This window comes from Lentzea cavernae (genome assembly GCF_014653695.1).
GTDB classification, from domain to species: domain Bacteria; phylum Actinomycetota; class Actinomycetes; order Mycobacteriales; family Pseudonocardiaceae; genus Lentzea; species Lentzea cavernae.
Genome location: NZ_BNAR01000026.1, coordinates 1 through 104,574 on the forward strand (window position 1 = coordinate 1; position 104,574 = coordinate 104,574).

General features: G+C 68.8%; 105 protein-coding genes, 1 tRNA gene and 1 other annotated feature. Of the genes, 47 read left to right on the forward strand and 59 right to left on the reverse strand.

Translation table 11 applies throughout. The features are described from left to right. Positions 1-127 precede the first annotated feature (127 nt). Positions 128-1,246 carry an acyl-CoA dehydrogenase family protein gene (locus IE307_RS43365; RefSeq protein WP_191305336.1) on the reverse strand — a complete coding sequence of 373 codons (1,119 nt, stop codon included), beginning with the start codon at positions 1,244-1,246 and terminating at the stop codon, positions 128-130. Positions 1,247-1,274: 28 nt separating this feature from the next. Further along, positions 1,275-1,697, reverse strand: coding sequence for a nuclear transport factor 2 family protein (locus tag IE307_RS43370; protein ID WP_229905613.1), 423 nt, complete (start codon positions 1,695-1,697; stop codon positions 1,275-1,277). 158 nt (positions 1,698-1,855) lie between these two features. Between IE307_RS43370 and IE307_RS43375 the strand changes: the two genes are divergently transcribed. After that, positions 1,856-2,341 carry an SRPBCC domain-containing protein gene (locus tag IE307_RS43375; RefSeq protein WP_191305337.1) on the forward strand — a complete coding sequence of 162 codons (486 nt, stop codon included), beginning with the start codon at positions 1,856-1,858 and terminating at the stop codon, positions 2,339-2,341. A gap of 65 nt (positions 2,342-2,406) precedes the next feature. Here IE307_RS43375 and ilvN read toward each other — a convergent pair whose 3' ends face one another. From ilvN to IE307_RS43390, 3 genes are read right to left on the reverse strand one after another with little or no spacing between them, the layout of a single operon-like run. Continuing rightward, positions 2,407-2,673 (reverse strand): acetolactate synthase small subunit, encoded by a 267-nt coding sequence (ilvN, locus tag IE307_RS43380; RefSeq protein ID WP_191305338.1) that lies wholly within the window; start codon positions 2,671-2,673, stop codon positions 2,407-2,409. Position 2,674: 1 nt separating this feature from the next. After that, a complete protein-coding gene (locus tag IE307_RS43385; RefSeq protein ID WP_229905614.1) occupies positions 2,675-4,390 on the reverse strand; it encodes an acetolactate synthase large subunit in 1,716 nt (571 codons plus the stop codon). A gap of 40 nt (positions 4,391-4,430) precedes the next feature. Then, positions 4,431-5,246, reverse strand: a complete 816-nt coding sequence (locus IE307_RS43390; protein WP_191305339.1) for an AfsR/SARP family transcriptional regulator — start codon at positions 5,244-5,246, stop codon at positions 4,431-4,433. 349 nt (positions 5,247-5,595) lie between these two features. Here IE307_RS43390 and IE307_RS43395 point away from each other — a divergent pair, with 349 nt between their 5' ends. Continuing rightward, positions 5,596-6,627 (forward strand): sensor histidine kinase, encoded by a 1,032-nt coding sequence (locus tag IE307_RS43395; RefSeq protein WP_191305340.1) that lies wholly within the window; start codon positions 5,596-5,598, stop codon positions 6,625-6,627. 4 nt (positions 6,628-6,631) lie between these two features. Here the strand turns inward: IE307_RS43395 and IE307_RS43400 are convergent, their stop codons facing one another. The 3 genes from IE307_RS43400 to IE307_RS43410 form a co-directional block, all read right to left on the reverse strand. Further along, positions 6,632-7,237 (reverse strand): response regulator transcription factor, encoded by a 606-nt coding sequence (locus tag IE307_RS43400; RefSeq protein ID WP_191305341.1) that lies wholly within the window; start codon positions 7,235-7,237, stop codon positions 6,632-6,634. 278 nt (positions 7,238-7,515) lie between these two features. Continuing rightward, positions 7,516-8,196 carry an SDR family NAD(P)-dependent oxidoreductase gene (locus tag IE307_RS43405; RefSeq protein ID WP_191305342.1) on the reverse strand — a complete coding sequence of 227 codons (681 nt, stop codon included), beginning with the start codon at positions 8,194-8,196 and terminating at the stop codon, positions 7,516-7,518. 66 nt (positions 8,197-8,262) lie between these two features. Then, the gene (locus tag IE307_RS43410) at positions 8,263-8,853 is read right to left on the reverse strand and encodes a TetR/AcrR family transcriptional regulator (RefSeq protein WP_191305343.1); all 591 of its coding nucleotides are present in this window, start codon (positions 8,851-8,853) and stop codon (positions 8,263-8,265) included. Between the two features lie 89 nt (positions 8,854-8,942). On the opposite strand from IE307_RS43410, the gene IE307_RS43415 reads away from it, so the two are divergent. The 3 genes from IE307_RS43415 (at position 8,943) to lipA (ending at position 11,215) form a co-directional block, all read left to right on the forward strand. Then, complete coding sequence (locus IE307_RS43415) at positions 8,943-9,251, forward strand: hypothetical protein (protein ID WP_191305344.1); 309 nt, start codon at positions 8,943-8,945, stop codon at positions 9,249-9,251. Further along, on the forward strand, positions 9,248-10,138 hold the full coding sequence (locus IE307_RS43420) for an oxidoreductase (protein WP_191305345.1): 891 nt from the start codon (positions 9,248-9,250) through the stop codon (positions 10,136-10,138). Before IE307_RS43415 ends, IE307_RS43420 begins: the two co-directional genes overlap by 4 nt. After that, positions 9,883-9,934, reverse strand: a sequence feature (sul1 is cis-regulatory element that is thought to sense ions involved in sulfur or methionine metabolism; They are found in Alphaproteobacteria). It overlaps the preceding gene by 52 nt. A 75-nt stretch (positions 10,139-10,213) precedes the next feature. Then, positions 10,214-11,215, forward strand: coding sequence for a lipoyl synthase (lipA, locus tag IE307_RS43425; RefSeq protein ID WP_191305346.1), 1,002 nt, complete (start codon positions 10,214-10,216; stop codon positions 11,213-11,215). Between the two features lie 114 nt (positions 11,216-11,329). On the opposite strand, the gene IE307_RS43430 is transcribed toward lipA, so the two are convergent. Genes IE307_RS43430 through IE307_RS43470 form a run of 9 tightly spaced genes read right to left on the reverse strand, consistent with a single transcriptional unit; the run spans position 11,330 to position 15,217 of the window. Continuing rightward, the gene (locus IE307_RS43430) at positions 11,330-11,869 is read right to left on the reverse strand and encodes an alkaline shock response membrane anchor protein AmaP (RefSeq protein WP_191305347.1); all 540 of its coding nucleotides are present in this window, start codon (positions 11,867-11,869) and stop codon (positions 11,330-11,332) included. Beyond that, positions 11,866-12,384 (reverse strand): DUF6286 domain-containing protein, encoded by a 519-nt coding sequence (locus tag IE307_RS43435; protein WP_191305348.1) that lies wholly within the window; start codon positions 12,382-12,384, stop codon positions 11,866-11,868. Before IE307_RS43435 ends, IE307_RS43430 begins: the two co-directional genes overlap by 4 nt. Further along, positions 12,381-12,791 (reverse strand): Asp23/Gls24 family envelope stress response protein, encoded by a 411-nt coding sequence (locus tag IE307_RS43440; RefSeq protein ID WP_229905615.1) that lies wholly within the window; start codon positions 12,789-12,791, stop codon positions 12,381-12,383. Before IE307_RS43440 ends, IE307_RS43435 begins: the two co-directional genes overlap by 4 nt. Before the next feature lies 1 nt (position 12,792). Further along, positions 12,793-12,969 (reverse strand): hypothetical protein, encoded by a 177-nt coding sequence (locus tag IE307_RS43445; protein ID WP_093600157.1) that lies wholly within the window; start codon positions 12,967-12,969, stop codon positions 12,793-12,795. Positions 12,970-12,980: 11 nt separating this feature from the next. After that, positions 12,981-13,424, reverse strand: a complete 444-nt coding sequence (locus IE307_RS43450; protein ID WP_089922429.1) for an Asp23/Gls24 family envelope stress response protein — start codon at positions 13,422-13,424, stop codon at positions 12,981-12,983. 57 nt (positions 13,425-13,481) lie between these two features. Beyond that, on the reverse strand, positions 13,482-13,772 hold the full coding sequence (locus tag IE307_RS43455; protein ID WP_229905616.1) for a hypothetical protein: 291 nt from the start codon (positions 13,770-13,772) through the stop codon (positions 13,482-13,484). A gap of 2 nt (positions 13,773-13,774) precedes the next feature. Further along, positions 13,775-14,122 (reverse strand): Asp23/Gls24 family envelope stress response protein, encoded by a 348-nt coding sequence (locus tag IE307_RS43460; protein ID WP_191305350.1) that lies wholly within the window; start codon positions 14,120-14,122, stop codon positions 13,775-13,777. A 4-nt stretch (positions 14,123-14,126) separates the two neighbouring features. Continuing rightward, the gene (locus IE307_RS43465; RefSeq protein ID WP_191305351.1) at positions 14,127-14,669 is read right to left on the reverse strand and encodes an Asp23/Gls24 family envelope stress response protein; all 543 of its coding nucleotides are present in this window, start codon (positions 14,667-14,669) and stop codon (positions 14,127-14,129) included. After that, positions 14,660-15,217, reverse strand: coding sequence for an RNA polymerase sigma factor (locus tag IE307_RS43470; protein ID WP_191305352.1), 558 nt, complete (start codon positions 15,215-15,217; stop codon positions 14,660-14,662). Before IE307_RS43470 ends, IE307_RS43465 begins: the two co-directional genes overlap by 10 nt. Before the next feature lie 187 nt (positions 15,218-15,404). On the opposite strand from IE307_RS43470, the gene IE307_RS43475 reads away from it, so the two are divergent. Beyond that, positions 15,405-15,611 (forward strand): CsbD family protein, encoded by a 207-nt coding sequence (locus IE307_RS43475; RefSeq protein ID WP_191305353.1) that lies wholly within the window; start codon positions 15,405-15,407, stop codon positions 15,609-15,611. A gap of 31 nt (positions 15,612-15,642) precedes the next feature. Here the strand turns inward: IE307_RS43475 and IE307_RS43480 are convergent, their stop codons facing one another. The 5 genes from IE307_RS43480 to IE307_RS43500 all read right to left on the reverse strand — a co-directional run bounded on the left by IE307_RS43480 (position 15,643) and on the right by IE307_RS43500 (position 19,169). Then, a complete protein-coding gene (locus IE307_RS43480) occupies positions 15,643-16,668 on the reverse strand; it encodes a saccharopine dehydrogenase family protein (RefSeq protein ID WP_191305354.1) in 1,026 nt (341 codons plus the stop codon). 10 nt (positions 16,669-16,678) lie between these two features. Then, complete coding sequence (locus tag IE307_RS43485) at positions 16,679-16,972, reverse strand: hypothetical protein (RefSeq protein WP_191305355.1); 294 nt, start codon at positions 16,970-16,972, stop codon at positions 16,679-16,681. A 99-nt stretch (positions 16,973-17,071) separates the two neighbouring features. Further along, the gene (locus IE307_RS43490; RefSeq protein WP_191305356.1) at positions 17,072-17,542 is read right to left on the reverse strand and encodes a GNAT family N-acetyltransferase; all 471 of its coding nucleotides are present in this window, start codon (positions 17,540-17,542) and stop codon (positions 17,072-17,074) included. A 12-nt stretch (positions 17,543-17,554) separates the two neighbouring features. Beyond that, positions 17,555-18,757, reverse strand: a complete 1,203-nt coding sequence (locus tag IE307_RS43495; RefSeq protein ID WP_191305357.1) for a cytochrome P450 — start codon at positions 18,755-18,757, stop codon at positions 17,555-17,557. 49 nt (positions 18,758-18,806) lie between these two features. Next, on the reverse strand, positions 18,807-19,169 hold the full coding sequence (locus tag IE307_RS43500) for a hypothetical protein (RefSeq protein ID WP_191305358.1): 363 nt from the start codon (positions 19,167-19,169) through the stop codon (positions 18,807-18,809). A gap of 95 nt (positions 19,170-19,264) precedes the next feature. Here IE307_RS43500 and IE307_RS43505 point away from each other — a divergent pair, with 95 nt between their 5' ends. The 4 genes from IE307_RS43505 to IE307_RS43520 all read left to right on the forward strand — a co-directional run bounded on the left by IE307_RS43505 (position 19,265) and on the right by IE307_RS43520 (position 22,143). Continuing rightward, positions 19,265-19,780 (forward strand): GNAT family N-acetyltransferase, encoded by a 516-nt coding sequence (locus IE307_RS43505; RefSeq protein WP_191305359.1) that lies wholly within the window; start codon positions 19,265-19,267, stop codon positions 19,778-19,780. An 8-nt stretch (positions 19,781-19,788) separates the two neighbouring features. Then, positions 19,789-20,259 carry a helix-turn-helix domain-containing protein gene (locus IE307_RS43510; protein WP_191305360.1) on the forward strand — a complete coding sequence of 157 codons (471 nt, stop codon included), beginning with the start codon at positions 19,789-19,791 and terminating at the stop codon, positions 20,257-20,259. Between the two features lie 78 nt (positions 20,260-20,337). Further along, positions 20,338-21,597 (forward strand): hypothetical protein, encoded by a 1,260-nt coding sequence (locus tag IE307_RS43515; protein WP_191305361.1) that lies wholly within the window; start codon positions 20,338-20,340, stop codon positions 21,595-21,597. 102 nt (positions 21,598-21,699) lie between these two features. Beyond that, positions 21,700-22,143 (forward strand): hypothetical protein, encoded by a 444-nt coding sequence (locus tag IE307_RS43520; protein ID WP_191305362.1) that lies wholly within the window; start codon positions 21,700-21,702, stop codon positions 22,141-22,143. A 635-nt stretch (positions 22,144-22,778) separates the two neighbouring features. Here IE307_RS43520 and IE307_RS43525 read toward each other — a convergent pair. The 4 genes from IE307_RS43525 to IE307_RS43540 form a co-directional block, all read right to left on the reverse strand. After that, a complete protein-coding gene (locus tag IE307_RS43525; RefSeq protein ID WP_191305363.1) occupies positions 22,779-23,444 on the reverse strand; it encodes a HEPN domain-containing protein in 666 nt (221 codons plus the stop codon). 275 nt (positions 23,445-23,719) lie between these two features. After that, positions 23,720-23,794: transfer RNA gene (locus tag IE307_RS43530), tRNA-Val, on the reverse strand. Between the two features lie 37 nt (positions 23,795-23,831). After that, a complete protein-coding gene (locus IE307_RS43535) occupies positions 23,832-24,290 on the reverse strand; it encodes a peroxiredoxin (protein WP_191305364.1) in 459 nt (152 codons plus the stop codon). 72 nt (positions 24,291-24,362) lie between these two features. Beyond that, complete coding sequence (locus tag IE307_RS43540) at positions 24,363-24,794, reverse strand: DUF3052 domain-containing protein (RefSeq protein WP_191305365.1); 432 nt, start codon at positions 24,792-24,794, stop codon at positions 24,363-24,365. A gap of 320 nt (positions 24,795-25,114) precedes the next feature. Between IE307_RS43540 and aceE the strand changes: the two genes are divergently transcribed. Continuing rightward, on the forward strand, positions 25,115-27,874 hold the full coding sequence (gene aceE / locus IE307_RS43545) for a pyruvate dehydrogenase (acetyl-transferring), homodimeric type (RefSeq protein ID WP_191305366.1): 2,760 nt from the start codon (positions 25,115-25,117) through the stop codon (positions 27,872-27,874). A 75-nt stretch (positions 27,875-27,949) separates the two neighbouring features. Here aceE and IE307_RS43550 read toward each other — a convergent pair whose 3' ends face one another. Then, positions 27,950-31,423 (reverse strand): toll/interleukin-1 receptor domain-containing protein, encoded by a 3,474-nt coding sequence (locus tag IE307_RS43550; protein ID WP_191305367.1) that lies wholly within the window; start codon positions 31,421-31,423, stop codon positions 27,950-27,952. Between the two features lie 69 nt (positions 31,424-31,492). Beyond that, positions 31,493-33,190, reverse strand: coding sequence for a protein kinase domain-containing protein (locus IE307_RS43555; protein ID WP_191305368.1), 1,698 nt, complete (start codon positions 33,188-33,190; stop codon positions 31,493-31,495). 250 nt (positions 33,191-33,440) lie between these two features. On the opposite strand from IE307_RS43555, the gene IE307_RS43560 reads away from it, so the two are divergent. Further along, positions 33,441-34,367, forward strand: coding sequence for a TIR domain-containing protein (locus IE307_RS43560; protein ID WP_268250486.1), 927 nt, complete (start codon positions 33,441-33,443; stop codon positions 34,365-34,367). A 10-nt stretch (positions 34,368-34,377) separates the two neighbouring features. Then, positions 34,378-35,658 (forward strand): helix-turn-helix domain-containing protein, encoded by a 1,281-nt coding sequence (locus IE307_RS43565; RefSeq protein ID WP_191305370.1) that lies wholly within the window; start codon positions 34,378-34,380, stop codon positions 35,656-35,658. Here IE307_RS43565 and IE307_RS43570 read toward each other — a convergent pair. Genes IE307_RS43570 through pnuC form a run of 3 tightly spaced genes read right to left on the reverse strand, consistent with a single transcriptional unit; the run spans position 35,643 to position 38,221 of the window. Then, positions 35,643-36,407: a GNAT family N-acetyltransferase gene (locus IE307_RS43570; RefSeq protein WP_229905617.1), complete on the reverse strand. Its 765-nt coding sequence runs from the start codon at positions 36,405-36,407 to the stop codon at positions 35,643-35,645. The two genes, IE307_RS43565 and IE307_RS43570, sit on opposite strands and share 16 nt — an antisense overlap. A 21-nt stretch (positions 36,408-36,428) precedes the next feature. Next, complete coding sequence (locus IE307_RS43575; protein ID WP_191305371.1) at positions 36,429-37,601, reverse strand: M14 family metallopeptidase; 1,173 nt, start codon at positions 37,599-37,601, stop codon at positions 36,429-36,431. Then, a complete protein-coding gene (gene pnuC / locus IE307_RS43580) occupies positions 37,598-38,221 on the reverse strand; it encodes a nicotinamide riboside transporter PnuC (protein WP_191305372.1) in 624 nt (207 codons plus the stop codon). Before pnuC ends, IE307_RS43575 begins: the two co-directional genes overlap by 4 nt. 54 nt (positions 38,222-38,275) lie before the next feature. On the opposite strand from pnuC, the gene IE307_RS43585 reads away from it, so the two are divergent. Together IE307_RS43585 and IE307_RS43590 are read left to right on the forward strand one after the other, a co-directional pair. Further along, positions 38,276-39,367 (forward strand): phytase, encoded by a 1,092-nt coding sequence (locus IE307_RS43585; protein WP_191305373.1) that lies wholly within the window; start codon positions 38,276-38,278, stop codon positions 39,365-39,367. Between the two features lie 9 nt (positions 39,368-39,376). Then, positions 39,377-40,417 (forward strand): winged helix DNA-binding domain-containing protein, encoded by a 1,041-nt coding sequence (locus IE307_RS43590; RefSeq protein ID WP_191305374.1) that lies wholly within the window; start codon positions 39,377-39,379, stop codon positions 40,415-40,417. Here the strand turns inward: IE307_RS43590 and rfbB are convergent. The 4 genes from rfbB to IE307_RS43610 form a co-directional block, all read right to left on the reverse strand. Continuing rightward, positions 40,407-41,381 (reverse strand): dTDP-glucose 4,6-dehydratase, encoded by a 975-nt coding sequence (gene rfbB, locus IE307_RS43595; protein WP_191305375.1) that lies wholly within the window; start codon positions 41,379-41,381, stop codon positions 40,407-40,409. The two genes, IE307_RS43590 and rfbB, sit on opposite strands and share 11 nt — an antisense overlap. Beyond that, positions 41,378-42,433: a glucose-1-phosphate thymidylyltransferase gene (locus IE307_RS43600; RefSeq protein ID WP_191305376.1), complete on the reverse strand. Its 1,056-nt coding sequence runs from the start codon at positions 42,431-42,433 to the stop codon at positions 41,378-41,380. The genes rfbB and IE307_RS43600 overlap by 4 nt, the downstream gene beginning before the upstream one ends. A 129-nt stretch (positions 42,434-42,562) precedes the next feature. Further along, positions 42,563-43,333 carry a mechanosensitive ion channel family protein gene (locus IE307_RS43605; protein ID WP_191305377.1) on the reverse strand — a complete coding sequence of 257 codons (771 nt, stop codon included), beginning with the start codon at positions 43,331-43,333 and terminating at the stop codon, positions 42,563-42,565. Between the two features lie 208 nt (positions 43,334-43,541). Beyond that, positions 43,542-45,065 carry an alpha/beta hydrolase gene (locus IE307_RS43610; RefSeq protein ID WP_191305378.1) on the reverse strand — a complete coding sequence of 508 codons (1,524 nt, stop codon included), beginning with the start codon at positions 45,063-45,065 and terminating at the stop codon, positions 43,542-43,544. Positions 45,066-45,220: 155 nt separating this feature from the next. On the opposite strand from IE307_RS43610, the gene IE307_RS43615 reads away from it, so the two are divergent. The 5 genes from IE307_RS43615 (at position 45,221) to IE307_RS43635 (ending at position 50,033) form a co-directional block, all read left to right on the forward strand. Then, positions 45,221-46,420 (forward strand): PucR family transcriptional regulator, encoded by a 1,200-nt coding sequence (locus tag IE307_RS43615; RefSeq protein ID WP_191305379.1) that lies wholly within the window; start codon positions 45,221-45,223, stop codon positions 46,418-46,420. Positions 46,421-46,614: 194 nt separating this feature from the next. Further along, positions 46,615-47,544 carry an ACP S-malonyltransferase gene (locus IE307_RS43620; protein WP_191305380.1) on the forward strand — a complete coding sequence of 310 codons (930 nt, stop codon included), beginning with the start codon at positions 46,615-46,617 and terminating at the stop codon, positions 47,542-47,544. Then, on the forward strand, positions 47,541-48,518 hold the full coding sequence (locus IE307_RS43625; protein ID WP_191305381.1) for a beta-ketoacyl-ACP synthase III: 978 nt from the start codon (positions 47,541-47,543) through the stop codon (positions 48,516-48,518). Before IE307_RS43620 ends, IE307_RS43625 begins: the two co-directional genes overlap by 4 nt. Before the next feature lie 46 nt (positions 48,519-48,564). Then, positions 48,565-48,801 (forward strand): acyl carrier protein, encoded by a 237-nt coding sequence (locus tag IE307_RS43630; protein ID WP_191305382.1) that lies wholly within the window; start codon positions 48,565-48,567, stop codon positions 48,799-48,801. After that, entirely contained in the window at positions 48,798-50,033 is a 1,236-nt protein-coding gene (locus IE307_RS43635) for a beta-ketoacyl-[acyl-carrier-protein] synthase family protein (protein ID WP_191305383.1), read from the forward strand. The genes IE307_RS43630 and IE307_RS43635 overlap by 4 nt, the downstream gene beginning before the upstream one ends. A 528-nt stretch (positions 50,034-50,561) precedes the next feature. On the opposite strand, the gene IE307_RS43640 is transcribed toward IE307_RS43635, so the two are convergent. Continuing rightward, positions 50,562-51,134 carry a hypothetical protein gene (locus tag IE307_RS43640; RefSeq protein WP_191305384.1) on the reverse strand — a complete coding sequence of 191 codons (573 nt, stop codon included), beginning with the start codon at positions 51,132-51,134 and terminating at the stop codon, positions 50,562-50,564. 602 nt (positions 51,135-51,736) lie between these two features. On the opposite strand from IE307_RS43640, the gene lanKC reads away from it, so the two are divergent. From lanKC to IE307_RS43660, 4 genes are all read left to right on the forward strand, one after another. Continuing rightward, positions 51,737-54,301 (forward strand): class III lanthionine synthetase LanKC, encoded by a 2,565-nt coding sequence (gene lanKC, locus IE307_RS43645; protein ID WP_191305385.1) that lies wholly within the window; start codon positions 51,737-51,739, stop codon positions 54,299-54,301. A gap of 28 nt (positions 54,302-54,329) precedes the next feature. Continuing rightward, positions 54,330-54,494, forward strand: coding sequence for a SapB/AmfS family lanthipeptide (locus IE307_RS43650; protein WP_090058697.1), 165 nt, complete (start codon positions 54,330-54,332; stop codon positions 54,492-54,494). Positions 54,495-54,637: 143 nt separating this feature from the next. Beyond that, positions 54,638-56,254 carry an ABC transporter ATP-binding protein gene (locus IE307_RS43655; RefSeq protein ID WP_191305386.1) on the forward strand — a complete coding sequence of 539 codons (1,617 nt, stop codon included), beginning with the start codon at positions 54,638-54,640 and terminating at the stop codon, positions 56,252-56,254. Then, complete coding sequence (locus IE307_RS43660; RefSeq protein ID WP_191305387.1) at positions 56,254-57,972, forward strand: ABC transporter ATP-binding protein; 1,719 nt, start codon at positions 56,254-56,256, stop codon at positions 57,970-57,972. The genes IE307_RS43655 and IE307_RS43660 overlap by 1 nt, the downstream gene beginning before the upstream one ends. Before the next feature lie 30 nt (positions 57,973-58,002). Here IE307_RS43660 and IE307_RS43665 read toward each other — a convergent pair whose 3' ends face one another. Both IE307_RS43665 and IE307_RS43670 read right to left on the reverse strand, forming a co-directional pair. Next, entirely contained in the window at positions 58,003-58,506 is a 504-nt protein-coding gene (locus IE307_RS43665) for a DUF3145 domain-containing protein (protein WP_191305388.1), read from the reverse strand. Positions 58,507-58,707: 201 nt separating this feature from the next. Next, the gene (locus IE307_RS43670; protein WP_191305389.1) at positions 58,708-60,048 is read right to left on the reverse strand and encodes a S8 family serine peptidase; all 1,341 of its coding nucleotides are present in this window, start codon (positions 60,046-60,048) and stop codon (positions 58,708-58,710) included. A gap of 444 nt (positions 60,049-60,492) precedes the next feature. Here IE307_RS43670 and IE307_RS43675 point away from each other — a divergent pair, with 444 nt between their 5' ends. The 4 genes from IE307_RS43675 to IE307_RS43690 are packed head-to-tail and all read left to right on the forward strand — an operon-like array spanning position 60,493 to position 63,616. Next, positions 60,493-61,422: a hypothetical protein gene (locus IE307_RS43675; protein ID WP_229905618.1), complete on the forward strand. Its 930-nt coding sequence runs from the start codon at positions 60,493-60,495 to the stop codon at positions 61,420-61,422. Positions 61,423-61,434: 12 nt separating this feature from the next. Then, the gene (locus IE307_RS43680) at positions 61,435-61,794 is read left to right on the forward strand and encodes a VOC family protein (RefSeq protein WP_191305390.1); all 360 of its coding nucleotides are present in this window, start codon (positions 61,435-61,437) and stop codon (positions 61,792-61,794) included. Positions 61,795-61,797: 3 nt separating this feature from the next. Then, positions 61,798-62,214, forward strand: a complete 417-nt coding sequence (locus IE307_RS43685; protein WP_191305391.1) for a DUF6892 domain-containing protein — start codon at positions 61,798-61,800, stop codon at positions 62,212-62,214. Positions 62,215-62,263: 49 nt separating this feature from the next. Further along, positions 62,264-63,616 (forward strand): dihydrolipoyl dehydrogenase family protein, encoded by a 1,353-nt coding sequence (locus tag IE307_RS43690; protein ID WP_191305392.1) that lies wholly within the window; start codon positions 62,264-62,266, stop codon positions 63,614-63,616. On the opposite strand, the gene IE307_RS43695 is transcribed toward IE307_RS43690, so the two are convergent. From IE307_RS43695 to IE307_RS43705, 3 genes are all read right to left on the reverse strand, one after another. After that, positions 63,604-64,221: a TetR/AcrR family transcriptional regulator gene (locus tag IE307_RS43695; protein WP_191305393.1), complete on the reverse strand. Its 618-nt coding sequence runs from the start codon at positions 64,219-64,221 to the stop codon at positions 63,604-63,606. The two genes, IE307_RS43690 and IE307_RS43695, sit on opposite strands and share 13 nt — an antisense overlap. A gap of 95 nt (positions 64,222-64,316) precedes the next feature. Beyond that, entirely contained in the window at positions 64,317-64,535 is a 219-nt protein-coding gene (locus IE307_RS43700; protein ID WP_191305394.1) for a DUF6343 family protein, read from the reverse strand. A 1-nt stretch (position 64,536) separates the two neighbouring features. Beyond that, positions 64,537-65,139: a hypothetical protein gene (locus tag IE307_RS43705; RefSeq protein WP_191305395.1), complete on the reverse strand. Its 603-nt coding sequence runs from the start codon at positions 65,137-65,139 to the stop codon at positions 64,537-64,539. Between the two features lie 137 nt (positions 65,140-65,276). Between IE307_RS43705 and IE307_RS43710 the strand changes: the two genes are divergently transcribed. The 3 genes from IE307_RS43710 (at position 65,277) to IE307_RS43720 (ending at position 70,594) form a co-directional block, all read left to right on the forward strand. Further along, positions 65,277-65,705 (forward strand): MarR family winged helix-turn-helix transcriptional regulator, encoded by a 429-nt coding sequence (locus tag IE307_RS43710; RefSeq protein ID WP_191305396.1) that lies wholly within the window; start codon positions 65,277-65,279, stop codon positions 65,703-65,705. A gap of 125 nt (positions 65,706-65,830) precedes the next feature. Beyond that, the gene (locus IE307_RS43715; RefSeq protein ID WP_191305427.1) at positions 65,831-68,062 is read left to right on the forward strand and encodes a HelD family protein; all 2,232 of its coding nucleotides are present in this window, start codon (positions 65,831-65,833) and stop codon (positions 68,060-68,062) included. A 15-nt stretch (positions 68,063-68,077) separates the two neighbouring features. Next, the gene (locus tag IE307_RS43720) at positions 68,078-70,594 is read left to right on the forward strand and encodes an NACHT domain-containing protein (RefSeq protein ID WP_191305397.1); all 2,517 of its coding nucleotides are present in this window, start codon (positions 68,078-68,080) and stop codon (positions 70,592-70,594) included. On the opposite strand, the gene crcB is transcribed toward IE307_RS43720, so the two are convergent. From crcB to IE307_RS43735, 3 genes are read right to left on the reverse strand one after another with little or no spacing between them, the layout of a single operon-like run. Continuing rightward, on the reverse strand, positions 70,539-70,877 hold the full coding sequence (crcB, locus tag IE307_RS43725; protein WP_191305398.1) for a fluoride efflux transporter CrcB: 339 nt from the start codon (positions 70,875-70,877) through the stop codon (positions 70,539-70,541). The two genes, IE307_RS43720 and crcB, sit on opposite strands and share 56 nt — an antisense overlap. Next, positions 70,874-71,155, reverse strand: coding sequence for a fluoride efflux transporter FluC (locus tag IE307_RS43730; protein WP_308436450.1), 282 nt, complete (start codon positions 71,153-71,155; stop codon positions 70,874-70,876). Before IE307_RS43730 ends, crcB begins: the two co-directional genes overlap by 4 nt. Before the next feature lie 19 nt (positions 71,156-71,174). After that, a complete protein-coding gene (locus IE307_RS43735) occupies positions 71,175-71,618 on the reverse strand; it encodes a MarR family winged helix-turn-helix transcriptional regulator (protein ID WP_189159962.1) in 444 nt (147 codons plus the stop codon). Between the two features lie 156 nt (positions 71,619-71,774). Between IE307_RS43735 and IE307_RS43740 the strand changes: the two genes are divergently transcribed. The 3 genes from IE307_RS43740 (at position 71,775) to IE307_RS43750 (ending at position 75,616) form a co-directional block, all read left to right on the forward strand. Next, complete coding sequence (locus tag IE307_RS43740) at positions 71,775-72,710, forward strand: MFS transporter (RefSeq protein WP_191305400.1); 936 nt, start codon at positions 71,775-71,777, stop codon at positions 72,708-72,710. 74 nt (positions 72,711-72,784) lie between these two features. Further along, entirely contained in the window at positions 72,785-73,588 is an 804-nt protein-coding gene (locus tag IE307_RS43745) for an SAM-dependent methyltransferase (protein ID WP_191305401.1), read from the forward strand. A 54-nt stretch (positions 73,589-73,642) separates the two neighbouring features. Further along, complete coding sequence (locus tag IE307_RS43750; RefSeq protein ID WP_191305402.1) at positions 73,643-75,616, forward strand: putative bifunctional diguanylate cyclase/phosphodiesterase; 1,974 nt, start codon at positions 73,643-73,645, stop codon at positions 75,614-75,616. On the opposite strand, the gene IE307_RS43755 is transcribed toward IE307_RS43750, so the two are convergent. The 3 genes from IE307_RS43755 to IE307_RS43765 are packed head-to-tail and all read right to left on the reverse strand — an operon-like array spanning position 75,582 to position 78,297. Then, positions 75,582-76,940, reverse strand: a complete 1,359-nt coding sequence (locus IE307_RS43755) for an NAD(P)(+) transhydrogenase (Re/Si-specific) subunit beta (protein WP_191305403.1) — start codon at positions 76,938-76,940, stop codon at positions 75,582-75,584. The genes IE307_RS43750 and IE307_RS43755 overlap by 35 nt on opposite strands. Then, the gene (locus tag IE307_RS43760; RefSeq protein ID WP_211335646.1) at positions 76,937-77,203 is read right to left on the reverse strand and encodes an NAD(P) transhydrogenase subunit alpha part 2; all 267 of its coding nucleotides are present in this window, start codon (positions 77,201-77,203) and stop codon (positions 76,937-76,939) included. Before IE307_RS43760 ends, IE307_RS43755 begins: the two co-directional genes overlap by 4 nt. Then, positions 77,200-78,297 carry an NAD(P) transhydrogenase subunit alpha gene (locus IE307_RS43765; RefSeq protein WP_191305404.1) on the reverse strand — a complete coding sequence of 366 codons (1,098 nt, stop codon included), beginning with the start codon at positions 78,295-78,297 and terminating at the stop codon, positions 77,200-77,202. Before IE307_RS43765 ends, IE307_RS43760 begins: the two co-directional genes overlap by 4 nt. Positions 78,298-78,428: 131 nt before the next feature. Here IE307_RS43765 and IE307_RS43770 point away from each other — a divergent pair, with 131 nt between their 5' ends. After that, the gene (locus IE307_RS43770; RefSeq protein WP_191305429.1) at positions 78,429-79,637 is read left to right on the forward strand and encodes an RNA-guided endonuclease InsQ/TnpB family protein; all 1,209 of its coding nucleotides are present in this window, start codon (positions 78,429-78,431) and stop codon (positions 79,635-79,637) included. A 39-nt stretch (positions 79,638-79,676) separates the two neighbouring features. On the opposite strand, the gene IE307_RS43775 is transcribed toward IE307_RS43770, so the two are convergent. The 3 genes from IE307_RS43775 to IE307_RS43785 form a co-directional block, all read right to left on the reverse strand. Further along, the gene (locus tag IE307_RS43775; RefSeq protein WP_268250484.1) at positions 79,677-80,747 is read right to left on the reverse strand and encodes an APC family permease; all 1,071 of its coding nucleotides are present in this window, start codon (positions 80,745-80,747) and stop codon (positions 79,677-79,679) included. Between the two features lie 4 nt (positions 80,748-80,751). Then, positions 80,752-81,927 carry a nitric oxide synthase oxygenase gene (locus tag IE307_RS43780; protein ID WP_191305405.1) on the reverse strand — a complete coding sequence of 392 codons (1,176 nt, stop codon included), beginning with the start codon at positions 81,925-81,927 and terminating at the stop codon, positions 80,752-80,754. Between the two features lie 182 nt (positions 81,928-82,109). Continuing rightward, positions 82,110-83,183: an FAD-dependent monooxygenase gene (locus IE307_RS43785; RefSeq protein WP_191305406.1), complete on the reverse strand. Its 1,074-nt coding sequence runs from the start codon at positions 83,181-83,183 to the stop codon at positions 82,110-82,112. Between the two features lie 70 nt (positions 83,184-83,253). Here IE307_RS43785 and IE307_RS43790 point away from each other — a divergent pair, with 70 nt between their 5' ends. The 4 genes from IE307_RS43790 (at position 83,254) to IE307_RS43805 (ending at position 86,886) form a co-directional block, all read left to right on the forward strand. Continuing rightward, positions 83,254-83,790, forward strand: coding sequence for a TetR/AcrR family transcriptional regulator (locus IE307_RS43790; RefSeq protein WP_229905619.1), 537 nt, complete (start codon positions 83,254-83,256; stop codon positions 83,788-83,790). A 125-nt stretch (positions 83,791-83,915) separates the two neighbouring features. Beyond that, positions 83,916-85,493, forward strand: coding sequence for an ABC-F family ATP-binding cassette domain-containing protein (locus IE307_RS43795; protein ID WP_229905620.1), 1,578 nt, complete (start codon positions 83,916-83,918; stop codon positions 85,491-85,493). After that, positions 85,490-86,698: a cytochrome P450 gene (locus IE307_RS43800; RefSeq protein ID WP_191305407.1), complete on the forward strand. Its 1,209-nt coding sequence runs from the start codon at positions 85,490-85,492 to the stop codon at positions 86,696-86,698. Before IE307_RS43795 ends, IE307_RS43800 begins: the two co-directional genes overlap by 4 nt. Then, positions 86,695-86,886 carry a ferredoxin gene (locus IE307_RS43805; protein WP_191305408.1) on the forward strand — a complete coding sequence of 64 codons (192 nt, stop codon included), beginning with the start codon at positions 86,695-86,697 and terminating at the stop codon, positions 86,884-86,886. Before IE307_RS43800 ends, IE307_RS43805 begins: the two co-directional genes overlap by 4 nt. A 121-nt stretch (positions 86,887-87,007) precedes the next feature. On the opposite strand, the gene IE307_RS43810 is transcribed toward IE307_RS43805, so the two are convergent. Beyond that, on the reverse strand, positions 87,008-89,944 hold the full coding sequence (locus IE307_RS43810; RefSeq protein ID WP_191305409.1) for an AfsR/SARP family transcriptional regulator: 2,937 nt from the start codon (positions 89,942-89,944) through the stop codon (positions 87,008-87,010). 73 nt (positions 89,945-90,017) lie between these two features. Here IE307_RS43810 and IE307_RS43815 point away from each other — a divergent pair, with 73 nt between their 5' ends. Next, a complete protein-coding gene (locus tag IE307_RS43815) occupies positions 90,018-90,455 on the forward strand; it encodes a hypothetical protein (protein WP_191305410.1) in 438 nt (145 codons plus the stop codon). A 115-nt stretch (positions 90,456-90,570) separates the two neighbouring features. Here the strand turns inward: IE307_RS43815 and IE307_RS43820 are convergent, their stop codons facing one another. The 6 genes from IE307_RS43820 to IE307_RS43845 form a co-directional block, all read right to left on the reverse strand. Further along, positions 90,571-91,662, reverse strand: coding sequence for an NsdA family TPR-like regulatory protein (locus tag IE307_RS43820; protein ID WP_505744291.1), 1,092 nt, complete (start codon positions 91,660-91,662; stop codon positions 90,571-90,573). A 144-nt stretch (positions 91,663-91,806) separates the two neighbouring features. Continuing rightward, positions 91,807-92,001, reverse strand: coding sequence for a ferredoxin (locus IE307_RS43825; RefSeq protein WP_191305412.1), 195 nt, complete (start codon positions 91,999-92,001; stop codon positions 91,807-91,809). 1 nt (position 92,002) lies between these two features. Then, positions 92,003-93,196 carry a cytochrome P450 gene (locus IE307_RS43830; RefSeq protein WP_191305413.1) on the reverse strand — a complete coding sequence of 398 codons (1,194 nt, stop codon included), beginning with the start codon at positions 93,194-93,196 and terminating at the stop codon, positions 92,003-92,005. Positions 93,197-93,273: 77 nt separating this feature from the next. Continuing rightward, positions 93,274-93,837, reverse strand: coding sequence for a TetR/AcrR family transcriptional regulator (locus tag IE307_RS43835; protein WP_191305414.1), 564 nt, complete (start codon positions 93,835-93,837; stop codon positions 93,274-93,276). Positions 93,838-93,853: 16 nt separating this feature from the next. Then, the gene (locus IE307_RS43840) at positions 93,854-95,746 is read right to left on the reverse strand and encodes a bifunctional polysaccharide deacetylase/glycosyltransferase family 2 protein (protein ID WP_229905621.1); all 1,893 of its coding nucleotides are present in this window, start codon (positions 95,744-95,746) and stop codon (positions 93,854-93,856) included. Positions 95,747-95,828: 82 nt separating this feature from the next. Continuing rightward, the gene (locus IE307_RS43845) at positions 95,829-96,248 is read right to left on the reverse strand and encodes a DUF6542 domain-containing protein (RefSeq protein WP_191305415.1); all 420 of its coding nucleotides are present in this window, start codon (positions 96,246-96,248) and stop codon (positions 95,829-95,831) included. Positions 96,249-96,282: 34 nt separating this feature from the next. Between IE307_RS43845 and IE307_RS43850 the strand changes: the two genes are divergently transcribed. After that, a complete protein-coding gene (locus tag IE307_RS43850; RefSeq protein WP_191305416.1) occupies positions 96,283-97,350 on the forward strand; it encodes an LCP family protein in 1,068 nt (355 codons plus the stop codon). Here the strand turns inward: IE307_RS43850 and IE307_RS43855 are convergent. Then, positions 97,347-99,578, reverse strand: a complete 2,232-nt coding sequence (locus IE307_RS43855) for an ATP-binding protein (protein ID WP_191305417.1) — start codon at positions 99,576-99,578, stop codon at positions 97,347-97,349. The genes IE307_RS43850 and IE307_RS43855 overlap by 4 nt on opposite strands. Positions 99,579-99,768: 190 nt before the next feature. Here IE307_RS43855 and IE307_RS43860 point away from each other — a divergent pair, with 190 nt between their 5' ends. Next, positions 99,769-100,545: an STAS domain-containing protein gene (locus tag IE307_RS43860; RefSeq protein ID WP_191305418.1), complete on the forward strand. Its 777-nt coding sequence runs from the start codon at positions 99,769-99,771 to the stop codon at positions 100,543-100,545. Positions 100,546-100,560: 15 nt separating this feature from the next. On the opposite strand, the gene IE307_RS43865 is transcribed toward IE307_RS43860, so the two are convergent. Next, positions 100,561-100,854 carry a hypothetical protein gene (locus IE307_RS43865; protein ID WP_308436449.1) on the reverse strand — a complete coding sequence of 98 codons (294 nt, stop codon included), beginning with the start codon at positions 100,852-100,854 and terminating at the stop codon, positions 100,561-100,563. A 222-nt stretch (positions 100,855-101,076) separates the two neighbouring features. Between IE307_RS43865 and IE307_RS43870 the strand changes: the two genes are divergently transcribed. The 5 genes from IE307_RS43870 to IE307_RS43885 all read left to right on the forward strand — a co-directional run bounded on the left by IE307_RS43870 (position 101,077) and on the right by IE307_RS43885 (position 104,496). Further along, on the forward strand, positions 101,077-101,949 hold the full coding sequence (locus IE307_RS43870) for an NsdA family TPR-like regulatory protein (protein ID WP_191305420.1): 873 nt from the start codon (positions 101,077-101,079) through the stop codon (positions 101,947-101,949). Between the two features lie 79 nt (positions 101,950-102,028). After that, positions 102,029-102,391, forward strand: a complete 363-nt coding sequence (locus IE307_RS43875; protein ID WP_191305421.1) for a hypothetical protein — start codon at positions 102,029-102,031, stop codon at positions 102,389-102,391. Further along, entirely contained in the window at positions 102,388-102,519 is a 132-nt protein-coding gene (locus tag IE307_RS47380; protein WP_268250485.1) for a hypothetical protein, read from the forward strand. The genes IE307_RS43875 and IE307_RS47380 overlap by 4 nt, the downstream gene beginning before the upstream one ends. Positions 102,520-102,523: 4 nt before the next feature. After that, a complete protein-coding gene (locus IE307_RS43880) occupies positions 102,524-103,195 on the forward strand; it encodes a response regulator transcription factor (protein ID WP_229905622.1) in 672 nt (223 codons plus the stop codon). Then, positions 103,192-104,496, forward strand: coding sequence for a HAMP domain-containing sensor histidine kinase (locus IE307_RS43885; RefSeq protein ID WP_191305422.1), 1,305 nt, complete (start codon positions 103,192-103,194; stop codon positions 104,494-104,496). Before IE307_RS43880 ends, IE307_RS43885 begins: the two co-directional genes overlap by 4 nt. Positions 104,497-104,574: the final 78 nt, after the last annotated feature.

Sequence of the window (104,574 nt, forward strand, 5' to 3'; positions counted from 1 at the left end):
CACGGCAAAGAGACCAGATCCAGCAACCCGCGACCCCGCCGAACAGGTTAAAACTCAAGCTAGGGCCGGGCGCGAAACACGGGAGCCCTCCAGGAACGTTCCTGGAGGGCTCCCGTTGTGAGGCAGGTCAGGTGCCGAGCAGCGCGGCCGGGTAGGTGCGGGCCGACGCCGTCTCGAAGCGCAGGGCCACGTGGCTGGCCGCGCCGACCACGTCACGCCAGAACCGTTGCAGCGCACCCTTTTCGCTGAGCCCGCTGGTGCCGGCGGCGCGCACCAGCGCCCCCACGGCCTCGACCAGGGTGTCGGCGGAGTAGGCGGCGTTGCGCTCGTTGCGCGCCATCAGCTCCGGCGTGAACGCGCGGTCGTCGAGCACCGCGGTGTTCTGCTCGACCAGCAGCCTCGCCGACTCGATCTGCGCCGACGCGCGCACCAGGTCGATGCCCGCGCTGGTGGAGAGCTTCTTGCCGGTCAGCGCGGTCACGCAGGCGTTGAGCGCGCCCTGCGCCGCCCCGATCGCGGGCACGATGAACGTGAGGCCGCCGACGGCCTGGAACGGCACGTTGTGCGATGCCACGTCCGACCAGCTGTTGCGGCCGGTCAGCATGTCCGTGCGGTCGTAGGACAGGTGCTGCGGCACGAAGACGTCGTCCACGACCACCGAGTGGCTGCTGGTCGCCTTCATGCCGACGCTGTCCCACGTCTCGAGGACGGTGAAGCTCTTGCGCGGCAACGCGAAGAACCGCGCCTGCGGCTCACCGTCGCCCGCCACCACGCCGCAGAGCAGCGCCCACTCGGCGAAGTCGGCGCCGCTGACGTAGGTCCACCGGCCGCTCAGCCGGTGCCCACCGTCCACGACGGACGCCTTGCCCATCGGCGGTTGCCCGGTGACGACGAACGTGTCCGCGCTCTCGCCCCAGATCTCCTGGTGGCCCTCGGCGGGCAGGTGCGCGGCGAAGCGCGAGGACAGCGCCGCGAGCGAGGCGCACCAGGCCGTCGAGGCGCAGGCCTCGCCGACGATCTGCACGGCGCGGGAGAGCTCGGTGAAGCTCCCCTGGCTGCCGCCCAGACCGGCGGCGACGAAGTGCCGGGCGAACCCCGCCTCGCGCAGTGCCCCGACCACCTCCGGGGCGAGGCGCCGGTCCCGGTCGGCGGCGGCCGCGTGCTCGGCGGCGAGTAGACGGACCTTCTCAGCGACCGGAACGAGTCCGGTGTCCGGCTTGCTCGCCGGATCAGTCCCTGCAGACACCTCTTGGACCTCCTGGAAGCGATGTGGATCAGATGGCGACCGGCAGGTCCCGGTGGATCGTGCGCGACCTGGTGTACAGCCGGCCGTCGACGCGCACCAGCACGTCCTCGATGGCGAACGTCGGCTCGAAGTCGACCTTGCCGTCCGCCGTGGTGCGCGTGACGAGCGAGCAGTACGTGACGTTGAGGGTGTTCTCGTCGACCTCGTCGATCAGGTAGTGGTCGTTCCAGTGCCGGACGGCGACACCCTTGTAGCGCGGCAACGCGTGCTTCGCGCCGGCGATCAGCGCGGCCCGGCCCTCGACCTTCTCGCCGCGGTGGGCGTGGTCGGTGACGCCGTCCTCGGTGAACGTCGCGGCGTAGCCCTCGACGTCCAACCGGTCCAGCAACCGCATCTGCTGCGCGTAGAAGGTCTGCACCTCGAAGTAGGTCTGCGCGCTGACGTTGGACACGACGGGCTCCTCCCGATCCGGTGGTCACCCACCACAGTGCTCACCGGGTCTGGAAAACCGGTGGAGAGCCGGGCCAGTCGGCTCGATCGGCGTTCGACCCGATGTCCAGGCGCGGCGGAAACCCTTGGCGTGAGACCGAACCATCGCTAGGAGGGTCCATGTCCAACGACGTTCGAGACGTCGCCAAGTCGGTCGTGGTGCAGGCCACGATCGAGCAGGCCTTCACGATCTTCGCGGAACGGCCGCTGGAGTGGTGGCCGGAGAAGCACGTGTTCGTCGGGGACCGCCAGGCGATCACGATCGAGCCCCGCGTCGGTGGCCGCTACTTCGAGCGCGGAGCCGACGGCGAGGAGATCGCCTGGGGCACGATCACCGAGTGGAACCCGCCCCAGCGGCTCGTCATGACGTGGCGCGTCGGCCCGTACTGGCAGCCCATCTTCGACGACGAGAAGGCGAGCTTCATCGAGGTCGACTTCGAGGCGGTCGGTCCCGGCACCACGAAGGTGACGTTGACGCACGCCCAACTGCACCGCCACGGCGAGATCGCGCAGAGCATCCACTCCGCTCTCGACGGTCCGAGCCCTGGCGAGACGCTGGAGAAGTACGCGGAGGTCGTGGCGAAGCACGTTCCCCAGCCCGCCTGATCGGCGCTCTCCAGCACAGAGCCCCGCGACTCCCTTCGAGTCGCGGGGCTCTTCAGTGCGCCGGCCTAGGCGATCAGGGCGGTGTCCCCGGCCGAGTCCACGTCGGCGACGTGGACCACGTCCAGCAGGCGCGCCAGCTGCTTCATCAGCTGGTCGGAGGTGCGGTCCTCGCGCAGGCCGACGACGACGTCCACCCTGGACAGGTCGCCGTGGCCGGCCGGGACGAAGCTGAGCGACTCCACCTCGACGTTGCGCGACGAGAACAGCACCACCACGCGGGCCAGCACACCGGGTTTGTTGCGCACCAGCATCATCAGCTTGTGACTGGTCATCTCATTCCTCGAAGTCGGCGTCGAAGAGCGGCCTGATCCCCCGTGCCGCCATGATCTGGTCGTTCCCGGTGCCCGCGGCCACCATCGGCCACACCTGGGCGTTCTCGCCGACCACGAAGTCGACGACGACGGGCATGTCGCGCACCTCCATGGCCTCGAGCACGACGCGGTCGACGTCCTGTTCGGACTCGCAGCGCAGGCCCACGCAGCCCAGCGCCTCGGCGAGCCGGACGAAGTCGGGGATCCGCCGGGTGTGCGTGTTGAGGTTCGTGTTGGAGTAACGCCCGCCGTAGAACAGGTTCTGCCACTGCCGGACCATGCCGAGGTTGCCGTTGTTGATCACGGCGACCTTGATCGGGATGCCCTCCAGGGCGCACGTGGCGAGCTCCTGGTTCGTCATCTGGAAGCAGCCGTCGCCGTCGATGGCCCACACCTGCCGGTCCGGCGCGCCGACCTTGGCGCCCAGCGCGGCGGGCACCGCGTACCCCATGGTGCCGAGGCCGCCCGAGTTCAGGAACGAACCCGGCCGCTCGTACTTCACGTACTGGGCGGCCCACATCTGGTGCTGGCCGACGCCCGCGGTGTAGATCGCCTCGGGACCGGCGAGCGCGCTGATGCGTTCGATCACGTACTGCGGTGCGAGCTTGCCGTCGGCCGGCCGGTCGTAGCCGAGCGGGAACGTCTCGCGCAGCGCGTCCAGCTGCGCCCACCAGTCCCGCAGGTCGCCGACCGCGCGCACGGCCGAGGTCAGGGCGGCCAGCACGACGCGGCAGTCGCCGACGATGCCGACGTCCGCGCGGCGGTTCTTGTTGATCTCGGCGGGATCGATGTCGGCGTGGATGACGCGGGCGCCCGGAGCGAACTCCTCCAGGACACCGGTGACGCGGTCGTCGAACCGGGTGCCGAGCGCGATCAGCAGGTCGGACTTCTGCAACGCGCCGACCGCGGCCACCGTGCCGTGCATGCCCGGCATGCCGAGGTGCTGGCGGTGCGAGTCGGGGAACGCACCCCTGGCCATCAGCGTGGTCACGACCGGGATGCCGGTCAGCTCGGCGAAGGCCAGCAACGCGGGCGCCGCGCCCGACCGGATCACGCCGCCACCGACGTAGAGCACGGGGCGGCGCGCCGACGCGATCAGCCGGACGGCGGCGTCGACGTCGGCCGGCGACGGCGCGGCGCGGTGGTACACCGGCGGTGTCGCGTCCCGGTAGGTCGTGCGGGCGACCTGCACGTCCTTCGGGATGTCCACGAGCACCGGGCCCGGCCGCCCGCCCGCCGCCACCGCGAACGCCTCCGCGATCACCTGCGGGATGTCCGCCGGGTCGGTGACCTGGAAGCTGTGCTTCGTGATCGGCAGCGTGATGCTCGCGATGTCGGCTTCCTGGAAGGCGTCCGTGCCGATCACCGGCCTGGCCACCTGGCCGGTGACCGCCACGATCGGGACGGAGTCCATGTAGGCGTCGGCCAGGGGCGTGACCAGGTTCGTCGCGCCCGGCCCCGACGTCGCCATGCACACGCCGACCCGGCCGGTCGCCTGTGCGTAGCCCACCGCGGCGTGCCCCGCGCCCTGTTCGTGGCGCATCAGCACGTGCCTGATCTTCGTGGACTCGAAGAGCGGGTCGTACACCGGCAGGATCGCCCCACCGGGGATTCCGAAGATCACTTCGCAGTCGACCGCTTCCAGCGCCCGGATGAGCGCCTGTGCACCCCTACCCACGATTCTCGCCCCTCGTCAGAACCAGCGCGGACTTCGGCCGTCACCCGGCGAGTTGCCGCTGCAGGTCGGAGTCGGAGATGTGCGAGTCGAGCGACGGGTCGGTGTTGAGGATCGCCCGCTGCAGCCGGCGCAGGCGGTCCGACGGCTCGAGGCCGAGCTCGCCGATCAGCGTGTCGCGCAGCGACTGGTAGACCTCCAGCGCCTGCCACTGCCTGCCCGAGCGGTACAGCGCGAGCATCTGCTGCCCGCACAGGTTCTCGTGCATCGGGTGCTGCGCGGTCAGCATGGACAGCTCGCTCAGCAGCGACTGGTGCCTGCCGAGCCGGATGTCGGCCTCGATGCGCGCCTCGATGGCGCACAGCTTGGCCTCGTGCAGGCGGGTGACCTCCATGGCGAGGCAGGTGCCGATCTGCACGTCGACGAGCACCGGGCCGCGCCACACGTCCAGCGCCGCGCGGAACAACCGGGACGCGGACTCGAGGTCGCCGACCTCCATCGCCCGCCGGCCAGCAGACGCGAGCCGCTCGAAGCTGCGGACGTCGACGTTCTCCTGGGCGACGTCGAGCATGTAGCCGCCGTAGCGGGTGACGAGGACCGACTTGGCGGCGTCGGGGCTCTCGCTCTGGAGGGCGGCGTCGATCTTCCGGCGGACCTGCAGCACGTATGTCTGCAGTGTGGTCAGAGCACTGCGGGGAGGGGCCATGCCCCACAGCTCCTCGATGAGCGTCGCGACGGTCACGACGTTGCCGGCCTGCAGCGCCAGCAGTGCCAGCAGCTGCCGCGGCTTGCTCGCCGACGGCATGATCGAAATTCCGTTCTCACGAGCCTCCAGCGGCCCGAGAACCTTGATCTCCATGGAGCCCTCCCCAGCTACGAGTGCGGCGGAACTAGATGCGCACCACAAGTTCACACGAGTGAAGAGGCAAGTCGCCACGGACAGCCACACCTCAGTGAGATGGCTGCCTACTCCCCGAGGGGTGAAAAATTCACGCGGTTGGTCAACCGGTCCCAAATAATCGCGCTCAGTGATTCTCGATCACCACACGTGAGTACCACTTGAACCGCACCGGCATGCGCGTAACATTCACGTCCGAGAAATGGAACCTCCGTGCATGGGGACACGGCCGGCTCCTCGTGGGGGTTTGAGAATGGCACAACCGCATCACTCATTCACGCTTCCGGGGGTCGCAAGAACGATCTCCGTCGTGGTATATGCACTCGGCTTTGTCGACCTGGTGCACCTGGCCCTGCAGGATCACGGGTTGCTCCAGTCGGGTCTGGGCGCGGCCGATCTGGCATTAATCCTCGCAATTCAGCCGCTCTTCGCCCGCACCTCCGCACGACTGCGACTCGCGGCGCTCGCGGCCCAGGCGTTGCTCGTCTTCCTGCCCGCATTGCTGATTGGTCATATGTGGGTCGCCATGGCGGGAATCCTCGCGAGCAACGGACTGAGAACGCTGTCGGATCGCACTCGATGGGTCGCGTTCGGCGGCGTGGCGCTCCTGGCCGGCGCCGTGCAACTGTGGCGCGGTGGTGCCGCCACCACGGCGTTCGTCGTCGTCTCGACCGCGATGACGGCGCTGGCCCTGCACGGTTTCGCCCGCATGGCGGCCGTGCGGGCGGCGGGCCGCACCGAGATCGCGCGGTCCGCGGTCGCGCAGGAAAGGCTGCGGGTGTCCCGCGACCTGCACGATCTCCTCGGCTACGGCCTCTCCGCCATCCAGGTCAAGAGCGAGTTGAGCCGCAAGCTCGTCCCGGAGGACCCGGAGGGCGCGCAGGAGGAGCTCACCGAGGTCCTCGAGATCGTCCGGCGCACGCTCGGCGACGTCCGCTCGATCGCCCGCGGCTACCGCCCGTTGTCGTTGCAGGAGGTGTCGGACTCCACGAAAGCGCTGCTCGCGGCCGCGGAGATCGAGGTGGTGATGCGGCTCGACCACGCACCGTTGCCACCGCGGGTCGACCTCGTGCTCGCCGCGGTCCTGCGCGAGGGCATCACGAACGTGCTGCGGCACAGCAAGGCGGGCAGCTGCCAGATCGCGGTGCTGGCCCGGGAAGGGCACGTGGAGCTGGACATCGTGAACGACGGCGTGGGGGATCCCGGCGACGGTGCCGGTTCCGGGGTCGTCAACATGGCCGAACGCGTCGGCGAACTGGGCGGCCGGTTGCGCGCTCGTCAGCTCGGGACCGACCGGTTCCACCTGCACGTGTCGGTGCCGCTGGACGCGACCGCGGCCTGAGCGGTCAGAACCAGCCGGACTTGCGGGCGATGCGCACCGCGTCGACGCGGTTGCGGGCGTCGAGCTTGGCGGTCACGTTCGTCAAATAATTGCGAACCGTGCCGACGGACAGAAAAAGAGTCGCGGCGATTTCCATCGCGTCCGCGCCGTCCGCCGCCAGCCGCAGCACTTCGAGCTCCCGCGGGGTCAGCGGGCATTCGTCCCCGTCCCACGCGGCCAATGCGAGCTGCGAGTCGATCACCCGCCGGCCGACGGAAACACCCCTTATCGCGTCCGCCAGCTCGTTGACCGGCGCGTCTTTGAGTATGAAGCCGTTGACGCGCGCGTTGAGCGCCCTGCGCAGCGTTCCCGGACGTCCGAGGCTCGTGAGGATGAGCGTGCGGGTCTGCGGTGCGTTCTCGTGGATCAGCGCGGCCGCGGTCAACCCGTCGATCCCGGGCAGGTCGATGTCGAGCACTGCGACGTCCGGCTTATTCTCGGTAACCGCCGGCATGATTTCGTCGCCCGTCGCGACCGACGCCACCACTTCGATGTCATGTTCAAGATTCAACAATGCGACGAGCGCACCTCTGACCATTTGGACGTCTTCCGCGAGCAACACGCTAATCATCAACGCCCCCATACCTGCCGCGTGTCCGACCCTGAGCCGAGTTTTACACTCGGTGACCGGGTGCGACAAGCAATCGGGGAAACCCACGGGGAAGCTCGTCCAAATGCCCCAACGTCCAGGCAGTTCAGTAATCGGGCGGTGACGTCGAGTAACACACGCCTGTCCGCTGAGTGATCGTGATCTGGCCTTGATCGGCGGACACAACCGTCAAAGCGGCAGGGAGAGCCCCAATATCAGTAATTCGAATGGGCGATTCTCGGTACGCGCTTTCGGAGTGCTTACCGCGTCTCTCCCCACCGTTCCAGGAGTTCGAGTCCGCCGTCCGCCGTGATGACCTGTCCCTGGATCCACGCCGCCTCGTCCGTGCACAGCAACGCGACCGCGTTCGCCACGTCCTCCGGCACGGTGACGCGACCGGACGGACTCCTGATCGCGAGCCGGTCCACCAGGTCGGGGTCGATGTTCATCGGTCCGTTGTCGACGATCGTCGTGACGACCGCGTTCACCGCCACCCGGTACCACGCCATCTCCAGCGCGAGAGTGCGGATCACACCGTGCACGGGAGTCACCGTGTAACCGGCGACGACGACGCGACCACCGTCGACGAACGTCTTCGCGAGCGGCTCCACGACGTTCAGCAGGGGCGTCAGATCCGGGGAGACCGCGTGGTGCACGAACAGGTCCAGCCGCCCGCGTTCCAGCTTCACCCGCTCCAGCAGGGTGCGCACCGCGTTCTCGTCGTGGATGTCCAGCGACACAACGGATGCCGACCCCGGCTTGCCGCTGAGCACGAGCAGGGCGCGTTCCGCGTCGACGTCGCCGGGGGACGTGGTGATGATGACGTGTGCGCCGTTGTCGCAGAGCTTGCTCGCCACGGCAAGCCCGAGACCGTGCGTCCCGGAGGTCACCAGAGCGATCTTTCCTTCGAGTCCTAGGCGCGTGTTGACCGGTTCGATCATGATCCTGACCACCTCGTTGTCCGGGTGGCGATCGACACTGCGCCCCACTGCTAGGGCCGAACTCGACTACTTCTTGCGCAAACCCTCCAGAACCCGAAGGATCGCGCGTTCGACCTCGCGTCCGGTGCGCTTCGGATCGGACGAGCTCGCGATGGTGCTCGCGGCCGTGGACAGTGCTCCGAACAGCAGCCGGGCCATGATCTCCACCGGCGCCTCCTCGATCTCACCGGCGTCCACGAGCAGTTGCACGGCCGTGCGGAGCAGACCGAAGCTGTACTGCTCCTCCGCCTCACGCCAGCGTTCCCAGCCCATCACGACCGGCGCCTCGTGGACGATGATCCGCTGGTACTCCGGTTCGAGGCACTTGCGGACGTACGCGCGCAGACCGGCGACGGCGGTGTCCCAGGGGTCGCCCCCACCGGTGACCACCGCGGTGAGCGATTCGATCGACCGGGTCTCGACCTGGGTGAAGGCCGCCTCGAACAACGCCTGCTTGCCGCTGAAGTGGTGGTAGAGCGCGCCTTTGGTGACGCGGGCGCGCTTGACCAGCTCGTCGAGCGAGGTGCCGGCGTAGCCGCGTTTGGTGAACAGGTCGACGGCGCTGTCGACGAGCGCCTGCCTGGTCGACTCCGAGTACTCGGAGCGTCGTGTTCGCACACACGAAACGTATCTCACATACCGGCGGTACGTACCGGTGGTATGGTCGTGTCATACCGAGGGTATGCGAGAAACCGGGGGTACGAGACATGGGCTGGGCAGACCACTACCGACGCCGCGACGCGCTCGACGCCGTCCTGAACGACGCTCGCCGCGACCCGTCCGCACCGCTGATCGTGGATCCGGACGTCTTCGGCTCGGTGCAGGAACTGCTGCTGGCGCTGGACCACCGCTGGCAGAACAAGCTGACCGCACGCATGGAGAACGCACGGCTGAGCGGCCCCGTGGACGAGGACCGCGTCACCGCCGAACTCGCCGCGGACGAGCCCGTGTTGCGCGCGGTGCTGGACGCACACCTTTCGCTCGACAGTTACCGGGCGGTAGGAATGACTCCATGAGTCGTTGGACCGAAGCCGACATCCCCGACCAGACCGGCCGCACCGTCCTGGTGACCGGCGCGAACTCCGGCCTGGGCCTGCGCACCGCCCAGGTGCTCGCGGCCAGGGGTGCCCACGTGCTCCTGGGCTGTCGCTCGGTCCAGCGCGGGGAGACCGCGCGCCGTTCGGTCCAGGGCTCGGCCGAGGTCCTCGAGCTGGACCTCGCCGACCTCCACTCCGTGCGCGCCGCCGCCGAGAAGGTGCGGGAGCTCGACGTCCTCATCAACAACGCGGGCATCATGGCCGTCCCGGCCGGCCGGACCGTCGACGGCTTCGAGCGCCAGTTCGGCACCAACCACCTGGGTCACGCCGCACTGACATGGCTGCTGCTGCCCGCGTTGAGGCAACGTCCGGGCGCACGCGTCGTCACCGTCTCATCTCTCGCGCACCACTACGGCCACGTGGACTTCGCGGACCCGAACTTCGACCGCCGCCCGTACACCCTGCGCGGCTCCTACGGCCAGTCGAAGCTCGCCAACATCCTGTTCGCGCGCGAGCTGGAACGGCGCGCGCCGGACGTCACGTCGATCGCGGCGCACCCCGGCCTGACGGTCACCGAGCTGACGAACAACATGGCGAGCGCGCACAAGTCCGCGGTCCTGCGGATCGGCGGCAGGATCAGCCACCTGTTCTCGCAGTCCGTCGAGATGGGCGCGCTGCCGCAGCTCTACGCGGCCACGGCGCCCGAGGCGCGCGGCGGCCAGTTCTACGGCCCCGGCGGCTTCAACGAGTTCCGCGGCCACCCCACCACCGCCAAGATGAGCGCCGCCGCCCGTGACGACCTCGCGGCGAACCGCCTCTGGGAGCTCACGACCAAGCTGACCGGGATCACCCCGGACCTCCCCTGACGATCTCCGGCAGGCGCTCTCACCTGGTGGAGTGCGTGACCCCGGACACTTGAGGTCGGGGCGTAGGGTGAGGACGTGACTGTGGTACCTGAGGGTCGGAAGCTGCTGCGGCTCGAGGTCCGCAACAGCGAGACACCGATCGAGAAGAAGCCGTCTTGGATCAAGACGCGCGCGAAGATGGGCCCCGAATACCGGGAGCTCAAGGGTCTGGTCAAACGCGAAGGCCTCCACACGGTCTGCGAAGAGGCCGGCTGTCCCAACATCTACGAGTGCTGGGAAGACCGCGAGGCCACGTTCCTGATCGGCGGCGAGCAGTGCACCCGGCGCTGCGACTTCTGCCAGATCGACACGGGCAAGCCCGCCGACCTCGACCGCGACGAACCGCGCCGGGTCGCCGAGTCGGTCCAGGCGATGGGCCTGCGCTACTCCACGGTCACCGGCGTCGCCCGCGACGACCTGGCCGACGGCGGCGCGTGGCTGTACGCCGAGACCGTCCGCCAGATCCACGAGATGAATCCGGGCACGGGCGTCGAGCTGCTGATCCCGGACTTCAACGCGGTCCCCGAACAGCTGGCCGAGGTCTTCGAGTCCCGCCCCGAGGTGCTCGCGCACAACCTGGAGACCGTTCCGCGGATCTTCAAGCGCATCCGCCCGGCGTTCCGCTACGACCGGTCCCTCGAGGTGATCACCAAGGCCCGCGAGTTCGGCCTGGTCACCAAGTCGAACCTGATCCTCGGCATGGGCGAGACCCCGGACGAGGTCACGGAGGCGCTCGCCGACCTCCACGACGCGGGCTGCGACCTGATCACCATCACCCAGTACCTGCGCCCGTCGCCGCGGCACCACCCGGTCGAGCGCTGGGTGAAGCCCGAGGAGTTCGTCCAGCACAAGGAGACGGCCGAGGAGATCGGCTTCCTCGGTGTCATGGCGGGCCCGCTGGTGCGCTCCTCGTACCGCGCCGGCCGCCTCTACGCGCAGGCGAAGCAGAAGCGCGGCGAGGACCTCCCGGAGAACCTCCAGCACCTGCTGACGGTGTCTGCGTCCCAGGAGATCACGAGCCTGCTCGCACCCCGCTAAGCCGCACGAACCGATATATCAGCTGGTCACCCACCTCGGGTGACCAGCTGTTTTGCATCCGCATGCAAAAGACGTTTGCGGTCGTCCGCAAACGTCTTTTGCACAACCGATATATCAGTGCACTCGGGCGTCGCCCTTGGAGGACGTCATCCGGAACTCCACGATGGCCTGGAGGCCGGGCGCGTCGAGCGCCTCACGCAGGCGTGGCAGACCCTCGTCGTCGATGCGGCGGCGGATCCCCCGCAGATCGGCGTCGCCATGAGCACGAACGACGAGGGCCAGGCGTGGCGCGGTGTGCGGGCCGGTCAGTGCGGTCTCGACCTTGCGCACACCGGGGTAGGCGGTGACCTCTTCGGTGAACGGCGCGGTGGCCGTCGCCGTGCTGAGCCGGGTGGTGCCCGCCTCTTCCTCCCAGCGCCAGGACACGACCTTGCGGCGCGGGATCTGGGCGGTGAGCCAGCGCAGGCACAGCAGTGCGACCACGACGGCCGCGGCCGCGACGACCCACAGCACCCACGCCGGCGGCAGCACCGTGCCGGGCACCAGGGCGGCCGAGCGGTCCACCTGCGGCACGCGGCCGAAGTGGACGACGACCGCGAAGGCACCGGCGAGCAGCAGGACCAGGCCCAGCAGGCCGAGGAGGAAGCGGTTCACGGTGAGCTCCTGAGGGCTTTGACCCGCACGACCACCTGGGGCGGCCGGGCGAGGGCGAACTCTCCGACGCGGTGTTCGAGCGCCGTGCGGACGGCGTCTCCGAGACCGTCGACCACGGCGCGACGGGTGCGCACGACCGCGCGGACCCGGCGGCGGCGCACCTTCACCGCGGCGGACTCGACCCCGTCGACCTCGGCGGCGGACCGCAGCGCGTTGCGCAGCCCGCGCACCGACACCGCAGTGTGCTCGTCGAGCACGGCGGTCCGTGCCCGGCCGGGCACCACGGCGACGAGGAACAGCACCAGTCCAACGGCCGCGACGACCCCTCCCGCCACGGCCACCTCCAGCGCCGACCACGTCGTGTCGCGCAGCCGGCCGACCACCGACTCGTACGACAGAAGCGGTGTCTCTCCCAGCGCGAGCTGGATCGCGCACACCGCCACCAGAACGGACGCGCCCAGCAGGACGAGCGCCGTGAGCACAGCGGGCAGGGCCCGGCGGGAACGGCGGGTCACAGGACCCTCCTCACCGGGGCCTCGTCCGAGCGCAGCACACCTACCGACACGTCCACGACGGACACGCGCAGACCGGTGAGCTCGGCGACCCGTGCGACCAGGTGCGCGCGAACCCTCGCCGCGGTCGACGCCACGGGCGCCGGATAGCGCAGGTCCAGGCGCGCGTCGAGCGTCGCCACTCCCCCGGTCACCCGTGCGGTGACGGCGCAGTCGAGCACGTCCGGCACCTCGACGGCGGCACGTCCGGCGATGCGGCCCACCGCGCGGTCCGCGACGGTGGTCAACCCCGGCTGTGCCGAACCCGGTGGGACCGAACCCGGCGGAACCGGGCCCGGCCGCACCGAAGCGGACAGGGCCGGACCGGGCTGGGCCGAGCCCGGCTGGGCGTCAACGAGCGGTGTGGTCATGTCAGTCCCGATCCCTGCCCAGCAACTGCGCGAGGTCGAGCTTGCCCTCGGCGACCCGGCCCGCGACGAGGCCGAGCGCGCCGAAGACGAGCACGAGCAGGAACGCGCTGAAGCCCCCGAACGCGGCGGCCAGGCCGAGCGCGAGCCCGGTCAGCAGGCCCAGTGCGGTGGTGCTCATGGCGTCGCCCCTCACTGCACGCGTGCGGTTTCGGGCTGCTCGTCGCCCTCGGAGTCGCTCGGGATGTGCACGTCGTTCACGTTGATGTTGACCTCGACGACCTCGAGGCCGGTGATCTGCTCGATCGCGGTGATCACGTTGGTGCGCACCGACTTCGCGAGGTCCGCGATCGGCACGCCGTACTCGACGACGAGCTCCAGGTCGACGGCGGCCTGCTTCTCGCCGACCTCGACCGACACGCCCTGGCCCGCGCTCGCGGTGGCACCGGGGATGCGGTCGCGCAGCGCGCTCAGCGCCCTGGTCGCGCCGCCGCCCAGGGCGTGCACGCCGCGGATCTCCCGCGCGGCGAGGCCCGCGACCTTCTGCACCACGACGTCCGCGATGGTGGTGGATCCCTTGTCGGTCACCAGCTTCCCGTTCGCGGTGTTGACCTTCTCCACAGCCTGCGTGCTCATCGCAACCCCTTCCTTCGAAGCGTTCACATCTGATCGACGCCGGCTCGCGGCGAAACGTCACGCACCATTCAGGTGATCGAGGGCACGTTTGTCCACATCGGTCACAACAATTCGCACGATCGCGTGCTCCCATTGCGTGCCAACGAGAACAGCGCGTAGCGACTCCCCGGCCTCCGCGAGGCACAGCGGCAGCCGGGTGGCGACCACCCGGACGCAGACCACCTCGTCGGCGACGTCGACGGCCAACGAGTCGACGTCCCACGGGATCCACGAACGAGCGGGCGCGGACGCGGGCGTCGACGGACGCAGTCCCTCGATCTTCTCCAGCGCCTTCAACAACTCCGTCACGATCACCATTCGACGTCCACCACCGTGACCAGAACCGACTCCACCTCGACACCGGTGAGTTCCGGCACGAGCGCGCGCACGGACCGTTGCACGGCACGGGCCACGGCCGCCGCCTGGTCAAGTCCGGAGATCGCCACGTCCACCTCCAGCACCGCGACGGACCCCGCCCACCGCACCCGCACGCCTTCCACGGGCGCGGGCTGCAGTCCCTTGATCTGCTGCCTCGCCACCCGCACCACCGAACTCACCAGACCTGCCAGGCCGGGCTGCACGCGCACGCCCGCGACTCTCTCGGCCGCGTGCACCGCGACCGCCGCCACCGCCGGGGCGGACACGACTGTTTCGATCACTCGCTCATCCCTCGAGAACGTCGGACACGACGAGGTCCAGGCGGGCCAGCCGCACACCGATCCGTGCGGACGCCGCCGCCAGCACCCGGCGCCGCACCTCGTCGTACGCCTCGCGCGTGACGAGAAGCCCGGTGATGGCGATGCTGAGCTCGACCTCGATCACCGGATCGGTGCCGGTCGACTCCGGTGCTTCGACGACACGGCACCCACGTGCGCGCACGCCGTCCACACCGTCCGCCGCGTACCGCAGCAACGCCGCGATCGCCCGTGTGCTGATGCGGGCCAGGCCGTCGCCGGGCAGCGGCACGACGTCCGAGCGGCGCACGTCGGCGCGCACCGCGGACATGATGCGGCTGACCAGGTCGAACGGCGGCTCGATCTCCTCATGAGCCATTTCCGCGGTCGCTTCGCGCAGCACCAGGAGGCTCTCCCGGACGGCCGCGCAGTGCGGGCATGACCGCGTGTGTTCGTCGGAGAGGTCCATCGCCTCCCAGACCTCTTCCACGTCCCGCCCGCACGGCAGGACGTAGTCGGACGTCACCGCCACGGTGCCATCACCTCCGCCAGTTGTGCCCGTGCCCGCGCGAGCCTGCCGCGCACCGACTGCTGGGTCGTGCCGATCGCCTCCGCGATCTCGTCGTACGACCGGCCGTGGACCTCGCGCAGCACCCAGCACGCCCGCTGTTCCGGCGTGAGGCCGCGCAGTGCGGCCTGCAGCGCGTCGAGCTGCGCGCTCACCTCCACCGCGCGGTCGGGCCGGGTCCGCGGCGCCGGCGACTCGTGCTCGTCGAGCTCGGTGTCGGCGTGCGGTTTGCGCTTGCGCAGCACGTTCAGGCACTGGTTGGTGGTGGTGCGGTAGAGCCAGCCCAGGAACGCCCCGTCGTCGTTGAGCTGCCCGAGACGCCGCCACGCGGTCAGGAACACGTCCTGCACCGCGTCCTCGGCGTCACCGGTGCTGCCCACGATGCGCAACGCCAGCCGGTACATCGGCCCCTGGTAACGCCGCACGAGCTGCTCATACGCCCTCGTGTCGCCGTCCCGGGACCTCGCCACCAGCGTGGCATCGTCGAGTGCGGCTGCTTCGGCCACGCTCATGCGCACACCCCCGCCCACTTTTTGCTTCGTCGCCTGATGGACACGTTCGGACGCGGAACGTCACGCGGTTCCCGAATTTCCCGGTCGTGACCACCCTCACCCGTTTTTCACCCGACAGTGGCGTGACGAAGGTGGGGCGGCGGGCATCGAACCAGCGTCAGACGAACTTCGGCTTCAGGAGGACGCGATGTCGCTTTCGGACAAGATCGGCAACAAGGCTGAGGACCTCGGCGGCAAGGTCAAGGAGACCGCGGGCGAGGCCACCGGCGACCAGGAGCTCGCGAACGAGGGCCGGGCCGACCAGGCGAAGGCCGCCGTCAAGGACGGCGTGGAGAAGGTGAAGGACGCCGTCGGCGGAGTCGTCGACAGCGTCGCAAAGCACCTGAAGAAGTAGTGTTAGACCCTCTTGCGTTAGAGGTTCTAACTCACGTGAAGCGGACCTCGCCCGCGACGACGCCGTCGAGCTCGCGCACGAAGCCGGCGCTGAAAGCGCTGGACGGAGTGTGCGAGCCGGGCTCCACGCCGCCGATCTTCCCGACGGCGCGGAGCACGGAGTCCGCGGTGAGGCTGTAGGCGTTCGGGGTGGTGATCGCGCATTCGACCTTCGTCTGCGCGTCCCACGCCTCGCCGTAGACCTCGGCCCTGGTGTTCGCGCGCTTGCGCTCGTCAGGGCCCTTCACCTTGCCGGCGACGGTCTTCCCGAGGTGCTGCACGAGCGGTGTCCGCAGCACGGGCGCGAACACGTGCTGGAGCTGGCCCAGGACGCCCGGCACGGTGGTGAACGTCGTGATGTTAGGGATACCGGTCGAGCGGTAGGCGGTGCTGACGTCACCCCACGGGATGCTGCCGACCTCGCGCGGCCCCGACCGGAAGTGCGCGGTGCGCCTGCGGTGGCCGATGCGCACGGTCCTCAGCGCGCCGTTCACGCGGATCCGCCCGCCCACGGCGGCACCCTCGACGGACGTCTTGGTCGTGCCCGCGCTCGCCCCTCCCCCGACGACGAACGCGAGGTCGAGGTGCGTCGCGGACGGCAGGGCGTTCTTCAGCATCGCGGCGAGGCAGTCCGTGGGCACGACGTCGAACCCGGCACCGGGCAACAGCACGATGCCCGCCTCGCGCGCGTCGGCGTCCCTCAGGCTGACGGCCTCGAAGACGTCGATCTCACCCGTGATGTCGAGGTAGTGCGTGCGCGCCTCCAGACAGGCGTCGACCATCGCCGCGGAGGTCTGCGAGAACGGCCCCGCGCAGTGCACGACGGCGTCGACGTCCTCCAGGTGCGCCCGCGCCTGACCCAGGTCGAACGCCCGGTGCTCCAGCCCCAGGGCCGCCGCGACCGGTTCGACCTTCTCCGCCGAGCGCCCGGCGAGGATCGGCCGCTCCCCTCGCCGGACCGCGAGCTCGGCGATGAGACGTCCGGTGTAGCCGTTGGCGCCGTAGACCATCCACGTCATGCCGCGCACCTTACCGGCGAGTAGCCCGCCGGGCACCGACCAGCGAGCCGAGCAGCAGGAGCACCCCCAGCCCGATCACCGGCAGCCCCCAGAGCAACCGGCGGTGCCTGAGGTCGGCGCAGATGTCCACATAGGCCGGACTGACCGCGGAGGCCGAGGGCTCGTCGAAACCGAGACCGAGACCGTTGCCGCACGGGATCAGCGACCCGCTCGGAGCCTCGACGGCCAGCATCACGAGCAGGATCGCACCCCCACCGAGCAAGAACGCGAGACCGACCACGACGGCGAACGTGCGCACTGACATGAGCAAAAGTTACGTCTCAAATGGACTTTCGGATAGCCCTGGTCAGACGCATTGGGGTTGATCCCCTAATCCCCCACTAAACGACTGCACCCCCGGCGCTCACGATGTGGGAGCGAACGAATAGCGCTGCTCCAGTCGGCCGTGGCGCGGATGCGGCACAGGGTCGCCGACCTTGATCCACCCGAGGCGCTCGTACAACCGCACGCCCCTCGTGTTGTCGACGTACACCAGCAACTCCGCCTTCTCGTATCCATTCTTGATCAACACTTCGGGCAAGGCCCGCAGCAACGCCTCCCCGACCCCCTTGCCCCACGCGTCGGGATGCACCCCCACGTAGTTGACGTAGGCGGTGTCCGTCCCTTGTGGACCTCCAGCGAGAAAACCCACCGCCACGCCCCCGTCCCGCGCGAGCAGCAACAGCGACGGCTCCTTCACGAGAGCGCTCTCCACCCCAGGCCGCGCCTCCTCCAGCGAGGGCACCTCGTCGTACCCGTCCCTCTCGCTGACCGCGTGCGCCCAGATCAACGCGGCCGCGTCGACGTCCGCCGGTCCCCCTCGGATGATCTCCACACGCTCAGCGTGTCACCGCCTGAGCACGACCGGAAGCGATTTGAGGCTGGCCATGATGTCGTTGTGCGTCACCTCGGGCTGCCCCTCACCCGCACGAACCGCACGAGGAAACCGGCTCGTCAGGTGCCGCAGCACGGTTTCCGTCTCCAACCGCGCCAGCGCCGACCCCAGACAGAAGTGCGGACCGTGCCCGAACGTCGCGTGACCGGTCGTCTCCCGGTCGAGCCGGTACTCACCGGCGTTCGCGTGCGCCTGCGGACACCGCCCGGCAGCACCAAGATTGATCAACAACAACGTGTTCTCAGGAACCACCATGCCGCCGATCTCGACCGCCTCGGTGGTGATGCGATGCGTAGCGCTGCGGACCGGCGGGTTGTGCCGCAGCGTCTCCTCCACGAGCCGCGGCACCAGACCCGGCTCCTCAGCAGCCCTGTGCCACAGACCGTTGTCCAACGCGTCGTGCACCACGTTCGCGATGAGGCTCGCCGACGTCTCATGCCCCGCAACAACGAGAAGGAACGCCATAGCCATCAACTCGTCGTGACTCAGGTGGTCGCCATCATCGTCGACCGCCGCAACCAGCTTCCCGAACAACGACCCCGGCACCAGCGCGTCGCCCGTGAGAAGACCGTGGAAGTAGCCCCCGAGCTCATCACTGGCGGGCTGGGACACCTCCGGCTCCATCGACATCATGGTCTCGATCAACACGCGGACCCGCCCCTGGTCGAGAGCCGGCACACCGAGGACCTCCCCGATCACGTGCATCGGCATCGGCACCGCAAGCTCCTTGACGAGGTCCACCTCCTCGCCCACCGGCAACCGCCCGACCAGTTCCCGGGTGATCTCCTCAACACGCGGCGCAAGCTGCTGCACCGCCCGGCCGTTGAACGCCTTCACCGCCAGCGCCCTGAGCCGCGCGTGCTGCGGGTTGTCACTGTTGAGCATGCTCGGCCCGAACAACCCGGCCAGGTTCTCCTGCGCGCTCCCCCGTTCAGCGAGCTGCCGCTTGATCTCACGCTGCAGAGCCGCACTGTCCTTGGACAACCGCTGATCCGCGAGCAGCTGACGGGTCAACTCCAACCCCACCGTCACAACCCGCATCTCAACACCATTGGGCAACGTCACAAGATGCAACGGCCCTCTGTCGCGTGCGTCATCCTCGACCCGATGATGCTCACGTGCGCGCAAATCGCCGCCGGCCAACAAGTCAGACATGCCGGTCCTCGCCCCCGTAACTCGGATTCGCCAAGACCGTTCTACCGCTCTAACGCAACGAGTCCAACGCACTGATCGTCTCAACAGCCGGCAACCGAGGCGGCTCCGCAGCGATCGCCTTGCGCCCCAGCACCCACTCGGGCAGGTGATGCCGCAACGCGGCCCGCCCGTGAGCCGTGATGTCCACCGGCGCCGCCATCCCGTGGCTCTCGGGCTGCTCCCAAGTGATCCAGTCCCTGTGCCGCAGCACCTCGAGGTCGTCCGCGTCCCACTGCTTGGCGGGCCGGTGCTCCAGGTACCAGCGCGTGGCACCGCGGTGCACACCACCCTGCTCGACCAGGGCGAGCAGCTTGACCTGCTCCTGCGTGACCGTCGTGGGAACGGGCTTCGAGGCCTTGCCCTTGCGCTTCACAGGTCCTCGTCGTCCTTAGGAGGTGGCAAACCTCGAACAAGGTACGGCACCGTCTCAATTCGTTCCAGCGATCACACCCACGAGAGCATCGGACCATGTCATCTCCACGCACGGCGTCGATACGGCAGACCGACGAACACGACAGCACGACGCTGGCGACCTTGCGGCGAGCGTGGTCAGAAGAACAGACAGGACATCCCCTCGAGGACGATCTCTTCGAGGACGACTTCGCCCAGTGGTACGCCGCGGAAGCATCACGGCGGGTCACCTTCGTGGCCGAACTCGACGGCGAAGCCATCGGCATGATGAACCTCGCCCTGTTCGAACGAATGCCCAAACCAGGACGGCCGCCCAGCCGATGGGCATACCTGGGCAACGCGTTCGTGCTCGCCGCTCACCGCAACCGCGGCATCGGAACCACCCTGCTCAATGCAACCATCGCGCACGCTCGCGACCAGCACTGCGCCCGGATCGTCCTGTCGCCCAGCGAACGCTCAGTGGCCTTCTACCAGCGAGCCGGCTTTGGCCCGGCCACCATGCTCCTCGCGCACGTCCTGGACGTTCAGCCGCAAGGAACAGGGGCTCGCTCGACCTCTGATGTCAATCGGTGATGTCAACGGTGCCTCCGAAGCTCTCGGAGGCGCCGTTTTGGCTGGTGGGGGACGTTGAGGCGCTTTCACACCCCTCCACCCCTGTTCAGCGGCTTCTTGAACTTGCAAAGACCTGGTCGGATGCGCCGAACGGTGCAGGTCCTACGGTGTCACCTAGGGCCCTCAAGACCCTCCGCAAGCTCAAGCCCGCCGAGATCGATGAGCTCGTCGAGCAGTACCGAGCCGGCTCCAGCGTCTACCAACTAGCCAAGCAATACGGCTTCCATCGCATCACCATCGGCAAGCACCTCCGCTCCCGCGGTATCGACACGACAGCACCAGCACTCACCCATGAGCAGGTGAGGGAAGCGGCCCAGCTCTACGCAGACGGCTGGAGTTGCAAGAAGATCGCCAAGAACTTCGGTACGGGAGCTGAGACAGTGCGCGAGCGGCTACAGCAGGCTGGGGTGACCATGCGGGGACCGCACGAGCGGCTATAGCAGTCAATCTCCCGGCTCAACCTTTCCCTACGGCCAGGCCATCACCACGAACAAGCTTCGTCACGGCAGAATTAGGCGGTGGCCGACTACCTCTTCACCGAGTACTGGCGAGAACACCGCCCCTTGCGCGGTCTCCTGAACGACTGGGCGAGGTTGGCCTACGACAGAGCGCACGGACTTCGGCGCGATGCTTTCGCCGAGCCAGATGACGCACAGCTACTCGAACAGCTGCTCGACGACTGGCTTCGCCAAGCGAAGCTCCTAGGCCGGGAGTCAAGCCCAACCGCTTATCCCGAGCCAGGTCAAGTCTATCGACGAGGCGAGAATCACGAATATGTCATGCATTGGCGCTGGGGATTCAAATTCCCACTTAGCGGAAATCTCGAACTCCTTCAGGCCTGGCCAGCAAACACTGACGTCGTGCCAAGCAGCGACAACATTCACAGCATGCCCGCACCACAAGTCGTCTGGCAGCTAGTTCCCGGCGGGGCATTGGCCCTACTCGACGTACCCGGAGTAGATGACCCCGCAGGCGTGAATCCACCTACAGAACGACTGCTAGCCGCGACCAGAACACTCGATTCGATCGTTACAGCGACAAACGAAGAAGTAAGAAAATTCGACGAAAAAATGAGAATCGAGCTCAGCGAGATCATCGCCAGTCGCAGAACCAGATTGACCAATATCGAAAAGAACACTCAGGCAACCATTGAGCTCCTCCAAAAAGAATGCCCACCGCTACAGGTCGAGATAATCTCAGCGTCGCAACCGGTAGCACCGATCCTTAGCACGCAGCACTCCAAAATCGACCTGCCCGTTGCCGTAACCCGGAAGACGTTTCTCGACCTCATCAACGTAACGCAGCGATGGATTTACGCCGCCCAGCGATATCCTTCTACGTTCACAAAAATGGAAGAGGAGGAGGTCACGAGCGTTCTTGTTTCAGTATTGAACTTGGCTTTCGACACAGCGCAGCGCGAAGCCTTCGTAGGCAACGGCAAGACCGACATATACGTTGAAGCAGAGCGTGGCGATAGGACGCGCGCAGCGTATGTAGGTGAGGCGAAATACTGGGAAGGCCCGAAAGCGGTAGAAAGTCACCTTCGACAAGTCTTGGGCTACGCGCCCACACACATTCGCGAGGTAATGTTCCTCTACTACGTCAGAGCGAAGAATATCGACGCAATTCAGTCAAAGGCTACTATCGCAATATCAGAGTGTGCTGAACTTTTCATTGAATGGACCACAACAGGAAAGGGCGCACGAATGAAGCATCCAAGCTTCGAGCATGACATCCAGGTATCTATTCTGTACGCACACTTTCCTCAAAGAGTATAGCGATCACTTTCCTGACCAGTCCAGCGATTGACCAGGGAAGCGCCGCACTCACAGGCACTGCACCAGCCTGTTGCGATAACCTATTCCGGACGGAGACGAGAGATGCCGCGCTACGAGGGGTCCGTGCGCGTGTACTTCCAGCGTATCTATCTAGGCAACTCCCCGATGCCGCTAGAAGATAGTCCCTTCAAGAACTACGACTTTGATTCGCTGGCGGTATCGGCGGGGGATGCCATCGGGCTCAACAGCGTCACGAGCAACCACACGGCGCACGTGACGCTTGAGGTCTTCGACTCGCCAGCCGAGGTACCCGCGGAAGTGCGCGAGCAGCCGACGTACTGGTTCACCAGCTCGGCACGCGAGATCGCGCTGACCGACACCGAGGGCGGTACAGCGTTGGTGCTGCCCGCTCTCCCAGCTGGCCGCGTGGTGTGTGCGGTGAGCTGTTCTGGACGCGACGAGGCCTACGCTGCTCGGCACCACGAGCACCAGGACGATGTGCGCGATATTGAGCGCTGGCACATCTGGATGTGGCCCGAAGCCTGATCGGGCGCTTCTTCACTCCGTGGTCGACGACTTACGCCTCGGCGCAACCGCCGCTCGGCAACGTCCCGGCAACCACGCGAGCTCCAGCACCGCCTGGCACCTTGATGATGTGCCCAACTACGCATACGCCGGCTGGGAACTCTGCCGCGTAGAACAAGCTGCCCACGGGCGCCGGATCTGACTCGCGCGCAACACGCACCACCGAGCTGGAACCAAATCCGGCGTCCTTCAGCCGCTGCTGTGCGGCGTCTGCTTCAGCTGCGGTTGGTGGCCGTTTGGCAGGCGCACCGGGGCACGGGTTGCCGTCTAGATCGACGCAGAGGCCAACGCGGTGAATGACGCGGTCAAGGTCTTCCATCCGAGCTTCAGCTTCGGCGCGCTGCGCGTCACTGATGGGTGCTCGCTTGGCGATGTCCTGTGCCTGGTGGAGGCACTGCTGATCTGAACCCGCTCCTCCAGCAACACCAACGCAGGCGCCACCGGGCGCAGAAGCAGGTTCGGTGGAACCAGATTGTCCGAACATCCACCAGACGCATGCGTCGAGCACGACTACAGCTAGAACGCTGATCACCACGAGGCCAGCGCGCCGCGAAGAGCGGCTGCGGAGAAGCTTGTCCGGAGCATCTATTCAAGGTCTATAGAATTCCTTGGATCTCGCTCGACTCCCAGATAAAGTGCCGACACGCTACCATGTGATCAAAAACTTCCTGAGGCGCACCAGCTTCTCGCAGCATGCAGATGGTGAACAGCCAATAGGCGGCTTGACCAACATAGAAAAGCTCAGTCACATCAAGATCTGGATGACGCCCCAGGTGGTGTGCAATATCGTTGCGATGGTTCTTTGCCTTCTGACACCAGGTTGATGTCTTCCCAGCCCCGACCAGCTTCTCAAAAGGTTCGCCGGCATGATCAACCAATCCTTCGAGGCGCCTCACCAAGTTCATCTGATTCTCACCGATACCCGACCATGTTCGATGGAACGCCTCAAGTGACGCGATCCTATTCAGCATCTCGTCTTGGATCATCGACTCTTTGGCGTACCGAGTTGCCATGACCCTGCCGAGAAACTCGCGGTACCTTTCAGCGGCGGTCATCCATCGCGAAACCCCATCGATCCCACCTAGCTGCTCGAACGTAAACAGCATGCCACTATCATCAAGCTGCTTCTTGAAAGAGCGACTCTCCACTCTCCATTCAGAAAAGAGCTGGGCCCGGAGAACAGAGAGCTGGCGGCGGCGCTTGAGGCCGCGCTCCGGGCCGTGACCAACTGCGAAGCCGGTTACCTGACTGCGCCGAACCACTTGCGGCGACAGATCAATCAGGGGTTCTTCAAGAAGCTGTACATCGATGAAGACGGCAACGTTGCGCGAGTCGAGCTGACGGAGCCGTTCGCGACGCTCTTGCCGGGCGGTGCCGCCGTGCCGGTAAAACCGGACGTCTCACACGTGGTTGACGCCGTAGTGGCCGTCCAGCCGTCGCGCCCCATCGTCCTGGCGTCCCAAATCGCCGTTCAACCGCTGGCGTTGGTCGCCGCTGGCGGAACTGCCGCCACACATGATCTTGCACGAGAACTATCTGGTGGGCGCGACAGGGATCGAACCTGCGACCGCTCGGGTGTAAACCGAGTGCTCTCCCGCTGAGCTACACGCCCCAACCCGGCACCGCGAAGCGCACGGGGTACAACTACATCATGCCCTGAGCGAGGCCACGGCCTTCTTCCAGGCTTCCTGATCGCGGGCCTCTCCAGGCCCGTTCACCTGAGCGAACCGCACCACGCCCGCCACGTCCACCAAAAATGTCCCCCGCAACGCCATGCCGACGGACGAGTTGAACACGCCGTAGGCCTGCGCGACGGCCCCGTGCGGCCAGAAGTCCGACAGCAGGGGGAACTGGAAGCCCTCCTGGTTCGCCCACGCCTTCAGGGCGAACGGGGTGTCCACGGACACGCCCAGCACCTGGACGCCTTCGTACACCGCCAGTTCGTCGCGCAGCTGGCAGAGTTCGCCGCGGCAGGTTCCGCTGAACGCGAACGGGTAGAAGACCAGGAGCACGGCTCGGGAGCCGCGGTACGACGACAACGTCACGCGTTGCTTGTTGTAGTCGTCGAGCGTGAAGTCCGGGGCTTGCGCCCCTACCTCGACCACCATGGAACTCCTCCAGCCCGCCAAGGGACCACGGACCGGTCAAAGCCCGTGGTTCGACCCCGTGTCAGCAGGTCCTCAGCGCTTGGCCTTGGCCGACTTCGGCCACACCAGGCGGATGCCCGCCCAGTCGTCGGCGACGCTGATGTTGGAGGTCTGCGACAGGCCTGCGGTGGGCACGGCCTCGGCGACGTCCGAGGGCTCCACATGGCCGGGACGGCCGGTCTTCGGGGTGAGAACCCAGATCACGCCGTCCTCGGCGAGCACGCCGGTGGCCTCGAGAAGGGCGTCGACCAGGTCGCCGTCGTCCTCCCGCCACCAGAGCAGGACGACGCTCACCGTCTCATCGGCTTCCTCGTCGAGGAGGTCGCCCCCGATTCGCTCCTCGACAGCGGCACGCAAGGCGTCGTCAACGTCCTCGTCCCAGCCGAGTTCCTGGACGACCATGCCTGATTCGATCCCGAGCTTCTCGGCGACGCCGATCTTGCCGGCGTCTTCCGCGGCGACCACGGTTTTCACTCCTCCAACTACGCAAGAGCGACAGCCCTAAGACTGCCGCCAGAGTCCGTTACTCGGGCTAGCGAACACTGTCAGCTACCTCCGGCGCAACTGTTGACCACTTGACACGCCGGAACGCACACCCCCGTGAAGACACCTACACTGGCATGAGGCACGCTCTACATACCTCTTATCGCGCGCGCGTGAGCGACACGATCCAGAACTACTGATCAGTAGCGATGACGAAGTCGTCGCGCAAGGACAACGATAGGAGCGCGCGGCACCGTTCACCGGGCCCGCGCGAGTACCGCCAACGAAGCCGAGGAGACACCTTGAGCCCGCAGAACACAGGCCCCGAGCGGGTTCGTGTCATTCGCGACGGTCTGGCAGCGCACCTGCCGGACATCGACCCCGAGGAGACCTCGGAATGGCTCGAGTCGTTCGACGAGGTGCTCAAGGGCGGCGGGCAGCAGCGGGCGCGCTACCTGATGCTGCGTCTGCTCGAACGCGCTGGTGAGAACCACGTCGGCATGCCCTCGCTGACCAGCACCGACTACGTCAACACCATCCCCACCGAGCGGGAGCCGTGGTTCCCCGGTGACGAGGAGGTGGAGCGTCGTTACCGTGCGTGGATCCGCTGGAACGCCGCGATGACGGTGCACCGTGCGCAGCGCCCCGGCGTGGGTGTCGGTGGACACATTTCGACCTACGCGTCCAGCGCGTCGCTCTACGAGGTCGGCTTCAACCACTTCTTCCGCGGCAAGAACCACCCCGGCGGCGGCGACCAGATCTTCATCCAGGGTCACGCCTCCCCCGGTGTGTACGCCCGCGCGTTCCTCGAGGGCCGCCTGTCCGAGCACCAGCTCGACGGCTTCCGCCAGGAGTACTCGCACGCCGGTCCGGGCGGCGGCCTGCCGTCGTACCCGCACCCGCGCCTCATGCCGGACTTCTGGGAGTTCCCCACGGTCTCCATGGGCATCGGCCCGATGAACGCGATCTACCAGGCGCGTTTCAACCGCTACCTGCGCGACCGCGGCATCAAGGACACGTCCGACCAGCACGTGTGGGCGTTCCTCGGCGACGGCGAGATGGACGAGCCCGAGTCGCGCGGCCTGCTCCAGCTCGCCGCGAACGAGCAGCTCGACAACCTGACGTTCGTGGTCAACTGCAACCTGCAGCGCCTCGACGGCCCGGTGCGCGGCAACGGCAAGATCATCCAGGAGCTGGAGTCGTTCTTCCGCGGCGCCGGCTGGAACGTCATCAAGGTCGTCTGGGGCCGCGAGTGGGACTCGCTGCTGCACGCGGACCGCGACGGCGCGCTCGTCAACCTGATGAACAGCACGCCGGACGGCGACTACCAGACGTACAAGGCCAACGACGGCGCGTACGTCAAGGAGCACTTCTTCGGCCGTGACCCGCGCACGAAGGCTCTCGTCGACGCGATGAGCGACGACGAGGTGTGGAACCTCAAGCGCGGCGGCCACGACTACCGCAAGGTCTACGCGGCCTACAAGGCGGCGACCGAGACCGTGGGCCAGCCGACCGTCATCCTCGCCAAGACCATCAAGGGCTACTCGCTCGGCCCGCACTTCGCGGCCCGCAACGCGACGCACCAGATGAAGAAGATGACCCTGGCCGACCTCAAGGGCTTCCGCGACAGCCTGCGCATCCCGATCACGGACGAGCAGCTCGAGGCCGACCCGTACCTGCCGCCGTACTACCACCCCGGGCAGGACTCCCCGGAGATCCAGTACATGCAGGAACGCCGTCGCCAGCTGGGCGGGTTCGTACCGGAGCGCCGCACCAAGGCGAAGGCGCTCACGCTGCCGGGCAACAAGGTCTACGAAGGCGTGCTGCGCGGTTCCGGCAAGCAGGAAGTCGCCACGACGATGGCGTTCGTCCGGCTCGTCCGCGACCTCGCGAAGGACCCGGAGATCGGCCCGCGCATCGTGCCGATCATCCCGGACGAGGCACGGACGTTCGGCATGGACTCCATGTTCCCGACGCAGAAGATCTACAACCCGAACGGCCAGGCGTACACCTCGGTGGACGCCAACCTGATGCTCGCCTACAAGGAGTCCGAGCAGGGCCAGATCCTGCACGAGGGCATCAACGAGGCGGGTTCCACGGCGTCGTTCACGGCGGTCGGCACGTCCTACGCCACGCAGGGCGAGCCGATGATCCCGATCTACATCTTCTACTCGATGTTCGGCTTCCAGCGCACGGGCGACGGCCTGTGGGCGGCGGCGGACCAGATGGCGCGCGGCTTCGTGCTCGGCGCCACCGCGGGCCGCACCACGCTGACCGGTGAGGGCCTGCAGCACGCCGACGGCCACTCGCTGCTGCTCGCGCACACGAACCCGGCCGTGATCTCGTACGACCCGGCGTGGTCGTTCGAGGTGGCGCACATCGTCAAGGACGGTCTGCGCAGGATGTACGGCGAGAACGCCGAGAACGTCTTCTACTACATGACGGTCTACAACGAGCCGTACGTGCAGCCGGCCGAGCCGGAGGGCCTGGACGTGGAAGGCCTCCTGCGGGGCCTCTACCGCTACCAGGAGGGCCCGCAGACCGACGGCCCCCGTGCCCAGATCCTCGGATCCGGCGTGGGCCTCCCGTGGGCTCTCAAGGCCCAGAAGATGCTCGCCGAGGAGTGGGGCGTGTCCGCGGACGTGTGGTCCGCCACGTCGTACTCGGAGCTGCGCCGCGACGCCGTCGACACCGACCGCCACAACCTGCTGCACGTGGACGCCGAGCCGCGCGTGCCGTACGTGACGCAGGTGCTGAAGGACGTGCAGGGCCCGGTCGTCGCCGTGTCCGACTGGGCGTCGGCGATCCCGGACCTGATCCGCCCGTACGTCCCGACCGACATGACGACCCTGGGCACGGACGGCTTCGGCTTCTCCGACACCCGCCCGGCCGCCCGCCGCCACTTCCTGGTGGACGCGGAGTCCGTCGTCGTCGCCACGCTGGCCGCCCTGGCCCGCCGCGGCGAGGTCGAGCAGTCGAAGGTCGTCGAGGCGGCCCGCAAGTACCGCATCGACGACGTGCAGGCCGCCGGCCCGTCCACGTCGGACGCGGGCCTGGCGTAGCCGAGGACACCACCTGAGCCGCTCTGCGGCGATCTGAGGGGCCGTTCCGCCACCGCGGAGCGGCCCCTCGGCCGTTCAGGCGTCGTGGTCGTCCTCAGCACTCCTGTCGAACCGCTTCGCCCACTGATGGAAGCCGTCCGCGCAGATCCGCAGCCGGGATGCCGTGTAGGGCCACTGGTGCTCGATCTTGCTCGCCCATTCTCGATGCTGCGCCGCGAGCGCCCGTTCCTGAGTGCCGCCGTCGTAGGCGTCTCGCACGGTCATGCCCTGGTCGTTGCGGACCCCACGGGCAAAGCCGTCGCTGATGCGTTCGCTCTCGAGGTCCTCGATCAGGTCGCGCACGAACTCCGACGGCCACGCACCGTCCGCCCCCACCGGGCTGCCGGACAGCATCTGTCCGATGAACTCCTCACCCAGGCCCTGGAACTCAGTCTCGGCCAGAAGACTGCGCACGTCGTCCACCCACTGCCTGCTCGCGGGTACGACCCGGCACCACATCAGCGCTGCCAGCGCTTCGCCCTGAACCGGTCGGAACCGGCCGTCGACACTCTCCCTCGTGAGACCGACAAGACGCACGAAGTACTCCGGATCCGTGGACATCCGCCGATAGAGAATGGCAGGTGGCCGGTGGCGGTGCAGCACGCTGAAGTAGGCCAGCTCCAGATCAGCGACTGTGTCGTGATCCGCACCGGAATTCACCAGGTGGTCGAGCAACACGCTGACCTCGTGCCAGAGCGAGCCCGGCAGCCCACCCAGTTGCTCCGCCAGCACGCTGAGCACGTGCACCACCGAGGTGAGCGACAACGTCTGAGGCTCTCGCAGCGCCGCCACGTACAGCACCCGCAGGACGAAGTCGGCCCTGTCACGGGAGATGAGCTCACGGAAGTAACGTTCCCTGGCGCTGTCATCGCCGGGCACGGATGTGGTCAGCTGCCAGTACGTCGCCTGGGCGGCGGGATCGGCCGTCTCCACGAGGTCCAGCAGTTCGGCAGATCCTTGCTGTGCCAGGAGCACGCGTCCCTGGGTGATCGGGTCCCAGGACGTGAGCCCACCGGTCGCCAGCTCCGCCAACGGCCGCGCGACTCCTGCGAGCCACCCGGACGCCAGGTCGGCGGAGACGTCGTTGCCCGCCAGCGCGGGGAAGAGCTCGTCGTGCGGTTCCAGGCCGGCGACCTCCGCCACGAACCCGCCCAGTTCGCGCGGACTGTCCACTTCGGACGCTAGCCTCAGCAAGCCCGGCACGCCGTGGGAGTGGAGAACCTCGGTGACCGCCGTGATCCGGCGCAGGTGGAGCCTCTGCAGGTATCCGGAGTAGTCGTCGAGCTCGTCCCGGGGCACGATCTCCATGTTGAACAATGGCGCATGCCGTTCCGGCAGGTCGACCGGTTCCAGCCGGGCGGCGATGTCGTCCAGCGAGGAAGCGGACTCCGGGTAGTACTTCCGATGGTGGACGACCGACCACCAGAGCTTCATCCGGTCACGCGGTTCGAGCTTCTCGACGTCGAGACCGGCCAGGCTGTCGACGAACCTCAGCCTGGTCTCGTCGCCGAGCCGGGAAAGCACGTCGACGACGTCCGCCCAGCGGGCCGGACGCTCCGCAAGCGCCTCCAATGCACTTTCGACGAGCATCGCGAACGTGGGCTCCCAGTCCTCGCGCGGCGCCATCACGAGCCCGGAGGGCCAGTCGCGGAGACGAGGCCTGTCCGTCAGCGCGTGGACCCCGTGTTCGCCGGACAGGTACCGGATCACGAGCTGCCAGCCGATCTCCGGGCTCCTCCGGAGGACGTGCTTGATCGCGCCGCGCTGGTGTTCAGCGCTCGCGTTGGTGAACGGCATCAACGGTAGGAGCGCATCGGAGAGCGTCTCGAGCGGGCGGCTCCGGTAGTTGCTGTCCGGCTCGGGATCCAGCTCCGCGAGGCGGGCCAGGGAACGCACTCCGAGCATCAGGTGCTCCTCGGACCAGCACAGCCTTCCCAGCGCCCACAACAACCACCTGTGCGGTGAGCGGTCGCTCGCGAACATCCGCGCCAACACAGGACTGGGCTCGGACGAGCCCCGGGAGACGGCGTCGAGGAACACGGCCGGCGCCGCTTCCGCGAGCAGTGGCAACGCGTCGGCCACGATGATCCAGCGTTCGCCTGACGAATCCGCGTTGGCGTGCTGGAGGATCTCCGCCACCACCTGAGCTGCGCGGTCGTCACCAGACACACCCGCCGCCGCGATCGTCTGGGCGACCCCGTGTCGCAGGTGCTCGGAAGCCTCGATGCCGAAGAGGACCACGAGGGCGAGCTGCCGCCAGCGCTCGAACCCGGTCTGCCCGAGGCGGCTGCCCAGGAACGCCCACGCGTCCCTCACGTCGGCGAGCTGGTAGTGAGTCCCCGACCTGTGCAGCAGGGGGTCGTCGATGCCTGAGTGGTTGATGGCGAAGCGTTCGACCTCGCCGTACGACTGCCCGGTCAGCCCTTCGAGGATCAGCCGATCAGCCTGACTCGTGGTGCCCCAGGCGCCGGCGAGCACCACGTTCACGGCCAGTTCCGTGGCAGCGGTTCCGGCCCAGGGCGGCGTCTCCGTGCCGTAGGCCAGCCGCCGTGCAAGCGCACGGACGCTCTTGCGCAGCGCGGCTGCGAGGGCGTCGGCCGCCCCGAGTTCCATGCCGTGCGCGATCAACGCGTCGCGCGCCTTGTCACGAGGGATCCGAGGCAGCGTGATCTCGGCGTGCGAGGCCTCGTACGTGTCGGTGACCACCAGCACGTGATGCCCCTTGTCCACCGCGTTCATCACGTTGATGCCGCTGAGGGGCGTGACGATCAGCGCCGGCAGCAGCCGCAACGCGTGAGTCCACCCGTCCGCGGTCTCCGCCAGCACGCCACGGTCCTCCGGGCGACCGGCACTGATCAACGACGCGACGAACACCTGGACCTCGTATCGGGAAGGCCCGCTGATCACCTTCGCCGACGCGGGTGCGGCCAGCCAGGCCTCGATCTCACCCACCGTCGCGTCACGGCCGGCGAGGGCGAACCCAGCAGGTAGGTGCCTCGACTCCGGCTGCCCGCCCCACCACTCGGTCAACCGGTGCAGTCCGGGCACGACGCCGACGCCCAGCTCCGGTTCCAGGTCGACGAGGTACTGCGGCAGGTGGTCCAACCACACGTGCAGGTCGCGGTGTGTCACCTTGAGGTTCTGCAGAGATGCCAGTTGTTTGACGTCGTGGGGCAACGTGTCCGCGTCGGGCATCTCCGTGTGCTTGCCGTACAGCACGGGGATCACGCGATTGCCCAACCGGAGAGCTTCCGAGATCTCCCTTCTGACCCAGCTGCTGGGCGTGTGCAGAGCCTTCGGGTCCCAATGAGGCCCGATCACCACGAGCATCACTCGGCAGGCCCTGGCCGTGTCCAGCAACGCGGGCCGGTAGTCGTCTCCGGCGTCGATCGACACGCTCGACCGGAAGACCTCGTCGGCCCCGAACTCGCGCGACAATCTCTCGTACAACGCCGCGGCAGCGCCGTCGCCGTCATTGCCCTGGAAGTTGATGAAGATCTTCTTGTTCACGGACCGATCCTCGACACCCAGGACGTGCGCCGGCCAGGGGTTTCCTGTTGCCAGTTCGGCTCGGCCGGGTCAGCGGAACGTCGTGGTGGTCGTCGTCGGACTGGTCGACAGGAGCGAGTCGCCCGGCAGCAAAAGCAGCTTCGCGTCGCCCAGCACGAACTCGTTCGGTGTGGGGCACTTCTTCGCCGGAATTCCACGCCACTGGATCTTCAGGCGCAGCACGCCGGCGAGATCGTGGCTGATCTTGGTTTCCTTGCCGAACGCGAGGCGCTCGTCGACGATTCTGACGCCGTCCGCGAACATTTCCAGCTGAACCTGCAGACTCGAGTCCGTGCTGTTGTCGTCGATGCCCGCGACCGCCTCGATTTTGCGCGCCTTCTTGGAGAGGTTGTATTCGACGGTCCAGGTCTCGTGGCAGGCGGAAGTCGACGACGAAAGCGAGTGCAGGTACTCATTGCCCGCGATGTGCGCCACCGTGTCCTTGTCCGACCAGTAACTGGTGCTGGCCGGCATTGCTGCGAGATAGGTGATGGCGCCCTTCTGCGCCACGCTCACCTTCACCTTGCCGGTGAACGGCTCACCGGCTTTGGGGTCCTGCGCCACGACGGTGCCCGCGGGAACGGACTCGTCGACCACGGACTCGGGCTCCACCGAGGGCAAGATCTTCTGGACGTCAGCGAGGGACTTGCCCACGAAGTCCGGCACCGTGGTGAGGGGTTTCGTGGTCGTGACGGCGACGGTGGTGACAGGCGCCGCCGGGGGCGTCGTCGTGCCGGTCGCGAGGGGGCCGGCCGTGGGCGGGGCGTCGTCTCCCGGCCTGAACACCAGGAAGCCCCCGACGAGAACGACCACGACCGAGGCCACCGCGAGTACCACGGTGCGACGACGACGCTTGGCCATGGGAACCCCTGACGGTGGCGGAGGAGGAGACGTCGTGAAAGGGCCGGTGGCGGGCTCGGGCACCGGTGGTCGCGCAATCGGCGCCGAGCGCAGGGCGGGTTCCAGCAGCGTGAGCATGTCCGCCACGTCGCCCGCCGCGGGACGGGCCGCCGGGTCGGGCGCGAGCATCCTGGCAACGAGGTTCCACAGGTCGGGATCGATGCCCTGCGGCGGGACGGGGTGGGCACCACGTCGTTCCTGCGGGCGGTGGTCGCGGAACGGCAGGGCTCCGCAGCTGAGCTCGTAGAGCACCACGCCGAGGGCGAAGACGTCGCCCGCCGGGGTCGCCGGTGAGGCAGGGTCGAACTCAGGGGGCAGATAGGCGACGCGCCTGCCGAAGTCGGCCGCGGCGGCCCGCCAGGTAGTGCCGAAGTCGGTGAGCTTCGGCGTGGAGTCCGCGGTGAACAGCACGTTCTCGGGCCGCACGTTGCCGTGGCCGGCCGCCAGTTGTTCGTGCACGGCCGCGAGCCCGCGCGCCACGCCTGCCCCGATCTCCGCGACCTGGGACGGCAGCAACGCGTCGAGACCGGCCATCCGCTGCCGCAGGTCCCCACCGGGGAGGTACTCCGTCACGACCGTGACGCGCTTGCCCTCGTAGAGCAGGTCCAGCGTGCCGGCCACGTTCGGATGGCCGGCCACGGAACGAATTCGGTCCTGGTCGTCCATGAATCCCATGCGGGTGTGGGTGTTCTGCGCGAGCTGCCGGTCGAGCTCCTTGAACGCCACTTCCGTCTTCGCCTCGGTGTCGGTGCCCCGGTAGACCGCACCGACCGCCCCTCGACCGATTTCCTCTTCAACGAGGTAATGAGTTCCCAACGCACGCGCCATAGCTCGCGTCCTCCGTCTTCGCGCACTGCCGACAGAATCGGCGACCTGAACAGCGTAGATTAAAGAAGACCAGAGAAGTGGACAAAAAATGCCCATTTAAGCGCACTCGAAGTGGACAATCACAACGGCGGAGAGCCAATACCGGGCCCAGTCACGAACAATCGACTGACAACGGGAAACAGGTGTCGCGACCTGCCACTCGCAGTGGACACTCGACGGGAAGAGGAGGTGCGCCATCAGCGAGGTCTTCATCAACTTCCGAGTTGGCGACGCGCAGGACAGTGCTGTCCTCATCGAGGAACGCCTCGTCACCGAACTCGGCCGCGACAGCGTGTTCCGATCCAGCACCGGCATCACGCCGGGCACCGCCTTCGAGCCACGACTGATCGAGGCGGCGTCGACCTGCGAGGTGATGCTGGTCGTGATCGGGCCCCGATGGCTCACCATCACGAAGGGAGGAGTGCCGAGCATCAAGGCGCCCGCCGACTGGGTGCGGATGGAGATCGAGTTCGCCCTCCACAACAACGCCAAGGTCATCCCGATCCTCGTGGGCGACATCTCCATGCCGTCGAAGGACGAGCTGCCCGACACGATCAGCGAACTGGCCGGGCGTCAGTACATCCGCCTGCACCACCGCAGTTCCCGGTACTCCCTCGACCAGATCGCCGACTCCGTCCGGGCCCTGGTCACCGCGAACAACGGCGTGCTGCCTCCACCGCCCGCTCAGGTCACGATGCTCACGAGCCTCGGCACCACGAGCCGTTCGGCGGACATCAAGCTGTGCGGCGCGAACGTCAACGGCAGGCACTACAGCGAGAGCATCGTGTACCGCTGCACCGACTTCGCCACCGCCGTCCGCGGCCGCGTGGGGTTCGACCTCGGACGCCGGTTCCGTTCGTTCAAGACCACCGCGGGCGTGCTCGACGACGCCGTCGAAGGGGGTCAGACCGGGATCTTCCAGGTGATCGGCGACGGGATCATGCTCGCGGAGCACACGGCGTCGCAGGGCAAGCCCTGCGTGATCGACCTCAACGTGTCGACGGTGCTGCGGCTCGAACTGGTCGCCTACCGACCCGGCACGACCGAGCACCCGATGCTCGCCGGTGTCATGGCGATCAGCGGACGGTCCAACAAACTGCCGGAACTCGCCTGGGCCAACCCGACCCTGTACGCGTGAGGAGTTCGCGATGTCCGCATTCGGCCCGGAGCTGCGCCGCCGCCGTCACGAGCGAGGCCTCTCGCTGACCGACCTCGTCCGGCACACGCACTACTCCAAGGGACAGCTCAGCAAGATCGAGAACGGGCATCGGCAGCCGTCGGAGTACCTGGCGCGCATGTGCGACTCGCTGCTGGAGGCGAACGGTGCGTTGCTCGCCCTAGCGGGTACCCCTGAGCGGCCCCCGGCGACGACGACCACGCGGGGACAGGAGGACGACATCTGGGTCGTCGCGCTCGGCCCCGACGGAGGAAGCGTGTTCCACCCCATGAACAGGCGGGAGGTGCTGACGTTCAGCGCCGCCGCGGTCGCCGGGCTGGCACTCGGCTCACCGGCGAGGCCAACGCCGGGGGTGAGCGACTCGATCTCGTACTTCCGCACGGCGTTCGACGCCACCCGCACGCTCGGCCAGAAGAGCGCGCCGACGCTGGTGCTGCCGATAGTCGTGGCGCACGCCCACGGCCTGCGCAGCCTTCTCCCCCACGCCACGGAGTCCGAGCGCACCAGGATCGCCGTGCTGACGGCGCGTCACGCCGAGTACGCGGGGTGGATGGCGCAGGAGGCCGGTGATCTGAAGGCCGCGCGGTGGTGGACCGCCAAGTCGGTCGCCATCGCCGCCGAGGTGGGCGAGCACGACCTGAACGCCTACTCGCTGGTCCGGCAGGCGCTGATCACCATGTACCAGGGCGACGCGGCGTCGACCATCGATCTGGCACGTCACGCGCAGGCCACCGCCGGCGCACCGGAACGGGTCCTCGGCCTGGCCGCTCAACGGGAGGCCCAGGGCCACGCGCTCGCCGCCGACTACGACAACTGCATGCGCGCGCTGGACCGGGCCCGCGATCATCTCCAGAAGGATGCCGAGCATCCTCGCGAAGGCCCTGTCCTGGGCACGAGCACCATCTCCGATCCGATCGGGGTCGCCACCGGCTGGTGCCTTTACGACCTGGGACGCCCCGCAGAGGCTGCTGCCGTGCTCGACCAGGAGGTGGCGCTCATCCCCAGCACGGCGACGCGAGCGTGGGCGAGATTCGGCACGCGCCAGGCACTTGCTCACGCCGCCGCTGGGAACGTGGAACGCACCTGTGAGATCGCGGCGCGTCTGCTGGAGGTGACCCCGATGATCGCCTCGGACACCATCCGCTCCGAACTGCGTTCCCTCTCGCAGATGTTGCGCCGGTGGCAGGACCAGTCGGAGGTGCGCGACCTGAACGTCGAGTTCATCAAGGCGTTGCGTCACACCGGCGGCTGAGGTACCGCGTACTCGGTGAAGTGGCCGCACGTCGAGAACCCCAGACGCCGGTACACGGTCTCGCCGTCCTCAGAGGCCTGCAGGACGGCAATGCGGTACCCCTCGGCGCGTGCGGTGCGCAACGCCGCCACGGTGATCGCACCGCCATAGCCCCGTCGGCGGTCTCCGGCGAGGGTCGCGATGTTGTAGATCCCGGCGACTCCCGCGTGCGGGAACACCTCCGCCGAACACACCGCCCGCCCGTCCACGTACCCGACGAGATAGCGCGCAGAGCTCGTCAACGCGTGCGGAGCGGCATCGGCGTAGAACCGGCGAACGGTCTCGGCGGGCGGGTCCCAGTTCGCCGCCAGAACCGTGGCGTAGTCGGCGAGCTGCTCGACGGTGCTGACCGGCTGGACGTCGAGGTGGCCGTGCGGCTCAGGCAGCGGCTCGCCGAGGTCGAGCCACATGCCGGTCTCCGTCTCGGACCGGACGAGCCCCGCCGCCGTCAGCAGCTCCCCGAGACCGTCCGAGTCCTGACCGACCCACCACGAGAACGGCCGGCCGGTCGCACGGATCGTGCGCACGGCTGCGGCCACGTCGACGGAAGAGCGGGCCGCCGCGACGATGTTGAACGTGTCGTCGGGCAGCCCGCTGTCCGCGATGAGCAGGTCATCCGTCTCGATGACGGTCGCGCCGGGCAGGTGGCGGTGGAGGTGGCACGCGTGCTCGGCGAGGTTGCGTTCCATCCGGGCGTTCAAATCGATCACACCGCCATCCGACCACGCCGGTCAGCACTGGGCGACAGGCCGGCCCGTCGTCAACGGTCCATCGGCGCGCGCGTCCAGCAGCAGAGGCACCAAAGCACGCCCCTCCTGCTTCAACGGCACGATCCGGTCGCCGCCGCGCAGGTACTGGGACTTCACCCCGTGCAACGCCAACTCGTCCTGCACCTCGACGTACTGCGCACCGGTCAGCACGTACCCGCACGGCGGCGTGGCGACCACGTCCGAAGGATCCGGCGCCTGGTTGTCCGCCCCGCCGAAGTAGATCGGCCCGGTCCGCACGGCACGGGAAGCCGCATTGGCCGCCTCGATGGCCGAACGGTTCGCGCGCACGAACGACTGCGTGCCGTCCAGAGCCAGCAGGTGCGAGTCGACTCGGAAGGCAGGTGTGTTGTCGACGTTGGTCTCCACCAGCAGGCCCATGCCGTGCTTCAGCCCACCGGTGTTGCGCAGGATGCGCTCCTGGCCGTCGCCCGCCACCTGGCGAACGGGCTCACCGGTCACCGGGTCGACGTAGATGCCGTAGACACCGGACGTGCGCCCGGCGGCCTCCACCGAAGGCCGGACGTACGAGCGCGACAACGTCTCCGACAGGTCGTGCACGCCAGGAGCGACGTTGAGGTTGCGCGGCCACAGCCACAGGACGTCCTTCACGTAGTACGGCTCGGAGGGGCCGAACTCGTGCAGGTCGTGGATGACGTCGGGCTGCCAGTCGCGGATCACGGCGGCCATCGCGCGGGCCTCGGCGGTGCGCAGCAGCAGGTGGTCGCGGTTGATGTCGATGCCGGCGGAGTTGCCGCGGGTGTCGGCGGCGCGGCCGTCCGGGTTGGCGTTCGGGACGAAGAGGTACGTCACGTCGGACGAGCGCGGCAGGGAGCGCATGCGGATCAGGCACGCCTCGCGGCCCGCGGGTTCGTCGCCGTGCTGGGAGCAGATGAAGAGAACCACCGTGCGCGCGGTGCGGGTACCCACGCGCACGAGTTGAACCGGGCGGCCCTGGGTCGTCGTCCCGATCTGGGTGACGGGCAGGCCGGTGGCCCGCAGGTAGGCCTGTTCCTCGGTTTCGGTGGTCCACTTGCCGGTGAGCTCGAATCCGGTGCGCGGGGGTGGTGCGGCGACGGCCGGAACAGCTACCAGCGACGAGACAGCGGTCAGCAGAGCGATCAACAGTCCCCTCATAGAGGAGACTTTGCCGCCTGTGTCAACCGGCGGGCGGTGCGGTTCCAGTCGATGAAACCGTGGATCACCAGGCCCGCGAAGATCACGTAGACGAACGCGCTGAAGTACAGGCCCGACTGGATCTGCAGCGGCACGCCGACGGCGTCGACCACCAGCCACACCAGCCAGAACTCCACCAGCCCGAGGCCCTGCAGGGCGAACGCCAGGACCGTGCCGATGAAGATCGCGGCGTCCGGCCACGGCGCCCACGAGGCGTCCAGCGCGTCCAGCACCAGCGCGAACACGACCGTGCCCACGACGAACGCACCGGCGACCGCCAGTCGTTCGCGCGTCGAGCCCTTGCGCACCACGACGCCGAAGACCGGGTCACGGCGACGCACCCACGCGTACCAGCCGTAGACGGCGATCGCGCCGACGGCGACCTGCCGCGTCGCGAGTCCGCCCAGGTGCGCGGACATGTAGACCGTGAACAGCAACGCGACCGAGACCAGCTGAACGGGCCAGGTCAAGAGTGAACGGCGCTGCGCGAGGAACACCACCGCGAGCGCGAGCACCTGCCCGACCAGCTCCGTGTACGCGATCTTCTGCCCGAAGATCGTCAATCCCAGCTCGTACCACACGGTTGTTCCCCCGCGGTTCAGTCGCAGTACACCGGTGTTTCCTACGGTCCCACCATGTCATCTTCCTTAGCACTCGCGCTCGTGCCTTTGTTCCTGACCACTCCTGTGCCACCGGTCATCACACCGAGTGTCGTCACGCAGACGTTCGAGGAGCCCGCCGACGCGGACGACCCGGCCATCTGGGTGAACCCGCGCAACACCGAACGCAGTGTGGTGCTGGGCACGCTCAAGGAAGGCGGCCTGGCGGCGTTCGACCTCAACGGCCGCACGATCGGCGTCCACCCGGCGCCCGCGCCGCCCACCCCGGACGCCAAGCCCGGCCGCTTCAACAACGTCGACCTGCTCGGCGACCTCGCGTTCGTCAGCGACCGCGGCCGTGACCGGATCCGGGTGTTCCAAGTGGACGAACGCGGTGCGAGGGACGTCACGAACCCCGCTACCAAGCCGGTGTTCAGCAAGACCGAGGCGGAGGTCGACGACCAGCACACGGTCTACGGCCTGGCCTCCGGTCGGATCAACGGCAAGGACGTCGTCGTCACCAGCCGGCGCAGCGAGACGAGCATCGCGCTCCTGCAGGTCACCAAAGACCGCAGGACCTACGACACCAGGAAGGTGTCCACACTGGACCTGCCGAGCACCTTCACGCTGCCGAACGGCAAGCAGTGGACCGTGTGCGGCGAACCCGGCGAGGGCCCGCAGGTCGAGGGCATGGTGATCGACGAGAGGACGAACACCCTGTACGCCGCGCAGGAGGACGTCGGCATCTGGCGCATCCCGTTGCGTTCCAACGGATTCGGCAAGCCGCAGCTCGTCGACAAGGTCCGCGCCTGGGGCGCGCCGCAGAAGTTCAACCCGGAAACGGAGGAGTGCGAGCCCGACGGCCCGAACCCCGGCTTCGGCGGCAAGTGGCTCGAGGCCGACGCCGAGGGCCTCACGATCGCGGACGACGTGCTGCTCGCCTCCAGCCAGGGCGACTCGCGGTTCGTCGCCTACCGCAAGGCCGACATGGTGCCGCTGAGGGACTTCCGCGTCAAGGACGTGGAGCACTCCGACGGCGCCGACATCGTCCTCGGCAAGCTCAACCTCTTCGTGGTCCACGACGGTGAACGTCCGAACGGCACCGGTTTCGCGTTCATCAGGTTCTAGTCTGTCCTGATGGGGACATTGGGCCTGAACGCCCTCAACCGGGCACTGATCGAACGCCAGATGCTGCGCGAGCGCGCCGACATGAGCGCGCTCGCCGCCGTCGAACACCTCTTCGGCGTCCAGGCGCAGGAACCGAAGTCGCCCTACGTCGGCCTGTGGGCACGCCTCCAGGACTTCCAGCCGAAAGAGCTCGAAGACCTGCTGACCGATCGGGAAGCGGTGCGGATCCTGCTGATGCGCGGCACGATCCACCTGGTCAGCGCCCGGGACGCACTCGCGCTGCGACCCCTCATGCAGCTCAGGCTCGACCGCGAACTGCAGAGCGGCCCGTTCGCCAAACGCCTGCAGGGCGTCGACCTCGACGCGGTCGCCGAAGCCGGTCGCGAGATCCTCGACGACCTCCCGCAGGGCACCGCGGACGCGGGAAGGCAGCTGCAGCCGCGCTGGCCCGACCGGGAGCACACGGTCCTCGGCAACGCGCTGCGCAACAAGCTCGCCCTCGTCCAGCTCCCGCCGCGCGGCCTGTGGCACCGCAGCGGCAGGGCCGTCTGCACGACCCTCGAGAACTGGCTGGGCAGGCCCCAGCAGGCCATGGACCGGCAGGAACTCGTCCTGCGCTACCTCAAGGCGTTCGGCCCCGCCACCGTCATGGACGCCCAGCAGTGGTCCGGTCTCACCCGGCTCGGCGAGGTCTTCGACGAGCTCAGGCCGCAGCTCGTGACGTTCCGCAACGAGGCGGGCAAGGAGCTGTTCGACCTCCCCGACGCCCCGCGCCCGGACCCGGACACCGAGGTTCCGGTCAGGCTGCTGCCCGAGTTCGACAACATCCTGCTCGCCCACGCCGACCGCCGCCGGGTGATCGCGGACGACCGGCTCGGCGTGGTCATCGGCGGCAAGCCCACGGTCCTCGTCGACGGGTACGTCGTCGCCACCTGGGCGATCGGCAAGGACCGGACGATCACCGTCGACTACATCGACGACCTGCCGCAGAGCAGGAAGAAGGCGGTCGCCGAGGAGTGCGACCGCCTCCAGGAGCGGATCAGGCCGTGAAGTCCCGCAACGGCTTCCACCACGCGGGGTGGTCGCGGTACCAGGCGACGGTGTCGGCGAGGCCCTGCTCGAACGGCACGAGCGGCTCGTAGCCGAGCTCGGCGCGGATCTTCGTGTCGTCCAGGGCGTACCGCTGGTCGTGCCCGAGCCGGTCGGCCACCCGCTCGACCAGCGCCGGACCCGCGCTGCACAGGTCGAGCAGGGCCTCGGTGATCTGCAGGTTGGTGCGCTCGTTGCCGCCACCGACGTTGTAGACCTCGCCGGCCCGCCCCGAGGTGAGCACCAGCTGGATCGCCCGGCAGTGGTCGGACACGTGCAGCCACTCCCGCACGTTCGACCCGTCCCCGTACAACGGCACCTTGAGGCCGTTGAACAGGTTCGTGATGAACAACGGGATCAGCTTCTCCGGGTGCTGGTACGGCCCGTAGTTGTTGGAGCAGCGCGTGATCGACACGTCCAGGCCGTGCGTCCGCCAGTACGCGCGGGCGATCAGGTCGCTGGACGCCTTCGAGGCGGCGTAGGGGGAGTTCGGCTGCAGCGGCCACGTCTCCGTCCAGGCGCCGTCGTCGATCGACCCGTACACCTCGTCGGTGGACACGTGCACGACCCGGGACACCCCGGTGCGGCGGCAGGCCTCCAGCAGCGTCTGCGTGCCGAGGACGTTGGTAAGCACGAAGTCCGCGGCGGCCGTCAGCGAACGGTCCACGTGCGACTCGGCGGCGAAGTGCACCACCGCGTCGTGGCCCGGCAGCAGCTCCAGCAACAGCTCCAGGTCGCAGACGTCGCCTTCCACGAACGACATCCGCGGGTGCGACTCGGGCAGGTTCGCGCGGTTCCCGGCGTACGTCAGCTTGTCCAGCACGGTGACGTGCGCGTCCTCGTAACCCGCGTACCCGCCGTCGAGCAGCGTGCGGGCGTAGTGCGAGCCGATGAACCCGGCCGCCCCGGTGACCAGCAGCTTCACGCCGCCACCTCCACGTGTGCGTCGTCACCGACGACCAGCCGGTGCTGCTTGCCCGACCCGACCCGCGCCTTCCGCCCGATCAGCGAGGTCTCGATGCCGGAGACGTTGTGCACGAAGGCACCCGACAGCACGATCGAGTCGGACACCCCGGACTCGGTGATCCGGCAGTCCGCGCCGATGGCCGTGTACGGCCCGATGATCGACTCCTCGACCAGCGTGCCGGCACCGATGATCGCGGGCCCGACGATGCACGACCGCACGACGCGCGCGCCCTCCTCGACCACGACGTCCCCGATGAGCGTGCTCTCCTCGTCGACGACGCCCTGGATGTCGGTGCGCAGCCTCTGCAGCACCTCGCGGTTGCACTCCAGCACGTCCTCGACCTTCCCGGTGTCCTTCCAGAACCCCGAGTAGATCCGTGCGCGCACGTCGCGGTCGTTCGTCACGAGCCACTGCAGCGCGTCGGTGATCTCCAGCTCGCCGCGCCACGACGGCTCGATCGCGTCCACGGCCTCGTGGATGCGCGGGGTGAAGAAGTACACGCCGATCATGGCGAGGTCGCTGCGCGGCTCCTGCGGCTTCTCGACCAGCCGCGTCACGCGCGAGTTCTCGTCGACCTCCGCGACGCCGAACGCGCGCGGGTCCGGCACCTTGTAGACGACGACCTGGGCGGACGGCCGCACCGCCGCGAACTCGTCGGCGATCTCGGAGATCCCCTCGACGAGCATGTTGTCGCCCAGGTACATCACGAAGTCGTCGTCGCCGAGGAACGGCCGCGCGATCTTGACGCAGTGCGCGAGTCCCAGCGGCGAGTCCTGCGGGATGTACGTGATCGCCACGCCGAGGGCGGACCCGTCTCCCAGCACGTCGGAGATCTCGTGTGCGCGGTCGCCGACGATGATGCCGATCTCGGTGATCCCGATCTCGCGCAGGTTGTCCACCACGTACTCGAGCACGGGCTTGTTGGCGATCGGGATCAGTTGTTTCGGCATCGAGTAGCTGAATGGTCGCAGGCGTGTTCCCGCGCCTCCGGACAGCACCAGGGCTTTCATGGAACGTCTCCTCCACCGTCACGTGGCACCGAGGTTCGCCGCCCTCGGTGGACCGCAACTGGAGAACGACCTCAACAACGAGGAAGGGCCCGCGCTGCGGCAGCGCGGGTCCTTCCAGCGAGATCAGACCTACCGGTCGGTCATCGGCATGCCCGACGGGGGCGTCGGCGCCTCGCTCATGCGGGCGCCCACGTTCTGGGGCATCTCCTGCGACGCACGCGGCATCGGCGACTGGGCCTGCGCCTCGTCCTGCACGCGGGTCAGCCAGCCCTCCCAGCGCTGCTGCATCGGGCGGACCAGGCCGCCGCCCACACCGATGATGACGACGCCGGCGACGGTCGCGAGCACGGCGATCAGGACCGGCATGGTCACCGAGATCGCGATGCCCAGCTGGTTGAGGGCGGCGATGACGCCGAGCGCCATCACGAAGCCGTAGGTGATGTTGCCCATGAGCTTCGTGTACGAGCGCTGGCCGAGCGCGCCGGTCACGAGGCCCTTGAGCGCCGTGCCGATGGCCGACGCGACGATCACGAGCACCAGCGCGACGACGATGCGCGGCAGGTACGCGATGACCTCGTTGAGCAGCGTGCTGACCGGGTTCGAGGCGCCGAAGACGCCGAACGCCAGCTGCAGCGCGATGAGCAGCACGAAGTAGTACACGATCTTGGCGATCAGACCGGAGGCGTCCATCGACGACTGCCGCATCGCGCTGTTGAGGCCGGACTTGTCGACCAGCTTCTCGAAGCCGACGCGCTTGAGCAGGAACCCGACGCCCTTGGCGAGTGCCTTCGCGATGAACCAGCCGATGAGCAGCACGACCAGGAAACCGAGCAGCTTCGGCACGAACGTGGCGATCATCGCCCACGCCTGGCCCAGGCCCTCGGTGATTTGCGAGCCCACGGGCCCTCCTTGAAAAAGTTGCGGTGAGTGAAGATCAGACGCGGTGATCGTTTCGTGGATCACACCGCTCCACAACTTCGACACTGCTACACGAAAGGGTGGCTGACGTGGATTTTTGTCGCAATACAGTCCAGAGTGGAACCACCGGTGGGGACCGGGGAGAGGGAAGGGCCCGCCACGCTCCGTGGCGGGCCCTTCCACATGTCCGCTACGGCCGCGCGGAGAACCCGCGGCCGTCGAGGTAGGCCTGGATGCCCTCCGGCGACAACGCCGGCGCGGCCCCTCCCTGCCCGTCCTTCGGCACGTCCGGGCGCGGGTCGCCGGTGCACTCGGAGCTGCTGCCCGGCAGCGCGCCGTCGATCAGGTACCGGTTGACCTTGGCGTCGACGCAGGCGTTGCCGCCGTTGTAGAGGCCGTGCTTGCCCTCGTCGGTGACGGTGATCAGGTTGTGCCCGAGCCGCCGCGCCATCGCCGGGCCGCTCGCGTACTGGGTCTGCGTGTCGCCCTCGGACTGCACGACGACGCCGATCGGGTACCCGTCGCGCGCGATCTTGACCGGCGGCTCCGGCGGCGTGAACGAGCGGAACGTGCACGTCATCGGCGCTGCCCGGACGATGCCGAAGCCGTACGGGTAGCGGTCGCGGAACATCCGCATGTCCTCGTAGTAGACGTGCAGGTCGGTCGGCCAGTCCGACTCGCAGGTGACCGTGTCGAACACGCCGGAGCGCAGTTCCTCCAGACCGGTCTTCGCGAGCACCTGACCGGCCTTGGCGCCCTCGCTGTTCGCCGGCTTTTCCCCCGACCGCAGCTTGGTCACGATCGACGCGAGGTCCGACCACAGTGGACGGTAGCGGGCGCCGACGCCCATGGCGCCGTCGAAGGACGACTGGTTGTGCTCACCGATCGGGGTGGTGTGCAGCTTCGTGGCGACCTTCTCGACCTCGGCGAGCACCTCGTCCCGCGACTTGCCCAGCCCGAACTTCTCGTTGCGCTCCCCCGCCCACGTCGCCCACGCCTCGACGTCGTGCCGGTACGCGATGGCCTGCTGGCGGAACTGCTCGTGCCAGATCCACTCCGGGTGCACCGCGGAGTCGAGCACGCTGCGGTCGAGCCGGTTCGGGAACAACGTCCCGTACACCGCGCCCAGGTAGGTGCCGTAGGAGTAGCCCAGGTAGTTGATCTTCGACTCGCCCAGCACCGCGCGCACGACGTCCATGTCCCGCGCGGTGTTCGCGGTGCTGATGAACTGCCGGATCCCGCCGGCCGACGTCTGGCACGCCTCCTCGGCCTCCCGCGCCTCGGCCGCCCACTTGCCGAACTCGCCGTCCGCGGGCCGGGACTCGGGCGCGGCGATCGCGGGCGCGCTGCGGCAGTTCAGCGCCGTCGACCCGCCGACACCGCGCGGGTCGATGCCGATCACGTCGTGGACCTGCGCGAGCTCGGACCTCGCCAGGAACAGCGGCAGCCCCAGCCCGGAACCGCCAGGTCCACCCGGATTGGTGAACAGCACGCCGCGCCTGCGGTCGGCGGCCGTGGCCTTCTTGCGGCTGACGGTCAGGTTGATCCGGTCTCCACCCGGTTTGGCGTAGTCGAGCGGCGCGACGAGCGTGGTGCATTCCAGTCCGGCGAGCTTTCCGCTGCACGGCGCCCACGTGACCGGTTGGGCGTGGAACTCGGCGAGGGGGTCGGGAGGATCGGCGGAGGCGCCCGCGCTCGTCGTCAGCAGCGTCATCACACTCAGGGCAAGGGCCGGGAACCTACGCAAGACGAAACCTCCGCGCCGCACTGAAAGACCTCTGCTGCCCGAAGGTATGGCCGTTCAACCGGCCGCACGGGTTTCTGTCACCCGTACCGGTGATGTCACCTCACTGGCCCTAAGCTGCGGGTATGACCAGCAGCAAGGCGAAGGAGGAGCACCCGCCGCAGCTCTCCGCCCGCACCATGCGCAAGATCGAACGCGCGTCGGGCTCGCTCGCGACCGCCAGCGTGTCCGAGATGGAGCGGCGGCTGCCGTGGTTCGCCCGGATGCCCGCCGACCAGCGGGCGAGCGTCCTGCTGCTGATCCAGAACGGCGTGGCGGGGTTCTGCGAGTGGCTGCACGACCGGCAGCAGGCCATCCGGCTGACCGCCGACGCGTTCCGCAGCGCCCCCAAGGACATCTCCCGCTGGGTCAGCCTGCGCCAGACCGTCGAACTGGTCCGGATCGCCCTGGAGCTGTTCGAGGGGCAGTTGCCCGAGATGGCGGCGAACGACGCGGAGCGCGCGCTGCTGATGGAGGGCGTGCTGCGGTACGGGCGGGAGATCGCCTTCTCGGCCGCCACCTCCTACGCGGCGGCCGCCGAGGCGCGCGGCGCGTGGGACGCCCGGCTGGAGGCGCTGGTCGTCGACGGCATCGTGCGCGGCGACCCCGAGGAGTCGTTGCTCTCCCGCGCGGCCGCCCTGGGCTGGGACCCGGCGCTGGAAGCCACGGTTCTCGTCGGCAACCCCGGCGGCGAGGACCCACCCGCGATCATCTACTCGGTGCGCAGCAAGGCCGCCCGTGCGAGCCGGCCGGTGCTGCTGTCCGTGCAGGGCTCACGGCTGGTCGTCGTGCTCGGCGGGCCGACGGAGACCGGGGAGGACGTGCTCGGGCGCATCGCCGAGGGCTTCGGCGAGGGCCCGGTCGTGGCGGGGCCCACGGTGGCCAGCCTGTCCGAGGCCCACCGCAGCGCCAGTGACGCGCTGAGCGGGCTGCGGGCCGTGGTCGGCTGGCCCGCGGCGCCCAGGCCCGTCCGATCGCTCGACCTGCTGCCGGAACGGGCCCTGGCCGGCGATCCGGAGGCCGAGTGGCAGCTCGTGGACAGGGTCGCCCGGCCGCTGGAGGACGCGGGCGGCGCGCTGCTGGAGACCGTGGACGCCTTCCTCGAGGTGGGCGGCGTGCTCGAGACGTGCGCGAAAAGACTGTTCGTGCACCCGAACACGGTCAGATATCGCCTTCGGCGCGTTCAGGAAATGACGGGAAGAAATGCACATGACGCTCGAGACGCACTTGTGCTTCGCGTCGCATTGTCTGTAGGACGTCTAGCGCGCTCCCGGGGCCTGTGGTAGCCAAGAGCGTGTGACGGACTTCGCACACAGCCGTTGGAGTGAGGGCCAAACGACTGTCCACCGCGCTGAGCTGCGGTGACGTCGCGGAGCGTTCACCAGGCCGACACTTTTGTAGGGTCTCTACAAATACGATCGCAGTACTTCGTTCTTCACAGCATGGGGTACCGGTGGGTTCACCAGCTTTAGTAATCGACGTGATCGCACTCCTCGCGCCCGGACAAGGGTCCCAGACGCCCGGCATGCTCACCCCCTGGCTCGAACTGGAGGGGGCGGAGAAGCAGGTCCGGACGTGGTCGGAGATCACGGGGCTCGACCTGGTGCGCCTCGGCACCACCGCGGAGGCCGGCGAGATCGTCGACACCGCGATCACCCAGCCGCTGGTCGTGGCACTCGCGCTGCTCGCGTTCGACGAGCTGCGCCGCCGCGTCGAACTGCCGTCCGCCGTCGTCGTCGGCGGCCACTCGGTCGGTGAGCTCGCCGCCGCGTCGGTCGCGGGCGTCATCAGCGCCGACGACGCCGTCGCCCTGGCCGCCGTGCGCGGTCGTGCGATGGCCGAGGCGTGCGCCCTCGAGCCGACCGGCATGGCCGCGGTGCTCGGCGGCGACGAGCAGGAGGTGCTCGCGCGCCTCGAGGAGCTCGGCCTCGTCCCGGCCAACCGCAACGGCGCGAGCCAGATCGTCGCGGCCGGTCCCCACCCCGCGCTCGACGAGCTCGCGGCGAACCCGCCCGGCACGGCGAAGGTCCGCAAGCTGGCCGTCGCGGGCGCGTTCCACACCAAGTACATGGCGCCGGCAGAAGACGCCGTGCGCGCGCGTGCCGCCGAAGTCACCACGCACGACCCGTCGCTGCCGCTGCTGTCCAACAAGGACGGTCAGCTCGTCACCGAGGGCTCCGAGGTGCTGGCGCGCCTGGTCTCCCAGGTCACGAGCCCGGTCCGCTGGGACGTCTGCCAGGCCACCCTCGTCGAGCGCGGCGTCACCGGCTCGGTCGAGCTGCCGCCCGCCGGCGTGCTGACGGGTCTCGCCAAGCGTGCGATGAAGGGCACCGCAACCCTCGCCCTGAAGACCCCTGACCAGCTCGAGAAGGTCGCGGAGCTCTTCGACACAGTTGGAGCCGTTAAGTGACGACCTTCCAGGCCCCGCAGCCGTCCGCGGGTAGCCGCATCCTCGGCCTCGGCAGCTACCAGCCCGAGACCGTGGTGAGCAACCACGACCTCGCCGCGCGCATGGACACCTCGGACGAGTGGATCCGCGAACGCGTCGGCATCGCCAACAGGCGCGTGGCCGCGAAGGACGAGGGCGTCGTCGACATGTCCGTCCTCGCGGGCGGCAAGGCGATCGAGGACGCGGGCCTCTCGCCGCAGGACATCGGCGGCGTGATCGTGGCGACGTGCACCATGCCGTCGACCATCCCGAACGCCGCCGCGCAGGTCGCCACCAGGCTCGGCATCACCGCCGCGGCCGCGTTCGACCTGAACGCCGCGTGCGCGGGCTTCTGCTACGCCGTCGCGACCGCCGCGGACATCGTCCGCGCGGGAACGGTGAAGAACGTCCTCGTCATCGGCGCGGAGAAGCTCACCGACTGGACCCACCAGGACGACCGCTCGACCGCGATCATCTTCGCGGACGGCGCCGGTGCCGTCGTGGTCGGCGCCAGCGACACGAACGAGATCGGCCCCGTCGCCTGGGGCTCGGACGGCTCGATGTCCGAGGTCATCAGGATCGACGACCGCGACTCGTTCATCCACCAGGAGGGCCAGACGGTCTTCCGGTGGGCCACCACGCAGGTCGCCCCGGTGGCGATCCGCGCGGCCGAACTGGCGGGCGTCGAACTGTCCGACGTGGACGTGTTCGTCCCGCACCAGGCGAACCTGAGGATCATCGAGGCGATCGCCAAGCGCCTGCGCAAGCAGGGTGCGCGCGAGGACCTGAAGGTCGCCCGAGACATCGTCGAATCCGGCAACACCTCCTCCGCCTCGGTCCCCATGGCACTGGACCACATGAGGGCGGCGGGCGAGATCTCCTCCGGGGATGTCGTGCTGATGGTCGGTTTCGGCGCGGGCCTGTCCTACGCGGGACAGGTGGTCCGGTGCCCGTGAGCACCACCCCCGGTTTTTCCATCGTTTCAATCGAAAGGGAACTTCAGTGAGCGACACCGTCCTTTCCGGCCTTGCCGAGATCGTCGAAGAGGTCGCCGGCGTTGCCGCCGACGACGTCACCGCTGACAAGTCCTTCGTGGACGACCTGGACATCGACTCGCTGTCGATGGTCGAGATCGCCGTCCAAGCCGAGGACAAGTTCGGCGTGAAGATCCCCGACGACGAGCTGGCCAACCTCAAGACCGTTGGTGACGCGGTGAACTACATCACCAGCAACAAGTGACTTCGGGCATCGAGGTCGTCATCACCGGGCTGGGTGCCACCACCCCGCTCGGTGGTGATGTCACGTCCACCTGGGACGCGCTTCTGGCCGGCAAGAGCGGGGTCCGCCCCATGACCCACGACTGGGTCGAGAAGTACGACCTGCCGGTCAAGATCGCGTCGCAGCTCGTGGTGGACCCGACCGAGGTGCTCCCCCGAGTCGAGGCACGCCGCCTGGACCGCTCCGAGCAGGTCGCCATCGTGGCGTCCCGCCAGGCGTGGTCCGACGCGGGCCACAACGACGACACCGTCGACCGCCAGCGCCTCGCCGTGATCATCGGCACGGGCATCGGCGGCGCGATCACCCTCCTGACCCAGGACGACCTCCTGGAGACGCAGGGCCTGCGCAAGGTGTCGCCGCTGACCGTCCCGATGCTGATGCCGAACGGCCCGGCCGCGCACGTGGGCCTGGAGCTGCGGGCACAGGCGGGCGTGCACGCCCCGGTCTCCGCCTGTGCGTCCGGCGCCGAGGCCATCGCCTGGGCCTACCGCATGATCATGTCCGGCGAAGCCGACGTGGTCGTCGCGGGCGGCGCCGAAGCGTGCATCACGGCCATCCCGGTGGCGGGCTTCTCGCAGGCCCGCACCATGAGCACCCGCAACGACGAGCCGGAGAAGGCCTCGCGCCCGTTCGACACGGGCCGCGACGGCTTCGTCCTCGGCGAGGGCGCGGGCGTCATGGTCCTGGAACGCCGCGAGTTCGCGGAAGCCCGTGGCGCCAAGGTCTACGGCCGTCTCGCCGGCATCGGCACCTCGGCCGACGGCTACCACATCACCGCCCCGGACCCCGAGGGCGTGGGCCAGTCCCGCGCCATCGCCGCGTCGCTGCGGTCCGGCGGCATCGACCCGGCCGACGTGGGCCACGTGAACTGCCACGCCACGTCCACCCCGGTGGGCGACGTCGCGGAGACCGTGGCGATCCGCAAGGCGATCGGCGACCACCCGGTCCTGACCGCCCCGAAGGGCGCCCTGGGCCACCTGCTGGGCGCGGCAGGAGCGGTCGAGGCCATCGTGACCGTCCTCTCGATCCGCGACGGCATCGTTCCCCAGACCCTCAACCTGGAGAACCTCGACCCGGCCGTCACCCTGGACGTGGTGGCGGGCGAACCCCGCAAGATCAAGCTGGAGGCCGCCGTGAACGACTCGTTCGGCTTCGGCGGCCACAACGTGGCCCTGGCCTTCACCCCGGCCTAGGTACCACCGCACCACCCGGCGCCCCGGTCCGCACTGCGGACCGGGGCGTTGTGCGTTCCAGGCCAAGACGGGGGCGAGGCGGGCAGCGCAGGGCGGGCGAGGTAGAGCGCGGCGGAGGGCGGCACGGCGTGGAGGTAGAGCAGCACGGCGGACCTTGGGGCGCGGGGAACACAGCTGACGGACGCGATCGGGGCGAGCGGTGTGGAGGGACGCTGCGCGGCGGGCCGCGGCGCGGAACGCGGCGGGCCCGTGGGCGCGGCGCGGAACGCGAATCGCGCTGACGCCCAAGGGCTCGGCGCACTCCACTCAAAGCAACAGCAAGCCGCCCAAAAGCAACAGGCGTGCCATCAACCCGCGAGCGGCGCCGGCCGGTCCTCGATCAGATTGTGGGGGTCTGGGGGCGGCGCCCCCAGGAAGCAGCCGCAGCACAAGCCCGCAACCCGCCCACCTGCGAACAACGAACCGCCACCCGCCAACGAACCAGGGGGACGACCTACGCAACCGTTGCGCCACAACAAAAGCGCACCCTCAGCACTTCTCCATCTGGGGGTTCCGGTTCTCCGCCGCCTCGTCCACCTTCAACTCCCCACCCTCCCAGACCAACACATAAACCACCCGCCACCGAATACAAGCCTCGGGCAAAGCAGGCGGTGCCTTCTCAACGTCCTGAGTGGACACGAACGAGATCAGAACCCGCAACCGCCGCCCCACCACGTCGGACTCGACCCGCTGCACCACCATCCCGCCGTCCCGGGTGGTCTCGTAAGCAGCGATCCACCCGGCCTCCGAGGTCACGGAAACCCGCCGAGCCGACACCACTCCACGCCAAGAGGCGAAGTCCAGCGAGTTGATCGCGTCGAAGTACTCCTGCAGCACCCGCTGCACGGACGTCCGGTCCGGGTGTGTGAACGAGTCCGGGCTGAGCCGGACCTCCGCGGGCCCCGGCAGCGGTCCCGCGACCGACGAGGACTCGACGGCCGGTGTCCCCTTGGCCTCGGCCGGACGTGCGTAGACGGTGCGGCCCACCATTCCCGCCGCCACCGCCGCACCGGTGATCACCACCACGGCCGGCACCAGCCAGCGGCTCGCCACGCTCCCCACGACCGCAGCCTAGTCGTACGGCGCGGCGGGCAGCCGAGGCCCGCTCATGAACAGGCGGCGTTACATCAAAACACAATATTCACTCGAACGATTTCGTCACACGAGAATTCATCTAGATGCATGTGGCAAGACAATGTTTGCTACATAGAAGTCGGTATCCAATCTCCTCCAACGAATGGGTTCCAATGGTCCATCCAGTACCGCCATTCGGCCGCACCAAACACGCAATCGCAGCCAATCAAGGCTTCACTCGGAAAGAGCAGCCAACACAGCGCGTGCACGACCGGTACCCCCTTGCGACTATACGTCGAGGACGAAATGGAATACCGCAGCTCAGAGGGGTCGAGGATACGGAACGTCACTGTGCCGTCTAGCGGAAACGGAGTAAAGGGCCGGTCAGGCCACCGGCAGCAAACATCTCAACCGGGTGAGATGGACCCAAACCTCATCACGTCGAGTCACATACGCACCGGTAACCAATGGTCTTTCGGACACGAACGGGGGACCCATATGACTCGAACGGCGGATTCCCCATAGCTGCGAAATTGTGCGGGAATATGCCGCGTCAAACAAAACGCAAACGAGTCAGGGAGGGGAATTCGGTGGACCTCAGATACGAGGCGTACTGCTTCGCCGATCGGCAGTTCTACGATCTGCAGAGCAGCACCGAAACCACTCCCGCGGACGACTTTTCCACTGAACTCCCCGCTCTCCCGGCCGGCTGGGCCACGGTGGAGCGCAACGTGTGGAGGCACCACCACCCGAAGGGTGTGGAGCTCCCCAACCAGGGGTGGAAGATCCACGTCTCCGCCGGGCTCGACAACGCGGGCCGGGTGTTGAAGGCGACCTTCGACTACTGCGTCGAGCGGCGCATCCCCTTCAAGTACCTGCAGACGATTTCGATCGTCCTGGCCCGCAACTCGAAGTACGCGCCGCGGGACGGCAGCGGCAAGCTGATCACGATCTACCCGGTGGACGCCGAGCAGCTCGAGACGATCTGCACCGAGTTGGCGCAGGTCCTCGACGGTGAGCACGGGGCGTACATCCTCAGCGACCTGCGCTTCGGCAAGGGGCCGCTGTACGTGCGCTACGGCGGGTTCGCCGAGCAGTGGCTGGAGGTCGACGGGCAGCAGGTGCTCGCGATCGCGGGTCCGGACGGCGAGCTCGTCGCGGACAGGCGCAAGCCGGTGTTCAGCCTCCCCGAGTGGATCGAGCTGCCCGCCTTCCTCAAGCCGCACCTGGCCGAGCGCAACGCCGGCGACCCCGCGAAGTTCCCCTACGAGATCAAGAGGTCGCTGCACTTCTCCAACGGTGGCGGTGTCTACCTCGCGACGCGCAGGAGCGACGGCAAGGAGGTCGTGCTCAAGGAGGCGCGGCCGCACGCCGGGCTCGACCGCGAGGGCCGTGACGCCGTGGCGAGGCTCGAGCTCGAGCACGAGATCCTCACGAAACTGCACGGGATCGACGGTGTTCCCGAGGTGTACGACCGCTTCACGGAGTGGGAGCACCTGTTCGTGGCCATGGAGTTCATGCCGGGGCGCTCGCTCGGGCAGTGGCTCGGCCACAACTACCCGTTGACGCACAAGGACACGACGCCCGAGCTCCTCGAGGACTACCGCGTCAGGGCCCAGGCGCTGATCGCCAAGGTCGAGGACCTGGTCGAGCGGGTGCACGAACGCGGTGTCGTGTTCGGCGACCTGCACACCATGAACATCCTGGTCGGCGAGGACGACGAGGTCTCGCTCATCGACTTCGAGCTGTCGTCGACGATCGAGGACGTGCACCGCCCGACGCTGGGCGCGCCGGGGTTCCAGGCGCCGAAGGACCGCGAGGGCTTCGACATCGACGCCTACCCGCTGGCCGCGCTCAAGCTGTGGATCTTCCTGCCGCTCAACGCGGTGCTGGAGCTCGCGCCGGCCAAGCTGCGCCAGCACGTGCACGTGATCACCGACCGGTTCGGGCTCTCCGAGAACTACCAGCGGGAGATCCTCGACGTGCTCACGCCGCGCGTCGACCCGCCGGCAGACCCCGCGTTCACCTCGTTCGACGACGAGAACCCGGACTGGGCGGTCGTGCGCAAGGAGATCGCCACGGCGATCCTGCACAGCGCGACGCCGCACCGGAAGGACCGCCTGTTCCCCGGCGACATCGAACAGTTCGAGACCGGCGGGCTCGGTTTCGGGCACGGCGCGGCGGGTGTGCTGCACGCGCTCGCGGACAGCGGCGAGGGCCGCCACCCCGAGCACGAGCAGTGGCTGGTCGAGGCGGTCCGCAACGATCCGCCCAAGCAGCCCGGATTCTTCGTCGGCGCGCACGGCATCGCGCACGTGCTGGAGAACTTCGGCCACCACGACATCGCGACCGAGCTCGTCGAGAGCTACGTCCCGCTCGTCCGCACCACGCAGGACCACGGGCTCAGCGCCGGCCTGTCCGGCATCGGCCTCAACCTGCTGCACTTCGCGGACTCGCGCGACGACCGGAACTTCACCACCCAGGCCGAGGAGCTGGCCGAACGGCTCGCGGCGCAGCTCTCCGAAGCACCCCCGCCCGGTCAGAAGGCGAGGGCGGGACTGCTGCACGGCTGGTCAGGCCCCGCGTTGTTCTTCCTGCGCCTGTTCGAGCACACGGCGGACCCGCGCTGGCTTGACCTGTCCGAACAGGCGCTCGAACGCGACCTGGCCGAGACGATGGTCGCGCTGGACGGTTCTCTGCAGGTGCGCGACGGCACGTTCCGAAGCCTGCCGTACGTGGGCATCGGCGGCGCGGGAATCGCGTTGGTGCTGACGGAGTTCGCGAAGATCGCGCCGGAACGTCCCTGCGCGGCAAGGCTTCCCGAGCTGCTCGGCGGGTGCACCGGCGAGTTCGTCATCCAGCCCGCGTTCACGCTGGGCAGGGCCGGACTGGTGGCGGCGCTGGCCCACGCGACCAGGCACCAGCCGGACGAGCGCCTCGAACGCGCCGTCCAGCAGCACCTCAGGGCACTCGGCTGGCACGCCGTGCGCTACGGCGGAGGGCTCGCCTTTCCCGGTGTGCAGCTGCGCCGGCTCTCCATGGACCTCAACACCGGCGGTGCGGGCGTGCTGCTCGCCATCGCCTCCACAGTGGACGGACGTCCACCACTCCCCTTCCTCGGAAGGGCCCAGGCCCCGGTCCTCTCGGACCGGTAGCAAGATCCCTCGAAACTAGGAGACAGTCATGGGCTTCATCCTCGACATGCAGGACCTCGAGACCCCCGAGGCGCCGAGCAACGCGATGGCGTCGGGCCACGGCGGCGGCGGTGGCGGCGGCTCCACGACCGCGTCCAACGCGTCGCTGCTGCTCCCCTGCTCGCACAGCACCGTCAGCCTGCTGGCCTGCTGACCTGCGCCTCAACTGAAACACCGCGGTGAGTGAGCGGCATAGGCGAAGTATGCCGCTCACCCTCCGACTGCAGGGCCCGGCAGCCGGCCAGCTGTCGGGCCCTCGCTCATGATGCGCCCTGAAGACCCCCGGAGGAACAGCCGATGGCCAAACCCGGTGACGCTCTGCTGTTCTCCGTGGTCCGCCGCGACCACCGCCCGTGGTTGCTGCTGCTCAACGCCGCGGTCGCCACGACCGGCGGCCTGCTGCTCCCCGCGGCCCTCGCCGACGCCGTCGACATGGCGCTGAGCGGAACGTTCGTGCTGTTCACCGTGGTGTGGCTGCTCCTGCTGGCCGCGACCGAGATCGTCGGGGACGCGATCGGCATCGTGCTCGCCGCGAGCGCCACGAGCCGCGCGACGGCCTGGTTGCGCCGCAAGCTCTCCCGCAAGCTGCTCGTGCTCGGCCACCCCTCCCCGTTCGCCGCCGGTGACGCGGTGAGCCGCGTGACGGGCGACTGCGGCAACGCGGGCGGCATCGCCGTCACGATGATCACGCTCGTCGTCACCGCCGTGTCCTCGGCGGGCGCCGTCGTCGCGCTGGCACTGCTGGACTGGCGGCTCGCGGCCGTGTTCGTGGTGAGCGTCCCGCTGGCGGGGCTGTTGATCCGCACCCACATGCGCATGACCGCCGACGACGTGCTGACGTACCAGGAAGTCTCGGGTGAGGTGTCCGCCCGGCTGCTCGACTCGGTGTCCGGTCTGCGCACGATCGCGTCCGCCGGCATCGCCGGCCGCGAGACGGACCGCGTGCTGGAGCCGCTCCCCCGGCTCGCCGCGGCCGGCGCCGGCATGTGGCGCACCCAGGCGAAGATGATGTGGCGGGCAGGGTTGCTGCTGCCCGCCGTCGAGGTCGCGGTGCTCACGGCCGCCGGTTTCGGTGTGATGGAGGGCAGGCTGAGCACCGGTGACGTGCTCGCCGCCCTCGGTTACTCGGCGCTCGGCATGGGAATCGTCGGCCAGATGACCCAGCTGACCGTGCTCGAACGGACCCGAGCCAGCGCCGGCAGGATCGCCGAGGTCCTCGACACCCCGATACCGAAACGCCCTGCTCCCCAGCCCTCCAACGGCGTCATCGAACTGCGGGACGTCCATGTCGGCGGCGCGTTGCACGGCGTGAGCCTGATGATCCCGGCCGGCACGTTCGCCGCGGTGGTCGGCAGTTCCGGCGCGGGCAAGTCGACGCTGGCGGCGGTGCTCGGCGGACTGTCCGCTGTGGACTCCGGCGAGGTCCGCGGCCACGACGCGGTCGGGTACGCGTTCGAACGTCCCGCGCTGCTGGGCACGACGATCGGCCGTTCGATCGGCTACGGCACGGACGCGGACGAGGTCCAGGTCAGGGACGCCGCCGTCGCCGCCCAGGTGCACGACGTGCTGATCCGCCTGCCGCAGGGCTACGAGACGCCGGTGGCCGACGCCCCGCTGTCCGGCGGTGAGGCGCAGCGGATAGGTCTCGCCCGCGCGATCATCCGGGACCCCGACGTGCTCGTTCTCGACGACGCCACCGCGAGTCTGGACACCGTGACCGAGGCCAAAGTGGACAAGGCGCTCACCACGGCGTTGCCCGGCAGGACGCGGGTCGTCGTGACGCACCGGCCGGCGACGGCCGCCAGGGCGGACCTCGTGGTCTGGCTGGAGAACGGTCGCGTCCGGGGCACCGGCACCCACCGGGAGCTGTGGAACCACGAGGACTACCGAGCCGTGTTCACCGGGGGCGAGTGATGCGCTTCTACCTCTCCACGCTGGCAGGACATCGCAGAGGTGTGCTGATCCTGCTCGGCTGGTCGCTGCTCGAGGGCATTCCCGCGTTCTTCGGCGGCAGGCTCGTCGGCACCGCCGTCGACCAGGGCTTCGCCGCCGGGGATCCACTGGCCGGCGTGCTGTGGCTGCTGGTGTTCGCCGGGCTCGCGGTGGCGGGCGCGCTGGGCCAGCGGCAGGTGTTCGCCCGGCTCGGATCCGTCGTCGAACCGATGCGCGACGCCCTGGTCGCGCGGGTCGTGCGGGGCGTGCTGAACGACCCGTCGCACCGCCGCACACCGGACGCCAGCGCGGTCGCCATGATCACCCGGCACGTCGAGGTGGTCCGCGACGCCACCGCGGGCGTGCTGGTGCAGGCCCGTGCCCTGCTGGTCACGACGGTCGCCGCGCTCGTCGGCGTCGCGACGACGGCCGCCGCGCTGATCTGGCTGGTCGTGCTGCCGATCGTGGCCGCGTTGCTGCTCTTCGGGTTGATGCTCCCCTCGCTGGCCAAACGTCAGCGCGACGCGGTGATGGCCGACGAACGCACGGCGGAGGCGTCCGGCTCGGTGCTCACCGGGCTGCGCGACGTCGCCGCCTGCGACGCGGCCGACGAGGCCTACCGGGACGTCGCGAGGCAGGTCGACCAGCAGGCCAGGGCCACGATCACCGTCGCGTGGGCGAACTCGTTGCGCGCCACGGTGATCGCGCTCGGCGGCTTCGCGCCCATCGCCCTGCTGGTGGCGTTCGCCCCGCCGCTCGTCGCGTCCGGCCAGCTCACGACGGGTGCGGTGCTGGCGGCCGTCGTCTACCTGACCAACAGCGTGAACCCCGCCCTGCACGGCCTGGCCCGCACCACCAGCACGGTCGTGATGCGGCTGATGGTCGCGCTCAAACGACTCCAGGAGGCGGCACCGCGCGCCGACGAGCGGGCAGGCACCGAGACCCCGTCCAACGGGGAGTTCGTGCTGCGCGACGTGACGTTCGGCTGGAGCCCGGACGCGGAACCGGTGGTGCGCGGCCTGTCGCTCGACCTGCGTCCCGGCGACCACCTGGCGGTGGTCGGCCCGTCGGGCATCGGCAAGTCCACAATGGCCAGTCTGCTCACCGGGCTGATGGCCCCGGACGACGGCCGGGTCCTGTTCGGCGGAGCACCCGTCGACCGGGTGACCCCGGCGGTCCGGCACCACGCGATCGCGCTGATCCCGCAGGAGACCTACCTGTTCACGGGCACCGTGCGGGAGAACCTGGCGCTTCTCGCACCGCGGGCGACCGACGAGGACCTCCTCGACGCGGTCAAGAAGGTTGGCGCCAAACAACTCCTGGACAGGATCGGCGGCCTGGACGCCGCGCTCGGGCACGGCGGAGAAGGACTTTCCGCTGGTGAGGCGCAGCTCCTGGCACTCGCGCGGGTCTACGTGACGTCCGCCGGCGTCGTCATCCTCGACGAGGCCACGTCACACCTGGACCCGGCCGCCGAGGCCCGCGTCGAACGGGCTTTCGCGGAAAGACGGGGAATTCTCGTGGTGATCGCACACCGGCTGAGCTCGGCGTTGCGGGCCAACCGGGTGCTGGTCATGGACGGCGGCAAGCCGTTGCTCGGCACCCACGAGCACCTGCTCAAGACGTCCGCGCTCTACGGACAGCTCATGCTGGCGTGGGATCCCACGCACCGAGAAGAAACCCCGCTGCCCAAACGGTGAGCGGGGTCCACTCAGGACTGAACGGCTCGCTCAGCCAACGCGGTGCAGCCAGGTGACCGGTGCGCCGTCTCCCGCACGGCGGAACGGTTCCAGCGCGTCGTCCCACGCGGCGCCGAGGAGCTCGTCGACGCCGTGCGCGAAGGATTCACCACCTCTGGCTCTGGTGGCGAGAGAACGCAACTGGTCCTCGTTGACCACTATGTCGCCGTTGGCCGATGTGCGGGCGTGCCACAGCCCCAAAACGGGCGCGAAGCAGAAGCGCTCCCCGTCCTGACCGGAGGAAGGTTCCTCGGTCACCTCGAACCGGAGCATCGGCCACGCGCGCAGCGCGGCAACGAGCTTGGCGCCGGTGCCGGCGTCTCCGGTCCACGCGCATTCAGCGCGCAACTGGCCTGGTGCCGCTGGTTGCGCTGCCCACCTGAGGTCTACCCGGACACCGAGGGTGCCCGAGATCGCCCACTCGACGTGCGGACAGACCGCAGACGGCGACGAGTGGACGTAAACCACGCCACTGGTGCTGCCACGGGTGCTCACTGCTGACCTCCGCTACTCGACGAGGGACGTCTTCCCCTACGCCTTTGTCGAGAGTGAGGTGATCACCGCGAAACCCGTTCGCTGCATTCTGCCTCGACTTGAGGCATGTCCGCCATAAGAACCAGCTCGATCATCACCCGACCGGGGCAGATACAGGTCTTAAGTCCCGATCTACCCCGCCGAGCGATGCCCGATCGTGATCTACAGCGCGTTTACCGCGGCCACCACGTCGACCAGGCCGGTCCCCTTGTCGAAAGACGAGGTGAAGGGCCCTGCCGGCTGGTAGCCCGTGCCGTACTTGTGGGCCGACGACTTCAGCGCCCGCTCGACGTCGGCGGGCGTCGCGGAGGGCTTGGCCTGGAACAGCTGTGCGACGATCCCGGCGATGTGCGGCGCCGCCATCGACGTGCCGCTGATCGTGTTGAACGTGCCGAGGTCGAGCAGTCCCGGCCCGTTCTGCGGCTTCAGGCCGGTCGCGCAGATCGGCAGGTACAGCCGGCACGACGAGGCGATGTTCTCCCCCGGCGCCGAGATGTCCGGCCACGTCGCCGGGTCGGTGGCCAGGCCACGGGATGAGAAGTCCGACACAGCGCCGTCGCGGGTGCCGGTCTCCTGGTCGTTGTAGGAGGCGACGGATATCACGCCGGGTGTCGGGTCGACGCCGGGCGGGTTCGACAGGTTCGCCGACCCGTCGCCGCCGTCGTTGCCGTTCGCCCACACCACCACGACGCCTTCGGCCACGAGACGGCGCTGCAGCTTGACGGTGACCGACTCGGGGTCGAACGCACCGCCGCCGGACGGCCCATAGGAGTTGTTGATCACCTTGATCGGCGGGCAGGCCGACGCGGGCACGCCGGCGCCGCACGGTGCCCGGTGGTTCTCCAGCACCCAGTTCAGCGCGGCGTCCGCGCCGAGGATGAGGATCGCCGCGCCGGTCGAGATCACGACGCCCTTCGCGCCCGGCGCCGCGCCGCGGATCACCGGGCCACCGGTGGTCCGCACGTCACCGCCGATCGCGATGCCGGTGACGTGCGTGCCGTGCCCGCCGAGCGAGGTCGTGTCGGTGTCGAGGAAGTTCGGCACCGGCACGATGCAGTTCGTCTGCACCGAGCCGTCCAGGCACAGGCTCTTGAGGTTGCGGACGATCCTGCCGCCGAACGACGGGTGCGTCGGGTCGACGCCCGAGTCGATCACCGCCACCGACACCCCCGCGCCGGTCAGCCCGAGGTCGTTGCGGGCGTCCAGGCCGCGGGTGGCCGTGTGCGAGGTCGAGCCGAGGAACCGGATCGGCTTCTGGACCTCGACGCGCGTGACGCCCGGCCTGGCCCTGGCGGTGGAGATCCGCGCCGAGTCACCCCTCGCGGCGACGACACCGATCTTGCCGAAGCTCGTGAGCCTCTGCAGACCGGCCGCCTCGACCGCCTGTTCGGCGGCGGCGATGTCGGTGCCGTGGACGTAGACCGTGGAGGTCGGAGCGGCCGTCGCGACAGGGGAGGCGACGGCCACCAGCAGTACGGCGAGCGATGCAGCGCGTTTGTACATGGACCCTCCGTGAACATAGGCAGGCAATCCAACTAACGAGTGATCCACATAACGGTGACGGCCATCACGCAATGTCTCGACCGAGTGCGTTCGGGTGATCCCGGACCGCTACGGTGTCCCCCCGTGCGGAAAGGTAGGGACTCGTGCGGCTGATCCGTCTGGGCGCTGAACCTTCGGCCATTGGGGCGGACGTGCGTGCCGCCCTCACGGCGTGGGGCGCGGGTACCGGAGTGCTGGGTGGCGTCGCGCTGATCGGCGTCCAGCCACCGGACTGCCCCGTGCCGCTGGACGCGATCGTCGTGCTGCCCAAGGGCGTCCTCGTGATCGTCGGCGTCGACCTGCCCGATCCCGGGATCAAGCTCGAGGCGCCGCTCGGCGGTCAGTGGGCGATCGACGGCTGGCCGCTGGTCTCCCAGGACCGCGCCGAACCCCGCGACCGAGGCCGTGGCCGCGGCGACGGCGGTGGCGCAGCGGATCCAGGCGATGCGCGCGGAACCGCTCCCGGTCAGCACGGTCGTGGCGGTCGGCCCGTTCGTGAGCCAGGTCGTGCAGCCGACGAACGACCTCAACCGCGGCGTGCGGGTGCTGCACCCCAAACCGTCCACTTTGCTCAGTGCGGCCCGCGAACTCGCGACGTCGACCGTGCCGTGCACGGCCGACCACGCCGTGAAGCTCCTCGCGATCCTGCAGACCACCGGCACACCGCCGGAGTCGCGGACGCTGTTGTCCGAGGGCTTCAGCGACGAGGTCACCGACCTCGCGGCGGCCAGCACGATGCTGATCCCCAAGGCCCAGATCCGCCAGGCCATCGGGCGCAAGCGCTTGCCGGGCAAGCTGACCTGGCCGTACCTCGCGGCGGCGGGACTGCTCGCGCTGGTCCTCGTCGTGTGGCTGGTGGTGGCGCTGCCCGGCGACGACAAGCCTGCCGACGCGACGCCCGCGCCGACGTCGACGCAACCGACGACGGTGGTCGTGGACGGCACCGCGTTCGTGCCGAAGGAGATGAAGAAGGACCAGGACTGCAAGACGCAGGCGTTCGGCGACGTGAAGGCGTGGCTGATCGCGAACGACTGCGGGGTGCTGCTGCGCGCCACCTACGAGACCACGGTGCAGGACAAGCAGGCGACCGTGCTGGTGGCGGACATGGACGTGTACGACGCCCCGAGCGCGAAGGCGTTGCACTCGGTCGTCCTGCTGCCCGGGTCGGGCGGTGTGCACGGGCTGGACGGCAAACCGCTGGAGAACGCGGCGTTCGCGAACAACGTCAAGGGAAGCCACGTGACGTTGGCTTTCGCGGTGTGGTCCGGCGGTGCGGGCGACCCGTCGCTCGAGCCGATCGCCAAGCAGGCGTTGCGGCTGCCCACCACCAGGTAGAGGGTGGAGGACATGGTCGGACAACTGCGTTCTGTCGTGCTCGACTGCCCCAACCCCTCCGAACTCGCGTCGTTCTACGAGAAACTGCTCGGTGCGGAACGACTGGCCGGAGGGGACGACACCTGGGTGGTGATCGTCGCGAACGGCACGCGCGTCGCGTTCCAGCTCACCCCGGAGTACCGGCCGCCGACGTTCCCGGACCCGCACGGCTCGCAGCAGTTCCACCTCGACGTGCTGGTCGACGACGTCGAGGAGGCCGAGCCGGAGGTGCTGGCACTCGGCGCCCGGTTGCTGCAGAAGGACACCGGCGACGACTTCCGGGTGTACGCGGACCCGGTGGGCCACACCTTCTGCCTCATGTGGCTTCCTTAGGACATGAGCCAGCCGATTCCGTTCACCGACCTCAACTTCAAGCTCGCCGTCGTCCAGGAGCTGATGTACGTCCAGGAGCTCCTGCCTAGGTTCGACCTGCGCGAGCACGCCTCCGCACAGGGCTTCACCTACGACGACGGGAGCTTCGGGGCGGTGCCCGAGGCACTGGCCCACTTCGAGGCGCTCGAGGTTCCCGCCGGGCTCGCGGAGAAGATCACCGAGATCCAGATGGACGGCGGCAACGAGATCTACCTGCAGATCGCGCCGAACTGGGACGGCGAGGACGACCTGTTCGACGTCGACGAGTTCGCCGACCTGCGGCACTTCCCCAACCTGAAGTCGATGACGCTGTTGTACACGGGCGACCAGGAGGCGCTGGAGGCACTGCGCGCCCGCGGGATCGAGGCGGACTGGGTCTGACCGGCTCGCGCGGACGCGGACCCGGGGCGCAGAGCCTAGTGTTGCCGCCATGGACTTCGACGTCATCGTCATCGGTGGTGGCCCCGTAGGTGAGAACGTGGCCTGGCGGACGGCCGCAGGAGGCCTGTCCACCGCCATGGTCGAGAAGGAACTGGTCGGCGGCGAGTGCTCGTACTGGGCCTGCATGCCCTCGAAGGCGTTGCTGCGCTCCGGGCACGCGCTCGCCGCCGCCCAGCGGGTCAAGGGCGTGGTCGGCGGGTCGCTCGACGCGGCCGCCGTGCTGGAGCGGCGCACCGGCTTCACCTCCAACTGGGACGACAGCGGCCAGGTCCAGTGGGCCGAGTCGGAGAACATCCACGTCCTGCGCGGCAACGGTGAGGTCACCGGCGAACGCGAGGTCACCGTTCGCGGGGCGGACGGCGAAACCGTGTACCGCGCACGTCATGCCGTGGTCGTGTGCACCGGCAGCGTGCCGAAGATGCCCCCGCTGGACGGCATCGGGGACACTCCCGTGTGGACCTCGCGCGAGGCCACGTCGGCCCGCGAGGTGCCGGACTCGCTGGTCGTGCTCGGCGGTGGCGTCGTCGGCGTCGAGATGGCGCAGGCGTGGGCGCGACTGGGCTCGCAGGTGAAGCTCGTCGTGTCCGGTGACCGGCCGCTGCCGAAGATGGAGGACTTCGTCGGCCCGCTGGTCGCCGAGGGTCTTCAGGCCGACGGCGTCGAGGTGCTGCTCAACGGGCGCGCGTCGTCGATCAAGCCCGGCGAGCTGACGTTGCAGGACGGCCGGACGGTGCGGGGCTCGCACATCCTCGTCGCCACCGGGCGGGTGCCGGCGACCAAGGACGCCAAGCCGCTGACCATCGACGACTCCGGGCTCGTGTCCGGTGTGGACGGCCGGTGGCTGTACGCGGCCGGGGACGTCACCGGCCGCGCGTTGCTGACGCACCAGGGCAAGTACCAGGGGCGGGCGGTCGGCACGGCGATCCTGGAGCGCTCACGCGGGTTCGAACCCAAGGAGCGGTCTGCGGGGCAGGCGTGGGCCGATCACGTGGCGGTACCTCAGGTCGTGTTCACCGACCCCGAGGTGGCGTTCGTCGGGCACACCGCCGAGGAGGCGCGCGCCGCCGGGCGTGACGTGAAGGTGGTCGACCTCGACATCGCGGTCGCCGGGTCGTCGCTGCACGCCGACGGGTACAAGGGCAGGACGCGGATGGTCGTGGACGAGCGGACGCGGACGCTCGTCGGTGTCACGTTCGTCGGCCAGGACGTCGCCGAGCTGCTGCACTCCGCCACCGTCGCGATCGTCGGGGAGGTCACCGTGGACCGGTTGTGGCACGCGGTGCCCGCCTACCCGACGATCAGCGAGGTCTGGCTGCGGATGCTCGAGTCCTACGGGCTCTGAGGTCGTTCCAGCACGGCTCCGAGCATGCCGGTGAGCAACTCGTCCGCCGTGTCGACCACGTACGCGCGATCGTCCTCGTCGTCGACTCTTTCGGCGAGCTTGAACAGCGCGTCCGCGGTCTGCACGGCGATCCGGAACGTCAGCATCACCGGGGCGTCGCCGTGGGCGCCGAACCGGCCCACGAACATCTCGGCCAGCCGTTCGGCCATCAGCTCGTACTGGTCGACGCTCGAGTCGAGGCGGTGGCTGTCCAGCATGTCGCTGAACCGGACGCGCCCGAAGCCGGGCACGTCCGCCAGCATCCGCATGTACACCGCGACGACCTGCTTCATCGCCTCGCGCCACGTGTCCGCGATCTGGCCCGCGGTGAACAGCGCCTCCACCTCGCGGAGATAAGTCTCCATACCGCGAAGTGCCAGAGCGTGCACGACAGATCGTTTGTCGGGGAAGTACTGATAGAAAGAACCAATGGGCACTCCGGCCACATCGACGATGCGTGCCGTGGTGATGTCGTCGTAGTCGTATTCGTTCAGCAGGCTCGCACAGGCGTCCAGGATCGCGGAGACGGTCGCCGCGCCGCGCTGTTGCACGGGCTGCCGGCGCATCACCCTGGCTAACCTGCCTTTTGCCGGATCTTCATGCACACGGACATCTTTATCCACAAGTGCTCTTAATCCCAAGCACAGGTTGCCGACAGTTTTCAGCCGGGATCTCCGCGGCGTTTCCTGCGCGCCACCCAGCCGAAGTCCACGAGGCAGACGGCGGCGAGTAGCAAAAGCAGGATCCCGAGCCAGGTGAGATCAGCTCGCAGCGCCAGCCAGCCGGCCACCGAGTTGAAGACCAGGCCGAATCCCGCCAGCCACAACCGCAAGGTCAGGGCGCTGCGCGGGGGCGCGGGCGGGGGCAGGTAGTCGCTCACCTCATCCGGTTTCCCGCAGCAGCGGAGCCTCAACCCGCCTCAGCAGGCGCGGCGGTTTCGTCACGTAGGGGCGGACCAGGCGGACAACGGCCAGGCCAGGGGCTATGAGCGGGACCACGGCGGTCAGCACGGCGGCGGTGATGCCCGCCCGCACGACGTCCTTGGGCATGACGGCGACGCGGTCGACGACGAACGCGCGCCGGCCCGTGATCGACACGGCCGCGAGGACGAGCAGGAACACCACCATGCTGAGCATCGCCCGCTGCACGGCGTGCTCGTACCCGGCCGCCTCCCCCGCGACCAGCACCGCGAACCACCCGGCGAGAGCGGGCAGCTGACCCTGTTCGGTGGTGGCCGCCCAGCTCAGACCACCCAGCGTCGCGAGCCACACGAGGACGTCGGCGCGCTCCTGAGCCCATAGGGATGCCGAATCGAGGGGAATGCCGGTCCAGGCCAGCAGACCGAGCGGGCTCAGGGGGTCGTCGGCCAGCTGGGCGAGCACCCAGGCGAGCGTCCACGCGGAGAGCAGCACCGCGACGACGAGCTGCCACCGGGGCCGGCGCACCACGCAGCGGGCGAGCCGGACGATCTCCGCACGCGTCATACCCCCACCTTGCCGTTTCCTGGTGGTTTGCGGAGAAACGTCACCCCAACGCTCACCCTTACGGCCCCCGTCCGTGCCGGTTCATCACGCAGCGCAATCCACGATCGAGCTACGGAACCCTTCTTAGACTTGAGGACATGAGCATTGATCGGCTTCTGCGTCTTCCCAGCTACCTGATGCTCGGGCTGGCGCGCGAAGCACGCCGGATCGGACGCGCGGGCCTGCGCGGCCCTCACCTGACGGTGCTCGCGTACCTGTCCGAGCAGGAGGCGGTGGCGCAGAAGCGGATCAGCGACCGGGTGCGGATGGACCCGAGCGACCTGGTCTCGGTCCTCGACGACCTCGAGGGGTTCGGGTTCGCCCGGCGCAGACGCGACGAGAAGGACCGGCGGCGGTTCACCGTGTCGATCACCGGTGAGGGCAGGCAGGCGCTGGACGAACGCCTGGAGACGGCCCGTGCGCAGGAGGACGAGCTGCTGGCGCCGTTGACACCGCACGAGCGGGATACGTTGGCCACACTGCTGCGGAAGGCGTACCTGCACCACGCTGATCTGCGTGTAGATTAGACAGTCTGCGCTCAGCGACCACAGCGCGGGCAGGACAATGCGAATCGGAATTAAAGCCGACGCCGCATGATATCGAGAAATGAGGCAAGTTGTCAAGCCCCTCCGATGACCTCCGGCTCGCCGAAATGGAGCCGGAGCAGGAATACGTGGCCATGTTGTACGGCCGGCTCGACGACCTCCGTGAACAGACGTCGAAACGACTCGCACAATCGTTGCGACAAACCGGCGGCACGCACCAGATGCGGTCCGAGCGCGACACGTCCGTCGCGATGTACACAGATCAATTGGCCCAGTACAGCGCTGTCGAGAACGGACTCGCGTTCGGCCGGCTCGATTTCCACAACGAAGACCGCTTCTACATCGGCCGAATCGGTCTGTTCGACGAGGACAAGGAATACGAGCCGCTGCTGATGGACTGGCGGGCGCCCGCCGCCAGGCCGTTCTACCTCGCCACCGCCGCCTCCCCCGACGGCGTGCGCCGGCGCAGGCACCTGCGGACCCGCTCCCGCAAGGTCATCGGCCTCGACGACGAGGTGCTCGACATCAACTCGGCCGACGTGACCCGCAGCGAGTCGCTGACCGGCGAGGCGACGCTGCTCGCCGCGCTGAACGAGTCGCGCACCGGCCAGATGAGCGACATCGTCGCGACCATCCAGGCCGAGCAGGACCTCATCATCCGGTCCGAGCTCAACGGCGTCGTCGTCGTGCAGGGCGGACCGGGCACCGGCAAGACCGCCGTGGCGCTGCACCGAGCCGCATACCTGCTGTACACGCACCGCCGGCAGCTCGCGAAGCGCGGTGTCCTCGTCGTCGGCCCGAACACGACGTTCCTGCGCTACATCAGCCAGGTCCTCCCGTCCCTCGGTGAGACCGGCGTGCTCCTGTCGACGGTCGGCGAGCTGTACCCGGGACTGACCGCGGTCGGCAGGGAGTCCCCGGAGGCGGCGGCCGTGAAGGGCCGCCTCGAGATGGCCGACGTGATCGCCGCGGCCGTGCGCGACCGCCAGGAGGCGCCGCCGTTCGTCGAGATCCGCTTCGACAACGACGTGCTGCGCCTGGACCGCCGGGCCATCTCCGAGGCGCGCGGCAGGGCGCGCCGCACCCGCCGCGCGCACAACGAGGCCCGCCGCACGTTCGCCCGCGAGATCATCGCGACGCTGTCGGGCATGGTGGTCAACCGCCTCGGCGGGCACCTGCTCGACAAGGCCGACGTGGACGACATCCGCCGCGAGCTGCGCGAGTCCGACGAGGTGCAGGCCGCGATCTCGTCGCTGTGGCCGGTGCTGACGCCGTTCTCGCTGCTCTCGGAGCTCTACCGGAACCCGAAGCGCCGCAACCGCGCCATGTCCAAGTTCACCCGCGAGGAACGCGACCTGCTGCAGCGCTCCACCGACGACTGGACGCCGGCCGACGTCCCGCTGCTGGACGAGGCCGCGGAACTGCTCGGCGAGGACGACACGGAGGCCAAGGCCCGCGCGGAACGCCAGCGCCGCCAGGCCATCGAGTACGCGCAGGGCGTTCTCGACATCCTCGACCTGGACGACGACGCGGACCCGGACCTTCTGATGGCCTCGGACCTGATGGACGCCTACAGCCTGGCCCAGCGCCACGGCGTCGACCGCTACGAGACCGCCGCCGAGCGTGCAGCGGCCGACCGCACCTGGACGTTCGGCCACGTGATCGTGGACGAGGCCCAGGAACTGTCGGCGATGGCATGGCGCACGCTGATGCGCCGCTGCCCCAGCAAGTCCATGACGGTCGTGGGCGACATCGCGCAGACCGGCGACATCGGCGGCGCCACCTCATGGGGCTCCGTCCTCTCGCCGTACGTCCAGAACCGTTGGCGCCTCACGGAACTCACGGTCAACTACCGCACACCGGCCGAGATCATGGAGGTGGCCGCGGACGTCCTCGCCTCCGTGGACCCCGCCCTGGTGCCGCCGACGTCCGTGCGCGAAACCGGTGTCGCGCCGTGGGTGTCTTCCGCGTCGTCGTTCGCGTCCGACGTGCCTGCGCTGATCGCCCGTGAGGTCACCGCCGTCGGCGACGGCAAGATCGCGGTGATCGTGCCGGCCGCGCTGCTGCCTTCCGTGGGTTCGGCCATCGCCGCCTCGGTCCCGGGATCGTCCGTCGGCAACGAGCTGGAGGAAGCCCAGGTCGTCGTGCTCGGCGTGACCGACGCGAAGGGCCTGGAGTTCGACTCCGTCGTCGTGGTCGACCCGGAGGGCATCCTCTCCGAGTCGCCGCGCGGGGCGTCGGACCTCTACGTCGCGCTGACCCGTGCCACGCAACGGCTTGGTGTGGTGCACACCGGCACGCTGCCCGATATGTTGGCGCGCCTGAAGGACGTTTCGTAACGAACGGAGACCCGGATGGCCAGCATCGAGTCGGCGGTCATCCGGGTCGTCGTGGACGTGAGCGACAAGCTCTCCGACCGCCTCACCGACTCCGGAGAACTTCCCAGCGCGGCATCAGCGAGCGCCGCGACCGCCGGTCTCTTCACCGACCTGGGCCGCCCGGACGTCGAGGCTCTCGAGGCCTACCTCGACTCCCCCGGCTTCGCGACGGTCGTGGCGCAAAAGCGCATCGGCAACATGGCGGGCAAAGCCGCGAAGGACCAGCTGCGCGAAGGCCTCCGATTAGCCGGTATGTCCGACCACCCGCTGTCCCGCGTCACCGACGTGGTGCACGACGTGATGATCGCCGCCTGCCAGGAGGTCGAACCGCACTTCGGCCGCACCAGCGGCATGATCGACCGCCGCGACCTCTACACCGCGGCCACGAACAACAGCATCCTGCTCAAGCGCCTCAAGTCGTCCGCCCGGATCCACACCTTCGCGGCCCGCCTGCGCGACCAGGTGGTCGCCCTGCACAGCCGGATCCGCATGCCGCACATCGGCGTCAGCCGCTCGGTCCGCTACGACCAGCTCTACGTCGAGCCCACCCTCGCCTCGAAGACCCCGTTCCGACTCTGCGCGCCGGGCGAGCGGGTGCTGGTGCAGGGCGATCCCGGTGCCGGCAAGTCGACCCTGGCCGCGAAGCTCGCCCACGACGTGGCGGTGGACGGCACCGGTCGCGTGCCGTTCCTGGTGGTGCTGCGGGAGTTCGCCACCTCGTTCGACGAGGGCGGGCGCGACCTCCTGCACTACCTGGAGAAGCTGTGCCAGGCGCCGTACAACGTGAAGCCTCCGCGTGACGGCGTCGAGTACCTGCTGCGCACGGGACGGGCCGTCGTGATCCTTGACGGGCTCGACGAGCTGGTGCAGACGGAGTTGCGGCGGCGAGTCGTGTCGTTGGTGGAAGGGTTCGCGCACCTCTACCCGTTGGTGCCGATCCTGGTCACGGCACGGAAGGTCGGATACGAGGATGCGCCTTTGAGCACGGACATGTTTGTGACAAGCCACATCGCGGAGTTCGACGATTCTCAGGTCGCCGCCTACGTGTCACGGTGGTTCAAGCTGGACGAGGCCACCTCGCCGGCCGAGCAGGACCAGCTGATCAGCTCGTTCATGGAGGACAGCGCGCAGATCTCGGAGCTGCGCAGCAACGCGTTGCTGCTGACGTTGTTGTGCGCCATGTACTCCAGCGACCGGTACCTCCCCCACAACCTCGCTCAGGCCTACGAGCGGTGCGCGCTGATGCTGTTCGAGCAGTGGGATTCGAAGCGCGGCATCGACTTGCCCCTCAAGTTCCTCGGCCGTCTGCGCGGCGCGGTGCAGCACCTCGCGTGGAAGATGTTCAGCGCGGCGGAGTCCGGCAAGCCCCAGACCCGCACGAAGGTCGTCAACAACCTCGCGCAGTACCTGGACAAGAAGCTCGACGACCACGACGAGTCCGTGGCGATGGCGGAGGAGTTCCTCGCGCACTGCACCGGTCGCGCGTGGATCCTCGCCGACGTCGGCGCGACCGAGTCCGAGCCGCAGTTCGGCTTCACCCACCGGACGTTCCTCGAGTACTTCGCTGCCGAGTACCTCGTGCGCACCCATCGCACGGCCGAAGCTTTGTGGGCGGTGCTCAAGCCGAACATCGAGCAGTGGGATGTGGTGGCACAGATCGTGTTGCAGCTCTACGAACGCAACGTCGAGGGCGGTGCCGACGAACTGCTGGCCGAGGCGCTCTCCGACGGCGGACTGGGGTTCGCCGCCCGCGCGTTGCACCACGTGGCCCCCAGCGATCGCACAGTCCGGGCGATCACCGCTGCGGCGCTCGACCAGTTCATCTCCGTCCCGATCGAGGTGCGCACAGGGCTCACTCCTGCCGACACGACAATTTCGGATGCACCACTGGCAGATTGTGTACTTGACTCCTCCAACCTGAACAGGCCGGTGATGGAGCGAGCGCTGACCGACGAGGTCGCGGTGCTCGTGGTGCGAGGCGAGATCGGCGCCATCCTCGTGATCAATACGCTGCTTGGCGGGACGAAGCGGTGGAGTGCGGTCCGCGAGGAACTGCAAGAGCTTCGAGAGTCATCGCCATGGGCGCAGTGGGCCATCGACAAGCCGGATCTCCTGAAAACGATCATTTATCGCACTGGAGCAGCGGCGCTCTACACAAAATGCAACGTTCTCGGCACGACGTACGCCGCGCCGTCGTTCCCTCTGGTCAAGGCCGACGCGATCGCCATCTTGATGACCACTCTGCCCACTCCGTGGCTAGTCAAGCCTGAGCAAGCGGAGCCAGCACACTTCGGGGTCGAGGACAGTTTCCGAATGATGCTGTGCCTGCCGTATCTGGAGACGTTGGAAGAGAGGGCATTGCCTGATCACTGGCATTACGCCGACGGGATCGTCGAGCCGGTGCGCGCGTTTCTCCTGAGCTGGGAACGCGGCGAGATCAGCGTGCTAGCTCAAGACCAACAGCCGCCGCACCAATACCCAGCGCCACACTGACGACCACGTTCAGCAAGGCTGACCGGTACTTCTCGGCTTCCAGCAGCTTCACCGTCTCGTAGCTGAACGTCGAGTAAGTCGTGAGCCCGCCACAAAACCCGACCCCGAGCAGCGGCATCCAAGACGTCCCAACAACAAACCCGATCAACAAGCACCCGACCACGTTCACCACCAAGGTGCCGAACGGAAAGTCCCAGGAGTGCCGCGACTGCACGAACCGGTCGAGCAGATACCGCACCGGAGCCCCCAGAGCAGCACCGAGAAACACCGCCAACACCGTCACCGAGTCACCCGCAACCCGAGAAACGCCGCCACCACAGCACAAACCGGCGTGGCCACCAAAGCCCAAGACCAAGAAGCGGCATACGACGAGAACGTCGTGAACCCGCCCAACACCCCGACCCCGAAGAACGCCCGGACCAACGGCCGAGGCACGGTCCCCATCAACACACCGATGAGGAACGACCCCACCACGTTGATCAGGAACAGCCCCCAAGCCCCAGGCACCACCACGGACAGCCCATAACGCGCCACTCCCCCAAGCCCGCCACCCAGCGACACCAGGGCGACGAACCGGAGATCAGGCGGAGGGTTCGGCAAGGTGCTCCACCAGGTGGTCCAAGGCCTTCAACGCGCGCACGACGTCCTCCCGTTCGGAAGACTCCAGCTTGCCCAACGCCGCACCGATCCGCTTCTCGTGCTCGCGCTGCCAGACGAGCAGCTGTTCGTGTCCACGGGGTGAGACGGATAGCCGCGCTACCCGCCTGTCCTTGGGGTCACCGCCCCGCACCACGAGGCCCGAGTCGATCAGTTGGGACACCAGTCCGGACACCGTGTTGGGCGCCAGCCGCAACGCCGCGGCGAGGTCGCCGACCTTCATCGGGGGGCGTTCCGCGAGGGTCTGCAGCAGCTCTACCTGCGCCATCGGCAGGGATTCCCACGGCCAGTCGGCCCGGATGCTCGTCCGCAACGCCCGGCGCAGGCGGGTGACGACGTCGGTGAGCGTGCGGGCTTCGTCTGACATGCGGAAATGATACTGAACTCCCGGCAATAGCTCGGTGTCAGATATAATCGGCCTACGATAAACTGGTTCGTCACTGAGTCGCCCAGACCGGCGTGGATCGCACGTCGGGCGTACGCGCCTTGGCTGGTCATCGCGACCGTCTGCTTCGGGGCTTTCATGGGGCAGCTCGACGCCTCGATCGTCACGCTGGCGTTCCCCGCGATGGCCGCGCACTTCCACGCCGACCCGGAGTGGATCTCGCTCAGCTACCTGATCACCCTGGTGGCGCTGCTCGTCCCAATGGGCAGGATCGCCGACCGGGTGGGCCGCAAGATCGTCTACATCTACGGCTTCGCGTTGTTCACGGGAGCGTCCGTCGCGTGCGTCTACGCGCCGGGGTTCGACGCCCTGATCGCGGCGCGGATCGCGCAGGCCGTGGGGGCGGCGATGTTGCAGGCGAACAGCGTCGCGCTCGTCACCACGGCGGTGGCGCCCGAGGAGCGGCGCAAGGCGCTCGGTGTTCAGGCCGCGGCGCAGGCGGCGGGGCTGGCGGCCGGGCCGTTGCTCGGCGGGTACCTCACCGAGAACCACGGGTGGCAGGCCGTGTTCGCGATCAACGTGCCTATTGGCATCATCGCCATGATCGCGGGCCACTACCTGCTCCCGCGCACGAAGACCGCTCGTGACAAGGGAAAGCCGACCTGGAAGGTCCTGCCGGGGCTGCTGGGCGTGCTGCTGACCTACGCCGTGTTGTTCGCGCCGATGACGTTGCTGCCGTTCACCATGGAACAACCCTTGGCACATATAGGTCTCACAGTCGCCGCGTTGCCGCTCGGGTTCGCGATCGCGGCGACGTTGCTGAGCAGGCCGGGGATCAGGACGGGTGCGCTGATCACGGCCGTGGCGCTGCTCATGCCTGTGCCGCAGGTGGTTCAGCTGGTCGTCGTGGGCATCGGGCTCGGGATCATCGCGCCGGCCTGCACGAAACGCGTGATGGGTGCGTTGCCGGAGGGGTCGGCGGGGGTCGGGAGCGGGCTCGTCAACGTCGCGCGCGGGCTCGGTACGGCACTGGGTGTCGCCGTGGCCACCTTGCTGATTCACACTTTCCAGTGATAGCAGTAGGTTCCACTGCGCCAAACGGGCTCAAGCACTGCCGTGCGGACACACCGTCTCAGTAGCCTGTTCCCATGTCTGAACGGGTGAGTTGGGTTCCGGAAGGCGTCGACACCGGCATGCCGAGCGCCGCGCGCCTCTACGACTACCTGCTCGGGGGAGGGCACAACTTCGCGGCCGATCGCGCGCTCGCGGAGAAGTTCCTGCAGGCCCAGCCCAACGGACGCACGATCGCGCGGCTGAACAGGTCGTTCCTGCGCCGGGCCGTGCTGTTCATGATCGACCGGGGCATCCGCCAGTTCCTCGACCTCGGCTCCGGCATCCCCACGGTCGGCAACGTGCACGAGATCGCGCAGAAGGCCGACCCGGAGGCGCACGTCGTCTACGTGGACTTCGAGGAGGTCGCGGTCGCGCACAGCCAGCTCATCCTGGAGCACGACCCGCGCGCGACGATCATCCAGGAGGACATGACCAAGCCCGCCGAGGTGCTGCAGGCGGCCCGGTACAGCGGTCTGATCGACTTCACGCGGCCGGTCGGCGTGCTCACGGCCGGCGTCTTCCACTTCGTGCCGCCGCAGGCCGACCCGAACGCGATCGTGGCGGCGTACCGCGACGCCGTGCCCTCGGGCAGCTACCTCGCCGTCTCGCAGTTCACCCACGACCTGCAGCCCGAGGAGATGGCCGGGATCGTCGAGGTCATGAAGAAGAGCCAGAACCCGATGTACCCGCGCACGAAGAGCGAGATCGAGTCGCTCTTCGCCGGGTTCGAGCTGGAGGAGCCCGGCATCGTGCCGACGCCGTTGTGGCGTCCCGAGAGCACGAACACCGACGATCCGGACAAGGCGGGCATCTACGCGGCGGTCGGCCGCAAGCTGTAGAGGGCCTGTCGTTGTTGGCCGTGCGGCAGGAGATCCGTACGCTCTGTGAACGAGATGGAACTTCCGGAGCTCGCCGCCCGCTGGATGCACGCGCTGACGTCCACCGCGTACATCCCGCTTTCCCACGCCGAAATCGAGCAGTCGCTGCTCGACTCGCTGCGCGATCTGCCGGAGTCACCTGAATCGGTCGCCTATCGATTGGTGTCACTGCACGCAACCGGCCCGGACTCGTTGCGTGCCACGATCGAGGTCCTCTCGCCCACGTTCGACCTACCCCTGCTGGCCCGGTTGAGCTCCGCGTACGCGCAGGCGATGCGCTCGGACGCGTTCGACCAGCAGGAGCAGATCAAGGTCGCCATCGTGCGGGCCAAGCAACGGGTCGAGCGCACGCTGAAGGTCAGCCAGGCGCGGTTCCAGGAGGTGTTCGGCTCCGCCGCGCTGGGCATCGCCATCACCGACCTCACCGGCAGGTGCGTCGAGGCGAACGACAAGCTCGCCGAGATCGTGGGCCTCGAGACGGGCTGCGACCTCGCCGACCGCGACCTGCGCGACTTCTACCACCCCGACGACCTGGCCGCACTGGGCGCCTCGTACCGCAAGGTGAGCGAGGGCCGCCTCGACCGGTTCCGAGACCAGCGCAAGCTGATCCGCGCGGACGGCGAGCCCGTGTGGGTGCAGCTCGTCGTCTCGGTGCTGCGCGACGCGGACGGGGAGCCGACGCACCACGTGACGATGGTCGACGACATCAGCGAGCTGCACCTGTTGCAGCGCAGCCTCGACCACCAGCTGCTGCACGACTCGCTGACCGGCCTGTCGAACCGCCAGCACTTCGTCTCCCAGGTCGAACGGCAGCTCGGCGGCACCCCGATCACCCTGTACCACCTGGGGCTGGACGCGTTCTCGGTCGTCAACAACGGCCTGGGCCACGACACCGGCGACAAGCTGCTCAAGATCGTCGCGAACCGCCTGGGCGAGCTCGCCGCGGAGAAGGAGGCGGTGGTGGCGCGGATCGGCGGCGACGAGTTCGCGTTGATCACGGCCGCGGACAACGTCACCTCGACCATCGAGGAGATCCAGAACGCGCTCGCCGAACCGACCTTCGTGGACGACCACGGCATCGCGCTGTCGGCCAGCATCGGTGTGGTGGACCGGCCGCCGGCGTTCGCGACGGCGGCCGAGCTCATGCGGTGCGCCAACGCCGCGCTGCGCCAGGCGAAGGCGCGCGGCAAGCGGCAGTGGGCCCTGCACGACCCGCACGACGACGCCCGCCGTCGCGGCAAGTACGCGCTCGCCGCCTCCATGCCGGGTGCGTGGGAGCACGGTGAGATCAAGATCGTCTACGCGCCGGTGCACGACCTGGAGACCAGCGAGGTGCTCGGCGCCGTCGCCCGTCTGCACTGGGACGACCTGAGCCACAACGACACCATGGCGCTCGCGGACTCGACGGGCCTGTCGCTGCCGATCGGCAGGTGGTTGCTGCGCGAGGCGTGCGCTCAAGCCGCGAGATGGGTCGAGGAATTCGGTGACGGGGCGCCCACGCTGCACATCGCGTTGGGCGCCTTGCAGTCCCGCGACGAGGACCTGGTCGCCGACGTCAAACGGGCCCTGGACGAGACCGGCCTGCCGCCGGACCGGCTGCGGATCGCCCTCGACATCTCGTCGGTGCTCGCCGGGGACGACAACGCCCTGGTGCTGCACGACAGCGGCATCGTCACGGCCCTGGACGGGTTCCGCGGCGGCCACGACGAACTGGCAGTGCTGACCGAGTTGCCGGTCCGCTCGGTGATCACCCGCGCACCCGCGCCCAGCCCGGACTCCCCGCTGCACCAGGCGATGCGCGCGTTGATCGCGACCGTGCACGGTTTCGGCGTGCGGTTCGGCGTCGACGAGGTGCACACCCTCACCGACGCCGAGCACTGGCGCCAGGCCGGTGCGGACGGCGTGATCGGGCTGCTGCCCGCCCTGACCGCCGCCGAGGTCACCGACCTCCTCGCTACAGCTGCTTCACGGCCGCCAGGAGCTTCGTGAGCGAGTCCTTGGCGTCCCCGAACAGCAGGGTCGTCTTCGGGTTGTAGAGCAACTCGTTGTCCACGCCCGCGAACCCCGGCCGCATCGACCGCTTCATGAACACCACGGACTTCGCGCGGTCCACGTCGAAGATCGGCATGCCGTAGATCGGACTGGCCGGCTCGTCGCGCGCCCCGGGGTTCACCACGTCGTTCGCCCCGACCACGACGGCCACGTCGACCGACGTGATGCCGGGGTTGACGTCGTCGAGTTCCTTGAGCTGCTCGTACGGCACGTCCGCCTCGGCCAGCAGCACGTTCATGTGCCCCGGCATCCGCCCCGCCACCGGGTGGATCCCGTACGAGACAGCGACTCCACGCCGTTCGAGCTGCGACACGAGCTCGCGCACCGCGTGCTGCGCCTGCGCGACGGCGAGCCCGTACCCCGGCACGACGACCACGTTGTTCGCGTACCCCAGCAGGATCGCGACGTCCTCGACCGTGCCGGACTTGACCGTCCGCTGCTCTTCCCCTTGCGCGACAACGGCCGTCGCCTTGAACGCGCCGAACAGGATGTTCGCGAGCGACCGCCCCATCGCCTGCGCCATCAACCGGGTCAGGATGGTGCCGGACGCGCCGACGAGCGTGCCCGCGACGATCAGCAGCGTGTTCGCCAGCACGTACCCGGACGCCGCGACCGCGAGACCGGTGAACGCGTTGAGCAACGAGATCGCGATCGGCACGTCCGCACCACCGACCGGCAGCACGAACAGCACACCGAGCGCCAGCCCGACGACCGCCAGCAACCACAGCAGGAACCCGTTCGGCACCGCCATCGTCAAGGCGCACAACGCGACCGACGACACACCGGCCGCGATCGCCAGCTGCTGGCCGGCGGGCAGGAGCACCGGACGGGTCGTCATCAGCTCCTGCAACTTCAGGAACGTGACCACCGAACCGGAGAAGCTCACCGAGCCGATCAGCACCGTCAACACGGTCGCGAGCCGGAACATCACTGTCGTGTCCGGCACCGCGAAGAACTCCGCCAGCGCCACCAGCGCCGCCGCCGCGCCACCGACCCCGTTGAACAGAGCCACCATCTGCGGGATCGCCGTCATCTTCACCGAGCGCGCGGCCGGAATGCCCACGACGACACCGAGTGCGATGGCGATCAGGATCCACAGTCCGTTGTGGACGACGCCGTGCAGGTAGGCGGTGACGACGGCGACCAGCATGCCGAACGCGCCGATGAAGTTGCCGTAGCGCGCGTACTTGGGTGAGCTCAGGCCTTTGAGCGCCAGGACGAAGCACACCGACGCGACGAGGTACATCAGCTGGACCGTCATCTCTTGAACATCTCCAGCATCCGGTCCGTCACCACGAACCCGCCGACCACGTTCACGGTCGCCAGGAACACCGCCACCAGCCCCAGCACGAGCTCCAGCGTGCTCTCGGCGGACCCCGTGATCAGGATCGCGCCGACCAGGATCACCCCGTGGATGGCGTTCGCACCGGACATCAGCGGCGTGTGCAGGATCGTGGACACCTTCGAGACCACCTCGAAGCCCACGAACACGGCCAGCACGAAGATCGTCAGCAGGTCGATCACGGCGACTCCTTGCGGATCTGACCGTCGTGGGTGAGGCAACAGCCGTCGAGCACCTCGTCGGTGAGGTCCGGCGCCACCGCCCCGTCCGCGATCATCAGCTTGAGCAGGTTCAGCACGTTGCGCGAGTAGAGCTTGCTCGCGTGCACCGGCATGGACGACGGCAGGTTGAGCGCGCCGTGCACCAGCACGTCACCGACCCAGGTCTCCTGCCCCGCAACGGATCCGGCGTAGTTGCCGCCGGACTCCGCGGCCAGGTCGACCAGCACGGAACCGGGCGCCATGGCCTTGAGCATGTCCGTCGTGACGAGGACAGGCGCCTTGCGGCCGGGGATGGCGGCCGTGGTGATCACGACGTCGGACGCCGCCACGTGCTCGCCGACGAGTTCTCGCTGGCGTTCCAGGAACTCCTCGGACTGCACGGACGCGTAGACGCCGGACTGCGTCTCCAGTTCGAGCTCGAGGAACTTCGCACCGAGGCTGCGCACCTCCTCCCCCGCCGCCTTGCGCACGTCGTACGCTTCGACGACGGCGCCGAGCCTGCGCGCCGTCGCGATCGCCTGCAGGCCCGCGACCCCCGCGCCCAGCACGAGCACCTTCGCCGGCGGCACGGTGCCGGCGGCGGTGGTGAACATGGGCAGGAAGCGCGGTAGCCGTTCGGCGGCGACCAGGACGGCACGGTAACCCGCCACCAGCGCCTGCGACGACAGGGCGTCCGCGCTCTGGGCGCGGGTGACGCGGGGCAGCAGGTCGAAGCTGAACGACGTCACCCGGCGGTCGCGGTAGACCTCCAGGAGTTCTCGTTCACCGGCCGGCTGGAGGAAGCTGATGGTGACGGCGCCCGGTTTCAAGGCGGAGGCCTGGTCGACGGTCAACGGCTGCACGGACACGACGACGTCGGATTCCGGCGTCGGGTCCTCGGGCGTCACCGTCGCCCCGGCCGCGCGGTACGCGGCGTCGAGGGCGTGGGCGTGGCGCCCGGCGCCTTCCTGTACGTGCACGGTCAGTCCAGCGTCGACCAGCGACGACACCGTTTCCGGTACGCAGGCGACTCGGCGCTCGGCGGGCCGCGACTCTGCGGGGGTTCCCACTTTCACCGTACGCACGTTACGCGATCAAAGGTGACCTGGGCCACATCACAATTGACCGAAGGCTTCCAGCCTCAGCGTGGACAAATGCAATGGCCGATCACCCGATGGTGTCGAACACAGGTTCGATAGAATCCCATATGGCAGAGGAGGCGATTGTGGTCCGGTATTCCTACCGGCTGCGCTTGTCGTCGTCGGCTCTCTGTGGGCTGGTAGCGGAGTGGGATCGCTGTCGGTGGGTGTGGAACCAGTGCGTCGCGGGGTCACGTGAGACTCATCGGCACAACCTCGAGAAACCCGGCGATCCGCGCACGTGTGGTCCGGCGCAATTGGACAAACTCCTGACGAGTTGGCGTGCTGTGCATCCGTGGTTGCGGGCAGGGTCGTCGGTTGCGCAGCAGCAGGTCATCCGGGATTTCGGTGTGTCGCGTGCAAAGGCCCTCAAGGACTTGCGGGAGCGGGTGCCGCAGCGGCGGCGTGCTGGAATGCCGCGGTTCAAGAAGCGGTCGCTGGCCGAGCCGACGCTCAACTACACCCAGCGCGGGTTCCGGTTGCGTGACGGTGTGCTCCGCCTGGCGGGCGGAATCGTGGTGCGACCGGTGTGGTCGCGGGAGTTGCCCGCCGTGCCGTCGTCAGTGCGCGTGTACCGCGACAGCCTCGGCCAGTGGTACTGCTCCTTCGTCGTCGAGACGCAAGTCCACGCCTTGCCCGAGACCGGCCGGGTCATCGGTGTCGACTGGGGCGTGAAGGAACTCGCCACCACCACGAGCGACGCGCATGACCTGCCGCACCCTGAACACGGCAAGAGCGCCTCGGCTGGTCTGGCGAAGTATCAGCGGATGATGTCCCGCCGCCGCCCGGCCCAGGGCCGGCCAGGCTCGAAGGGCTACCGACACGCCAGGCGGCAGGCGGCGAAGATCCAGAAGAAGGCCGCCCTGCGCCGGCAGGACACCGGCCGCAAGTGGGCCAAGCAGGTTGTTCGCGACCATGACTTGCTCGCCGTGGAGGACTTCCGGCCGAAATTTCTGGCGAAGTCCACGATGGCCCGCAAAGCCGCGGACGCCGCGATCGGCGCCACCAAACGTGAGTTGATCGCGATGGCCCGCAAGCACGGCCGGAACCTGCGACTGGTGGACCCGAAACACACAACGATGGATTGCGCGGCATGCGGTGCGAGAACCAAGCACGCATTGCCGCTGTCCGAACGCACCTACACCTGCACGTCGTGCGGGGCCATGTCCCCCAGGGACAAGAACTCCGCGGCGGTGATGCTGGTCCGGGCAGGTTTGAACCCGGTCGGCGCTGACGGCACAAGACCTGGTCGTCCGCCGGACGACCAGGCGGCCTGAGCCGAGAATCCCCACACTGCCGTGCAGGGCGGGGAGCATTCAAAGTTGCCAGAGCACCGCACCGGCGAGCGTCAGGCACCCCGCCAGCCCAACCGCGGGCACGACGCGCTTACCGAGCGTCCACGCACTGGCGTTGGCGATCGCGTAGTAGAGCAGCACGCAGAACGAGCTGAACACGATCGCACGAGTGACGTCGAAAGCGAGCACCAACGCGATCGCCACGACCGCGGTGACCACCTCGGCCCAGCGCAGGTCCGCCATGAACCCCGGCAACCTGCGGTCGCGCGCCATCGCGAGCGCGGTCCGGCTCACCCCGAGCTGCAGCGACAGCAGCGAACCGAGCGCCGCGAGACAGGCGGCGATCCGGATCACGGGCGCGAGAGAAGGCGACACGTCAGCGAGCGTCGACACGGCCAGATCGCTGCCCAACGCGTTCAGCGCCACCACAGCCACCACCGCGTATACGACCAGGGTGATCGCCAACGAGATGACGACGGCACGGGGAATCGTCCGTGCGGGTTCTCGCACCTCCTCTCCCAAAGTCGCAATGCGCGCGTAGCCGGCGAACGCGAAGAAGAGCAGCGCGGCGGCGGGAAGGATTCCTGAGGGCAGGAACTCCGCCGGCTGCACGGCGTCACGAGCGGTGAAGACGGTCGACGCCAACACGAGCAGAACGACGACGACGATGACCCGGGTGACCAGTGCGGACTTCTGGACACCGGTCAGGTTCAGCACGGTCAGTGCCACGATCGCCGCCACCGCAACGGGTTTCGGCGCACCGACGTAGGTGCCGACCGTCAGCGCCATGGCCGCGCACGACGCCGTCTTGCCGAGCACGAACGCCCAGCCGGCCAGGTCGCCCCACAGGCGCCCGAGGCGTTCGCGGCCGTAGACGTACGTGCCGCCGGACTGCGGGTGGCGGGCCGCGAGCCAGGCGCTCGACAACGCGTTGCAGCAGGCGATCACGCCCGCGATCACGAGACTCACCAGCAACGCGGACCCGGCCGCCGCCGCGGCCGGGGCGAACACCGCGAACACCCCGGCACCGATCATCGAGCCGAGCCCGACGAACACGGCGTCGGTCAACTTCAGACTGCGGGTGAGCTGCACCCGGTCAGTGTGGAACAGGGCATCCGGTGGGCTTCGAAGCGGGGAAGAAGTTCGGCAGCAGTTCACCGGAGTCGTAGTAGCGGTGGTACACCGGCGTCAGCCCGCCCGACACGGGCGGCACGATCCAGGACCAGTCGGCGGGGCAGGAACGACCGGCGGCCTCCTCCTTCTCCAGGTGCGTCAGGAACCTCTGCGACTCCGTGTGGTGGTCCGTGATCGTGACCCCGGCTTCGGTGAACGAGTGCAGGACGGCGCGGTTGAGCTCCACCAGGGCTCGGTCGCGCCACAACGTCGCCTCCGACGACATGTCCAGGCCCATTCGCTTGGCGAGGTACGGCAGCAGGTCGTAGCGGTCGTGGTCGGCCAGGTTGCGGGCGCCGATCTCGGTGCCCATGTACCAGCCGTTGAACGGCGCCGACGGGTAGTCGATGCCGCCGACGCGCAGGCGCATGTTGCTGATGGCGGGGACGGCGTGCCACTTCACGCCGAGCTTCCCGAGCCACGGGAAGTCGGGGTGCGACAACGGGACTTCCAGCACCGCGTCGGCGGGGAGGTCGACCATCGCGGTGTCGTGGCCCTTGCAGGACACCATCAGCGGCAGCACGTCGAACGGGCCGCGCGTGGCCGGCGGTTTCCAGCCGCGCTTGAGCGCGAGCTCGGTGAGCGCGAGGTTCCGCGCGTCGCCGAGCACTCCGCCGTCGGAGCCGCGGTAGGCCGCGTAGCGGATGATCTGCTCGTTGAGGATCTGCGGTGCGTGCGTGCCGGGTTCGGCGGGGGCGAAGACCGTGATGACGGGCCGGATCTTGCCCTTGTTCGTGGCCACGCGGAGGTGTTCGACGCAGTCCTTCGCCACGTCGGCGGGGGCGGACACCTCGCGTTGGTCGCGCACTTTCAAGCTCCGCCAGTAAAGGCGGCCGATGCAGCGGGAGCTGTTGCGCCAGGCGACGCGGGCGCCGAAGGTCAGTTCGGCCGCGGTGTGGCGGTAGGTGCCGGTCGCGGCGATCTCCGCGTGCACCTCGGCGAGCCTGGCCTCGACCGGACCGAGCTCCGGGTGTTCGGCGTGGTGCTGGCGGACGAAGTCCTCGGCCTCGGCGATGTCGATCTCGCCGGTGTTCTCGACCTGCGCCGGGGGAAGCGCCGAGAGGGAACGGGGCAACACATCAGTCGGGACGGGGGTCATGGCGAGCGACCGTAGTTGCGCTTTCGTGGAGCGGAAACCGCCTGTCGTATTACGCCATCTGGATCACTGGACCGCGTCCGGTACGCACAGCAAGTACTTGATACCGCAATCGAGTGACAAAGGGTGGGACAAAGAGTGGTTTTCGTCTGTTATCTCACCGAGATCAAACATTGACCGGCAAGTCAGCTCACCGCCGAGTTCGACCCGTTCGAGTGAACTTCGGTGGGCACTTCCCAAGCGGAGAACCGGGTCATCCCGCGAATTCCCGCCGAGAGCGGCATCATCCGCAGCGCGAGGTTCCGCAACGTCACCGCGATCGGCGACCGCATCTCGATCCCGAACCTCCCCGCGATCCGCGACCCCTTCCACACCGACTGCGTCCGCGGCCGCCGCAAAGCGTCGTACCGGGTGAGATCACCTCCGACGGCGGCCAGCGTCACCGCGTCCTCCAACGCCATGCAGGCCCCCTGCCCGAGGTACGGCGTCATCGCGTGCGCCGCGTCGCCGAGCAACGCCACCCGGCCCTTCACGAACGTGGGCAGCAACGGCAGCTGGTAGATGTCGTGCCGGATCACGTCGGCGGTCGAGGCCACCAGCGACGGCAACGGGTCGTGCCAGCCGGCGAAGAGCTCCACGGGGTCCAGGTCGGCCTGGGCGGGCGCCACCGCCGCCACGTACCAGCAGACCCTGCCGTCGCCGAGGGGCAGGATCCCCGCCTCACCACCGGGGCCGAGCGTCTGCGAGATGGGCAGGTCGTACGGCCCCGGCGCCACCCCTCGCCACGCCGTCGCCCCCGCGTACACCGGCCCCGGCGCGTCCGGCAGCACTTCCGCGCGCAGGCGGCTGTTGATGCCGTCCGCCGCCACCACGAGGTCGGCGTCCAGGTCGTCGGCACCGCTCACCTCGGCGTCGTTGAAGAGGATCTCGGACGGCAGCGCGCGCAGCAGGACGCCGTGCAGGTCGGCGCGGTGCATCGCGATCACCTTCTCCTGCCCCACGTCCGGCATGTGCACCAGCCAGCGCCCGTCCACGGCCCTGATGCCACCCGACACCCGCGGCGTGCCCAGCCGCCGGGCCTCGTCGTCGAGGCCCATCCACTCCAGCGCGCGCATCGCGTTCGGCATCACGCCCACACCGGCGCCGATCTCCCCGAACGAGGCCGCGCGCTCGTGGACCTCGACCTCCCAGCCGACGCGTCGCAACGACACCGCTGCCGCCAGCCCGCCGATACCGCCACCCACCACGATCGCCTTCACGGCTTCCTCCTCTACAGATGTAGAGGACTCTACACCTGTAGACTACAGCTGTAGAGAGACGGGAACCACAGTGCGCAAAGACGTGATCACCGACGCCGCGATCCAGCTCGTGGCCGAACAGGGCATGCGCGGGCTCACCCACCGCGCGGTCGACCGCAGGGCAGGGCTGCCGGAGGGCTCCACCAGCGCGTACTTCCGCACGCGCAAGGCGTTGGTCGAGGGGTTCGTGGAGCGGCTCGCGGACCAGGAACGGCTCGACGTCGCGCCGGATCCCGACGACGTCGCGGGCAGCATCGCGAGGACGCTCGACAGCTGGCTCGTCGAGCGGAACCGGACGCTCGCGAGGTACGCGGCGATGCTCGAGGCCACGCACCACCCCGAGCTGAAGTCGATCCTCGTCCACTCCCCGCGCGAGCAGGCCACCGCGCTCGCGAAGATGCTGGGCCACGAGGATCCCGAACGGGCGGGCGCGCACTTCACGGCGTTCCTGGAGGGCCTGCTCTTCTACCGGCTCGTCGGCGGCGGCAGCACGGTCGGGCCGCAGCCCGGCACCCCGGAAAGCCTGCGAGACCTGAAGAGCGCCGTCGAAAAGGCGTTGCGACCGTAAGTACCGTGGGTTTCATGGGATTCGGGTACGGGGTCTTCTACCTCTGATCACGGACGTGTGCCACCGCGCAACACGTCCTGATTTCGCGTACCCAGAAGAGGATCCCCGTGCGTTCGCATGTTCATTTGACGACCCAAGATCTCACCAGGGGCTATGAGGCCGGGCCCGTCGTCGACGGCATCTCGCTGACAGTTTCCGCAGGCCAGCGGCTCGGCATCATCGGCGAGAACGGCCGGGGCAAGACCACCCTCCTGCGCCTGCTGTCCGAAGACCTCGTGCCGGACCAGGGAACTGTCACCCGCCACGGTTCGTTGAGCCTCGTACGACAGGAAATGCCGTTCCACGAAGGCGAAACGGTGGGGGACCTGCTGTCCGAAGCACTGCGCGAAAGCCGCCAGGCACTGTCCGAACTGGACAGTGCGGCGGAGCCGTTCGACGAACAGCGCTACTCCGAAGCCCTCGCCCACGCCGAGAACATCGAGGCGTGGGACGCGGAACGGCGTGCCGACATCGCGCTCAAGGCGCTGGACGCGGACCACGACCGGGCGACGGAGCTCGCCCGGCTCAGCGTGGGCCAGCGCTACCGCGTCCGGCTCGCGTGCCTGCTCGCCGAACGCGCCGACGTCCTGCTGCTGGACGAGCCGACCAACCACCTCGACGCGGGCGCGCTGGCGTTCCTGACCGAACGCCTGCAGCAGCACCACGGTGTCGTGGTGCTCGTGAGCCACGACCGCACGTTGCTCGACGAGGTCTGCACGCAGCTGCTCGACCTCGACCCGGCCCCGGACGGCGAGGTGCACCTGCACGGCGGCGGCTACCGGGCGTTCAAGGAGGCCAAGCGCGCCGAACGGCAGCGGTGGGAGCAGCGGTTCGCCCAGGAGGCGGCCGAGCACGACGAGCTGGCCGAGAAGGTCGAGAGCGCCCAGTCACGCCTGCGGGACGGCTGGCGTCCACCGAAGGGCACGGGCAAGCACCAGCGCACGACACGTGCGGCGAACAAGATGCGCAACGTCGCACGGAGGCTCGAGGAGTTAGACGGCCAGCGCGTCGACGCTCCCCCGCCGCCGTTGCGCTTCACCCCGCCGGAGCTGGAGGCGAGCGGCGACCTGCTGCACGCCACCCCGCTCGCGGTGCCGGGGAGGCTGGAGCTCACCGAGCCGATCTCGCTCAGCGCGGGCGAGAAGCTGCTGGTCACCGGCCCGAACGGCGCCGGCAAGTCGACGCTGCTCACCGTGCTGGCCGGCCGGGTCGAGCCTGCAAGCGGCACGGTGCACCACGCCGGCCGCGTCGCCCTGCTGGCCCAGGAGTCGGCGTTCGAGAACGAGGACGCCACGGCGGCGCAGCTCTGCCCGCGGGCGGGGGAACTCGGGCTGCTCGGGGGAAAGGACCTGACGCGCCCGGTCGGCCGCCTGTCCACCGGGCAGCGCAGACGCCTGGAGCTGGCGATCCTGCTGAGCGGCTCCCCGCACGTCCTGCTGCTCGACGAACCGACCAACCACCTGTCGATCGCCCTGGTCGACGAACTGACCGAGGCGCTGCACCGGACCCGTGCGGCCGTGGCCGTCGCGACCCACGACCGGCAGATGCGGACGGACTTCGCCTCGTGGCGGTCCGTGACCCTCGATTCACCTTCACGAAGTAATGAAACTTCTGTAGCTTCGGAAGCAGGTCCTCTACTGAGCACTGGGAGGTGTGCGAGATGACCGAACTGATCTCCGAGAAGCTGCCCACGACGCGTGTGAACCCGTTCGACCCGCCGCCCGAGATCAAGCAGATCCGGGACCAGGCGACCATCAGCAGGCTGAAGTTCTCCGACGGTCACCTCGGCTGGCTCGTCACCGGCCACCACCAGGTGCGGGAAGTGCTGGGGAGCACCAAGTTCACGAACGACCCCGCCGAGCACCACCTGCTGGAGGTCCGGTTCCAGGGCGAGGTGCCGAAGGAGCGGCGCAAGATCAAGCCCGGCATGTTCCTCAACCAGGACCCGCCGGACCACACCCGGTTGCGCAGGATGCTGCAGGGCCAGTTCACGGTCCGGCGGATGAACCAGCTCTCCGAGTGGATCGGCACCATCGTCGACGACCAGCTCAAACACCTCAGGTCGTTCGACGGCCGCGCCGACCTGGTGCAGGAGTTCGCGCTCCCGGTGCCGTCGCTGGTGATCTGCGCGCTGCTCGGCGTCGACTACGACGAGCGGCACAGGTTCCAGGAGGACACGGCGAAGCTGCTGAGCCTCAACTCGACGTTCGAAGAGGCCATGGCCGCCATGGCGCGCATCGAGGACTTCATGCGCGAACTGATCGTCCGCAAGAAGGCGAACCCGGGCGACGACATGATCAGCGACCTGCTCGCCACCGGCGAACCGACGGACGAGGAGGCGTCGAACATGGCGCTGCTCCTCCTGCTGGCGGGCCACGAGACCACGGCGAACATGCTGGGCATCGGCACGTTCACGCTCCTGCAGAACCCGGACCAGCTCAAGGTCCTGCGCGACGAACCGGAGATCATCGACAACGCCGTCGAGGAGCTGATGCGGTACCTGTCGATCATCCACTTCGGACCGGTCCGCACGGCGACCGAGGACGTGGAGATCGACGGCCACCTCATCAAGGCGGGCGACACCGTCGTGATGCACGTGCCCGGCGCCAACCGCGACCCGGAGAAGTTCCCCGGCAACCCCGAGGAACTGGACCTGCGCCGCCCGGCCACCGGCCACGTCGCGTTCGGCCACGGCATCCACCAGTGCCTGGGCCAGCAGCTGGCGCGCATCGAGATGCGGATCGCGTTCTCCAAGCTGTTCCAGGAGTTCCCGGACCTCCGCCTCGACACCACCCCCGAGGAGGTGCCGCTGCGCACCGACATGGGCATCTACGGGGTCCACGCACTGCCAGTAGCGTGGTCGGCATGAAGATCTCCGTCGACCAGACGAGGTGCTGCGGGTCGGGAATGTGCGTCCTGACCGACCCGGACCTCTTCGACCAGAGCGACGACGACGGCACCGTCGTGCTCCTGGAAGAACACCCGGACGCCGCCCACGAGGCCTCCGCGAAGGAGGCAGCGGGCCTCTGCCCCGCGGGCGCGATCACGATCAGCTAGTCCCCGACTCGGTGCTGCCAGGCGACACACACCGCCCGGCAGCACCGAGTCGTGCGCTTTCCCCGCCGAGTTGGTACCCCCACCACCACGAGGTGCCAAGCGACCACTCCACCGCGCCCGACTAAGCCGGCAGCTGAGAAATCGACATCCGCAACTCGTCCACCTCAGCCTGGAACCCGGCCGCGGTCAACGTCTCCTCCGCCAACTGCCAGTGCTCCCGAGCCTCCTCCCCCCGCCCCACCCTCTCCAACGCATTCCCCAGAACCCGCAACGACCGCCCGACCTCCGGCGCCGACCCCATCATCCGAGCCTGCTCCATCGCCAGCGACGCCAACCTCAAAGCCTCATCACCCGAAGCAGTCATCCCGGACCGCAACCGCCACACCCAAATCCGCCCCTGCCGATCATCGTGCTCCTCGAAGAACTCCCAAGCACACCGCAACTGCTCCTCGGCAAGCGAATCCTCCCCAGACCGGATCAACGTGTCCGCCAGGAACAACCGGATGTTCGCAGCCAAGTCCGGATCCCCGAGCTCCTGCGCCGCCGCCAGCGAAGACCGCAGAAACGCCGCCGACTCGGACAACTCCCCGGTGAACTGGTGCAACCGCCCCAACTCCAACGCGGCCATCAACTCACTCTGCGAATCCCCGAGCCGAACAGCAACAAGACGAGCCCGCTCCAAATACTCCTGACCGGCCACCAGCCCACCGGCCCGCCGCTCAATGGCACCGAGCGAGCACAACACCTCGATCTCACCGTGCGGATTCGAGGAAGCCACGAACCGGGCCATGGCCTCACGATGAGCTTCACGAGCCTCGGCAGACCGCCCACTCCACTCGTGCATCCACCCCATGCCGTACCAGGCGTAGGCCTCACCCCACACGTCACCGGCCGCGGCGAACCCCGACTGCGCGGCCTGGAAGTCGGCCGAGGCGGCGTTGTAGTCGTGCAGCCGAACCCGCAGAATCCCTCGCTGCTGGAACAACATCGGACGCCGCGAAGCAGGCGCGCACGACAACCCCAGGGCGTTGATCTGCTCCCAGTCGTCGAACCGCGCCCGCAGGTCGCAGAACGCAGCCGACCGCACGGCCAACTCGGCGGCCAGCGAACACAGCCCCAGCGCGGCCGCCTGACTGATCACGGCGTGGATGTTCTGCCACTCCGCGTCGAACCAGTCGGCGGCGTCCCCGAGGTCGAACCGTTCCAGCGCAAGGGGTTCCAGCCGGACGCCCTGGTGCGGGAGTTCGGCGTCGGCCCGCGTCGCGAGGTCGAGCCACTGCTCGAACAGGTCGCGGAGGGCGACGGCCGGGTCCTCGGTGGCGGCCTCGCGGCCGAAGGCGCGCAACAGGTCGTGCAGGCGGTAGCGCACCTGTCCCAGGGCGTCGCGTCCCGCGTAGTCGACGAGCCGGGCGTCGACGAGGGCCTCGACGTGGTCCTCCGCGTCGTCCAGGTCCAGGCCCAGCAACGGGGACGCGACCCAGGCGGGGAAGTCCGGCGTGTCCACCAGTGACAGCAGGCGGAACGCGGTGCGGTGCGACTCGCCCAGGCCGTCGTAGGACAGCGCCAGGGAGGCGCGGACGTCGAGGTCGCCCAGCGACAGCTCGTCGAACCGGCGGCGTTCGTCGGAGAGCCGGCCGGCGAGCTTCGCGAGCTGCCAGTGCGGGCGCGCCACGAGCCGCGCGGCCGCCACCCGCAACGCCAGCGGCAGCTTGCCGCAGTAGGTCACGATCTCCTGTGCCGCAGCGGGTTCGGCGGCGCAACGGGCCTCGCCGACGGCGGCTCGCAGCAGCGCCAGCGCGTCCGAGGAGGGCAGGACGTCCAACGGCACGACGTGCGCCGCCTCAAGCCCGGCCAGGGCGGCACGGGACGTCACCAGGGCGGCCCCGGAGGTGGTCCCGGGCAGCAACGGCCGCACCTGGGCCTCGTTCACGGCGTTGTCCAGCACCACGAGGATCCGCCGGTCCGACAACAGGTCCCGGTAGAGGTCGACCCGATCCTCCACAGAGGACGGAATCGCGCCGCCCGACACGCCCAGGCCGCGCAGCAGCCGGTCCAGGGCGGCGGCGGGCTGGACGGGTTTCTGCTCACCGCCGCGCAGGTTCAGGTACAGCTGCCCGTCCGGGAACGCGTCGCGGACGGCGTGCGCGCAGTGCACGGCCAGCGAGGTCTTGCCGACGCCGCCGGGGCCGGTGATCGTCCACGTCCCGCCGGCGCGCAGCCCGGCCGTCAGCCGTGCGACCTCGTCGACCCGCCCGGAGAAGTCGCCGACCGCGGGCGGCAGCCACGACGGTCCGGACTGGACGGCGACCGGCGCGGAGGAGCCCGCCAGCACCTCCATGTGCAGGGCGCGCAGTTCGGCGTTCGGGTCGATGCCGAGCTCGTCGGCGAGCACGTCGCTCGCGCGGCGGAACACGTCCAGCGCCTGCGCCTGCTGGCCCGTGCGGTGCAGGGCGAGCATCAGCTGGTACCAGAAGCGCTCGCGCAGCGGGTGTTCCGCGACGAGCGAGCGCAGTTCGTCGACGACCTGGTCGTGCCGGCCCAGCTGCAGCTCGGCGTCGTTGCGGCGCTCCAGCACCTCCCAGCGCTGTTCGTTGAGGCGCTGCACGTCGGTCTGTTCCATCCGCAGCGACGACACCTGGTCGAGGGCCGGCCCGCGCCACAACGCCGCCGCGTCGCCCAGCAACCGGGCTTCCGTCTCCAGGTCGGGCGCGCGCCGGGCTTCGGCGCGCAGCCGCTGGAACGTCAGCAGGTCGAGCTGGTCGTCCTCGAGGTGGATCGAGTAGCCGGTCGGCCACGTGCGGACGAGCTTGCGGTCGGCCAGGTCGTCGAGCGACTGTCTCAACCGCATGATGTACGTCTGCAAGGTCGCGCGTGCCGAACCTGACGGCTCCTCGCCCCAGAGATGTTCCATCAGCTCGTAGGACGACACCGGGGCGTTCGCCTTCATCAGCAGCGCGGCGAGCAGGACCCGCTGCTTGGCCGAGCGCAGCTCCACCACCCGCCCCGCGTCGATGACCTGCAACGATCCGAGAACCCTGAACTCCCACCGCCGTTGCATGTGCCCGATCCTAACCAGCCGGTAACCAGAGGTGTCAGCGAAATGTCAGCGGCCGTCGTGATGCTCACAGCCCATGAAGAGGACAACGCTGATCGCCGCCGCCGCGTTGCTTCTGGGTCTCGTGACCTCGGGCCAGGCGCAGGCCGAGAGCGCACCGGGATGCGGGCCGGTTACGCAGATCGGCAGCACCGCGTACGTCGGTGACAACGGGCAGAAGTGGGCGTCCGTGAAGCAGTTCAAGGGTTGCGGCAAGAACTGGGCGTACGTCTACACCTGGTCGAGCGTCCACAGCGCCGGTGCGCCGTACACGCCGGAACTGATCTCGATCGAGCAGTGGGCGCACAAGGACGCGCGTGAGCCGTACGGCCACCCCGGACTGAAGCAGGGCCGCTACCGCCAGCAGGAGCTGTGGTCGGGCGGCACCAACACCCTGGGCGACTGCACGTCCGCCTACGTCGAGTGGAACTCCGGAGCCCAGACCTACCGCGTGCGCACCGACATCCGCTGCTGAACGCGCAAGCCGGAGCGGCGTCCTGGCCCCCAGCTGGGCGTCGCTCCTCCTCAGACGGTGTCGCCGGGGCTCGAAAGCCCAACCTCTCCTCGGGCCCCGGTGACGCCTCCGGCTCTCAGGCCGCGCCCTGGGACCCCGTCATGAACTTCCCCAGACGGGACGCCAGGTCGTCGGCGGCCTCGTTGCCCCGCAACCGTTCCGCCTCCTGCCTCAGCGGCCGCATGCGGTCACGGGTGCGCGCCGAGCGGATGGAGCCGGACACCTCGATCGCCTGCTCCCCGACCTCCCGCGCCTGCTCGGCCTCGTTCTGCACCAGGTAGTTCACCGCCAGCGCGGCCAACCGGAACGACTGGCTGCGCGACGCGTCCTCCCCGCCGGACGAGATGGCCCTGGTGAGCAGCGGGATCGCCGTCCGCGCGTACTTCACGTCGCAGGTCCGCGCGAGTTCGGTGTGCACCATGCCGCCGATGGACACCAGGTCGGCGAGGTCGAAGAACCGCGCCCACGGCGGCGCGTCCTCGGCCACCGACCGTTCGAACTCGTCATGGGCGCGCGCGAACTGGCGCAGCGCCTGCCTTTCCGCGCCCATCTTCGCGAACGCCCACGCCTCGTTGGCGTGCAGGATCGACACGGCGAGAGTGGACCCGCTGGCCTGCGCGATGGGCAGTCCTCGTTGGAACGACGCCAACGCGTCCTCGGCGAGTTCGTAGTGCAGGTGCACGCGACCCATGCGGTAGTGGATGTTCGCTTCCAACGCGCTGTTGCCCGACGCGCGCGCGAGGCCCATCGCACGGCCGAAGTGCAGGTGCGCCGACTCCAGGAGTCCCATGTCGAACGACGCCCAGCCGGCCAGGTTGTGCAGGTCCGCGATGGCCACCTGGAGCCGTTCCACGACCTGCCCTGGCGGCCCGGTGTCGAGCAGGGGGTTCGCCCACTTCAACAACGCGACGCAGGCGTCCCGGCAGGCTCCACCGCCGTATTCGTAGTCCAATGCCCGAAGGGCACTCGTCAGCGTTTCGACATGCCGCACGTCGGTCTTGTCCACACGAGCGGGGAATGCATCGCCGTTGAACATAGGTTGGCCCTCCTGACGTGCGCAGCGCACCCGTCGAACGGGTACCCGTTGCACACCGCCGGTACTCACCGCGCCGACACCATCCCGCTGTCGGACCTGGTCGGGAAGAGTCTTCCGACTCTCCCCGGACACGTCGGCGCGACCGCCACAACGCCGTGGCGGCCGCGCTTACGATTTCGGACGGTCGTGGTGAACGGAAAGGGGCCATCGAGGTGGCGGCGACCTCGGCTGAATCAATTTTCCTGTGACGGCTCCTCACCGGAACGGCCGATCAAGTCACTCTTCCAGGGTGACTGCCTGAGCGGGGCACCTCTCCACCGCGTGACGAACACCCGGCAGCAGGCCGGCGGACGGTTCGGCGCTCAGCACGAGACCGGTGCCGTCGTCGTCGGACTGGTCGAACACGTCCGGTGCGGCGAGCACGCACTGGCCCGATCCGATGCACCTGTCCTGGTCTATCCGGACCGTCACGTCACCACACCACCGGGATCTCGGCGGCGCCGTAGGTGATCATGTCGTTGCGGTACCTCAGTTCCGTGACGGGCACCGCCGGGCGCAGGCCGGGGAACCTCTCGAAGAGCGACCGCAGCCCGATCTGCAGCTCGGCGCGGGCCAGGTTGGCGCCGAGGCACTGGTGCGGCCCGAACCCGAACCCCAGGTGCGACACGGCGTCGCGCTCCAGGTCGAGCTCCTCGGCGCGCGGGCAGAGCGCCTCGTCGAGGTTCGCCATGAGCGACACGCTCACCCACTCCCCCGCCCGGATCAGCACGCCGTCGACCTCGACGTCCTCGGTCGCCCTGCGGATCAGGCCGGACCCGCCGAGCTGACCGACGGTGTAGCGCAGCAGCTCCTCGACCACCACGTCCGCGCGGCTCGGGTCCCGTTGCAGGATCGCCAGCTGGTCGGGCTTCTCGAACAGGTGCAGCGTGAACAGGCCGAGGAAGTTGGACGTGGTCTCGTGCCCGGCCGCGAGCAGGCCGATGCAGAGGAAGATCAGCTCGTCCATGCTGAAGTCGGTGTCGTTGGCCATCAGGCCGATCATGTCGTCGTTCGTGCCGGCCGCCTTCTTCTCGGCGACGATCGGCGCGAGCACCTCGGCGAGCCTGGTGGCGTGCGCGAGGTACTCGTCCTTCGAGCCGTTCTTGCCGAAGAGGTCGCCGGCCGTGGCCTGGAACAGCTCCTGGTGCTCCGGCGGCACGCCCAGCAGTTCGGCGATCACCAGCGACGGCAGCGGCAGGCACAGCGACGTGACGAGGTCCGCCGGCGCGCCCTTGGCCTCCATCACGTCGAGGTGCTCGTCGACGATCTGCTGGATGCGCGGGCGCAGCTCGTTCATGCGCTTGACCATGAAGCCGCGCGAGAGAGGACGGCGCAACCGCATGTGCTCGGGGCCGTCGATGCCGTTGATGTTGCCAGGCTGGTCGGGGTCGAGCACGGTCTCGCCGGCGTCGGTGCGCATCTCGGGCTGACCGCCCTTGCGGGTGCTGAACCGCGGGTCGGACAGCACCTGCCGGACACCGGCATAACTGGACACGATCCACGCCTCGACGCTGTTGGGCCACAGCATCCTCACCGGGCCGTCACCGACGGCCTCCGGGAAGCCGACCGGCGGGTGGAGCGGGTGGTCGCGTTCTTGGTGGACCGGGCAGACAGCAGCTTCAGTCACGGGAGTCCCCTCAATAGAACAAATCTGTTCTTTTGAAACCATGACCGAACGTAGCGGAGCGACTACGCCTTGACGAGTTATTTGGCCCGAAAGTTCCCGATGAGCGGCCGAAGCAGGCCGTCGACGATGCTCTCGACCACGCCCGGTTCCTCGGAGCGCAGGACGAACGTCGAGATCAGCGCGGTGATGAGGACGTCGGCGTCGAGGCGCTCCGGCAGTTCTCCCCGCGCCTTCGCCCTGTCCACGGCGACCCGCAGGTGCTCCGTGTAGGCGCGGTCGACGTGCTCCTCGCGCAGGCTCGCGAGGTCGGCGTCCTGCCGGCTGCCCTCGAGCAGCCCGAGGAAGATCCCGGCGGTGTCGAACGGCTGCGGCTCGCCCCACGCCCGCAGGACGTGGCGAACGTCCTCGGCGAACGTCCCCTCGTCCGGCTGCGCCAGCCGCGGCAGGTTGGCCTTCAGCGCGTCGGTGATCAACCGCGCTTTGGACGGCCACCGCTGGTAGAGGCTCGCCTTGCTCGCACGTGCCCGGGAAGCGACGAGGTCCATGTTGAACCGGGCGTAGCCGACCTCGGCCAGCACTGCGAGCACGGCGGCGAAGACCTCCTGCTGACGCTCCGGCGCGTCGAGCGGCGTGCGACCCAACCTCGCCTCCGGTGACTCAGGTGACGGGCACAGTACCGCCGGGGGCGTCCAGGAGCCGACCCGTGCGCCGCACCGACATCCAGCGCAGTTGCGTGCCGTGCAGCGCCGTGATCAACGACTGGATCACCACGACGTACATCAGCTGCCGGTACACGACCTGTTGCAGCGGATAGGCCCACAACGGCTTGAGCGACTCGCCGTCGAGCCGCAGCGCGTACCCCGCGCTCGCCGTCTGGATCAGCAGGAACACCGTCCACACGATCAGCGCGAGGGGTGCGTCCGCGACGAGGAACCCGTACAACACGAAGAGGTCCATCACCGGCGCGAGCAACGGCAGCAGCAGGTGGAACGCCAACAGGTAGAGGATCCCGAACCGGCCCATCGGCCCTCTCTCCACCAGCGCGCGGCGGTGCTTCCACATCGCCTGGAAGGTGCCGTAGGACCAGCGGTAGCGCTGCCGGAACAGGCCTTGGACGGTGACCGGCGCCTCGGTCCACGCCTTGGCCTCCGGGCGGTAGGCGACCCGCCAGCCCGCACGCGTGACGGCCATCGTGAGGTCCGTGTCCTCGGCGAGCGTGTCGTCGCTGACGCCGCCGACGTCGGCGAGCGCCTCCCTGCGGAACGCCCCGACCGCGCCCGGCACCGTCGGGATGCACCGCAGCGCGTGCAGGATCTGCCGGTCCAGGTTGGACCCGGCGCAGTACTCCAGGTGCTGCCAGCGCCCGAGCAGGCCCTGCCGGTTGCCGACCTTGGCGTTGCCGGAGACCGCGCCGACACCGCTGTCCGCGAACGGCTGCACGAGCTGGCCGACGGTGCCCGGCTCGAAGATCGTGTCGCCGTCCACCAGCACCAGCACGTCGTGGCTCGCCGCGCGGACGCCCGCGTTCAACGCCGCCGGCTTGCCCTGGTTGCTCTGCCTGATCACGGTGACGCCGGGCAGGTCCAGCCCCTGCGCGACCTCCGCGGTGCCGTCCGTCGAGCCGTCGTCCACGACGATCACCTCGACGTCGGCGAGGTGGTCGTTCGCGGCGATGGACCTGACGGTGGCGGCGATGTTCAGCGCCTCGTTGAAAGCCGGGACGACCACCGAGACCGGCGGCGCGAACCACGGCGGCGGCTCCTGCGCGCCCTCCCGCCGCAGCCGCCGATCGGTGTGCGCGAGCCCGAGCTGCATCAGCGTGCGCAGCAGGCCGAGCAACGCCGCGATGCCGATGGCCGTGCCGAACAACGCGAGCACGAGGCCGCCGTTGCGCTGCGACCACGTCGTGACGGCGCCGGTGAACCGTTCTCTCGAAGAGGCCTCGACCGGAATCTCATCGCTGACCAATGCGAACCGGTACCCGGGCTCCTTCGCCAGCTCGCGGACGATGTCTCCGCCGATGCTGCCGTTGTCGTGCAGCCTGATGACGCCCTTCCTCTCCCGCAACGACATCCGCACCAGCGTGCCCATGTCCTGGTGCTCGCGGTCGCCGCTGTCGACCTCCTCCGGAGCGCCGACCAGTCGCGTGTGGACACCCAGCGCGTCGGCGAGCGCCGCCTGTGCGAGGGCCAGGTTCAGCGGATCGGCGAGGTCGCCCTCGGCGCGGAACCCGTCGATGCCGATGCGATGCCCCTCGGCGACGACCTGGCGTGCCACGTCCGGATGGCGGGTGACCTGGGCGCCGGTGACGTAGAAGGTCGCTTTGACGCCGGCGGCTCTCAACCTCTCCAGGGTGCGCGGGGTCCACTTCGGGTCGGGGCCGCCGTGGAACGCCAGCGCGAGCGTGCCGTCCGGCAGCTCGTGGCGTTCCCCGGCGTGCCGCACGGGTTCGGGCCTGATCGCCGCGTAGGCGTGGAACGACACCACGCACATCAGCACGAGCAACCCGAGCAGGATGGAGATCCAGTGCAACCGGGGCGTGCGCTTCACCACGCTCCCAGCAGCGTGCCGCCCACGACGGCGGCGAACACGATCAGTCCACTCGCGACGGTCCAGCTGACCAGCCGCGCCGCTACCCGTCTACCGCCGGTTCTGTCGACGAAGACCTGCATTTGCTTCTTCCCCCAATGAGAACGCGGACGAGCGCGACCACCAGTGCCGTGCCGACCGCCGCCGCCATCCACGGGAACCCGTTCACGAGCCACGGGACCGCGTCAGCGGCGAACTCCTTGCTGCTCCCCCACGGAGCGCGCCTCTTCGACTGCCGTTCCCACGCCGCGTTGCCCGCCGCGACGACCACGAACACGAGAGGTGGCGCCGGTGCCACCGTCCACAACCCCACCCGGCGGACCAGCGCGGAGGCGACCAGCGTGCCGCCCACGAGCCACACGCCGAACGCCCAGCCGAGATCGTCGCCGCCCACCCAGACCCCCGTCTGCGTGAACACCGCCAGCATCGCGACCGCGGCGAGACTGGGCAGTTGAACCCCCATGGCGCACTAGGATAATTCAGGGGGTGTCCTGTTCATGCAAGCACGTGGTGCCTGTCACCGCACGGTCTTTCTCGTCCTGTCGCGCACCGCGCTGGCGGCCCTGAGCGCGATCGTGCTCGCCGCCTCGGCGTTCGCCTGGTCCACTGTGTCCACGATCTCGACGGGGGTGGAGCGGTCCTACGCGATCACCGACGACGCGCCGCGCTCGGAGTCCGGCCGCAACGTCCTGGTCATGGGCCTGACGACCAGGCTCGACCTGCACGGCGAGCCGCTGCCCGACGACGTGCTGCGGCGCATGCAGGCGGGCGAGAGCGACCGCGGCGGGTACAACGCGAACACGCTGATCCTGTTGCACATCCCGGATTCCGGTCCGGCCGTGGCGATGTCCGTGCCGCGCGACAACCTCGTCCCGCTGTCGTCGGGCGGCGAGGGCAAGATCAAGGAGGCCTACGGCCGCGCGAAGATCGTCGAGGAGGACCGGCTGCGCGTGGCCGGGACGCACGACAAGCGGGAGCTGGAGCGCGCCGGTCGCGAGGCGGGCCGCAGGGCCCAGGTGCGGACGGTGTCGACGTTCCTGAACCAACCGATCGACCACTTGGTGGAGATCTCGCTCATCGGGTTCTTCCACATCGCCGAGGGCCTCGGCGGCGTCGATGTGTGCCTGCGCCACGCGACGAAGGACCCGTTGTCCGGCGCGGACTTCCCCGCTGGGCCGCAACACCTCGACGCGGGCCAGGCGCTGTCGTTCGTGCGGCAGCGGCACGGGCTCAAGGACGGCGACCTGGGCAGGACCCGGCGGCAGCAGGCGTTCCTGTCCGCCGTGACGAAGCGGCTGCGAGGGGCGGACGTCACCGCCGTGCAGGCGATGATCGACATGGCGAAGCAGGACGTCGTGCTCGACGCGAGGTTCGACCTCGTCGAGTTCGCGGGGAACCTGCCGGCCGAGGTGCGGTTCGACACGCTGCCGATCGAGGGCGGCGCGCACCTGGGCGGGCTGGACGTGAACAAGGTGGACCAGGACGAGGTGCGCGCCAAGGTGACCGAACTGGCGACCGCGCCGCCTCCCCCGCCGCCCGACGACGGCATCCCGTGCGTGGACTAGTTCCGTCGCTCCGTGACCCACGTGGCGATCTGCGCGCGTGAGGTGAACCCGAGCTTCTGCAGGATCCGCTCGACGTGCCCCTCCGCGGTGCGCCGTGCGATCACCAGCTTGGCCGCGATCTCCTTGTTCGTCATGCCGCCGGCGATGAGGTCGGCGACCTGCTGTTCGCGCCGGGTCAGCGGCGTGAGCGTGACGGCCGGCGCCTCCTCCCGCGGCTGCTCCTCGCCGATGGCGAACGCGATGGCGTCCTCCAGTTCGAGGTCCATGCCCTTGCGGAACACCGACCGGAACTCCTGCTCGCCGAGCGCGGAGACCGTCGCCGACTCGCATTCGCCGTGCGGGGCGCCGAAGTACCGTGATCCGAACATGGGATAACCGACCGACTGCCAGATCTCGTTGGTCGCGCCCAGCAACGTGGCGGCGCGGTCCGCGTCGCCCTGCGAGGCGGAGATCCAGGCCAGGACCTCGATCGCGAGCACGATGCCCAGCAGGTCGTGGAACGTGCGCTTGATCCGCAGGCACTCGCGGCCGAGCCGGTCGGCGCGCACGAGATCGCCGCTCACCCACGCGCACAGCGCGAGCACCCAGATCGCGTACGCCTGCGCCCACAGCTCGCCGTGCTCCTCGCCGACGGCCTTGGCCTCGACGCAGAGGCGTTCCGCGGCGGCGAAGTCGTGCCGGAACGTCGCCGAGATCGCCAGTTCGACGCCGGCGAGCATGGTGTGGCTGTTGACGGTGCCCTGGCTGCGGTACAGGTCCATGGCCTGCTCGAACAGGCTCTCCGCGAGGTCGAGGTCGTCGCCGATCAGGTGGGTGCAGGCGAGGCGGTGGGTCGAGTAGGCGAGCGCGGAGGAGTCACCGGACTCGACGGCGTACTCGTGGCACTCGTCCAGCATCCGTGTCGAGGCGGTCAGGTCGCCCTGCAACGTCGACACGTAGCCGTTGACCCACAGCACCTTGGCCCGCAACGGGCCCGGTTTCGCGCACGACACGGCGCGGTCGAGCCAGTGACGGCCCTCGCCGAGCATGCCGCAGCCCGCCCAGTAGAACCACAGCGTCCCGGCCAGGTGCACGCAGTGGTCGCCGTCGCTGTCGAAGCAGAAGTCCAGGGCCGACCGCAGATTTCCCTGTTCCAGCCGCGTGAGCGCGAAGATCTGCGGCTGGGCGGGGCCGAACCACTCCTTCTCCCACCGCTCAGCCCACTCGATGAAGTGGTCGCGGTGCCGTTCCCGCACCAGCTGTTCGCGGCCGGCCTCGCGCAACTTCCCCAGCCCGTACTGGCGCAACGGCTCCAGCAGCCGGAACCGCGTGCCGGGCGGGTGTTTCTCGGACACCACGACCGACTTGTCGACCAGGCCCATCAGCGAGTGCATCACCTGGTCGGGCGCGACGCCGTCACCGGAGCAGACCCGTTCCGCGGCCTCCAGGTCGAACGTGCCGGAGAACACCGACGCCCGCGCCCACAGGATCTGCTCGGGCCGCGTGCACAGGTGGTAGCTCCAGTCCACCGCGGCGTGCAACGTCTGGTGGCGCGGATCGCCGCCGCGCTTGCCGTCCCCCAGCACCCGGAAGGTGTTGTCCAATCTGGACGACAAGTGGTCAAGGCTCAACACGCGCAGGCGCACCGCGGCCAGTTCGATCGCCAGCGGGATCCCGCCGAGCAGCGTGCAGATCTGGCTGACCTCGGCGTGGTTGCGCGCGTCGAGGACGAACCCGGGTTCGACGGCGGCGGCCCGTTCGGCGAACAGCGCCAGCGCCGGGTCCTGCGGCAGGGGCGCGACCTGCCAGAGGTGTTCGCCGTCGACACCGAGGCGTTCCCTGCTGGTGACGAGCACGCGCAGGCCGGGGACGCCGCGCAGCAACGCGTCCACGAGATCGGCCGTCGCCGCGACGACGTGCTCGCAGTTGTCGAGGACCATCAACATCTGCCGGTCGCGCAGGTGTTCCACCAGGACGGTGCGGTGCATCCGGACCGTGTCGTCGTGCACGCCCAACCGCTCCAGGACCGTGTGCACGACCAGGTCCGGATCGGTGACGCCACCCAGTTCGACGAACCACACCCCGTCGCGGAACGCCCTGCTCGTGTCGGCGGCAGCACGCAACGCCAGCCGCGTCTTGCCGACGCCACCGACACCCGTCAGAGTGACGAGGCGCGACTCGGACAGCAGCCTCCGCACCTCGGCGACGTCGTGCTTGCGGCCGACGAAAGTAGTTGTGTCGGCAGGCAAATTGCCTTTGCGACCTGGGGAAAGCGAACCGCCCACAGCCGCACCCTAGGTCTGTCCGATCTCCTGCTGCAACGCGGTCCCCCGGAGGCACCAACGCCGAAACACGGGTAGTTACCCCCTAGGGAGCACGCGGTCACCTCGTCAGGCTTGGAGGATTGGGGGGAGGCGCCTTGCGTGAGGGGACGGGATCATGGCCGGTGACAGCCTCGAGGTCGACGTCCGGGAGCTGAACGGCGTGCTCGTCGTCCGGTTCAGCGGGCGACTCGACTGGGTGACGTACATGCGAGTGCAGGACGTGCTGCTCGACTGCGCCACCAAGGAGCTCGTCGGCGTGGTGGTGGAACTGGACGAGCTGGTCGCCGAGTCCCCCGCGCTGCTCGTGGTGTTCGACGTCGTGTGGCTGTCCGCGGCCCGCTGGCCGGGCATCTCGCTGAGCCTCGTCGTCAGCGACCACCGGCTGCGGTGCACGCTGGAGTCGCGCGGGCTGCCCCGGCACATCCCCCTGCACTCGACGACCGCGGCCGCGGTGGCCGCCGTGGTGCGCCACAGGCACGAGGACAGGGTGGACGCGCCGCTGCCGACGTGCCGCTGCCTGCCGCACGTGACGGAACGGATCACCGAGCGCGCCTGCGAGCGGTGGGGCGTGCAGTCGATGCTCGACGTCGCACCGCAGGTGGCCGTGGAGCTCGTGTCGCACATCGAGGACGACAGCCCTCTCTCGCTGCTGCTGCGCATGCGCAGCAGCAAGTTGTCCGTTGCCGTGCGCACGACCGCACGCTTCGACCTCAAGCAGTGGCACATCATGCGGCGCAACGTGGCATCCATCGCCGTCTGCAACTTCACGATGGGCGAGACGCCGGCCGGGAGCGGGCGGCACATCATCTGGGCGTTGCTCGACGTGCCGGAGGACAGCCGGCGGCCCCCGAGTTACCTCCCCGAGGTCGCCGCCTTCACCCACCAGGCTTAATTCTTCCGGGTCGTTCTACTGGGCGTGCATCGCCGCGATGCTGGTGCGGCACGCCCGCACCACTTGGCGGTTCGCCGCCGTGTCCGGCGTCTTCGTGCCGCACCTCGGACACGAGAGGTGTGCGGTCGTCTCGTCCACGAACACCTCGAGAGGGCGACGGCACGGGCGGCACCAGCGATGTCCGGTCACGGGGACGACGTGGTCCGGCGACGCCACGCACAGGTGCAACCAGCAGCGATGCAGACCGCACGTGACCCTGGCGTGCGGATCAAGGCCGAGCTCCTCCGCCAGATCTTCTGCGCTCAGCACCGCAGGGAAAGTCGTGTCCTCGGCTTCGGAGGAGGTCACCAGCCGCAAATGCGCGCGTCGCCTCATACCCGAGAATCTTGCGCCGTCAACTTGTCTTCGCATACCCGGATTAATACCTGTTCAATCACAACTCGCATTCGTTTCCGCGCGACCCAGAATGAGCTTCACCGCAAGTCGGGAACGTCCTACGCTCGGGTTCCACCTGCGTAGAGGGGTGCCCTGATGGCGGATCCCGCGTACTTCCCCCCACCGCACTCCTCCCGCATCGGCGCCAGCGACGTCGAGCAGTTGGAGGCGCAGACCCGTTCCCTGCGCTCCGTGGACTACCAGCACGGAGGAGGAGCGTGCCGTGACGCCGTCGTGGTGCGGATCTACTGGGCGCAGCAGCTCCTGGCGGCCGAGGCCTCCGACACCGTGCGTGCGCGCCTGTTGTCCGCCGTCGCGGACCTGCACAACCTGGCCGGGTGGACGTCGTTCGACAGCGGCCAGGTCGGGGCGGCTTACCACCATTTCGACCGTGCGCTGCATTTCGCCCGTCACGACGAAGATCTGACGACCAACATCGTTTATCGGCGTGGGCGCGTGCACCTGCACCACGGCGCACCGGGTGATGCGCTGGCCTATTTCCAGAGGGGCGCTTTCGCGCCGTTGGCGTCGAGCATCATGCACGTGAACGAGGCATGGGCGTACGCGCGTCAGGCCCGTTCCTCCGAGGCGTTGCGCGCGTTGGGCAGGGCACAGGACTCGTTCTCCGCGGCAGACGTGGCGCACGCGCCGGACTGGGCGCGGTTCCACGACGAGACCGACCTGGTGGCGATGACCGGCACCGTCCACGCCGAGCTCGGCGACACGCGGCTGGCCGTTCCGGCGCTGGCGTCGGCGATCTCGCGGTTCGGGCCGGAGATGGCGCGCAGCGGGGCGTTCTGCCTGATCTCGCTGGCCTCGTGCCACTTCCTCGACGGCGACCTCGACGAGGGGCGTGCCGTCGGGCTGCGGGCGGTGACCGCGGCGGAGGAGCTGAGGTCGGAGCGGGTGTGGGACCGGATGCGGCCGATGCTGCACGCGGCGTCCGTGCGCGGTGTCGTCCTGCGGTGATCGTTTTTGGGGTGATCTTTGCAGAACCCGAACATTCGGCGGACCGTCCTCTGATCGTGGGCGGTCATCGTTCTGTGCCATGAACATTTCGCGAATCGGTGGGCTCGTGGCGGGGATGCTGCTGCTGGGCGCGGGGACCGCGTCGGCGCAGGAACCGATCACGATCAGCCCGGAGAAGGTGCAGAAGATCTGCTCACAGCGGGTGCCCCGGGTCGAGGCTCGGGTGAAGGCCCTGACCGACAAGATCAACGGCAGTCCGGAGACCCTGGGCTCCAAGAAGTGGATCGAGCAGAAGGCCGCCGACGCCCGCAAGGCCGGCAACACGGCGCGCGCGGACGTCCTCGACGCGCGGCTGAAGCTCCGCGACGCGCAGCTCGTGAAGCTGGCCAAGGCGGGCGAACGGGTCGGCAAGTTCAAGACCGAGCACTGCGGGTCCAAGTGAGGTGGGTCGCCGCCCTGGTTCTGCTGGTGTCGCTGACGGCGTGCCGGGCCGAGGAGCCGGCGCCGGACCTCGATGATGTGGAATCAACGTTGAACAGCATCGAGTCGGACCTCAACCAGCCGGGGTGAACGCGTGGAACGTGGCCTGGTGCTCGTCGTGGAGGACGAACCGGCGATCGCCGAACTCGTCGCGCTGTACCTGCGGCGCGACGGCTTCGGCGTGCACCTGGAGTCCTCGGGGGACGCGGCACTGGCCGCGGTCCGCACCCTCTCGCCGGTGGCGGTGGTGCTGGACGTCGGCCTGCCCGTGCTGAACGGCATCGAGGTCTGCCGGGCCATGCGTGCCGCCGGCGACTGGACGCCGGTGCTGTTCGTGACGGCCCGCGACGACGAGGTGGACCGCCTGCTCGGACTCGAACTCGGCGCCGACGACTACATCACCAAACCCTTCAGCCCCCGCGAACTGGCTCTGCGCGTCCGCACGGTGCTACGCCGCTCCTCCGGCCCCGTGTCGGACGTTCTGCAGGTGGGTTCCGTACGCCTCGACGTCGGCGAACGACGTGCCTTCGCCGGAAGTGACGAGGTGTCGCTGACGTCCACGGAGTTCGGACTGCTTTCGTACCTGATGAAGAACCCACGCCAGGTGTTCTCGCGCGAGCAACTCCTTTCGGCCGTGTGGGGCTATTCCTCCATGGCCGGCACACGAACCGTTGACGTGCACATAGCCCAGCTACGAGCCAAGTTCGGCACTCTAAGTCCAATTCGGACGGTGCGCGGCGTCGGCTACTCGGCGGACGCACCGTGAACCTCACCGCCCGAATCGCGTTGGTGTGCCTGGGAGTCGCCTTCGTCGCCGTGCTGGTCGCCGGCTTCGTCTCCACCCGCCTGGTCCTCTCGACCTCACAACAGGTCAGCCGCGAGTTCCTGCGCTCCCAGGCCGACGTGGTCGCGGGCCAGATCTCGAACAACCGCGTCGAACAGATCCTCGAGGGCCAGGACATCGCGATCGTCCGCATCACCGCCGCAGGCGACGTGACAGGCACCGACCGGGCCGCCGTCCGAGCCGTGCGCGCCATCGACTACCGCAAGGTGCTCTCAGGCTCCCCTGCCTCCGGCGTGAGCGGCCGCCTGAACGTGGAGGCCCGCCCGTCGGGAGCAGGCGGCTTCGCCCTGGTCCAGCAGACCGAGACCACCGGCAACTACCGCAAACTGGTCCGCAACGTCCTCTTCGCCCTCGGCATCGGCCTGGTGGTGGCCGCCTTGGCCGCCCTCGCCCTGGGCTCCTTCCTGTCCCGCCCCCTGCGCCAGGTCGCCTCCGTCGCCCACTCCATGACCACAGGCCGCCGAGACCTCCGGGTCCCCGTCCCCAAGGCCACCGAACTCGCCGAGGTCAGCCTCGCGGTCAACTCCCTCGCCGATGCGTTGCAGCGCAGCGAATCCCGCCAACGCGACTTCCTGCTCTCCGTCTCCCACGAACTCCGCACCCCCCTCACCGCCGTCACGGGCTTCGCCGAATCCCTGGCGGACGGCGTCGTCTCCGGCCCCCAGGTCGCCCCGGTGGGCACCGTCATCCTGGACGAGGCACGCAGACTGGACCGCCTGGTCACCGACCTGCTGGACCTGGCCCGCCTGGGCGCTGACGACTTCCGCCTGGACATGGCCCCGATCTCCCTGGAACCCGTGGTCCGCTCAGCCGCCGAGGTGTGGCACGCCCGCTGCCACGCCCGAGGAGTCGCGTTCTCCCTGGAGGTCTCGTCCTCCCCCACGGTGCTGGCCGACGCACGCCGCCTGCGGCAGGTCATCGACGGCCTGATGGAGAACGCCCTGCGCGTCACCCCCGCCGGCCGCCCCGTCGTGCTCGCCCTGTCGTCCGTGCTGGAGGTGCGCGACGGCGGACCGGGGCTCGCCCTCGAGGACTACGCCGTGGCGTTCGACCGCGGGGTGCTGCACGCGCGGTACCAGGAGTCGCGGCCGGTCGGCACCGGGGTGGGGCTCGCGCTGGTGCACGGGCTGGTGACGCGGATGGGCGGGACGATCGTGGCGGGGCCGGCGGCGGAGGGAGGGGCGGCGTTCACCGTGACGCTGCAGCCGTCAGGACCTCAGTAGCCGGGACGGGAACACGACACGGCTGGCCGCCGGCACGTTCGCCCCGTCCGGCGACACGGCTGGCCGCCGGCACGTTCG

What these genes read in the sequence shown, in the direction of transcription:
- IE307_RS43375 (WP_191305337.1), top strand. Translation starts at nt 1,856, where the DNA reads ATGTCCAACGACGTTCGAGACGTCGCCAAGTCGGTCGTGGTGCAGGCC.
- ilvN (WP_191305338.1), bottom strand. Translation starts at nt 2,673, where the DNA reads ATGACCAGTCACAAGCTGATGATGCTGGTGCGCAACAAACCCGGTGTG.
- IE307_RS43390 (WP_191305339.1), bottom strand. Translation starts at nt 5,246, where the DNA reads ATGGAGATCAAGGTTCTCGGGCCGCTGGAGGCTCGTGAGAACGGAATT.
- IE307_RS43400 (WP_191305341.1), bottom strand. Translation starts at nt 7,237, where the DNA reads ATGATTAGCGTGTTGCTCGCGGAAGACGTCCAAATGGTCAGAGGTGCG.
- IE307_RS43405 (WP_191305342.1), bottom strand. Translation starts at nt 8,196, where the DNA reads ATGATCGAACCGGTCAACACGCGCCTAGGACTCGAAGGAAAGATCGCT.
- IE307_RS43415 (WP_191305344.1), top strand. Translation starts at nt 8,943, where the DNA reads ATGGGCTGGGCAGACCACTACCGACGCCGCGACGCGCTCGACGCCGTC.
- IE307_RS43420 (WP_191305345.1), top strand. Translation starts at nt 9,248, where the DNA reads ATGAGTCGTTGGACCGAAGCCGACATCCCCGACCAGACCGGCCGCACC.
- IE307_RS43440 (WP_229905615.1), bottom strand. Translation starts at nt 12,791, where the DNA reads ATGACCACACCGCTCGTTGACGCCCAGCCGGGCTCGGCCCAGCCCGGT.
- IE307_RS43445 (WP_093600157.1), bottom strand. Translation starts at nt 12,969, where the DNA reads ATGAGCACCACCGCACTGGGCCTGCTGACCGGGCTCGCGCTCGGCCTG.
- IE307_RS43450 (WP_089922429.1), bottom strand. Translation starts at nt 13,424, where the DNA reads ATGAGCACGCAGGCTGTGGAGAAGGTCAACACCGCGAACGGGAAGCTG.
- IE307_RS43470 (WP_191305352.1), bottom strand. Translation starts at nt 15,217, where the DNA reads ATGAGCGTGGCCGAAGCAGCCGCACTCGACGATGCCACGCTGGTGGCG.
- IE307_RS43475 (WP_191305353.1), top strand. Translation starts at nt 15,405, where the DNA reads ATGTCGCTTTCGGACAAGATCGGCAACAAGGCTGAGGACCTCGGCGGC.
- IE307_RS43480 (WP_191305354.1), bottom strand. Translation starts at nt 16,668, where the DNA reads ATGACGTGGATGGTCTACGGCGCCAACGGCTACACCGGACGTCTCATC.
- IE307_RS43485 (WP_191305355.1), bottom strand. Translation starts at nt 16,972, where the DNA reads ATGTCAGTGCGCACGTTCGCCGTCGTGGTCGGTCTCGCGTTCTTGCTC.
- IE307_RS43495 (WP_191305357.1), bottom strand. Translation starts at nt 18,757, where the DNA reads ATGTCTGACTTGTTGGCCGGCGGCGATTTGCGCGCACGTGAGCATCAT.
- IE307_RS43505 (WP_191305359.1), top strand. Translation starts at nt 19,265, where the DNA reads ATGTCATCTCCACGCACGGCGTCGATACGGCAGACCGACGAACACGAC.
- IE307_RS43520 (WP_191305362.1), top strand. Translation starts at nt 21,700, where the DNA reads ATGCCGCGCTACGAGGGGTCCGTGCGCGTGTACTTCCAGCGTATCTAT.
- IE307_RS43535 (WP_191305364.1), bottom strand. Translation starts at nt 24,290, where the DNA reads ATGGTGGTCGAGGTAGGGGCGCAAGCCCCGGACTTCACGCTCGACGAC.
- IE307_RS43555 (WP_191305368.1), bottom strand. Translation starts at nt 33,190, where the DNA reads ATGGCGCGTGCGTTGGGAACTCATTACCTCGTTGAAGAGGAAATCGGT.
- IE307_RS43565 (WP_191305370.1), top strand. Translation starts at nt 34,378, where the DNA reads ATGTCCGCATTCGGCCCGGAGCTGCGCCGCCGCCGTCACGAGCGAGGC.
- IE307_RS43575 (WP_191305371.1), bottom strand. Translation starts at nt 37,601, where the DNA reads ATGAGGGGACTGTTGATCGCTCTGCTGACCGCTGTCTCGTCGCTGGTA.
- IE307_RS43585 (WP_191305373.1), top strand. Translation starts at nt 38,276, where the DNA reads ATGTCATCTTCCTTAGCACTCGCGCTCGTGCCTTTGTTCCTGACCACT.
- IE307_RS43590 (WP_191305374.1), top strand. Translation starts at nt 39,377, where the DNA reads ATGGGGACATTGGGCCTGAACGCCCTCAACCGGGCACTGATCGAACGC.
- IE307_RS43600 (WP_191305376.1), bottom strand. Translation starts at nt 42,433, where the DNA reads ATGAAAGCCCTGGTGCTGTCCGGAGGCGCGGGAACACGCCTGCGACCA.
- IE307_RS43610 (WP_191305378.1), bottom strand. Translation starts at nt 45,065, where the DNA reads ATGACGCTGCTGACGACGAGCGCGGGCGCCTCCGCCGATCCTCCCGAC.
- IE307_RS43615 (WP_191305379.1), top strand. Translation starts at nt 45,221, where the DNA reads ATGACCAGCAGCAAGGCGAAGGAGGAGCACCCGCCGCAGCTCTCCGCC.
- IE307_RS43650 (WP_090058697.1), top strand. Translation starts at nt 54,330, where the DNA reads ATGGGCTTCATCCTCGACATGCAGGACCTCGAGACCCCCGAGGCGCCG.
- IE307_RS43655 (WP_191305386.1), top strand. Translation starts at nt 54,638, where the DNA reads ATGGCCAAACCCGGTGACGCTCTGCTGTTCTCCGTGGTCCGCCGCGAC.
- IE307_RS43660 (WP_191305387.1), top strand. Translation starts at nt 56,254, where the DNA reads ATGCGCTTCTACCTCTCCACGCTGGCAGGACATCGCAGAGGTGTGCTG.
- IE307_RS43670 (WP_191305389.1), bottom strand. Translation starts at nt 60,048, where the DNA reads ATGTACAAACGCGCTGCATCGCTCGCCGTACTGCTGGTGGCCGTCGCC.
- IE307_RS43680 (WP_191305390.1), top strand. Translation starts at nt 61,435, where the DNA reads ATGGTCGGACAACTGCGTTCTGTCGTGCTCGACTGCCCCAACCCCTCC.
- IE307_RS43685 (WP_191305391.1), top strand. Translation starts at nt 61,798, where the DNA reads ATGAGCCAGCCGATTCCGTTCACCGACCTCAACTTCAAGCTCGCCGTC.
- IE307_RS43690 (WP_191305392.1), top strand. Translation starts at nt 62,264, where the DNA reads ATGGACTTCGACGTCATCGTCATCGGTGGTGGCCCCGTAGGTGAGAAC.
- IE307_RS43695 (WP_191305393.1), bottom strand. Translation starts at nt 64,221, where the DNA reads ATGCGCCGGCAGCCCGTGCAACAGCGCGGCGCGGCGACCGTCTCCGCG.
- IE307_RS43705 (WP_191305395.1), bottom strand. Translation starts at nt 65,139, where the DNA reads ATGACGCGTGCGGAGATCGTCCGGCTCGCCCGCTGCGTGGTGCGCCGG.
- IE307_RS43710 (WP_191305396.1), top strand. Translation starts at nt 65,277, where the DNA reads ATGAGCATTGATCGGCTTCTGCGTCTTCCCAGCTACCTGATGCTCGGG.
- IE307_RS43715 (WP_191305427.1), top strand. Translation starts at nt 65,831, where the DNA reads ATGGAGCCGGAGCAGGAATACGTGGCCATGTTGTACGGCCGGCTCGAC.
- IE307_RS43720 (WP_191305397.1), top strand. Translation starts at nt 68,078, where the DNA reads ATGGCCAGCATCGAGTCGGCGGTCATCCGGGTCGTCGTGGACGTGAGC.
- IE307_RS43735 (WP_189159962.1), bottom strand. Translation starts at nt 71,618, where the DNA reads ATGTCAGACGAAGCCCGCACGCTCACCGACGTCGTCACCCGCCTGCGC.
- IE307_RS43740 (WP_191305400.1), top strand. Translation starts at nt 71,775, where the DNA reads ATGGGGCAGCTCGACGCCTCGATCGTCACGCTGGCGTTCCCCGCGATG.
- IE307_RS43745 (WP_191305401.1), top strand. Translation starts at nt 72,785, where the DNA reads ATGTCTGAACGGGTGAGTTGGGTTCCGGAAGGCGTCGACACCGGCATG.
- IE307_RS43750 (WP_191305402.1), top strand. Translation starts at nt 73,643, where the DNA reads ATGGAACTTCCGGAGCTCGCCGCCCGCTGGATGCACGCGCTGACGTCC.
- IE307_RS43755 (WP_191305403.1), bottom strand. Translation starts at nt 76,940, where the DNA reads ATGACGGTCCAGCTGATGTACCTCGTCGCGTCGGTGTGCTTCGTCCTG.
- IE307_RS43770 (WP_191305429.1), top strand. Translation starts at nt 78,429, where the DNA reads ATGGCAGAGGAGGCGATTGTGGTCCGGTATTCCTACCGGCTGCGCTTG.
- IE307_RS43780 (WP_191305405.1), bottom strand. Translation starts at nt 81,927, where the DNA reads ATGACCCCCGTCCCGACTGATGTGTTGCCCCGTTCCCTCTCGGCGCTT.
- IE307_RS43800 (WP_191305407.1), top strand. Translation starts at nt 85,490, where the DNA reads ATGACCGAACTGATCTCCGAGAAGCTGCCCACGACGCGTGTGAACCCG.
- IE307_RS43805 (WP_191305408.1), top strand. Translation starts at nt 86,695, where the DNA reads ATGAAGATCTCCGTCGACCAGACGAGGTGCTGCGGGTCGGGAATGTGC.
- IE307_RS43810 (WP_191305409.1), bottom strand. Translation starts at nt 89,944, where the DNA reads ATGCAACGGCGGTGGGAGTTCAGGGTTCTCGGATCGTTGCAGGTCATC.
- IE307_RS43815 (WP_191305410.1), top strand. Translation starts at nt 90,018, where the DNA reads ATGAAGAGGACAACGCTGATCGCCGCCGCCGCGTTGCTTCTGGGTCTC.
- IE307_RS43845 (WP_191305415.1), bottom strand. Translation starts at nt 96,248, where the DNA reads ATGGGGGTTCAACTGCCCAGTCTCGCCGCGGTCGCGATGCTGGCGGTG.
- IE307_RS43850 (WP_191305416.1), top strand. Translation starts at nt 96,283, where the DNA reads ATGCAAGCACGTGGTGCCTGTCACCGCACGGTCTTTCTCGTCCTGTCG.
- IE307_RS43860 (WP_191305418.1), top strand. Translation starts at nt 99,769, where the DNA reads ATGGCCGGTGACAGCCTCGAGGTCGACGTCCGGGAGCTGAACGGCGTG.
- IE307_RS43870 (WP_191305420.1), top strand. Translation starts at nt 101,077, where the DNA reads ATGGCGGATCCCGCGTACTTCCCCCCACCGCACTCCTCCCGCATCGGC.
- IE307_RS43875 (WP_191305421.1), top strand. Translation starts at nt 102,029, where the DNA reads ATGAACATTTCGCGAATCGGTGGGCTCGTGGCGGGGATGCTGCTGCTG.